The organism is Paraburkholderia lacunae (genome assembly GCF_003353175.1).
Classification (GTDB): domain Bacteria; phylum Pseudomonadota; class Gammaproteobacteria; order Burkholderiales; family Burkholderiaceae; genus Paraburkholderia; species Paraburkholderia lacunae.
In genome coordinates this window covers 1-115,343 of sequence record NZ_QHKS01000012.1, presented here as the reverse complement: position 1 = coordinate 115,343, position 115,343 = coordinate 1, and the positions used below count along the sequence as shown (strand labels likewise).

Here is a 115,343-nt window from a genome sequence, read left to right as displayed (position 1 = left end):
TCGAAAATGTACCGGGGGTGGACATGGGTATATTGATCGATGAGGAGATCGCGCACATCGAACGCGTGATGCGTCCGTCGTTATGCGGGTTTGAAGGCGGTCCGATTCTGCCGGCCGAATATTGGCGCAGACGGCTCCATCAGCTACTCGACTCGTACCACCTGACTAAAGTCCAACTGTGCTCGATCGATAGCCTGCTCCTGCAGTTGAACCGGTTCGACGCAGGAGAGCCTGTCGAGCCGAGCCGTCGACGGCGCAACACCGCATCCGGCGGCAAGCCGAAAACGGCGCCGCCCGGCTACAGGGGTCGCAGATGTGATTCGGGCAAAACGGAGCGTCGTGTCGATTCAGCGGCAAGTCGCCCAGCGTTGCCTTCCGAAACCGCAACGAAACCTACAACGCACGCACATATCGACGCGCCCTACAGTCAGATCGCCAACGGCGCAACGGCGAAGGCGCAAAAGCCCGCGGTTTCCGTAGCGGCGGCCGGAATGCCGCCCCGGCGCCCTCTTACAGGAACTCACACACACCTCTACCTTGTGACGCCCACTGGCAACCCGGCGAATCAGCGGCATCTGGCTGAGCCTCCCTCACCGATTGACGAAGCAGACCGGTGGGACGCGTCGCTTTCGCTCGCGGTGGCCGTGCAGGAATTGTTGGAGGATGGCCTCGCTGCCACGCTGAAAGCCGTGAGTGCCGGACATGTATTGCTCGGCGTTCATGCGATGAGATTGGCGCAGATTTCGGGGTTTGAGGTATGGCGGGATGGCATAACGCAACAATTGCATACGAAGCGGCTCTACGCTCCGTATGCGCCCGCTATCGAAGATCCTGTGACGCAACCCGAGTGCGTCGAATGAAAGGCTTTCCTCAACGTACCCTTTACCTGTCATTTCCAGGAGCAAGCGATGAATCTGTGGAATCCTGAGCAAAATGCTTTGATGCAACAAGCCAGCACAGAAGCATCGTTTGCTTTGGCAAACAAGACTGTCGAGATCTTTCAGAAGATGATCGAACTGAACCTGAAAACCACCAGGCAGGCGGTCGAGCGGGCTTTTCGCGCAACCCCGGAGTAGTCGTTGTCTCCGCAACGACGTTCGCATCCGTAAGCCGGCGAACGGCGGATTTCATGGTGCGGCAATGCCTCCAGGCTCCTGGGTGTCCATTCGCCGCGGTCTCCGTTTATTCGATGGTCAGGCAACGAAAATGACGAAGCAGATCGTACTTGTCACGGGCGGAACTGGCGGGATTGGCGAAGCCATCAGTATCAAACTGCACGACGCGGGCTACACGGTCCTCGTGACGTACTCGCCGAAAAACACGGGCGTCGACGCATGGCTCGCCAACATGGAAGCCCAGGAGCGCCGTTTCAAGGCCTTTGCCGTGGATGTGGCCGACTATGAATCGTGTGCAAGGTGCGTCGCGAAAATCCTTGCTGAAGTGGGCCCGGTGGACATTCTGGTCAACAACGCCGGCATTACGCGCGACGCAGTTTTCAAAAAGCTGGACAAGGTCGACTGGGACGCGGTCATCCGTACCAATCTCGATTCGGTCTTCAACATGACAAAGCCCGTATGTGACGGCATGGTCGAGCGCGGCTGGGGACGCATTATCAACATATCCTCGATCATCGGCTCCAAAGGCGGCTTCGGCCAGACCAACTATGCGGCCGCGAAAGCAGGTATCCACGGATTCACGAAATCGCTGGCGCTCGAAGTCGCGAAAAAAGGCGTGACCGTCAACACCATCTCGCCCGGATTCATCGCGACACGGATGGTAATGGCAGTGCCGCAGGACGTTCTTGAAAACAGGATCATCCCCCAGATACCCGTCGGACGACTGGGACAGCCCGCAGAAGTCGCCGCGCTTGTCCTGTACCTGTGTTCGCGCGAAGCGGGTTTTCTGACCGGGGCAAACATTGCCCTCAACGGCGGTCAACATCTGCAGTGAACCGACTGGCCGATGCACACGAAATGCGCAGGTCGATGGCCTCCGAAAACCGCGCCATGCCACGTAAAACCTGTCCTATTGACCTCGCGACTGCGCTTCAAAAGTCATGTGTTTTCTCATTGGTTTTTGCATGAATTGTCTTACCATAAGATAAGAATGTGCCAGACGGCATCGTTGGCTACGAATGTGCGGTCGATACGCTGGCGCGATATATGCGGTCCTTAATTTCCGCAGGTGCGAGCATGCGCACCGGTTGACGATGCAACGGACGAAGATTCGAAACCCCTGAAAATAAGGAGACCAAACATACAGCAGGGTTTCCCCTGCCAGACGTCCCAACAGGCTATATCCGCTTCTCGTTGAGGCAATCACATTGTTGCCATTCCGAATGATATTCGTGCCGCGCAGGTCATTCACTCATGAGATCAGCCCTACGCGGTCTTTTTATGGGAGCCCCAAAATGCAATCCTTTATGAAAGCATTTTTTCGTGACGAACGTGGCGTCAGCGCCATGGAATACGCGGTTCTGGCCGGTATCGTTGTTATCGCGCTGGGCGCCATGGCCGCAACCTTCAACACGAATATCGGCGCGATGTTTACCAATCTGTTTACGAACGTCACGACCTCCCAGAATAAAGCGTAATTCCCGCGACCGGGAGGTTTGATACACCCGTTTATCGAGCCTCCTCTCAGTCTCCATACTCTCCGGAGCCGCGCTGATTGTGTCGCTACTATCTACTACTATTCGCCTCACCGTACTTTGCGTGCTGCTGCGGCTCGCTGTCTTCGACGTGCGTTGCCGGCGCCTCCCGACCGGGATGATCCTGATGATCGGTGCGCTGTTTTTTATCAACGCTCTTGTCATCCGCATGTCCGTCAACGACGTGCTCGCCCACCTGCTGCTGGCGCTTGCCGTTCTCCTCCTGTGCGCCGCCTTGTTCGCCGCGAAAATGCTGGGTGGAGGCGACGCAAAACTGGCCTCGGTTGTGTTCCTGTGGGTTGGCTTGAGTCTCGCTTTGCCAGCCCTGACCCTAATCTCGATCATCGGGCTGGGTGTTTCCCTGATCAGTCTTGCCACGCGACACATGGCCCCAGAGCAGGCATCCCTCGCGCTGCGAGCTCTCGCGATGTTCTCAGGAGCGCGCGGCGTGCCCTACGGCGTAGCGCTTGCGCTCGGAGGGGGTTCACTGATCGCGTTGCCCTCAGTGCTGCCTTTGCTTTCGATGCGGTAGGACGGCGCCCCTATGTCCAACATCATCAAAGTGGGTTTGCTCCTCGTCGGCGCCACCTTGATCGCGCTGATCGTTCGGGTAGTCATCGCAGGCGTGTCGCGTCCGTCGGCGGCCGTGCCCGGAACGGAAAAGGTCCGCGTCGGTGCCGCCGATCTTCCGCAGGGCCTGCTTCTGCGGGACGAGGACCTCACCTGGAAGCCTCTGCCTGTCACCGACATTCCCCCTAATGCTGTCGTCTACGGGGCACCCGGCGCGGTTGAGCTCAAGGGCGCGCTGCTGCGTCACCCTGTAGCAAGCGGCGGTCTGGTTGTCGCGGATGACGTCATCCTGCCGGGCGCCCCCGGCTTTCTTGCCGCCACGCTCAAACCCGAGATGCGCGCGGTGTCGGTCGCCGTCGACGATGTGTCCGGTAACGCGGGACTGATCCAACCTGGCGACTACGTGGACCTGCTGCTGACGCAACAGATGGATCGCCGGACCGATTCGCCGGAGCTTGCGGTATCGAGCGAAACCGTCGTCGAGCATGTTCGGGTGCTCGCAGTCGGCACGGAAATACAGCGACCAAAGAACGGCGACGCCCCGGATCTCACCAACCGCGTCCGCACGGTCACGCTGGAAGTCACGCCGCGCATGGGCGAAGTCGTTTCCGTCGCCGCGCGCCTTGGCAGCCTGTCGCTCGCATTGCGCAGCTTCGCGACCGTTACCCGGGATCCCGCTGCGTCCGTACCGGCCGAGTCGCTGCCACCGCCTGTGTGGGCCGGCGACATTTCACGCGCCGTGCGCGATCTGCCTCGCTCCCGTGGCCCCCAACTCACTGTCTCCAGCTCCGGATCGGCTTTGCCGCCCACTGTGACGATTTACAGAGGTTCCGACAGGAGCGACGCGCTGTCGAGCGTCGCACAGTCAAGCGGTACCGCAGGAAACAACGTACCGCCAGTGCCGGCTCTCCCCGTGCCGCACTGACGCGTGGAGAGGGCACAGCGTCCACTCGCAGGGATGGAAAGCCATGACAATGAAGTGCAGTCCGGGTGGCATCGGCTTGAAGCTCACGGCTTGCGCCGTGCTGAGCGGGGCTACGGCGCTTGCCGTTCACGCCCAGGCGGCGCCCACGCGCGCGGCACTGCCGCCTGTGACGAACGCCGCTCTGACGGACAGGCCAGCCCGTTCACAGGGAGCGTTGGCAGTAGACGCCGGCAAGGGCACCCTCGTGCGTTTGAACGAGAATGCGACCGCTGTGTTCGTCGCCGATCCCACGATCGCGGATGTCCACGTGCCGTCCCCGAAGGCGGTCTTCGTGCTGGGCAAGAAGGCAGGCACAACGACCCTGTATGTGCTCGGCGTGGACAACAAGACGCTGCTTCAACAGACGGTGGTCGTCAGCCGCGACATGGATGCACTGCGCAGCGCGGTCGCGGCGCGCTTTCCGAATGCGCACGTGCAACTGACAGCCGGTCCCGGCTCGCTGCTGGTTTCAGGCGAGGCGAGCTCGGCTGCCGACGCCGATGCCGTGGTGCAGACTATTTCGCCCTATCTGGCCGACAAGGAAGTACTCGTCAACCGCATCACGATCGATCGCCCGCTTCAGGTGCAATTGCGCGTTCGCATCACCGAAGTGGACCGCAACGTCACGCAGCAGTTGGGGATCAACTGGCAGGCGCTCGGTTCGGTGGTGGGGAATTTCACCGGCGGCATCTTCAGCGGCCGTCAGATATTCAACCTCGCCCAGCCGATCGTCGGCGCGAACGGTCAGACCACTTTCCCGGTCAATTTGCCGAGCAACAATGCCTACTCGCTCTTCGGTCAGTTCAAGACGGGCCACACCGACATCCAGTTGCTCGTCGATGCATTGAATCAGGAGGGCTTGCTGACAGTACTTGCCGAGCCGAATCTCGTGGCACTGTCGGGGCAGACCGCGAGTTTTCTCGCCGGTGGCGAGTTTCCGATCCCGGTGGCGCAGATCAACGGCGCCATCACCGTGGACTACAAGCAGTTCGGCGTCAAACTCGATTTCACGCCGACGGTCATGAACGAACACCGCATCAGCCTGAAAGTCCGCCCGGAAGTCAGTCAGATCGACACGACCGCGAGCGTCACCACCAATGGCGTCACGGTGCCGGGGTTGAGTGTGCGCCGAGCCGACACCACGGTCGAGCTTGCGAGCGGGCAAAGCTTCGCGATCGGCGGTTTGTTGCAGACCAACACAACCGACATCATTTCGCAGGTGCCCGGGCTGGGATCGATTCCCATTCTCGGCAAGCTGTTTTCGTCGACCAACTATCTGAACAACAAGACCGAGCTCGTCATTATCGTGACGCCCTATCTCGTCGAACCGACCGATCCGGCGAGGCTGCGTACGCCGCTCGATTCGCTCATGTCGCCGAGCAGCGATGTCGAGTACAGCTTCAGACACGAGTCCGGCGATGCGTCTACCCCGTCCGGGCAACCGCGCCTCGTGGGTGCGGCCGGGTATGTCTACTGAGCGGAACAGCCATGATCTCTCGCCTTATCGCGTTCATGCTGGTTTGCGCCACTGCGGCCGGCGTCAGCGGGTGCTTCAAACCGCCGAGAACAATGCCTGACGCGTCCGTCATCCAGTTTGACGGACACCTTGCGTTGCCGCCCGATTGCGCCAGTCTGGCTCGTCCATCGCTGCTGACCGACGCCGGCTGGAAGCGTCCCGAGATGGCATGGGGCTGCGCGACCTACACGAATCTCGCCGCACAGATCGCCCATCCGCAGGACATCGTCACGCCCGAAGCGCTCGGACCTGCCGACGCCGCGGTGGCGGCAAGCGCGGTGCGCCGCTATCAGACTGAGCATGTGACGCCACTCGACAAGACGACGACGCGGGACTCCCGTTGATACGTGCGCAACTCACCGAAGGTCACCTCATGAGCACAGGCTTCAGTTTCCGCAAAGGCACGACGGCGGCTCGGGTCGTCGACTTCATTGCGTTCGTCGCGGATCGCAACACGGAACAGGTGCTGAAAAGCTATGTACTCGAGCAGGCGATGCCGCACGCGCATGTGGCGATCGGCAGCATTGACGATGCGATTGCTTATCTCTCGAAGATCGAACGCTCGCCGTTATTTCTGCTGGTCGATCTGCATGGCTCGGCGATGCCGCTCTCGGACCTGGGACGACTCGCCGAAGTGTGCGAACCGTCGGTTCAGGTCGTGGCGCTCGGTGAGCGCAACGACGTCGGGCTCTTTCGCAGTCTGCTCAAGCTTGGTGTGCGTGACTATCTTGTCAAGCCGCTGACCGTCGAGCTGCTCAACCGGACCGTCAGCGTAACCGAGGGCAAGATCAATCCCGTCGTGCAGACCCGCGCCGGCAAGACGATCGCACTCGTCGGATCGCGGGGCGGCGTCGGCGTCACGACCATCGGCCTGAATCTCGCCCGCCATCTGACTGACGACACGCATCGCCGGGTCGCTTACGTCGACCTCAATGTGTACGGCGGCGCCGCGAACAGCATGCTTGGCATCCACAGCAACAACGGCCTGACCGACGTGCTGCAGAACGTGCACCGGCTCGATCCGCAGTATGTGGAACGCACGCTCGTCGCGAAGGGCAGCCGGCTTTTCGTGCTGTCCTCCGAACTCGATTACGGCACCCCAAGGCCGTTCCAGGCTGGAGCGCTCAAGCGCGTGGTCGAGGTGCTCCGCGACAGCTTCCATTACGTGATGCTCGATGTCGGCAACCGGGCCGATCCGCTCGCGGGCGAAGCATTCGATCACGCTTCGCGGGTCTACCTGGTCGCCGACCGGTCGGTGCATTCCGCACGCGAGACGCTGCGCCTGCTGCGCTACATCGAGGAGCGCGACACGAATCCCGCCGCTTCGCTGCTGCTCAATAGTCCCAATGCCGCGACGGCGGGCAAAGTGCAGCCCGTCGATTTCATGGCGGCGGTCCGACGCACGGTGCTGCATGAAGTGCCGTTCGAACCCAAGGCCGTATCGACAGCCGAGAACCTCGGTGAAACCCTCGACGAAAAAACGGCCAACGATTTCAATCAGGCGATCGCGCGTATCGGCAGCGACCTCACCGGCCAGCAAACAGTCGCCGAGCGCAGTTTTCTCCGCAAGCTCGGCATAAGGAAACGCTGATGTTCGGGCAAAAGCAGCCACCGCCGCCAGACGCGGTCGAGCCCCAGGCCACCTCGGCCGCCACAGCCGCCGCGGCGTCTCCCATTGGGGCAGGCAGCGCGGTCACGGCTTTGCCGGAGCGCACGCCGTTAGCGCAGGGCAACGAGGCATTGGTCCGCTCCGACCTGTTCAGGATCATCCGCACTGGCGTATTCACCTCGATGAATGCGTCGGCCGCGGTCGGCAAGACGCGCGAGCAGATGAAACCCGGCGTCGAACAACTCGTCCTCGAGATAGCGGCGCATGAACGGCTGAATGTCACGATTTCGGAGCAGAGCCAGATCGTCAGCGAACTGCTCAACGACATGTTCGGCGTCGGGCCGATCGAGCCGCTCCTCGCGGACGACAGCGTGACCGACGTGCTCGTCAATGGTCCCGATCAGGTTTACGTCGAACGGCATGGCCGGCTGGAACTGACACCGTACAAGTTCCGCGACAACGCGCACGTCGTCAGCGTAGCGCAGCGCATTGCGGCCGGTGTGGGCCGCCGGGTGGACGAAAGCAGTCCAATGGTGGATGCGCGCCTGGCCGACGGCAGCCGGGTCAACGTCATCCTGCCGCCTCTTGCGATTCGCGGCGCGTGTATCGCAATCCGCAAGTTTTCGAAGCGGAACATTACGCTTCACAGGATGGCGCAGCAGGGCAACATGTCGGCGCAGATGAGCAACGTTCTCAAGCTGGCCAGCACTTGCCGCCTGAACGTCATCGTGTCGGGCGGCACCGGTTCGGGCAAGACCACGTTGCTGAACGCGCTGTCCCACTTCATCGGCGATCGCGAGCGCGTCATCACGATCGAAGACGCGGCCGAACTTCAACTCCAGCAGCCGCACGTCGTCAGCCTCGAAACGCGCCCGGAAAACGCGGAGGGGCTCGGCGGCGTCGCCCAGCGCGATCTGGTCCGCAACGCACTGCGGATGCGGCCAGACCGGATCATTCTCGGCGAAACGCGGGGGCCGGAGGCGTTCGACGTCCTGCAGGCGATGAACACCGGCCATGACGGCTCGATGACGACGATTCATGCGAACACCCCGCGCGACGCGATCACCCGGCTCGAGAGCATGGTCATGATGGCCAACGGCAATCTGCCGCTCATGTCGATTCGCCGGCAGATTGCGAGCGCGGTCCATCTGATCGTGCAGATCGAACGGATGCGCGACGGCGTGCGGCGCGTGACACGTATCACGGAGCTGGTCGGCATGGAAGGCGAAGTCATCATCACCCAGGATCTCTTCACGTTCCGCTATGACGCGAGCGCCTACAACGAAGAAGTCAAAGGCGTCTTCGAAACAGCCGCTCTCAGGCCGGCGTTTTCCGAGCGTGCCGCCTACTACGGCGTCGAAGAAGCCCTGCTGGAGGCAATGCGGCCATGACGCCAATCGACCTCGTCACCCTCTCCTCTTTCGCCTGCGTGCTGTTGCTCGGACTCATGGCGCTTACCGTTCAGGACATGCGAAGCAAACGGCCTCGCGCAAGGATCAAGGCGCGCGTGCTGCAGTCTTTTTCGGTGCAGGACGGCGGGCTCGCGCCGGCTGCAGGCAGCTTTGACCCGGGCCTCTTCAAGGTCAGCCGGCCTGGCAACGCGGTCAGCCGCTGGTTCGGGCCGGGAATCGCTCGTCTCAGGACCGTCGCCGGAGCGAGCGGCCTTCGTATCGTGATCGGCGCCGCGATCGCGGGCGGACTCCTGGCGCTGGCGATGACACGTTTCATGCCGCTGCCCGGCTTCGTCAAACTGCTTCTGCTGCCCGCACTCCCCCTCTTCGGCGCGGCGCAAGCCTATCGTTTTCTCGTCGCCCGCTTCCGGCGGCGTTTCCTCGACGGCTTCCCAGACCTGATCGACATGATTGTGCGAGCCGTGCGCGCGGGTGTGCCCGTCACCCACGTCATCGGTGCCGCTGCCGACGAATGTCCCGAGCCGCTTCGTCACGAATTCAGGTTGATGGGCGACGCGCTGAGGCTTGGGATCGACCTGGAAGAAGTGTTGGCTGTGGCCATGCGACGAATCGAGGTCACCGACTTCTCTTTCTTTTGCGTGTGCCTGCTGTTGCAGCGCGAAACCGGCGGCCAACTCGGAGAAACGCTCGAAAACCTGGCCGCCATTGTCCGGACGCGCGGCGAGATCCGCATGAAAACGAAGGCGCTCACCGCGGAAGCGCGGATCACCACCAGGATTCTCGCCGCCATTCCGGTCGTCATCATGCTGGCCTTGTACGGCCTGAACCGCCCTTACGTCATGGTGCTGTTCGACCGGCCCGCCGGGCATAAGCTGCTGACCTTCGCATCGATCTCGGTGGTGATCGGCATCGCGGTGATCAACAAGATGTCCAAACTCAATACCTCGCGATGAGCCCCGCCCGCTTCGAGACACTGCTCGACCTCCTGATGCTGCTGGCATTGTTCGGCGTGCTCGCGTTATGGTGGGCCACGAAGCGCGGCGGCACACGTGGCAGGATCGCCGATCGTGCGCGCGAGGCGGCTCTCAGCCAGCGCCTGGACAGTTCGCCGGTTGACGTGGAGGGCAGCGATTCCGGGCTGCGCGCGCAACTGGTGCGGCGCCTCGCCACGCTGGGGGATCGACTGCCTCTGTTCGACGCAAAGTATCGCGAGGACCTCGGCAGACAAATGGTGCGTGGCGGTTACCGCGGAAAACTCGCCGTTCCCGTTCTGGTCGCCGTCAAGTTCCTCTTTGGCATTGTGTGTGCGACGCTGGCGGTCATGCTGGGTTCGCACATTCCCGCCGTGGGCCGCTTTCCCGCCGCGCGCGGAATCCTGATGGTGTTCGTCTTCATCGTCGGGATGATCGTTCCGGAATATGTGCTCGCGTTGCGCGCTCAACGGCGCCGTCGCGCAATGGCGGCCTGCCTGCCCGACGCGCTCGACCTGCTGGTGATCTGCACCAACGCCGGCAACAGCCTGGCGGTGAGCATTCGCCGGGTCGCCGATGAACTGTCTTCCATCTGCGCACCGCTCTCGGAGGAATTTTCGCTGACCGCCGACGAGCTGAAATTATCCGGTGACAGCGCGCGAGCGCTCAACGGGCTGGCCGAGCGGATCGATCTGCCGTCCATCCGCGCGCTGATTTCCGCGCTGACGCAGTCGATGCGATATGGCACGCCGATCACCCAGGCACTGCGAACCCTGTCTCGCACCGAACGGCTGGCCCATATCGTTTCGCTCGAAGAAAAGGCCGCCAAACTCGCGCCGAAAATGGTGCTGCCGATGATGGTGTTCATCCTGCCGGCGGTCGTCGTCATTGCAGCCGGTCCAGCAGTGATTCAAGTTCTCGAGTTCTTCGCCAAAAAATGAAAAACGTTGAACTGCGACTCGACCTTTGCGCAGCCCCGACGCACCCATGCACGATGCGCCGGTCTGCCCGGCTCGTCTGCCTGGCTTGCTGCTGCGCCGCCACGCTTCTCGCGGCGAGCGCCTGCACGACGACGACCTATCACGTCCCGGAAGCACGCGCGGCGACTCGCAACACGACGCCGAACAGCATGAGCGAGCTTCGCCTTGCCGACACGGCACTCGACTCGGGCAACGTGGATCTGGCCACGAGTCTTTATGAAAAGGTCGTGGCCGCCGATCCCCGCTCGGTTGGAGGGCTGACGGGCCTGGGCGACACCCTTTACGCGGTCGGCGACTTCACGCGAGCGGCGGTGTACTACGAGCGCGCCCGGCAGATCGACGCCTCTGCGATCGCACCGATGATCGGCGTTGCGCGCGTGGCCATTCATCAGCGGCGCTTCGACGATGCCATCTCGACCTATCGAAAAGTACTCGCGCTGACGCCTGACGCACCGCTTCCTTCGGCGGGCCTCGGTGCGGCGCTCGACCTGAAGGGCGACCACGCCGCCGCGCAAGCCGTGCTGCGGCAGGCGCTCAAGGCCAATCCCGGCGATCCGGGCCTGAGCGTCAACCTTGGATTGTCGCTCACGCTTGGCGGCAATCCGCGTGATGGCGCGAATGTGTTGCTCGACGTGACACGCTATCCAGGTGCACCGCCCCAGGCGCGCCAGGATCTCGCCCTCGCGTATGGCCTGCTCGGCAATCCGGAAGCGGCGGCGGCGATACTCGGACAGGATCTGCCGAAGGCGTCGGTACAGGACAACCTTCGCTTCTATGAGATTCAACGCGACCGCATGGCAAGACCGACGACGCCGGCGGCGAAAGGCTCAGGAGCGACCTCGAGCGACACCACGTCAGGCACGAGTCCATCTGTCACAGTGCGATGAAAAACGGAATCCCGATGCCCCACCCTAACCGTCCAGGCCGCGCGCCTCGCGCGAGCCGAGGATCGGCGGCAATCGAATTCGCCATTCTGCTGCCGTTTCTGGTCATGGTTCTGGTCGGGATCATCGACGTCAATCTGATTTTCTATGACGACGCGATCATTACGAACGCGGCTCGCGCGGGCGCGAGGGCCGGCACCGTAGTCCAGGTGCCGCCGCTGACCACGAGCCAGATCGCCTCCATCACAACCAGCTACGCGCAAGGCAGCCTCGTCACCGGCGGGAGTGCGACCTCGCCTACCGTCACCGTGACGCAATCGAACGGAACGACCACCGGAAGCACACTTCAAGTCGCGGTTTCGTATACCTATCAGGGTCTGCTGCTCGGCTCGAAGTTTAGTGCGTTGGTCGGCCCTGTCGTTCTGAACGCAACAGCCGTCATGATTTACGAGTAGGCCATGACCATCCCGATGCTTCGCGAGCGCCGCGAACCTTGCGTGCTACATCACCGGGCCACCGGCAGGCTTGCCCGGTATCGGCGTGAGAGGGGAACAATAAGCTATGTGCTCGTCTTCTTTATATTCATGGCGCTGGCGTTCGCAGCATTTTCAGTGGATATCGGGCACTACTTTCTCGCCCAGGACGAGTTGCAGACAGCGGCCGATGCGGCTGCCATCGCCGGCGCAGTTGCGCTGAATTCCGGAACATCGACGCCAGGCTGGAACACCGCTGTCGCCGCTGCCGCCAGCGCCGTCCGGCTCAATACTTCGGATGGCGTAGTCCTGACCAATGCGGCGATACAAAGCGGCTACTGGAATCTGACCGGATCGCCCGCGGGCATGCAGGCCTCGACGATCACGCCCGGCACGTACGATAGCCCGGCCGTGCAAGTCACGGTTTCGCGCGCGACAGGATTGAACGGCGGGCAGCTGGTATTTTTCTTCGCTCCGCTGTTCGGCGTGTACACGACCGCCGTGACCGCGACTGCGGTGGCCGTGGTGTCTGCGCCGGGTTATGTGGGGCCGGGTGGTTTGTTCCCCGTGGCGCTGGGCAAATGCCTTCTCGACCTTTACTGGAATGCTCAGACCGGTGCGCCGAAAATCGATCCATCGACTGGGCAAGCCTATACGTTTCAGATCACCAACGACGCGCTCTATGGAAGCTGCTCGGGTGGACAGTGGACATCATTTGCGACGGATGCGAACGACGTGCCGACGGTGCGTGCTCTCATGAGTAGCGGAAACCCGTCCGGATTGAGCATCGGAGATTCCATCTGGATTGAGCCCGGTACCAAGACGACGCTTTACAGCTCGGTTCCCATCAACGTCGATGTGCTGGTGCCAGTTGTGCAGAGCCTGGCGTCGTCAACGGAAACGATCCTTGGTTTCGCCGCTTTCCATATCGATCTTGCGGTCGGCGGCAGCGGTAAATACATCCAGGGTCATCTCATCACCAATTTCAAAGTGGCCACAGGTTCCGGACAAGGCGGCCCCTTCTACGGGGCTTATGTTCCGCCGCGTCTGGCGCAGTAACGGGATTTTTCAGTCACTGGAATCGCCCGTAGCGATGCGTCCCTAACCGGCAATCTATTCCGATCCATGAATAAGGTGCCGTGCTGAGCGACTGGTCAACCCGGCCGGTGTCATCCATATGAACTCGGAAAGGAGAAAGGCCTTGTCATATAACGCCACGCTTACACAACGTCATGCTTTCAGTGCCGCTCGTCAAGCCGGCAAGTCGAGCTCCGGCGAGTTGGGCCGTCGCTGAGATGAGCCAGTCCGACTACCCGCAAACTTCGTCAAATCCGGCTGACCGGGTTTGTCTGACACGCGCGCAACTCGTGGCGGAAGTCGTCGTGCGACTTCTGACCGTACCGCTGCTAGGCCTGTTCGTCATCCTGACCGTCCACCAATACGTGAGGGACACGTCCCGGGTCACGCTATTGCTTTTCGCCTTTGCGGAGGTGTTGACCGTCGGACTAGCCGTGTTTTCCCGCGTCCCGACCGAGCGTGACTGGAATCCGCTGAGTCTCGTCGTGACGGTCTGCGCGACTTTTTACTTTCTTGCGTTCCAGATTACGCCCGGCATCAGACTGGTTCCGGAGGCGTTGGCCGCCGCCATACAGGTTGCCGGGGTTCTGGTCCAGATTTACGCAAAGTGGTCGCTGCGACGTTCGTTTGGTCTTTTACCTGCCAACCGTGGCGTAATCATGGTTGGACCGTATCGCATCGTTCGACATCCAATGTACCTGGGCTACCTGATCACGGACATTGGTTTTCTCGTTGCGAACTTCGGCATTCGCAATCTCGTCGTCGTTGTGGCGCAATGGACCCTGCAAGTCATACGGATCGTGAAAGAGGAGCAATTGCTTTCGAACGACATCACTTATCGCGAGTACATGGGACGCGTGCGCTACCGGCTGGTTCATGGCGTGTTTTGACTGACTTACGCGGCGCCCCTCGCTTTGCTTCGATCCGCCGTGCCCGCGAAGCATCCACCGGTGACACGCACCCGCATCGCGGCCGCCAAGGTCGACCCTAGACGCAACGGCCAACAAGGTTGCGAGGACCGGGCGTGGCAAGGCCGGACCCTGCATCGATTCGATCGCCCGGATCACACCGACGGGCGATCGAATGCTGACACAACAAGCTGTCAGACGCGCCTTGCACTACCCGAAGCGGAAGCTGTACGCGCCACTTGTGTCGGGGTCACAGCACAGTAGGCAGGCTTCGTTTCCGCACCCGGCGTGATCGCGCAATACGCAGGCTTCGCTTCCGCGCTCGGCGTGATCGCGCAGTAGGCAGGCTTCGCTTGCACACCCGGCGTGACCGCGCAATACGCAGGCTTCGTTTCCGCACTCGGCGTGATCGCGCAGTACGCAGGTTTCGTTTCCGCACCCGGAGTGATCGCGCAGTAGGCAGGCTTCGCTTGCGCACCCGGCGTGATCGCGCAATACGCAGGCTTCGCTTGCGCACCCGGCGTGATCGCGCAATACGCAGGCTTCGCTTGCGCACCCGGCGTGATCGCGCAATACGCAGGCTTCGCTTCCGCACCCGGCGTGATCGCGCAATACGCAGGCTTCGCTTCCGCACCCGGCGTGATCGCGCAGTAGGCAGGCTCATCCGTCGCTGATGCAGTACCAAACTCGCGCGCCATCAGGTCGCCCGTTGCGGCAGCCAGTTCCCGCAGACGCACTTCGTCGTCGGCGCCGTCGATGCCCACATAAGGGTTGTGATGCAACACATAGCCGAAGAGACGCTCGCAGTCAGTCGCGTAGCGCCGTGTGTCAAGAATGTGCGCATGCCAGAACTGATCCACCTCCTCGCCCGGCACGATGGCGACGTCGGGATATTTCACCGACAGCTTCAAAAATTGCCGGTAGCCGTGCTCGGCGCGCGCTACCGTCTCGGGGGTCCACCCACCGTCGTGCCGATGAAGCAGCTTCGCCTTGATCCGGTCGAACTCGAGTTCGTCAATAGCCTGCCAGGTTCCTGCTACATCTCGTGCTTGCTGTTGCATGGTAAGTCTCCTTTTACGTGTGGTGAGCGTGCCAGAGGTCTCGGCCTCACGCACGCACGGCTTGCGGGTCCCGCTCGTCGGCGAGACCGCGGTCCAGCCGGCGACTCAGGAAAGACGTCATATCGCTGGCAGGAAGAGGACGGCTGTAGAAATACCCCTGGACTTCATCACAGCCTTCATTGCGCAAAAAATCGATGTGCGCCTGATTCTCGGCACCTTCGGCGACGACCTCCAGACCAAGGCTGTGGCCGAGAGCGATGACGGCGCTGGCAATCTGCGCGTCGCTCTGGCTGTCGGGCACGTCGCGAATAAACGAGCGATCGATCTTGATCAGGTCGATCGGGAAGTGATTCAGATAGGCGAGCGATGAATACCCGGTGCCGAAATCATCGATCGACAGGCGCACGCCGGTTCTCTTCAGGCTGGCGAGCCATCCCGCCGCCTGTTCGGGGTGACGCATGACCATGCTTTCGGTGAGTTCGAGTTCGAGCAGATCGCCGGGCAACTGTGCCTGCGCGAGCGCCTCGACAATGTCGTTGTGCAGATGCGGGTCCGTGAACTGGCGCGCCGACAGATTGACCGACACGCGCAGGGGTCCCAGGCCCCGTGCGAACCACTCGGCGTTCTGCCGGCACGCCTCGCGCAGCACCCACGCGCCGATCGGCACAATCGCACCCATTTCCTCGGCGATCGAGATGAAATCGGTTGGCATCACCAGTCCAAGCGTTGGGTGATGCCAGCGGATCAGCGCCTCGACCCCGGTACAGCGGTTCGATTGCAGCGACACGCGCGGCTGGTAATACAGAACGAATTCGTTGTTGTCGACCGCGTGCCGCAAATGCGATTCCATGTCGATACGACGCTGCAAGGACGTACTCATCTCGCGGACGTACTGTTGATGCGTGTTCTTGCCCCGTTGCTTGGCGCCGTACATGGCGATATCAGCGTGCTTGAGCAACGTCTGGGCATCGTCACCATCGCCGGGAAACGAACTGATGCCGATACTGGCCGTGACCGGCAATTGCCTGCCGCTCACGACGAACGGTTCGGCAAGCGCATTCTGGATCGCATCGACAGACCGCTGAACGTCGGCTCGCGCGTCCCCTTGCCCCGCGACGAGCACGATGAATTCGTCACCTCCCAGACGGGCGATCATCCCGGTCTGCGCCACCTGCTGACGCAGGCGCTCGGCGACGGCATGCAGCAGCAAGTCGCCCGCGTTGTGTCCCAGTGAGTCGTTGACGTCCTTGAACTGATCCAGATCGATGAACAGGACATGGAGCTCGGCCCCCTCGCGGCGTGAACGCAACAGTTCTTCCTCTAGCCGGTCCCTGAACATCAGGCGATTGGGCAAGCCCGTCAGGGCATCGTGATTCGCGATGAAGCGCAGATTCTCTTCAGCCTGTCGCCGCAGCAGGAAGTGACTCGCCTGGATAGCGATCGAGCGCGCCATCGCCAGCGCATGGGGCTCCGTCTGGCGCTTGTCCCGCGCGTAGAATTCCGCCATGCCGAGCGTCGTCGAGCTGGCCCGCAGCGGAAAGGCGAACACCGTGGTTATCCCTGCCGCAGCGAGCCATTCAGCATGCGCAAGCCGCGCCAAGGTGTTCTTTCCCGCACTCCAGCAAGGCTCCGTTGCGACCTCCCCAGCCAGCGCCGATGGACTGTCCGAGCGCGACAGCAGCCAGCGCTCGAGTTCGGGTATCCGCGTGCGGTAAATACTGCAAAGCGATTGCCGTTGACCGGACTCCGTCGGCCAGAACGCACCCGCCTCCCAACCCATGCCTTCGACCAGCACGTCTATCAGTTGCCGGAAAACATCGAACTCGCTCGTGGCGGTCGCCAGTTGCAGCGTGATCGCATGTTCCTGCTGTTGTGCGCGCTCCGCCGACTTGCGCTGCGTGATTTCCAGCGCGGTGCCACGCAGTGAGCGCCCGTCGGGCGGTCCGTACGCATGTCCGATCAGATGCAGCCACCCTCTTCTACCGCGCGTGGACCGATAACGGCATTCGAGCTGGAATGGGACGCCCGAGCGAAGCGCCCTGTTGCCGCGGGCAATCAGCGCCGCGCGATCCTGCGGTTCGATCACATCCATCAGCGCCGTCAGTGGCAGCGTCGCGCTTCGCGAGCCGATCAGGCGTGCCATCTCATTCGACAGAAGGACCACCCCGCCCTCCGGGCTGACGCGCCAGTCACCCAGATGCGCAATGCGCTGCGCCTCGGCACGCGCGATTTCGCTCTCGCGCAGCGTATGCGTGATCCGCTCGGCGAGCCTCACGGCCCGCACGCGCGAACTCGACAGCGCGTATCCCAGCCCGCCCAGCAGCACACTGATGACCGTGCCCGTGATCGCGGCAAATAGCGGCAGACGGCGTTGTGAGCCGCTCAGCGTGGCCGGATCGGCGGCGAACACGATCAGCCAACGCCGCCCGCCAAAGGGTTGCACGAGACTTTTCGAGAACTGCCGCGCGTCGCTCGTCGGCGCGCTGAATTCACCAGCGGACGACGCCGGCAAGTGGGCAGCTGATCCGCCGGCATTCGCGATGGCGTCTTGCTTGCTCAAGTCGTGTGCCAGGCTGCCGATGCCCGCGACGCTGTCGAACAGCATCGTGGACGGCGACGGCGGCACGGTCGGCGCGCCGAGCGAGCCCGCGTCGTAGATGCGAAAGCGGATCATGCGCAGTGTTTCGTCGCTGAGCAGCCCCGCCATCAGGTCCACGACGCGAATGCCCGCTCCCACCGAGCCGATATAAGCGCGCCGCCGTTGGTCGACGGTATCGTGCGGCATGCCTTTCCGATAGACCGGCAGGCGCAAGGCGATGCCGACGTGCGGATGGGTGCCCTCGGCGAGGATCAGGCGCCCGCTGCTGACGGGTTGTCCCGTGTCGCGCGATCGTTCGAGCGCCTCCAGCCGCCGTGGCACCAACCCAAGATCGAGGCCGACCGACGGCAGATTCGGCGCCAGCGGTTCGACATAGGACAGGACAAAGTAAGCGGGACGCTCACCGGGCGGGAGGATCGCGAAGTCAACGCCGGCATCTCGCAGAATCGGGTCGCGGCGTTGGGTGGCAACGAACTGCTCCACGTCGGCCTTGCGGATGTACGGCGCATAGTTCAGGGTTTGAAAACCGGGGTAGCGCGCGGGCAGATTCAGGCCATTCACGAAGTCTCGAAACTCTCTGCGCGAGATATCGTCGCCCGAACTGAACAGCGCCTGCATTGTCACCAGCACATCGGAATACAGGCGGACACGCATGTCGATGCTCTGTTCGACGCCGCGGGTGTCATTGTCAAAGCGAAGCCGCGCCTCGCGCTGGACCAGTTGCGCGGCGACCGAATACACCACGTCCGTTGCCGCGAGCCCGAGCAGCAGCATGGCGACCGCGAGCCCGATTGCATAACCAGAGTGAGCCGGGCGAAGCAATCGCCCCCACGTCTCGCCCACATTCATCCCCCCGGGGATACCACACTCACAACGGTCGCGGTCTGCAAACCGGGCACTCACGCAAGCACTCCGGAAAACATGACGCAAGAAATACAGACAACTTTACAAAGCGGTCAGACAACCTGTATCGATCCATTACCGAGCCAGCAATTACCGCACTCCAATAGTGCAGCCCGCATCGAATAACGCGAGAACGACAGATTGACGGAAAATATCAATGCCTTTTTCGAACTTCCAGGTATAAATTCATCCGCATTCTGTAACAACGGCTGAATAACCCGAAAGCTCGCCTTCATCATTTTCAGTTTGTGTCTAGTAGCTTAGACGAAGCCGGTTTTTTGCCTAGTTATCACGAACCCCTATTCAGGACGGTCCCGATAAGACCGTAATCGCCACCAAAACGTCAACGTTACCGATGTGCAGACCGGTAATACATTCCGAAACGGAGTTAGAACGTGTGCCGCAGGCCGAGCGAAACGATCGTCTGGGTATTCGTGCTCGAAGGAGACAACAGGAACATCTCGGCCGTTACGCCGGAACTGGCGCGCAAATAGACGGCGTTGAGATACACGTCGGTGCGACTGGATAAAAAATAATCCGCGCCGAGCGCGATCTGATTCCAGTGGTCCCGGTCGAGTTTTGAAAACGCATAGCTGGCGGCGAGGAAAAAGGCCGGGCTCAACTTGTATTGGACGTTGCCTTCTTCGGTACGCAGGACGTTGGATCGCCCCTTGTTCTGGAAGTCCACCAGCGTGAACAGACCTTGCACCAGGACCGTGCCAAATTGATACCCCGCGGCCAAACCCGACACGATCAGCTTGTCGAAGATCACCGGCTTCGACAGGGTGCCCAATGGCCCTGATCCGGATAACGGTGCACCCAGTACCGGCGTTCCAATACCGAAGACGGCCTGGTAATTGTGGATAGCGGTGTAAGCGGCGGCGAGGCGTAGCGAGCCCAGCGCATAGGCGGCGCCGAAGCCGAGCGCACTGTTGCGCTCGAAATTTCCCGCCTGGCCGCCAAACGCATACAGTGCACCGAACTGCAGGCCAGCCAGGTTCGGGCTCACGTACTTGACTGTATTGTCGATGCGCTCGCCACCGAGCCGGTCGTAATCTCCAAGATGGAAGGCAAATACGCTGGGGATCAGCGTGCCCGCAGAGAAGGCCGACAGGTTCGTCGTCATGAAATCGTACTGACGGCCCAACGAGATCGTGCCCATCCGGTCGCTAGCCAGACCGACAAACGCTTGCCGGCCAAACTCCAGCCCGCCCTGACCCAATGTGCCATTGGTGCTGCTGAAGCCGTTCTCGAGCCTGAATATCGCCTGGTATCCGCCACCGAGGTCCTCCACGCCGCGAAAGCCCCAACGGTCGTTGCGAGCGACGCCGCTGAACTGGGCCCATGTGTGGCCGCCCCGAATGTTGTTCGTATAGGTGAGCGCGTTGTCCACGATACCGTAAAGTTGCACGCTACTCTGTGCATGCGCTTCATTGCCAGACAAGTCGGCGCCAATCAGCATAGCGCCCGCCATCGAATATGATGCGAATCGTTTGATCCGATTCAGCATAACCGGATGATCCGCAAAATACCGAGTGGGCCATTGTTCACGTCGTTTTAAACGATTCATTGACAGCTCCCGGGAGTGAACCTGTTTTATTCCGGACCATCGCAGACAGACGTTATTAAGATTTACATACGAACTTAAGATTTACATACAGACACTATAGATTGCAGAGCCCTCCACTATTGAATAGTAACAATGTAAGCGGCAAAAAAATAAAGACATTCCGCATAAAGTGGCAGCTCTATCTTCGATATGGACAGCCCCCCGAATTTCGGATAGGTCCGCGCCGGGTAGATACTTCGCCTGCCGCGGAAGTATCTACCCGGCATTGACGTAAATTGATCTGCCGGTGACACGCGCCTTTACCGTCATCCAATTGGCTGCGCCGGATCTGATTCACGGAGATTTCGACTTCCATCCCGGTCGCGGACGTCCGTTATGCCCGTTGCGTCGAATGCTAAAATGCGAGCCTTGGCGCGATACTGACGGCGCCTCCGAGTCGAGACGACTCGCCGCAAACGCGGGCAATACCGATGATACAAAGAGAGACAAACTGCATGGCCCGTTTGACCGAAAGCATCCGGCGCCGACCGTCGGCGCCCTCACTGATCGTGGCTGTCTGCGGCGCCTTGATCGCCATCGTCATGGTCAGTTTATGCGCGGTGACCCTGTATCAGGGCCGCAAGGATGCGCTGAACCACGCACGCGATACGTTGCGCGATATTGCACTGATCGCGCAACGCGACATCGAGCGGAATTTCGAGTTGTACGAGCTGTCGTTACAGGCCGCCGTCGATGGCCTCCAGCAGCCCGACGTGATGGCGCTGCCTCCCCGTCTGCGACGCGAGGTCCTGTTCGATCGGGCGGCCAGCGCGAAATATCTTGGGTCGATGCTGGTTCTGGACGCGGCCGGCAACATCGTCATTGACTCGGCAAGCGACACCCCGCGACAGGGCAATTTCGCCGACCGGCAATACTTTATCGTCCAGCGCGACAACCCGAATGCAGGCCTCTACGTCAGCGATCCCTATGCGTCGCGCCTGCGAAGCGGGTCGCCGAGTATTGCGCTGAGCAGGCGGCTCTCTCATCCGGACGGATCGTTCGCAGGCGTCGTGGTGATGGCCGTCAATATCGAATATTTCCACGACCTGTTTGCCGGCCTGTCGCTCGTCGGCCCTCATGGTTCGATGTCGTTGATCGGCAAGAACGGCGTCATGATCATGCGGCAGCCGTACGGAGTTCAGGTCGTCGGACGGAATATCAAAGGAGCAAGCACCTTTCAGCGTTTCATGTCGGCGCCGTCGGGGAGTTTTAGCGAAACAGCGTCGCTCGACGGCACTCGCCGGCTGTACTGGTTCGCGAATTTTCCGCGCGTCCCGCTGATCATCATGGTCGCGGCTGCCGAACAGGACATCTACGCTGCATGGCGGCGCCGCGCACTGACAATCGGTTCGCTGATGCTCGCGTTTGGCTCCGCCTTCGTCGCGCTTTCCGTGCTGCTCGGTGCACAGCTGCGCCGCCGCATGCGGGCGGAGTCGGAACTGCAGCTGCTGGCGCGCACCGACGGCCTGACCGGCCTCAACAACCGCCGCAGCCTCGGCGAAATCCTCGACCGGGAATGGCGGCGTGCCAAGCGGACCCGCAGTGTCTTGTCGCTGCTGTTCGTCGATATCGACTGGTTCAAGGCTTACAACGATGCCTACGGTCACCAGACCGGTGACGATGCACTGGCGGCCGTGGCGCGCTGCATCGCCGAGAACATCCGTCGCCCCGCTGATACCGCGGCGCGCTATGGTGGGGAGGAATTCGTCGTGGTCCTGCCCAACACGCCGGAGTCCGGCGCCTCGGAGATTGCTGAAAGAATCCGGCGCGCCATCTTCGAGCGCGGCATCGAGCATGCAGGCAGCGAGTACGGACGCGTGACAGCGAGTATCGGAACGGTGAGCTGGGAACCCAGGACGGACGACGATGTCACCGCCGTGATCAAGGCCGCCGACGAGGCGCTCTATAACGCGAAAGCGACCGGTCGGAACAGGGTGGCGAGATCTCAAATCGCGTGAGCCATGCACGCGCCACAGAAAATCCGGCGGCCCCTCGACACACGGCTTGGCGAACCGGCGCCTCGCCTATCACCGGCCTGAGGCTCAGATCGGGTTATAAAGCCGGAAGACCCAGCAGTTTGCGAGCCTGAGCCGCGCTCGCCACAGGCCGGCCATATTCGCCGCACAACGCAGCCACCCGTGCGACCAGTTGCGCATTGCTCTTCGCCAGCGTTTCCTTGTCCCAGCGCACGTTGTCTTCCAGGCCGGTGCGGCAGTGCCCGCCCAGCTGGAGCGTCCAGTGATTCACTTCCAGCTGATGCCGCCCGATACCGGCGGCGGTCCATGTTGCATCCGGCAGCAGCGCCTTGAGTTGCTGCACCTCGAATTCAAGAATCTCGCGACGCGCCGGGAGTGCATTCTTCACGCCCATCACGAACTGCACGTGCACAGGTGATGTCAGCAAGCCCTGCCGGACCAGATCCTCGGTGCTGTACAGCATCGCCAGGTCAAAGATCTCGATTTCCGGTTTGACGTCATGGTCGAGCATCATCTTCGCCAGCGAACGCACGAAATCCGGCGGATTCTCATAGACGGTAGTCGGAAAGTTGACAGAACCCGTTGCGAGCGATGCCATATCCGGGCGCAGATCGAGCATGGCGCCGCGCTGCTCGAACGAGCGGCCACGGCCGCCGGTCGAGAACTGGACAATGATGTCGGGGCAGTACTGACGAATGCCCTCCTGCAGCTTCGCAAAGCTCGACCGATCGGAACTCGAGTTTTCCTGTTCGTCGCGCACGTGTAGATGAACGAGCGATGCGCCCGCCTCGTACGCTTCGTGCGTGCTTTCAATCTGCTCGGAGATCGTGATCGGTACGGCCGGATTGTCCTTCTTGCGCGGCACCGAACCTGTAATGGCAACGGAGATAATGCAGGGATCAGTCATGGTCAATGCTCCGGGAATAGACGTTCGGCCGATCATCCGACCCGCCGAACCGACGCCACGCAATGGCTCCGCGATTCGCGAAGCGGCCCACGCCTAGGCGATCTTCGGGTGCGAGAGGGTCTGCTCGCGCAGCCGCTTGTAATCCTGCTTGTCGACCGGAATCGCGCTTCGTTCACCCAGATCGTTCAGGTGAATCCGATACGTTTCGCGTGCACAGTACGCGGCAATCGCCGCGATGATCGTAATGCCGAAGGCGATCGCGCCGATCGTCACCGGAACATTGGTCGAGCCAGGAGGCGCCACGGTGGCGAAGAGCGCCGGTAGCAACGCGGTAATGGTGGTGCCGATATTCTGCGCGATAGCCATGGCCGATACGCGGGAGCGCGTCGGAAAGAGCTCGGGGAAAAAGCTCGGGAAAACTGCGTTGTAACCCTGGTAGAAGACGCCCCACATCAGAAGCGACATCACGATCGCGAACGCCACGTTGTGAATGCTGATTGCGTACAGGTAGCCGAACGACAGCAAGCCGGCGCAAAGCGAGCCGCCGATGATGAGAGGCCGCCGGCCGATCTTGTCCGACAGGTTCCCCACAAACGGAATCACCAGCACCGCGACGATGTTGCCCATCACCGGAATCCACAGATAGACACTCTTGTGGAACCCGATTCCGTACGACGGCTGAACCGCATAGGCCGCGCCGAAAATGGTGGTCACCACCGGAATCACATTCATCAGCGCAAGACAAACGACGATACACATCTCCTTCCAGCTGAACCTGAAGGCTTCGGCGATCGGCGAGCGCGGAACCGCTTCTTCGGTGATGAAGGCCGGCGTTTCCTTGACCTCGCGGCGAATGATGTAGCCGGCGACGAGGACGAGCGAGCTCAGCAGGAACGGAATGCGCCAGCCCCATGAGTTGAACGCGTCCTCGGGCATGTAATGCGCGAGCGGCAGGAACACCGCGGCGGCGAGAATCTGCCCGGCCTGCACGCCCTGGAGCGTGAAGCTCGCGTAAAAGCCGCGCCGCCCGAATGGCGCGTGCTCGAGAATCATCGAGCTGGCGCCGGAAATCTCTCCCGCTACCGCGAAGCCCTGAATCAGCCGCAGGACCACGAGCAGCACCGGTGCGAGCATGCCGACCTGGCTGTATGTCGGCAGGAGGCCCACGGCCATCGTCGAAAAGCCCATCAGGAACATGCACAGGATCAGCACCGTTTTACGGCCTTTGGTGTCGCCCCAGTGCCCGAGAAAGAACGCGCCGATGGGCCGAGCGACGTATCCCACCCCGTAGGTCGCCAGTGACGCAACAATGGCGACTTTGGGATTGCCGGACGGGAAAAACAGTTGGGGGAAAATCAGCGACGCCGCAGTGGCGTAGATGAAGAAGTCGTAATACTCGAGCGCCGAGCCGATCCAGCCGCTTGCGGTCGCCTTCTTTGTCTGGTGTGTGCCGTGTGGCTCGTGGTCAGTCAGGCTAGCCATGTCTGTCTCCAATATTGACAATCAATTCCTGTGGTACTCACCCCGCTCCGGCGCCGCGATTGCCGCATTCGAAGAAGACACGAAGATGATCGAGCGAGGGATACCTTTGCCGTTTCCGCCCATGCCGCCGGTAACCAGCGCCACCCGATCACTTGAACGCAATGTATTCATAGCGTGCAATCAGTGGAACACATGAGATGGTTTTCCCTCATCGGAGGTGCAACGCAAGACTTGAACTGCGCCGCGCCTGGCATGTGAGAAGGCATGCCCCGAAGTTACGCGTTAGCCCGCTGCACGACAACGGCCGCCAGCAAAAAATGCGCGATATTCGCGCACCACGCGCGGATAGCGCGCTGAAATCGGGTTTCTCCGGAGCGTAAGCGCGAACGGCAAAGACCGGATTGCGGACGCAACCAAGGTTTTGGCAATCATTGCCGCGCGTCGTGCGGTCGTTCATGCAGTGCAGCGGTGCAGCACCGCCGCCGTGCAGCAGAGCGCGCTGCCGGCGGTGCCTGATGATGGCGAAGAGGTTGTCTAGGTGGCGGCGCGTAACGGCGCTAAGCGGGTGACGGCGGTGGGCTTCGTACCGGGCTCGCGGGTGGTCAACTCGTAGTGGGGATGCGGGGTGTCGCTGTGCCCTTGCGAAACCATAACGGCATCGTGATCGGGGCGATCAGCGTAAGCATGCCAACAGGACAGGAATCTGGAAACGCGGCGCTGCCGCGGGTGCGGGCCGTCTTGCAGGAAACCGCGACTATGTCGCCCTGCTCAAGCAGTCGGGCGCCGCGATCTCGACACGGCCCGGCTATCGTGAAGCGACAGCGCCGGAGCATGCGGCATGCGGCCGCCGATCGGAGATAAACGAAGGTTCGTCTACGGCGGGCACCGCAAGACTCAATGCACGATGCCGAAAAATGCTTCGGCGCCTTCGACCGGTGTGAGTCCCACCTTGAAATAACCCTCGAGCCGTTCGGCCGTCGCGTCGCTCAGCGTGAACGGCGGGCGGACAAAGCCGACCGAAACAGCGTGGTCGTACCACGCCAGCATCCACGCCCGCAGTTCCAGATCGTTCTGCGTAAGGCAGTCCGGATTGTCTTCAGCCATGTGTCGTCTCCTTCGCCGTCATCGCCTCGTGCAACGGCAAGCCGGCGGCGCTCATCGAAGGACGTGCGGCGCCGGGTGGAAAAACATGCCAGGTGCCATCATTGTGGCGGAAGAAAAACAGGGCGAGCGGGCCGCCCGGCCGTTGCACTTCGACACACACGCGGCGTGTCCGGCCAGATTGCGAACGATGCGTCAACAGTATCCGGACCGGCTGGGCGCTCGCCGCACCCAGCAATTTCTCGACCACTCCGCGTAACGATTTTTCTCCCACGACCGGCTACGCTCCACGTTACCTATAACGCATCGTAAGACGCGCTTGCCGGCGGCTCAGTCGGGAGCGGCGGATAGTTCCTTCGGGAACAACTGATTCGAACGTCAGGATTTCCCTAACACGCCAACCAGGATAATTCATCAGACTAGCGTCATTCGGCGGCCAGACCGTGCCGGATCGCATAGCGGATCAGTTCGGCGTTATTGCTGAGACCGAGCTTCTGCATCAGGCGCATCTTGTGCGTGCTGATGGTCTTCGCACTGAGCGAGAACGTGTCCGCGATGTCGTTGATGCTCTTGCCGACGGCCAGCATCTGCAGCACCTGGAATTCACGATCGGAGAGGATGTCGTGAGGCGGCGCATCGCCCGAGTGGGTCTCGAAGATGATCGCGTCGACGAGCTTCGGATCGATAAAGCGCCCGCCGGCAGCAAGCTTGCGAATCGCGGCAAGCAGCACCTCCGGATCGCTGTCCTTCGTCACGTAACCGGTCGCGCCCGCACGCAACGCGCGCGAGACGACCTGCGCTTCGTTGTGAATGCTCAATACGAGGACCGGCAAGGCTGGCAGATCCGCGCGCACGCGGCGGATCAGATCGACCCCGCTGATGCCCGGCATCGTCATATCGAGCAGCAGCAGGTCCACGTGACAGGTGCGCAGCTTGTCGACGACCTCGGAGCCTTGAGCCGCCTCGCCGGCGACGACGATATCCGTCGTGGTCGCGATAATCTGTTTCAGCCCGCCACGCACGATCGCATGGTCGTCAGCAATCAAAATCTTGATCATTTGTCTACTTTGTCATCTAACGGAATGTGGATTGAAACGGCCGTGCCCGCGCCGGGCGCGCTGTCGATCAGCAGCGAACCGCCAATCGCTCGCGCGCGCTCGCTCATGCCGAGCAGGCCATAGGAATAACTCTTGCGCGCCGCTTCCAGATCGAAGCCGCAGCCGTCGTCGCTGACATGCAGGTCGAGTGCCGTCGCGGAGCGTGTCAGCGTCACGTCCGCTCGCGTCGCGCCGGCATGGCGCGCGACATTGGTCAGCGACGCCTGGACGATGCGGAACACGGCCGTCGCGAACGCATCGGGAAGCACGGGCTCGCTGCCGTTGATCCGGAACTGGCAGGGAACGCCGCTGCGCCGGCCGAAATCTTCGACCAGCCACTCCAGCGCCGACACGATCCCGAAGTTCAGCGCGGCAGGCCGCAAATGACTCGCGACGTTGCGCACCATCCAGATGGTCTTTTCAACCAGTTCGCGCATGCTGTCGGCCTTTTTCATCGCCTCCGGGTCGTTGCCGAGACGCATCCTGAGCAGCGAGACGTCCATCTTCAGCGCCGTCAGCAACTGGCCCAGCTCGTCGTGAATTTCCATCGCGATGCGCTTTCTTTCCTCTTCGCGGATGGCTTCCATATAGGCCGACAGTTCGCGCAGCTGTTCGCGCGACTCGAACAGCGCCTGCTCCATGCGCTTGCGCTCGGTGATGTCGTTCAGACCGACATAGATCGCCGGCGCATCGTCGTAGGTCGCCACCCGGGCCGTCGCGATCGCCCAGAATGCCGTGCCGTCCGGCCGCCTGAACTGAACCTCCATGTCGCGGAAACTGCCCTCCTCGCGCAGATACTGCACCAGCCTGTCGCGCTCCGCGGGATCCTCGTAAAGGTCCACGATGCTGGTGACCGGGCGGTCGCGTGCGTCGATACCGAATAGCTCCCGCAATGGCTCATTCGTGTAGAGAATCCTGCCGCCGGGCATCGACGTGATGCACAGCGGCACCGGACTCGTCTCGACGATGGTGCGAAACCGCCCTTCGCTCGACAGCAGTTTCGCCTCGGCCCGCCTGCGCTCGTCGATCTGCGAGCGCAGGCGCGCATTCGTCCGCGCCAGTTCGTCGGTGCGTTGCGCGACGCGCTCCTCCAGTTCGTCGCGCACGCGGGACAGCGCCGCCTCGGCCTGCTCGCGCACCAGCACTTCGCTCTGCAGCTGTCGGTTGCGGGCCACGAGCTGCCTGTGCATGGCGCGCAGCGCCAGATGCGTGTCGATGCGCGCCATCATTTCGTTGATTCGCACCGGCTTGGTCACATAGTCGACGCCACCCGCCGCGAAGCCTTCGACCATGTCCTCGCTGCCGGTGAGCGAGGTCATGAAGATCACCGCGATATCGCGTGTCGCCTCGTTCATCTTGAGCCGGCGGCAGGTTTCGAAACCGTCGATGCCCGGCATTTTCACGTCGAGCAGGATCAGATCCGGCTGCGCAAACTGCGCGCGCTCCAGCGCTTCCGCGCCGTCGAGCGCGACCAGCACGCGAAACCCGCGGTCGGCGAAACTATCGACGACCACGCCAAGACTCGCCGGCGTGTCGTCGGCGATGAGGATGGTGGGTGGCTCGCCCGTGTGAGGGGAGGTTTCGTTCATGGTGCGGGCCTGCGTTCCATATGCTGCTCGACCAACTGGAGAATCGCCTTCGATTGATAGCTTTTCGCCAGTTGACGAAGCTGGGCCGCGAACGACGCATAGAGCGGGTTGAGCGCGGCGACACGTTCGGCCCAGAGCACGATCTCCCGCATATTGCCGTCGCGGGCGAGGCGGTGCAGTTCGCTCATTTCCGCGGCCGGCACAGCCAGTTGCCGCTCCTGCGATGCAGCAGGCGCGACCGACGGCGCCTGTGGCGCATAAGTCCACGTGAGCGACAACAAGGCGGCGATCTGCGCGAGCAGCTTGTCGAAATCGACCGGTTTGGAAAGGAACGCGTTGACGCCGGCGGCGAGGCTGTTTTTCTCATCGGAGCCGGACGAACTCGCGGACACCGCGACGACAGGCAACTCGGCAAAACCGGAAATCTGCCGCAGGCGGCGGGTGGTCTCGAGACCGTCCATTTCGGGCATGACGATGTCGGTCAGGATCAGCGACGGCCGTTCGCTTTGCGCCTTCTCGAGCCCTTCGCGGCCGGTCTCCGCTTCAACGGTCTCGAAGCCGAGCTTCGTCAGAAACTCGACGACGACCGCGCGATTGACCTGCACGTCGTCGATCACCAGAACCTTGCGCCGCGGACCCAGGTAGCCCGTTTCGACCCGGGCGGCCGGAGCGGCGGGCATGGCGGCCGGTTCGGCGAGCGCCGCGGCCAGTTCGAACCAGAACGCGCTGCCGTGTCCCACGTGGCTGTCGACGTGAATATCGCTGCCCATGGCGCGCACGAATCGCCGGCTGATCGCGAGACCGAGCCCGGTGCCCTCGATTCTCCGCTCGAGGCCGCCGACCTGCTCGAACGGTTCGAAGATCTTCTCCAGCTGGTCGGCGCTCACGCCAACGCCGGTGTCGCGCACGTCGAAACGAACCTTGCCGGCCCCGCTCTTCGCGATACGCAGGCTCACCTCGCCGTGGTCCGTGAACTTGACCGCGTTCGCGAGCAGGTTGAGCAGGACCTGGCGCAGACGGCGTTCGTCCGCGCGCACGGCGGACGGCACACCTGGTGCGATCTCGCAGATGAATGCGAGCTGCTTCTGCTCCACCTTCACGCCGATGATCTCGCGAATCACTTCCACCATGGCGGCGAGCGGTACGTCGCCGATCTCGATGCGCAGTTTGCCTGCTTCGAGCTTGGTGAAATCCAGCGTGTCGTCGATCAGGGCCAGCAGATGTTCGCCGCTGCGCTGGATCACCGCCACCCCTTCACGTTGCCGCTCGCTCAGCGTGGCGTCGCGCCGCAGGATCTGCGCATAGCCGAGGATGCCGTTGAGCGGCGTGCGCAGCTCGTGACTCATGCTGGCGAGGAACTCGCCCTTCGCCCGGTTCGCCGCTTCGGCCGAACGCCGCGCTTCGCGCTCGGCGGCGGCGTCGCGCTCTTCGAGGTAGCGGCGATGCAGCCGCTCACCCATATCGTTGAACGCGGCCACCACCCGGTCGAGTTCATCCGGTTTGCGCGGCGGCCGGCGCTGCAGGCTGAACGGCCGTGGCGTCTGACGAAAATCGTAGCTGCCTACGGTCCGCGCAAAAGCGCCGAGATGCCGCGTCACGAGCCGCGACAGGATGTAGATCGTGAACAGCGAAACCAGGAACGTATTGGCCCCCTGGCTCACCAGAATGACGAGCGCGGTCTGCTTCAGCTCATGGTAGAGATTGGTCAGCGTCGCCTCGACGTAGAGCGTGCCGATTCGCTGCTCCTTGCCCTGAACCTGGTAGAGGAGCGGAACCTCGCGTTTGACGGACGGCCCCGCGTCGCGCCGACCCGCCGTCACCACCATCGGGAACTGCGCCGTGTCCGCCTCGCGCACCTCAGCGACGCGGATGTCGGCCAGACGCAGTATGCCGTCGAGTTCGAGTTGCAGCTGCGCACGGTCGAGGCGCCACAACGCCTCGCCCAGACTGTCGCGATAGCTTCTGTCGATATCGGCAAGGCGACTCTCGACTCGCTCGATCCCGCTCTCATAGTCGCGGTAGAGTTGAAATGCAGTCAAAATCAGCGTAACCACACAACTGAACAGCAACACCGTCGCCAGCAGCCGCAACACGACGCTGCGGCGCAAGCGATCGATCGAACTCCACAAGGCGCCAAACGTGTTGAGAGCCATATCCCCCCGCGAGTGCTCTGGATCTCTTTTGTCCCATTCTGCGCTCGTCGCCGATTCGCGGTCTACAGCCGGCAACTCCCGCGGCGTTCCTCCCGCCGTCGAGCGACCCCGCGCCGGCGCCCTCTCTGCACGCGCGTGGAGCATCGCAGCCCTACGCGGCCTCTTTGCCGGATTGACGATCTGCGCCGCGCTGATTCCCGCGGCGTTCGCACTGGATATCGTCAAGCCGCTCAAGTCTGAAGAATTCCTCGTCCGCTACGCCTACCCGTTCGAACTCTTGACGGAAGTGCTCAACCGCACCACAGCCGGGTATGGCCCCTACGTCGAACAGCCTTACACCGACGCCATTTCAACGGCCCGTGCGCACATTGAAGCCGTCAAGGGCGAACGCATCAACGTGATGATCAGCGACGCGGGGCACAAAGAGTTCGACGAGGGCATGATCCCGATTCCGTTCCCGATCGACAAAGGGCTGCTTGGCTACCGCGTCGCGCTGATCGCCGCCGACAACCAGCCGAAGATCGACGCGGTCGGCACGCTCGACCAGCTTCGCAAGCTGTCCATCGGACAAGGCAGCAATTGGGGCGACGTGCACGTGTATGAGTACAACCACGTGCCGATCAAGACGGCGGAAACGTACGATTCGCTTTTTCTCATGCTTCTGCACCGGCGTTTCGACCTGTTCCCGCGTGGCGTGACCGAGGCGCCCCAAGAACTACGTGTTTACGGTGCACGCTACCCGAACCTCGCGATCGATCGTCATCTGTTGATCAGGTATCCGTTTGCCCAGTTTTTCTACGTTAGTAAATCGGACCCGCATCTCGCCGCGCGCCTTCGCGACGGGCTCGAACAAATGAAACGGGACGGCAGCTTCGATGCCTTCTTCAACCGGCACTTCAGCCAGCAGTTGAGCGCCCTGAAACTGAAAGACCGGACACTCGTCGAACTTCAGAATCCCTACCTGCCGAAGTGGTTTCCGCGGTCGCGCAAGGAACTCTGGTTCGATCCCGCAAGTCTGCGCTAGCCGTTCGCCGTTATCCGCTCGGGCATGAGTCCGAATGCGAGGATCTCGTCGACACAGTCGGCCAGTTCGCGGAGCGCCTGCGACGTCTTCACATTCAATGTTTCGGGATGCGATTTTCTGAGTTCGCGCAACGTGTCGCCAAGCCGCCTGATGGCACGCGGTCCGCTATCCAGAAGCGGCCAGCAATGCAGCAGATAACCCAGCGGCGTCACACTCCTGTTTTCGCACCATGTGTCGAACAGGTTCAGACAGATCGAGTTGATGTACTCGACCTCGTTTTCGCGTCCGGACAGATAGGGAATCATGGAGAAGCAACCGCATGGACCATTCGATATTTCATCCTAGGCCGGCGATAGGTGGGACGCAGTCAGGAAGCGCGGAAAATCGGCACTACGCATCCTGAATCGAACATAAGGAAATCCTTACCCCGATATGACGCCCTTTTTCCGCCTCCGGCCTCTTCGAGCCGACGTGACGCGTTGCCGTAACGGGCGCTTGCAAGGCAGGCGCCGTCAAGCGCGCTATCGCGCCAACAGACAACCTCCTGCTCGCTTTTTTCAGTCATTGCCATGGTTCGCGCCCCTTCACTCCACCTTTAAATTAGCTCCAGCCTGATCCGACGATTGTGACGGCCCTTGTTCTCTATCTTCACGATGCGCATCGGTCTTGATTGCGCCGTGTTGGACAGATGCGTGCCGCCGCAGGCCTGCCGGTCGAGATCGCCGATTTCCACGATCCGGATCGTGCCCTCAGGTGTCGGAGGCGGTGCCACCGAAAGGCTGCGGATCAGACCGTGCGTCGACTTTGCTTCGGATTCGCTCACATAGTAGGCGCGCACGTCCATGCCGCGGCGGATCACCTCGTTGATGGGCTCCTCGAGAGAGCGCAACGCGTCGTTATCGGCGTCGGGCAAATCGAAGTCCATTCGGGCTGTACCATCGCCGTTGATTTGTACCCCCGTGACGAGTGCGCCCGCGAACCGCTGATACACGAGCGCGTTGAGAATGTGCGTGCCCGTATGAAGCTGGGCGACGGTGGCGCGCCGGAGCGCGTCGATGGCAACGTGAACGTCGCCATTCAGTTCGAGCGGCTCGTCGAGCAGATGCCACACGACGCTTCCCTCAGCTGAAACACCGGTAATCCGGGCGGCGCCGCGTGCGTGTGTCAACGTTGCGGTGTCCGACACCTGACCGCCTCCGCCTGGGTGCAATGCCGAGCGGCTCAGCACGACTGCGCCGGGGCGGGCGGCAACAACGGTGGTTTCGAACTCGAGTAAATCCGGCTGCTCATGGCAAAGATAGTGCGGCACCTTGTCGACCTCCCATGAATTGACTGACGGAGTCCAGCATACTGGGTCCCGTGCAGGTCTGTCTTGGTCAAAAATGCTCTCTCCATTCTCCTGTGCCGGACACCGCCGCGCCGCGCCGCGTGCATCGGATGCGCAGGCATCCCCTCTTGTCCTTCTCCGCAGCCATGCCGCCATAAGTCGCCGCAACGTCGCATACGACGCTTGAACGTCGGCGCCGTCTGCACAAATGCGCGAACCAGATAACGGTATGAAAATTGATTGGTTCTTTCCGGAGCCGTGCATGCCGAGAATAGGCGATCCTGAATAACGCCTCCCGCGCCTGGCTTCCGCTCATGTTCAACGCACCGCATCGCATCACGCTCCACCTCGCTCTGCGCGCCTTCGCTGTCCTCGCCGCATGCGCCGCCGGCGCCGCGCACGCGGACAGCACGCTAGATCGCATCCATCAGCGCCACAAGATCGTGATCGGCGTGATCCTGTCCGGGCCGCCGTTCGGTTCGCTCGACCCCGCCACGCAAAAGCCGGTCGGATTCAATGTCGATCTCGCCGAAGACGTCGCGAAGCGGCTCGGTGTCGAAGTGGAACTGACGCCGGTGCAGCCGTCGAATCGTGTGCAGTTCCTGCAGCAAGGCAAAGTGGACGCGCTGATCGCCAACATGGAAGTCACGAAGGAGCGCGCGGAGATTTTCTCGTATCCGCCCACGCCGTTCGAGGAAATCGGCGGCGCGCTCATTACGCGTAAGGACAGCGGCATCAAGACGTGGAGCGACGTGCGCGGCAAGCCGGTATGCGTATCGCAAGGCAGCAACTACGCGAAACCGCTCGCCGAGCAATACGGCGCACAGGTGAAGGCATTCCGCGGCCAGCCGGAATCGCTGCTCGCGCTGCGCGGCAATAACTGCGTCGCCGCGGTGCACGTCGCGCCGACCTTGCGCCTGCTCGTCGCGCGCAATCCGGACTGGAAGGACTACACCCTCCCCGTACCGAACGATCTGATTCCATCGCCGTCCGTGATCTGGGTGCGCAAGGGCGAAACCGACACGCAGAACACGCTCGACAAAATCGTTCAGGACTGGCATCGCAGCGGCTGGCTGATCGATGTCGAGCGCAAGAACGCGATGCACCCCTCGCAGGCCGTGCTGGACCTGCACGAGAAGTACAAGGCGCAACGTACATGAGTGCAGCGCTTGCAGGCTTCTCGCAAGCCGCCGCGCCGCTCGTCGATGCCATCGGCAAGATCGGCCTGAACTACAGCTTCGTGCTCGACGCGAACGAACTCGCATCGTTCCTGCACGGCATGCTGGTCTCGCTCGAGTTGTCGCTCGTCACGGCGCTCGGGAGTCTGGCCGCCGGTGTCGTGCTGGCGGCCATGCTGACTTCGCCGCGCGCCGCGCTGGCGCGCCCGGCGCGCGTCTTCGTCGAGGTCACCCGGAATACGCCAACCCTCGTGCAGTTGTTCTGCGCGTTTCTGGTGATCAACATGCTGATCAGCGAGGCGCTGCGCAATCTCGGCGGCAATCCGCTGACGCCGTTCATCTGGAGCGCAGTCGTGATTTCGCTGCACAAAGGGGCGTTTCATGCGGAAGCCTTGCGCGCCGGCATCGAAGCCGTGCCGCGCGCTACGCTGGAAGCGGCGCAGTCGCTCGGCTTCAGCCGGCGCCAGCGCCTGTGGGGCGTGCAACTGCCGCTCGCGGTGCGCTTCGCGCTGCCGGCGCTCGTCAACAATATGGTGGATCTGGTCAAGATGACCACCGTCGCCTCGGCGATCGCCGTCGGCGACATCACCTACGCGTCGATCATGATCTGGACGCAGCGCGACAACGTGCTCGAACTGATGATCCTGATCCTGCTGTTTTTCGGCTCGCTGACCTTCGCGGTCAACCGCGCGGGACGTTGGCTCGAAGCGCGCTTGAGGATGCCCGGCCATGGCCACTGACACGCTCTCTTCGCCGGCGCGGGACGAACGGCGCCGCCCTGATGCTCGCGTTGATGCTCGCGTTGATGCTCGCGTTGATGCTCGCGTTGATGCTCGCGTTGATGCTCGCGTTGATGCTCGCGTTCGTGCTCGCGTTGGTGCCCGCGTTCGTGCCCTACTCGCGGTCGTCGGCGTCGCCGCGTTGCTTGCGGTGATCGAACGCGAGATCGCCCACGGCCGCCACCATGCGACGCTCAACGCGCTCATCACGTGGGCGCCCGCGCTCGGCAAATCGCTGTGGGTCAACATCGAAATCAGCCTGCTCGCGAGCGCGCTCGGCACCCTGGCCGGCCTCGTGCTCGGACCGCTGCTGCTGTCGCCGCTGCGGATCGTACGCGTCGTCACGCGCGGCTACGTGCAGGTGTTCCGCAATGCGCCGCTGCTCGTGCTGATCTATTTCTCGACCTACGTCTTCCCGTTCGAAATCGCAATCGGCCATCAAACGCTGCCGTTCCCCGACTGGTTCAAGGTCACGCTCGGCCTCGCGCTGCCTGCCAGCGCCAACTTCGCGGAGATCTTCCGCGGCGCGATCCAGTCGATCCCGCATGCGCAGTGGGATGCCGCGCGCTCGCTCGCATTCAGCCGCACGCAGGTCTTTCGCTGGATTATCCTGCCGCAGTGCGTGAAGCGGATGCTGCCGCCGTGGATGAATCTCTACGCCAGCATCACCATGGCGACCGCGCTCGCGTCGCTGGTTGGCGTGCACGATCTGCTCGACACCGCCCAGGTTGCCAGCAATACGGTTGCCCGTGCGGATTTCACGGTCGTCGTCTATTTCGTCGTGCTTGGATTGTTTTTCGCGTACTGCTATCCGATTGCGCGCCTCACCCGTTTCATCGAAAAACGCTATGCCTTCAGTTGACACCTCGCTTGACGCCTCACTTGACGCCTCACTTGACGCCTCCCTTGACGCCTCACCTGCCGGCTCTTCCGCCGTGCGCCCGCTGGTACGGTTGCGCGATGTGCATCTTTCATTCGGCGCCAATCCGGTGCTCAAGGGTATCGACCTCGACGTGTTCCGCGGGCAGGCCGTGTCGATCATCGGTCCGTCGGGTTCGGGCAAATCGACGATCCTGCGTTGCATCACCGGACTGCTGCGCCCCCAGCAGGGCGAGATCGAAGTCGACGGCACGCGTGTCGATCGACTCGCGTCCGAACGCGACGAGATCGAACTGCGCAAGCGTGTCGGCTTTGTGTTCCAGCAGTACAACCTGTTTCCGCATCTGAGCGTGCTCGACAATCTGGTCGTCGCGCCGGTGCGCATTCTCGGCCGCGACAAGGCGGCCGCGACCCGCACCGCTTACGATCTGCTGAAGAAAGTTCGCCTTGCCGATAAAGCGCATGCCTATCCGGGCGAGTTGTCGGGCGGACAGCAACAGCGCGTGGCGATCGCTCGCGCGCTCGCCATGCAGCCGGATCTGATCCTGTTCGACGAGGTGACCTCCGCGCTCGATCCTGAAACCGTGGGTGAAGTGCTGACCGTGATACGCGATCTGGTGCGTGACGGCATGACCTGCGTGCTCGTCACGCACGAAATGCGCTTTGCCGAGGAAGTCAGCGACGCGGTGTACTTCACCGAAGCCGGGGTGATCGTCGAACACGGACCCGCTGAACGCCTGTTTGGAGCGCCTGCGAACCCGCGCACGCAGGCGTTTCTGGCGCACACGCCGGGTGCGCCGGGTGCGCCGGGTGTGTTGGAAGCGCAGCCGCATATACCGCTGCAACTGGATCTGAGCCGTTTCGCGATCTGAGTGTCGCTGGCCTCGGGTGGGGATTGATTCAACAGGACTGACCCAGCCGGACTGGTTCAACGACACTGCGATCCAAAGGCGCGGCGCCTGTTCAACAGGCGCCGGGTTTTTCTTCGCCTGCTTCAGCGGACCGCGTAACGGCTGGCGGGCCGCTGCAAGCCAAGGTGATCGCGCAGCGTCGTGCCGCTGTACTCGGTGCGGAACAAACCGCGCCGCTGCAATTCGGGCACCACGAGTTCGACGAAATCGTCGAGGCCGCCGGGGAAATACGGCGGCATGATATTGAAGCCGTCGGCAGCCTCGCCGGTGAACCACTCCTCGAGCGCGTCCGCGACCTGCACCGGCGTGCCCCACACAATGCGGTGCCCGCGCGCGCCGGCCACGAGATAGTAGAGTTCGCGCAACGTCAGATTCTCGCGGCGCGCGAGATCGGTCAGCAGTTTGGCGCGGCTTTTCAACTGGTCGGATTCGGGCAACTCGGGCAGCGGGCCGTCGAGCGGATACTTCGACACGTCATGGCCGAGCCTGTCGGATAGCAGCGACAATGCGCCGGACGTGTCGGTCCATTGCTGCAATTGCGCGTACTTGTCCTTCGCTTCCTGCTCCGTTCTGCCGATGACAGGAAACACGCCCGGCATCACGTGCAATTGCTCGCCCTCGCGGCCGAACTTCGGCAGGCGGCTCTTGAGGTCGCGGTAGAAGGTCTGCGCTTCTTCGATCGTTTGCTGCGCCGTGAACACCACTTCGGCGGTACGCGCGGCGAGATCCTGCCCCGGTCCCGACGAACCGGCCTGAATCACCACCGGATGTCCCTGCGGCGGACGCGACGCATTCAGCGGCCCTTTCACCTTGAAGAACCGCCCTTCATGGTCCAACGCATGAACCTTGGCGGGATCGAAGTAGACGCCGCGCGCCTTGTCCTTCACGAGCGCGTCGTCGTCCCAGCTGTCCCACAGTCCTTTGACGACATCGACGAATTCGCCCGCCATTTCATAGCGCAACGCGTGCTCCGGGTGATTGCCGCGCGTGAAGTTCGCGGCTGTGCGGTCGTACGAAGTCGTCACCACGTTCCAGGCCGCGCGGCCGTTGCTCAGATGATCGAGCGACGCGAAGGCTCGCGCGACGTGATACGGCTCGCTATACGTGGTCGACGCGGTGGCGGCCAGACCGATGTGGCGCGTGCCCATGGCAAGCGCGGACAGCAGGCACAGCGGCTCGATGCGCATCGCCATCGACGGATGCGCATCGGGTCCGCTCGTCAGCCCGTCGGCGAGAAAGACCATGTCGAACTTCGCGCGCTCGGCGGTCTGCGTGATGCGTTGCATCAGCGCGAGATTCTCGCTGCCGGCCTGCGCATCGGGATGACGCCAGCCGGCGACGTGGTGCCCCGCGCCTTGAATGAAAAGCCCGAGGCGCATCTGCCTGCGCGTCGCGTTACTGTTGGTCGTGGTCATACGCTGACTTGTGCGAAAGCTTTGAAAAGAGAAGCGAGATCGGCAGCGCTGTGCATCGTGTCGATCAGTGAAGGGACAAATTCGAGCTGCCGGCTGCGGCTGGTGGCGTCCGCGAATTTCGCGTGCAGATCCTCGGCGCTATAAAGACGGTCCGTCGTGTGGCTCAGCACCGTGCCGTCGCGCAGTTCGATCTCGACGGTCGAGAAACGCGTGGCCGGATCGGTCGAGGCACGCGCGGCTGTTTCGTCATGACGGCGCGTCACACGCAAGGCGAGCGCGATCAGGTCGTCACGCACGGGAACGTCGGCGAACGTCGCCACGCCCGGTGAGCCATCCGCGAGCGCGGCGGCCACTGCGTATTCGACGCTGAAACGCGCCTCGAGACCCGTCGCCGGCAGGCGGTTCGCCAACGGCGTGTCCCCGCCCGGGGGAAACGTCACCGTCACGCGTTCGATGTCATGCGGGCTCAGCCGGTGCAATTCGCGCAACGTCAGCGCGGCATGCACCGCGTAGTGCGTCGCCGTGCAGCACGCCCACGGCTTGAAATACAGTCCTGGCGTGACGATTTGCCAGGGCGCGCCCCATCCTTCGAGCACGCGCTCCGGCTGCGCGGCGCCGCCGCTGAACACGGCGAAAAAACCCGCCGGCCCATCGAGCGCACCTGCGGATCCCTGCAGGCCGGCCGCCGCCAGTTCGACCGCGAACACGCCCGCGCGCGCGGCGAGGCCAGCATGCAACGGCTTCGCCTCGCTGCCGAACTGCAGCCTCAGTCCAGCCGACTGCGTGGCCGCGAGGCCGAGCGCATTCTCGACGGCCGCCGCGTCGAGCTTCAGGAGAAACGATGCAGCCGCGGCGGCGCCCAACGTGCCCAGCGTCGCGGTATTGTGAAACCCTTGCTCGTAGTGGCGGCTGCCCAGTGCCAGGCCGAGTCGCGCCATCGTTTCGAGACCCACGACGTACGCGTCGAGCAATTCGAACGCACTGCTGCCGCGCGTTTGCGCGAGTGCGAACAGCGCGGGCAGCAGCACGGTTGCCGGATGGCCGCGCACGCTGCTGTGCACGTCGTCGTAGTCGAGCGCATGTCCTGCGTAACCGTTGAGCAAGGCAGCCTGTTGCGCCGACGCTCCCGCCGCGCTGCCGATCACCGACGCTTCGCCGCGTGAATCCTGGCCGTTCACCGTCAGGAGTTTTCGATAGCCCGGGTCGCGCGCGCCGGCGAAGGCCGCCGCGAGAAAGTCGAGCATGCCGCGTCGCGCCGCGGCGATCGCGGCTGGGTCATTGGATGGGACTGCGTTTGCGATAGCGGCTGCCAATTGTCGCGTGATGCCGGCAGCCGGTTCCGCCGGAGTGGAGGGGCACAGGCGTGACATGTCGAAAGGGTGAAGTGATGGAAGATCGCGTATGGAGCCTTGCGCGCCGCCTGCTCGACGCCGGTCTTGCGAAAGGCGTCTGGGCGGGTCGGCCGCATGGGTCGGCCTCGTGCGGGCGCCAACGCTCCAGACGTCGAATGCTAACCAGGCACCGGCTCATGGCCAAACAAGATTTCCCGCTTTCGATATCGCAGATTCAGCGTTGCTCCAACAGACGGTGCTGCCCATGCCGCGCATACCCCGCCGACATGCCAGGCACGACGCCGCTGAAGACGATCGCGCCAGCGATGTTAGAATCCGGCGCGTCTTTTCGCCCACCATCATGACTCCACGCTCCCGCAACCGCATGACCGCATGGCTTGGCCTGATCGCCATGTGGCTCGTCGTGTTCGCGCCGGTCGTCAGTCAGATGCTGGTGTCGGAGCGCGCACACGAGCCGGTGGCCGCGCTCTGCTCGGCGCTCCAACCGCTGGCTTCCGTGCAGGCGAGCCATGCCGGCCAGTCTCCAGTGCGTCTGAGCCACGACGATGCTTTCGGCGCGTGTGGCTACTGTCACCTGTTCGAGCATCACGTCGCGATGCCCACCCTCGCGCCGGCTGAACCGTCGGTTGCGCTAGCCGTCGCCGCCGCGGCGCCGCCCGCCCTCTCCACCCGCTTCACCCCGCTCGGCGCGTTTCCATCCGGGCGCCCAAGAGATCCCCCCGCCGTTTCCTGATCGCTGTCGTTCCTGATCGCGTCTCATCGCGCCCGTCGCGGGCGCGCGCGATCGTCTGTTCAATGCATCCAGGAAACGTCCATGTTCAACTTCGCTTTGCGAAGGCTGCCCTTTTGCGCCCGTCACGACGCGCGGCGCGTCACATCCGGCCGCTCGCCGCTGTCATTCGTTCCGGCCTGCGTGCCGACACTTGTTCCCGCGCTTGTTCCCACGTTTGCTCCAGCCTGCGTTCCAGCGCTGATTCCGGCATTCATCCCATCGCTCGCTCACGCGGACAGCGCGATCGCCGATGCCACCCTGCCCCCGGTCACGATCAGCGCCACAGCGAGCGCCGCGCCACGGGCCGTCGATCCGAACATGCCGGCCTCGGTTGAAACCGTGACACGCGAACAATTCGGCAACTGGAACGTCGTGAACACCGAGGACGTGCTGAAGTACATGCCGAATCTCGCGGTCCGCAAACGCTTTATCGGCGACCTGAACTCGATCATCGCCGTGCGCGGCACCAGCAACACGCAAAGCGCACGGGGTCTCGTCTACGCCGACGGGCTGCTGCTCAGCAATCTGCTCGGCAACAGCTATTCGTTTCCGCCGCGCTGGTCGATGGTCTTTCCCGACGAGATTCAACAGGTCGATGTGCTCTACGGGCCGTTCTCCGCGCTGTATCCGGGCAACTCGCTCGGCGCCACCGTGCTCATCAGCACACGCATGCCGAAGCAGTTCGAAGCCCATGCCGACGTCAAGGCCTTCACGCAGCATTTCAGCCTGTTCGGCGTGAATCAGAACTTCAACGGCAGCGAAGCGAGCGCGTCGATCGGCGACCGGATCGGCAAATTCGCCTGGCTACTCGGCGTGAACCATCTGGACAATACGAGCCAGCCACTGCAATTCGCGACGCTCGCGAAGTCCGGCACACCCGCCAAAGCCGGCGATACGCCGGTCAGCGGCGCCTACTTCTACAACAACCAGACCAACACGCCGACCGCCGTACTTGGCGTCAACGGCGAAGGCATCGAGCACACGGTGCAGGACCAGTTCAAGCTGAAGATGCAGTACGACTTCACGCCTACGCTGCAGGCCGGCTTTACGCTCGGCTACTGGCATCAGACCTATAACAGCCGGACTTCGACGTTTCTGCGCGACGCCAGCGGCAATCCGGTCTACAGCGGCAAGGTCGCGATCGGCGGCTACGAATACACGATTCCTGCTGCCGCACTCGCACCGAGTCTCGGCCATAGCGAGAACTGGCTATACGGCGTGTCGCTGAAAACGCGCAACGCCACCGGCTGGAATGGCGAAGCCCTCGCGTCGTATTACGACATCGGCAACAGCGTGGCGCGCACCGCCAGTTCGGGGGCGCCGGGCAACGGCCCCGGCACGGTGATCTTCGGCGACGGCACCGGCTGGAAGTCGCTCGATCTCCGAACCAGCTACACACCCGCCTCGCCCGAAGCGGGCCTGGCGAATCACTCGCTCAGTTTCGGCTATCACTACGACAACTATTTTCTCGAGAACGAAAGCTACAACACGCTGAACTGGCGCGACGGTGCCGCCACGACGTTTGCCAACGCGTTCACCGGCAAGACGCAGACACAGGCGCTGTACGCGCAGGACGCGTGGCGCTTTTTGCCACGCTGGAAATTCGTCTACGGCGTGCGCCATGAGGACTGGCAGGCCTATGACGGCTCGCAGGCGCGGCCCGGCGTGGCGCTTGCGTATCGCGACGCGAACCAGCACCGCTTCTCGCCGAAAGCGTCGTTGTCGTTCGACGTCACCGACGATCTGACCTTGCGCGCATCGATTGGCCGCGCGTATCGCTTCCCGACCGTCAGCGAACTGTTCCAGGGGCAAATCAATGGCTCGTCGATCGTCAACAACAATCCGAACCTGCAGCCCGAAGACGATCTGTCGAAAGAGCTGACTGCCGAATGGGCGCACTGGAACGGGCTATTCCGTTTCTCGCTGTTTCAGGACGACGTGAAGAACGCGATCTTCAGTCAGACCGATACGACCGTGATCCCTAACGTGACGAACTTCCAGAACATCGGCAAGGTGCGCTCGCGCGGTGTGGAAACCAGCTACCAAGGGCAGGATGTGTTCGTGCGCGGACTCGATCTCATCGCGAGCGTCGCTTATACGCAATCGAAGATCATCGCGAACGTGCAGAACCCGGCGACGGTCGGCAAGTATTTCTATCGCATTCCGCTGTGGCGCGCCAATCTCGCCGCGACGTATCACATCGACGAACGCTCGGCCGTCACGCTCGCCGCGCGCTACTCGGGGCGCGAGTACAACACGCTGACCAACACGGACACGAACCCGGACGTATTCGGCGGCACCAGTACCTACACCGTCGCGGACGTCAGGTTGACTTTCAGGCTCACGAAGCTGAGTGAACTCGGCGTCGGCGTCGACAACCTGTTCGACGCGCGCTACTTCGTCTACCACCCGTATCCGGGCCGCACCTTTTACGTCGAAGCGAAGCTGCATATGTGAGCACGACTTTGAGCGCAACTTTGAGCGCACCTGCGCTCCCGTCCGTTCAGACAACCCTGCGCGCCGACACGTCCGTCGCGCAGGGTCGCTCGAAAGATCGATGACGGCCCTCACCTCAGGAGAATCGAATGTCCACCACGACCGCTCAACGCATGGCTGCGCCGGCCAGCACGGCAAATGCCGGTTATCGCACGCTATGGCGCTGGCACTTTTACGCGGCGCTCTTCGTCATGCCGTTCCTGGTGATACTCGCCATTACCGGGACCCTGTATTGCTTCCAGCCGCAAATCGAGCCGCTGCTCTATCCGCACCGGCTGATCGTCGAACCGCGGGCGACACCGAAGCTGACCCAGGATGCGCTCTTGGCGAAGGCACGCGCGGCGATGCCGGCCGATGCAACAGCGGTGACCGTTGCGATCGCGCAAGCGCCCAACCGCAGCGCTGAATTCGTTTTCCGCCTCGCCGACGGTGAGAGACAAAGCGTCTATGTGAACCCCTATAGCGGCGAAGTATTGGGCACGCTCAGTGTCGAGCACCGCTTCATGCAGGTGGACCGCATGCTTCATCGCAAGCTGCTGCTCGGCAAGCCTGGCGAGCTCTTGCTGGAGTTGGCGGCATGCTGGACCCTCGTGATGATCGGCACCGGCATCGCGTTGTGGTGGCCGCGCGAAAAAACCACCGCGAGAGACGCACTGGTGCCGCGTTTCGCACTGAAAGGCCGCGCGCTGTGGAAGAACCTGCACGCGGTGATGGGCATCTGGCTCGCACTCGGCGCACTGGCGTTCGTGCTGACCGGCCTGCCCTGGTCGGGTTCGTGGGGCAAGCAGTTCAAGGCGCTCGCGACCAGCGCGAATCTCGGTGCGCCCGCAGGCTCGTGGGGTGGTCTGCCGCTGCGCTCCACGCTGCCGGCCATGCGCGCCGACCACGCAGGCGGCACGACTGCCTCGCCTCAAGGCCAACCGCTGCACCACCTGAGCGGCGCGCAGGAACCGAAAATGGAATCGATGCCCGGCATGGTGATGGACGACCTGCCGCTGCCTATCACGCCGTGGGCCGTCGGCAACGCACGGGTGCCGGCATCCGCCGATACGCAAGCAAGGCAGGCGCTGCCGCTCGAACGCGTCGTCGCGCTAAGCGCGTCGCTCGGCGTGGCGCGCGGCTATGACATCGTGCTGCCCGCGTCGCCCACAGGTGTTTACACCGTCTCGTACTTTCCCGCCGATCCGCAACAGGAGCGCACGTTGTATATCGACCAATACAGCGGCGCGGTACTCAAGGATATCCGCTACGGCGACTACGGCGCCGTGTCGAAGGCCGTGTCGTACGGCACGTCCTTGCATATGGGCCGCTATTTCGGCGTCGCCAATCAGATTCTCTGTGCCGCGCTGTCGCTTGGACTCGCCGGCATGGCCGTGACGGGCTGCGTGATGTGGTGGAAACGGCGGCCGCAGCGTTCGCTCGGTGCACCGGCACGCGAGCGCGCCGCGCCGCCGATGCGCGGCTGGAAAACCGGCCTCGTGTTGCTCGGCATCGTATTCCCGCTGATGGGCGTCACGCTGCTGACGGTGTGGCTGGCCGACCGCACGATTTTCGGCCGCGCGTCGCGGCAAGCTGCATGAAGCGCTGTTTTCCCAGCGTAGTCCACTGCAGAACCGCGGAGAAAACCATGACGAACATCCAGAAGCGCTTGCTCGCTGCAGCCTTGTGCGGCTCATCGATCTCCGCGCGGCCGATCACTTCGACCGTCGCAAGCTGCTGTCGTCGGCTGGGTCGCCGACCGCTTCGGCCCGCGTTGGGCGCTCGGCGTAGGCGCCGCGTCGGGTGTTGCGGCGGCTCTCGTCGGCGTGCTCTATCTCGTGAAGTACCGGCAACTGCGCGTGTCTATCGAGGCGGGACGGCTGCGCTATAGCGTCGACGAGCCGTACCGGTCACCGCCCTACGTCAGTCCAATCAGTCCAATCAACCCAGTCAGTCCAGCCACCGCGCCGCGCAACAGCGTGCTGAGCGAAGCGGAAGAGGATTGATCGTCAGGCGCTGATGTCGACGGCTTACTTCGCAACCGGCATCGTGAACTCGGCGCCCTTCGCGATGCTGTCCGGCCAGCGCTGCATGATGCTCTTGTAGCGCGTATAGAAACGCACACCTTCTTCGCCGTAAGCGTGGTGATCGCCGAACAGTGAACGCTTCCAGCCGCCGAACGAGTGCCAGGCCATCGGCACCGGAATCGGCACGTTGATGCCGACCATGCCGACCTGAATCTGCCGGCCAAACGCGCGCGCAACGCCGCCGTCGGACGTGAACAGCGAGACGCCGTTGCCGAACTCATGCGCGTTGATCAATTCGACCGCGCTCGCGAAATCGGGGACACGCACCACCGCCAGCACCGGTCCGAAGATTTCTTCCTGATAGATCTTCATCTGCGTGCCGACCTGATCGAACAGCGTGCCGCCGATAAAGAAACCGTCTTCGCTCGCGACCGGATGCGCGCGACCGTCCACGATCAGCTTCGCGCCTTCCGCCTCGCCCGATGCGATATAGCCGGCCACCTTGGCCTTATGTTCGGCGGTAACCAACGGGCCCATTTCGGCGTCGAGGTTCTCGCCGTTCTTGATCACCAGCGACTTCACCCGTGGCACGAGACGCTCGATCAGCTCATCGGCGACATGGCCCACCGCCACCGCCACCGAAATCGCCATGCAGCGCTCGCCCGCCGAGCCGTAAGCGGCGCCGATCAAGGCGTCGACGGCCTGATCGAGATCGGCGTCCGGCATCACCACCAGGTGATTCTTCGCGCCGCCCAGCGCCTGCACTCGTTTGCCGCGCCTCGATGCTTCCGTATAGATGTATTCGGCGATGGGCGTGGACCCGACAAACGACAGCGCCGCCACATCCGGATGTTCGATCAGCGCATCGACCGCCACCTTGTCGCCGTTCACGACGTTGAACACGCCATCGGGCAGACCGGCTTCCTTCAGCAGTTCCGCGATCCGCAGCGACGCCGACGGATCACGTTCCGACGGCTTCAGCACGAACGTGTTGCCGCACGCCAGCGCGACCGGGAACATCCACATCGGCACCATCACTGGGAAATTGAACGGCGTAATGCCGGCAACCACGCCGAGCGGCTGGCGCAGATTCCAGTTGTCGATGCCGCCGCCGATCTGGTCGGTGAAATCGGTCTTCAGCAGATTCGGAATGCCGCAAGCGAACTCGACCACTTCGATGCCGCGCACCACTTCGCCTTGCGCGTCCGTGAACACCTTGCCGTGTTCGCGCGTGATCAGCAGCGCGAGTTCGTCGTGATGCCTGTTCAGCAGCTCCTTGAACTTGAACAGAATGCGCGCGCGCTTGATCGGCGCGGTTTCGCTCCAGGTGGCAAAGGCGGCCTTCGCGGCCTTGACCGCGGCGTCCACTTCTTCGACCGAAGCGAGCGCGACCGAACCGGTCACCTTGCCGGTGGCAGGATTGAACACGTCCTTGAAGCGGCCGCTGGTGGGCGCGGCCGGCGCGCCGCCGATGAAATGACCCAACTGCTGCACCGACAGCTGCGCTTGTTCGTTCACTGCATTCATCTGGTTACCTCGTTCTCTGGAGGCCCAGTACGAATGACCACCGGGCCGGAAGCAAAAAAGATCAGGCTACGTCACGCAGCACATGGACGGAGGTCCGCGCATCGGCGGACTCCATGAAGACCTGCCAACTGTATCGACGGCGCCGGCTATATTCCCGATACAGCACAATAAAACCGCACCTCACTGTATTGTTTTTTGTGTCGCCACTGTATTGGAAAGTCCGGCGTGGGGCGCCGCCGTAGGTCGCCGGAGTAATGGCGACTGGCGCCACAGTTGCGCTACGGGGAGTCGGCGATCGGGGGGGCGACCGAGCTGGCGGTCGGCGCGTGCATCACACTGTGGCGCTCGCGTAGGTCAATCGCACGAACCGTGACACGGAAAGGAATGCTCCAGTGGCGCCGCGGCCGGTACACACGAGCGGGCTCGCGGCTGCATCACACTACTGAAGCGTGGTGACCTCTACTTCGCAGACCATGGAAAGCAACGAACGCTGATGGCCATGGTCTGGATCTTCCAGAACTGCGGCGAGCAAGGGATGCTCAAGAACTTTCTGGTTACTTTGCTTCGTGGCCGACAGGCTGCTTATCCGCTTGAGGCACGTCGTCAGGCGGCAATTCGAAGCCGGCACCCTTCGGGGTGCCACTCCAGGTAAGTCCCTGCGATGAAAGTGCGATGCGGATCTGCTCCTGTCCGGCCGATTCGTCGAGACGGCAGAGGTCGCACGCCTCGTGCGCCCACCAGGCCGATAACATCGGCGGTTCGAAAAAAGAATGACGCTTTCTGTACCAGCCTGTCGAGAATGCCATCGCAATGCGGTGCCCGTGTCGTACCCCGCATCCGCCAACTGCCTCATCAGACGAGCCGCAACATCATGGGTCTCTTCATGATGCGGCGTTTTGAGTACAACATCCCACATGGCGTCCAGATCAGAATGCGCGTCCACGACCGCGCGGCGGTGTGGCGGGCGCAAGTCGATGACGGGAACGTCTACTTTCAGCGTTAGCCGGGCGAGAATCCAGTTCTGTAAATGCCTCTGGTCGGTGTAGACACGGCCATTACTCACCGAGGCGAACCGCAGCGCGGTCTCCCACAGCGCCGCTGCCGCCGTGTCTGCCCCGTAGAACATGCCATGGGAACCGTCCCGCCAAGCCAAGCGAGCCTTCGAATTGGGATTCGAAGACGTTGCAGCGAACGCGGCCGGATAGACGTGCCAATAGGTACCGGCCGGGACAGTTCCGAGTTCGATCCGATGCAGCACATCGTGCTCACCAGTGTGCATCCGGATCTCCGAAGAACTCCTCTCCGGCTGCTTCGACGACTCGCTGCGGATCACGCCCAAAGACATCCGCCGGCGTTTCGCCAGAAAGTAGCGCATGCGGCGAATAGAGCCAGAATGCACGACGCCAGCCGTTCCGGTCTTCTTCATCGCCAGGCAGGACTTTCAGCAGATCGGCGACCGCAGGGCGTATCGCACCGTGGGCGTCGAACTGGAAGTCTGGGTGCCTGTAGGTCCGTTCCGCAGCTACCCACACTCCGAGCAGCGATCCGTTCGAGCGTTGACGGGCTGCGTACTGGTGCGGGTTACTTCGTGACCCTGCCCCGACCATTTCCGCTACGCGCTTCCCATCCGGCCAGTTCCTGGACAGAAGCTCATTGCGAAACGAAATGGCCTCTTGATGAGCGTCGCCTTTCGCCGCAGCCACAAGCGGCGCATCCGCTGAAGGCGGGCCATCGCAGTCACCAGCTTGCTCATCGCGACGAATGGAATCCAGGAGCTTTAGGAGGTCACTGTGATGCCCTTCGGCGGAGATCCACAGTGCATGATCGCAGGCTGCATTCCAGTGCGGCTCAAGCTCGTGCCACGAGTAGAAATGCAGGCGCTCGACATGGCCCTCGGAACCATCTTTTGCCTTGAAGAAAAGTAAAGGCACTTCACGCGGGTAGCTGCCGCTCAAGTGCACCAGCATGTTTCTAAACTCCGAATCGGGACGAGCGAGTCGGCGCATGAGAGTAAAAACGAGCGTCGTCATCGAAAAAGTGAACGATGGCTGACCGTGGATTCGCCGCGAAAAGACGCGCAACCGGGCACTGCGGTGCGGCCCCGAGGCCACCACCTCCTGTACGTTCACATGCCCCATCGCGACGACGGGGAGATCCCCTTTTCGGGCAACCTCGACGAAGTCGATCGACGACATAATTGGACCTCCATGACTTGACGCGGCTCGCAGCGCCGTCCACCCGGACGGACGCATGCTGCCGCGTCACCCAAGTGTAGGCGATGATAGGCTGGTTAGCAAGGTTAGCCTGGTTAGACTGCGATGTGACGTAGCACAGCACTTCCGCCGTCGGCGCGACAGACATGAAAACCAGCTACGACGATCACAAACTGCCGTTTCTGCTGCGACCTGATCTCTCCCCGTCTATTGTTTGCCTGACAAAAAGGAAAGCCAGTCTGCACCCGGCCGAAACCCGGCTATGGCTGGCCGGTACTCAACGCCATTGCCCGGTCAATTCGTTCGCAAGCACCATCTTTTTGCGAATCAGTTCGGCGAAGCTCGCTGACGATCCGCCTTGCGATGCCATGAACTTCAGCGCGTCCGAATGGACGACGCGCATCGAGCGGCCGTCGATCCCGGTCATGCGCCCCGCACTTCGCCTTGTCTCTTCGACCAGGTCGCGCGCGCCGCTGAAATCCGGCGACAATCCGCTTCGCGCGTGGAACGCGGCACGCAGCTCGGCCGCGTAATCGCGCGAAGCCCCAAGCCGGTCGACGTCGATCACCAGATCGACACCGTCCGACATACGCGATGCCCAGAGAATCCACAGCGCAATGAACGCCCGATACGCGTTGTTGCCTTCAGCCGTGCGTGCAAACTGCTCGCACGCCATCGCGTAGGCGTCGTCCGAGGTGGGTTGTGCAGGCGGCAAGCGCACGCCGCACGTTTCGATTGCCTGCTTGACCACGGGCTCCGACTGATTCAGACCCAACACGCGAAACGGCGCGGCGACAAAGTACGGATTGTTCCATTGCTGATTGAGCAGCCACCCCGATGCGAACTGCGAGACGGGATTTCGCAGCACGGCTGCGTGCATGGTCGGCGCAAACGCGCGCCTGAGCCAGGGCAGGCGGCCGGATGAACCACTCACTCGCCGTCTTCCTCTTCGAGTCCCGCAAGCAGATCGTCCACAGCGTGATACACGCGTTCGACGATTTCCGGCCCGACCTTGCGCTCCAACTCGCGGTAGTGCGCCTCGAGATCCTTCGAGATCACCCGCACCAGTTCCTCGCTCGTCGGCGTCAGCGACACCAGCACGCGGCGCTGGTCTTCCACGAAACGCTCCTTCGTCACCAGTTCCATGCTCTCCATGCGCGCAAGCACGCCGGCCATGCTCGGGCTCGAAATCGTGCAGATGTCGGAGATGTGGCGCGGCTCCATCGGGCCGTGCTCGTTGAGCGCGCGAATCACGCGCCATTGCTGTTCGGTCAGTCCGTGCGCGGTAATCAACGGGCGAAAACGCTCCATCATTTTTTCTCTGGCGCGCAGCAGCAGCATCGGCAGATTGCGGTGCAGCACTCGGGTCGTAGCGGAAGCGGACATGGCGGAAGATAGGTAAAAGCAGCGGTCAAAACTTAAGGGAAAACCCGCGATCAGCCGACAGGCTATTGACCGGGGATGATATCAAGCGCAATACTACTAACATGTTAGTATTTTCTTCGGGAGACAACTGCTTTTATGTTTGCACTCGCCGATCATCTGCTTCATCCCGAAGGCGACGCGCTGCCTCGCGACGTGGATGCCCGCACCGCTGCCGCGTTGCTGGCGCGCGGCATGGCCTGCCGGGCGCCGGTTTCAGGCGCTGTCTACGGCACCTTGCTCAACGACCGGGCCGCATTGAACGCGCTAGGCGACGCCATGCATGCCCCGCCCTATCAAGCTCCGCCGAAGGCGCCGGTGCTGTATCTGAAGCCCCGCAATACGCTCGCCGGTCATCGCGCGCGCGTCGTCGTGCCCGACGACGCGTTGGGCGTGGAGGTCGGCGCATCGTTGGGTATCGTGATCGGCCGCACTGCAACACGGGTTAGCGCGGATCGCGCGTTCGACTACATCGCCGGCTATACGCTGGTCGCCGACCTGAGCGTGCCGCATGCGAGCGTTTACCGGCCGTCGGTACGCTTCAGGGCATGCGACGGTTTTTGCGTAATCGGGCCGGCCGCAGTTGCGGCGCGCCATGTTCCGGCACCGGACGATCTGACCATCGAGGTTCTGCTCGACGGACGCGAGGCCTTCATCGCCAGCACTGCATCGTCGGTGCGCAACGTGGCGCAATTGATCGCGGACGTCACCGACTTCATGACGCTTTGCGCCGGCGACGTCATCACGCTCGGCGTGCCGCACGGTTCGCCGGTCGCGCATGCCGGCGACACCGCCACTTTATCGATAGGCGGCCTGCCGCCGCTCGAAGTGTCCTTCGCCGGCGCACAAGTACAAGACCAAGAACACGACGGAGAACAGCCATGATGCGCGGCCGTGTTGCGTATGCAGGCGCGATTCACGAAGCCTCGCCGGACCCGAACGGCGTGCGCCTCGCCGACGGCCGTGTGCGTCGCGAGGATGAAGTCGTGTGGCTCGCGCCGATCGAGGTCGGCACGATCTTCGCGCTCGGCCTGAACTACGCCGAGCATGCGAAGGAACTGCAATTCACCAGGCAGGAAGAGCCACTCGTTTTTCTCAAGGGCCCCGGCACGGTGATCGGCCATCGCGGCGTGACGCGCCGCCCCGCGGACGTCAGCTTCATGCACTACGAGTGCGAGCTGGCGGTCGTGATCGGACAAACCGCGCGCAACGTCAAGCACGAAAACGCCATGCAGCATGTGGCCGGCTACATGATCGCAAACGACTACGCGATCCGCGACTACCTGGAAAACTACTACCGCCCCAACCTGCGCGTGAAGAATCGCGACGGCGGCACGGTGCTCGGCCCATGGTTCGTCGATGCGGACGATATCGAAGACGTCACGCAACTCGAATTGCGCACCTATGTGAACGGCACGCGGCAGCAGCACGGCAACACCCGCGATCTGGTCACCGATATCCCCGCGTTGATCGAGTACCTGAGCGGCTTCATGACGCTCGCGCCCGGCGACGTGATCCTGACCGGCACGCCGGAAGGCATCGTCAACGTCAATGCGGGCGACGAGGTGGTCTGCGAAATCGACGGCCTTGGCCGTCTCGTCAACACGATTGCATCGGACGCGGATTTTGGCCGCGCGTGATCGGCAGCTTTGCATGGGACCAGAGTAAGTGCTAAAGCGCCAACTCCGGTCGACAGAAAAGAGAAAGGACATGGCAATGCGAATCGAGCATCTGATCAACGGCAAGTCGAGTGCCGCTAGCGACTACTTCGAAACCGTCAATCCGGCGACCCAGGACGTGCTTGCCGAAGTCGCGCGCGGCACCGCGCGGGAAGTCGACGCCGCCGTGCGCGCGGCCAAAGAAGCGTTTCCGGTATGGGCCGGCAAACCCGCTACGGAACGCGCGAAACTGATTCGCAAACTCGGCGAGTTGATCGCGAAGAACGTGCCGGAAATCTCCGAGACCGAAACGAAGGACACCGGCCAGACGATCTCGCAAACGCGCAAGCAACTCGTGCCGCGCGCCGCCGACAACTTCACCTATTTCGCGGAGATGTGCACGCGCGTCGACGGCCATACGTACCCCACCGATACGCATCTGAACTACACGCTGTTTCACCCAGTCGGCGTGTGCGCGTTGATTTCGCCGTGGAATGTGCCGTTCATGACGGCGACGTGGAAAGTCGCGCCCTGCCTCGCGTTCGGCAATACCGCTGTGCTGAAGATGAGCGAGCTGTCGCCGCTCACCGCGTCGATGCTCGGCAATCTCGCGCTCGAAGCCGGCATTCCGGCGGGCGTGCTGAACGTCGTCCACGGCTTCGGCAAGGAAACCGGCGAACCGCTGGTGGCGCATCCGGACGTGCATGCGGTGTCGTTCACCGGATCGACGGCGACCGGCAACCGCATCGTGCAAACCGCGGGTCTGAAGAAATTCTCGATGGAGCTCGGCGGCAAGTCGCCGTTCGTCATCTTCGACGACGCCGATTTCGAACGCGCACTCGACGCCGCGGTGTTCATGATCTTCTCGAACAACGGCGAACGCTGCACGGCAGGCTCGCGAATTCTCGTCCAGCGCTCGATTTACGCGCGCTTTGCCGAACGGTTCATCGAACGCGCGAAGCGTTTGACCGTTGGCGATCCGCTGGCCGACAGCACGATCGTCGGCCCGATGATCAGCCAGGGGCATCTGGCGAAAGTGCGCAGCTATATCGAACTCGGCCCGCAGGAAGGCGCGACGCTCGCATGCGGCGGACTCGACTCGCCCGAACTGCCTGATGCGATGCGCAAAGGCAATTTCGTCCAGCCCACGGTGTTCGTCGATGTCGACAACCGCATGCGGATCGCGCAGGAAGAAATTTTCGGCCCGGTCGCCTGCCTGATTCCTTTCGACGACGAAGCCGACGCGATCAAGCTCGCCAACGACATTGCATACGGCCTGTCGAGCTACATCTGGACCGAAAACAGCGGCCGTGCACATCGCGTCGCGGCGGCCGTCGAAGCGGGCATGTGCTTCGTCAACAGCCAGAACGTACGCGATTTGCGCCAGCCGTTCGGCGGCACCAAGGCATCGGGCGTGAGCCGGGAAGGCGGCACATGGAGCTACGAGGTGTTCCTCGAACCGAAGAACGTGTGCGTGTCGCTCGGCTCGCATCACATTCCGCGCTGGGGCGTATGAGGTTGATGCGCGAGTGCATCGGGCCTCGCGCGGAACAAGCAACAAGTTGCATGGGACCAGAGTAAGCGCTAAAGCGCCAACTCTGGTCGACGGCTTTGCATGGGACCAGAGTAAGCGCTAAAGCGCCAACTCTGGTCGACAAAGGAGACCGCGATGGGCAAACTCGCATTGGCAGCAAAGGTGACTCACGTCCCGTCGTTGTATCTGTCAGAACTCGACGGTCCGCATAAAGGCTGCCGTCAGCCCGCTATCGACGGCCACCATGAAATCGGCCGGCGTTGCCGCGAACTTGGCGTCGATACGATCGTCGTGTTCGATGTGCATTGGCTGGTGAACAGCGAATACCACATCAATTGCGCGCCGGCTTTTGAAGGCGTTTATACGAGCAACGAACTGCCGCACTTCATCAAGAACATGCCGTATGCGTACCCAGGCAACGTCGGGCTCGGCAACCTGATCGCGGAAGTCGCCAATGAAATGGGCGTGAAAAGCCGCGCGCACAGCGAGACTACGCTCGAACTCGAATACGGCACACTGGTGCCGATGCGCTACATGAACAGCGACCAGCATTTCAAGACCGTGTCGGTAGCGGGCTGGTGCATGTGGCACGACCTCAGGACCAGCGCGCGCTTCGGCCTCGCGGTGCGCAAGGCGATCGAGGAGCGTTACGAGGGCACCGTGGCGATTCTGGCGAGCGGCTCGCTCAGCCACCACTTCGCCGACAACGGCACCGCCGAGCAGTTCATGCATAAGGTATGGAACCCGTTTCTCGAACAGATGGACCGCAGGGTGGTCGAGTTGTGGGAAACCGGCGACTGGAAGACCTTCTGCGACATGCTGCCGCTCTATAACGAAAAGTGCTGGGGCGAAGGCGGCATGCACGACACCGCGATGCTGCTCGGCGCACTCGGCTGGGATCGTTACGAGGGCAAGGTCGAAGTCATCACGCCTTACTTCGGCAGTTCGGGAACGGGCCAGATCAATGCGATCTTCCCTGTCACACCCCTGCCCGCCTAAGCCTCGAGGAGCCCAACGTGCCGCATCTGACACTCGAATACAGCGCCAATCTGGCCGGCGCGGACCGCATCGGCCAACTGTGCAAGACCCTCGCTGATTGCCTCGATGCGCAGCGCGAGAGTGGACAACGCGTCTATCCGCTCGGCGGAATTCGCGTACGCGCGGTGCGCTGCGAGCAGTTCTGCATCGCCGACGGCCGGCCCGACGCCGCGTTCCTGCACGCGAATCTGAAGATCGGCGCGGGCCGCTCCGAGGCCACGAAGAAGGCGACCGGCGACGCGTTGTTCGACTTGATCAAACAGCACTTCGCAGCGGAATTTGAAACACACGGCTTGGCTTTGTCGCTCGAAATCAATGAATTCAGCGAAGCGGGAACGTGGAAGCACAACAATCTGCACGCACGGCTCAAAGCCTAGCCCCGAACCGAACAGCGGCTCACAGAGAATCGATCATGCTAGATGAACAGACTATCCGCGACCTCGCGGCGCAACTCGACAACGCCGAGAAGACGCGTACGCCATTACGCCACTTCTCGGCCGCCTATCCCGGGATGACCGTACAGGACGGCTACGCGATTCAACGCGAGTGGGTGAAGCTGAAACTGGCCGAAGGCCATGTGATCAAGGGCCGCAAGATCGGCCTGACATCGCGTGCGATGCAGCGCTCGTCGCAGATCGGCGAACCCGACTATGCACCGCTGCTCGACAGCATGTTCATCGAAAGCGGCCAGGATATTCGTGCCGACCGCTTCATTGCGCCGCGCGTCGAGGTGGAGCTGGCGTTCGTGTTGAGCAGGCCGCTCAAAGGTCCTGGCGTCACCCTGTTCGACGTGCTCGATGCGACGGCCTACGTGAGCCCGGCGGTGGAGATCATCGATGCGCGCATCGAGCAATTCGACCGTGAGACGAAGGCGCCGCGCAAGGTCTACGACACCATTTCGGACTTCGCCGCGAACGCCGGGGTTGTTCTGGGCGGCCGTCCGGTGCGTCCGCTGGACGTCGACCTGCGCTGGGTCGGCGCGTTGCTCTACAAGAACGGCGCGGTGGAAGAAAGCGGACTCGCCGCGGCGGTGCTGAATCACCCGGCTACCGGCGTAGCGTGGCTCGCGAACAAGATTGCGCCCTACGACGAAGTCCTGAATGCGAACGACGTGATTCTGAGCGGCTCGTTCACGAGCCCGATTCCCGCGCGTGCCGGCGACACGTTCCATGTCGACTATGGTCCGCTTGGCGGTATTGGTTTGAATTTCGTTTGAGCTCATTCGAGTTAATCGACATGTCTCTACCGCGAAATACTTTCAAACGTGCGCTCGCTGAAGGCAAACCGCAATTCGGCTTATGGGCCGCGCTTGCCGATGCCTACGTGACCGAATTGCTGGCGACAGCCGGCTTCGACTGGTTGCTGATCGACAACGAGCATGCGCCGAACGACGTGCGCAGCACGCTGGCGCAATTGCAGGCGGTGGCAGCGTACGCATCGCATCCCGTGGTGCGTCCGGTGCGCAGCGATAGCGCGTTGATCAAGCAACTACTCGATATCGGCGCGCAGACCTTGTTATTGCCGATGATCGACACGGCCGGGCAGGCAGCCGACGCGGTCGCGGCAACGCGCTATCCGCCCCAGGGGATTCGCGGCGTGGGCAGCGCGCTGGCGCGAGCCTCGCATTGGAACCGGATACCGGACTATCTGAACACCGCGGCGCAAGAGCTATGCGTGCTGGTGCAGGTCGAGACCGTACCGGGGCTCGACAATCTGCCGGCAATTGCGCGTGTGGAAGGTGTCGATGGCGTGTTTTTCGGGCCGGCTGACCTGAGCGCTTCGATGGGTTTGCTGGGCAAACCGGGCGATGCGCGGGTGCGCGAAGCGATCTGCAAAGGCATCAGGACGGTGCGGGAAGCAGGCAAGGCGGCGGGCGTACTGGCGCCGGACGCGGGAATCGCGGCCGAGTATCTGGCAGCGGGCGCGACCTTCGTGGCGGTAGGCACGGACACGGGGTTATTGAGCCGCGCGGCGGCGGATCTGGCGGCGTCGTACAAGAAGACCGCGGGGGCGGCGGTGGTCAAGGGCGGGTACTAACGCCGCGCAGGCAAAAAAACCTAATCGCCTGCAGGCCAAGGCAAGCCCGCCGAAGACCAATCCAGCTCAACCCCGACAACCGACCGTTCGTGGGCAAACTGCACAGCCAAAGTAACAGCAAGACAAGGGCGGCCGCTGGCCAGAGAAAGATAAGGATTACTCGTCACAGCCACGCCGGGCAACAAGACCGCATTACGAAAATAAGGCCGATGATCCCACCTCGCATCGCGCGGATTCGCAACGGGATGCAGCGAAGTCGCTTCGCTGCGCCACGCCGGCCCTCGCACCTCGTGCCCGATCTGCCGCCCCGAGTCATCCAGGATAAAGCAGCTGACACACCGCTCGAACATAGCGAGTGAAGCAAACGCGTCATCCATCGCCACACCGGCTCGCAAATCGTCAGCCGCGCTATTCAAGGCCACCCGATAAGGCTCGACCTCGCCTTCGAACAAAGCATGCTGATGCGCGCGCCCTTGCGCGATCACGTCGAACGCATCGTCGATCCGCCGGCGCACCGATTCCGGCGGCGCCATCTCGGCAGCCGGCCGCCCGAGCAGATATCCCTGTGCAAAATCCACATTCGACTCCACCGCGAGGATCAGTTCCTCGGTCGTCTCGACACCCTCCACCACCACCAGCATCCCCGCCAGATGCAGCAACGAGACCAGCTTCGGCAAAATCGGCTGCTCGGTACGGGGACTCGTCGCGCGAATCAGTTCGCCGTCGAGCTTGACGATATCCGGACGGATCCGGAACAGCCGGTCGAGATTCGATTGACCCGCGCCGAAATCGTCGACGGCGATCAGAAAACCGTGCTCCCGATACAAGGCCGCCGCCCGCGACATTTCGTCGACGCTGCCGCCATGCGACTCGAGAATCTCGAGGATCACCCGCTCCGGTTCGAGCCCCACCGCCCGCACAATCGCCGCGAGCTGATCGGCGTAACCTTCGGCGATGAAGGTGGCCGGCAGAATGTTGAGGAAGAGCCACGCACTCGCGGGCAACGCCTCGCGCGCATTACCCAGATGCACGGCATGACTCGCGCGATCGAGCGCGCCTTCGTCGTTGCCGGGGTTCGGCGCGAACAGCACGACCGGCGGCACCAGCGTGCCGTCGTCGTGCTCGCCGCGCAGCAACGCCTCGAAGCCCACCTGCTTCTGATGCGACAAGCTGTAAAGCGGCTGGAAGTGCGAGATCAGGTAATAGTTTTCCCATCGCTGCCTGCGCACCACCGCGCCGCCCTCCGTGCGCGCCGCTTCCGATAGGAGTTGCAGCGCCTCGCCCGGCAGCGCGTGTTCGGCGCACACGCGGTTTCGGCCCGAGTGCTTGGCGCGCAGCAACGCCTGGTCGGCGCGGTCGAGCAGCACCATGATGTTTTCACCGCGGCGGTGTTCGGCCACACCGAAGCTCGCGCTCAGATAGCCGTCCGGACGCTCGATCGCGGCAATCGCGCCGCGCAGGCGCTCGGCCAGCGCGAGCGCACCGACGAGGCCCTCATGCCGCAGCACCGCGAACTCCTCGCCGCCGATGCGGCTGACGCTGTCTTGCGCCGTGGTATGTTCCATCAGCGTCTGGGCGACCTGATACAGCGCATGGTCGCCGACAACATGGCCGAAGCGGTCGTTCAGCGATTTGAAACTGTCGATGTCGAGAAAGATCGCGCTGACTCGCGCATCGGGTGCCATGGTTTCGAGGCGGTGCTCGGCCTGCTTCACGAACGCGCGACGGTTTTGCAAACCGGTCAGCGGATCGGTCGCGGCGAGTTTTGCCAACTGGCTCTCGAGCAGAAAGTGATTGCGCCGGAACCGGTAGAAGCCGAAGTGAAACACCGCGGAAGCCGGCATGCCGATCGCCGCGATCCACATCCACGTCACGATGTCGAGGTCATGCGTGCGCGGCACGCCGACCAGCCAGGCGAGCGCCGCCGCATAGAAGAGCGTGCTGCCCACCCAGAAATGTGCCGGCGTGAGCCACAGCGGCGCCGCGCAGATCGGAATCGCCACGAGCGCGGGCAGCGCCCACAGCAACGGCTGATCGACCCCGGAGATGTTCAGCGCGAGACCGGCCAGCAGCAGCAGCGAGTACGCCACGCCGATCGCGCCGAATGCCGAGGTCGTATTCGTGCGCGGAATCGCCAGCACCAGCAGGCCGAGCACCGGTGCGCAAGCGAGCCGGTACGACAGCGGCAGCGCCGGACCGCCGACGAAGTTGCGCGCCCCCACGAAGCACAGGAATGCGACCACGGTAAACGCCATCATCGCCGTCGAAAGCGGACGCTGGTGCTCCAGCGATCGCCGATGGAAGCGCTCGCGCAAGCCGGCATCGGCCTGTTGCTTCGTTGAGGTGGAAAGCATATTGATAGTTATCAGGCTGGTTCCGGTCACTCCGCCGATGTATAACGGCAAACGTCAGACAAATATTTATCCCTTCCACGCAAATAGACATGCGCCGCGGCTCGGCTTTTATCGCCCCCACCGGAAGACTTCACACACATACAGCGCCGGCAAACGTTTGCCGATGCCCGGAACGACTGCTGCACGACACCGCAACCTCCGTTGCGCCACAGCGCGGCACGGCACCTTTCATCGGGTGCCGCCCCGCTCTGCCGCCATCATGCGATCGCGGCCCGCCGCCCTGACCGCATGCAGCGCGGCGGTAGTCGCCGGGCACAGCACGCCGAACGCCTCGGCGTCCAGCCGCCCGAACACATCGCCGACCCTCAAGTTTCGGGTGCTGAAGGCCGACATACAAAGGATCGGTGCGCACGCATGGGCAAGGTCCGGTAAGCGACTTTCCAGGACCAGCAACGCATTGCATTCAGGCAAAAACGCAAAGTGTTGCATTTACAATGCGGCCGAACGCTGGAAACTTTCGCTGACACGTGCCCTTATCGCGGCTTTGACGCAGGCATTTCAAACGGCGCATCCGGCGGGTCGCCGGTGAAAGCCATTCACGCCGCAAGAATCCCCATTGCACATGGCTTCAGTTTCATCTTGTGCGTGTATAAACTGACGAATGGAATGTGGCTAAAAGTTAATGTCTTAAGTAGACTGCACCGACCTATGTCGGGACAGCCTGAACGGATTCGGCAAAAAGTAACCGTGGACGCGTGCAATGCGTGCCCTTTCTCGTAACACTTTCATTGGCATGCGGCCGTCGGCGCCCGTTCTACACGGTTTGAAGCGACGGCCATTTCCCGGAATATATGGTCCCAATTCTCGACTACCTGCTGGAACGTCAAATCTCGCCGCAGTGGCGAGGCATGCTGACCGCACTGGCTCACGAGTTCGAAACGCAGATCGGCCACGATGAATTGCGCCAACTGATGTACCGCGTCGGTGGCCGGTTTGCGGCGGCGCATCAATTGCCTGCCTGCGAATCCACCGCCGAACTCGCGCAGACTTTGAACCTGTATTGGCATGAAATGGATTGGGGCTACGTCGAAGTATCCGACGAGGCCGAGTGTCTGCGCATCGTCCATTACTGCGCGCCGTTGCGGACCTTCGGCGACGCGGCGCTGGCATGGACACCCGCATTTCTCCAGGGTGTCTATCAGACGTGGTTGAGCGCGTTGGGCGCACAAGGCCTGTCGGTCGCGCAGACCAGCGAGTATGGCGAGGACACCGCGATCGAATTCCGGCTCGGCCGGCATCCTGCTTGAGCGCGACCTGAAGGCGTCAGGCAGGTAGCGGCACGTGACGGACAAATAGCGGGCCAATAGCGGGCAGGCAGCGGACAGATACCGAGCCGATAACAGGCAGTAGATATGACGCGCCAGACCGGTGCGCGTGAAATAGCAGGGCCAGCGTTTTTGCGCCGCGAGTAAAGGTAAGGATGGGGGTAAGGCAAGTCATGAACAAGACGGCGGCACTATGAGTTCTTCGAGCGACATCGAAAAGCTATTCAATCATTTCGGCGGCGACGCCGGCGCATACCAGGAAATCGGCCGCGAAAACGAAGCGCGCTCGGCGCGCACGCGTTGGCCGCTGCTGGTGACGCTGGACCTGACGCAGCCGGAGATTCCGGCGATCGGGCCGCGCCGTGGGGTCGCCGCCCAAGCTCCGGCAGACGACGCGTCGCAGCAGGCCGCGGATCGTCAGGACACGGCACCCAAGGACACCGCCTCGGTTACGCGCGCGCGAGCGCCGCTGTTCACCCGGCCGCATCGGCGCGACATTCCGCCGGTTGCCGCAGTGGTGCAGCCTGCCGGTCCGCGCGGCGCCGCGCGCTTCGGTGTGCTGGAAACGAAAGACGGCGGCTCGGCACAGGCCGAACCTGCCGCGGCCCGGATCGACGCGGCGGCGGCGCAGTCCGCACGAGGACCGGTTGCCGATACAGCCGCGCCCGCCGCCGTTACGGCGGATCAAGTTACGTCGGTCGCCGTTGCGCCGGTCCAGGCTGCGCCTGCCGCCGCTCCGCCGGCCCGGGTTGCATCTGCCGCCATCGCGCCCGCCCAGGTTGGATCCGCCGCCATCGCGCCGGGTCACGTTGCTACAGCCGCATCGATTCCGCCCATTCCGCCTGCCGCGCCTCTGACCAGAGTGCCGCCCGCCGTCCAATTCCGCGCGCCGGCGATGCCTGCGATGCCGGTCATCGCGCCGGCGCCCCCCGCGATGCCGCCGCAAGCCGGCATGCCGGCCATGCCGCCGCGAACCCGCACTCCGGCCGCGCCGGGGTCCGCACCTGCGCCGAGTTGGTGGGCACGAGCGCCGCTTCCGGCACCCGCCGCCTCTGCCGCAAAACCCGCTTCGATCCTCGGCAAGCTGTTCGCGCCTGAACCCGGGCCCGCAGCGCTGCAAGCGCAGGCAGCGGCGGCCGGGTCCGCGCCCTTGCGATCGGTCTTCGACCGTCTGCGCGGCGGCGCCGCTCAACCGGCTGGCGTGCCGGCCCCCGCGCCGGCCAGCGCCGCACACCCGGCCGCGCCCGCCGCCTCCAACTCGTGGCTGGTCAACGGCCCGCGCCACTCATGAAAGTCGTTGCGGTGGTGTCCGCTAAAGGCGGGGTCGGCAAAACCACCCTTGCCGCCAATCTCGCTTCCGTTCTCGCCAATAGCGGCCGGCGTGTGATCGCACTCGATCTCGATCCGCAAAACGCGCTGCGCCTGCATTTCGGCGTGCCGCTCGACAGCATCGACGGTTTGTCGCGCGCGACGCTGACGGGCGATCCGTGGCAATCCGTGATGTTCGACGGCGTCGACGGCGTGACCGTGCTGCCCTACGGCGCGGTGCTCGAAGACGACCGCCGCCGCTTCGAGGCCTATATCGACCAGGAGCCGCGCTGGCTCGCGCACGCGTTGCAAACGCTGCGGCTCGACGCGTCCGACGTCGTCATCATCGACACGCCGCCGGGATCGTCCGCGTATGTGCGCGCCGCGTTGTGCTCGGCCACCTTCGCGCTGAACACGGTGCTGGCCGACGCCGCCTCTTACGCGGCGATCCCGCTGATGGAGCGGATGATCGAGGCGTATGCCGCGCCGCGCGCCGAGTTCGGCGGCGTTGGCTACGTGGTCAATCAGATCGACCAGTCGCGCCAGCTGACCAAAGACGTCCTCAAGGTCTTGCGCCAGATGCTCGGCGGCAAGCTGTTCCCTGGTGTGATCCATCTGGACGAAGGCGTGAGCGAGGCGCTCGCCTGCGACACTACGCTGATCCACTACGATCCGCTCAGCCAGGCCGCCGCCGATTTCCGCGCGTGCGGCAACTGGCTGATGGCCGCGGTCGACGCAATTGCTGTCTCGCCGAGGAACGTCGCATGAGCACGCAAAGCGCACCGCGCACCGACACGGCCGAGCCGTCGCGATTCGAACGCTTCGTCGACGCGCGCTTCTGGAACAGCCGGATCGTGACCGGCATCGTCACGCTGTTCGCCGTGGTGACGCTGTACTTCGTGTTCACCGTGCCGCTCGCGTTCTATCAGCAGTTGACGTTCGCGACCTGCTGCTTCGTCTGCGCGCTGCTGTTCCGCCGCCTGCCGGGCCGCTACGCGACGATGGTGATGATCATGCTGTCGGTGGTGACGTCCGGCCGCTATATGTACTGGCGCCTGACCTCGACCACTTATTGGGAGCATCCGCTCGACGCCGCATGGGGTTTGCTGCTGGTGTCGGCGGAAGTGTATTCGACCCTCGTGCTGATGCTCGGCTACTTCCAGACCGCGTGGCCGCTCAAGCGCACGCCGATGCCGCTGCCCGCTTCACGCGACGCCTGGCCGACCGTCGACGTGTTCATTCCGACCTACAACGAACCGCTCGCGGTGGTGAAGCCGACCATCTTCGCCGCGCTCGCGCTCGACTACCCGGCCGACAAGATCGCGATCCACGTGCTCGACGACGGCCGCCGCCCCGAGTTCAAGGCGTTCTGCGAGGAAGTCGGCGTCAACTGGACGATCCGCACGCACAACCGCCACGCGAAAGCCGGCAATATCAACGAAGCGTTGCAGATCACCCGGGGCGAGTACCTCGCGATCTTCGACTGCGATCACATTCCGACCCGCTCGTTCCTGCAGATCGGCCTCGGCTGGTTCCTGCGCGACAAACTGCTGTCGATGCTGCAAACGCCGCACCACTTCTTTTCCGCCGATCCGTTCGAGCGCAATCTCGGCACCTTCCGCAAGGTGCCGAACGAAGGCGAACTGTTCTACGGTCTCGTGCAGGACGGCAACGATCTGTGGAACGCCACCTTCTTCTGCGGCTCGTGCGCATTGTTGCGCCGGACCATGGTGGAAGAAATCGGCGGCATCGCGGTGGAAACCGTCACCGAAGACGCGCACACCGCCTTGAAGCTGCATCGTCTCGGCTATACCACCGCGTATCTGGCGATTCCGCAAGCGGCGGGGCTCGCGACCGAAAGCCTGTCGGGCCACATCGGCCAGCGGATTCGCTGGGCGCGCGGCATGACGCAGATCTTCCGGATCGACAATCCGCTGACCGGCAAGGGTCTGAAAATCGGCCAGCGGCTCTGTTATCTGAACGCGATGATGCACTTCTTCTACGGCATCCCGCGTCTGGTGTTCCTCACCGCGCCGCTGTCGTATCTGTTCTTCGGCGCGCACGTGATCGAAGCCGCCGCCAGCACGATCGCGATCTACGCGCTGCCGCACATGATGCACTCGAGCATTACCAATTCGCGGATGCAGCGCGCGTTCCGCCATTCGTTCTGGGCCGAAGTTTACGAATCGGTGCTTGCCTCGTACATCACCGCGCCGACTCTGCTCGCGCTGATCAACCCGAAGCTCGGCAAGTTCAACGTGACGGCCAAGGGCGGCCAGATCGAGAAGAACTACTTCGACTGGGCGATCTCGCGGCCGTATCTGTTCCTGCTGCTGCTCAACCTGATCGGCTTTTGCGTCGGCATCGCGCATATCGGTCTGAACTGGAACGAGCGCAGCGTGGTGCAGACCACCCTGCTGAACCTCGGCTGGACCACCTACAACATGCTGATCCTCGGCGCGAGCGTGGCCGCCGCCAGCGAGCGCCGGCAGATTCGCGCGGTGCACCGCGTGGCGATGCAGATGCCGGTGATGCTGAAGTTTTCGACCGGCCGCACGCTCGCCTGCGAAACCATCGACTACTCGGAAGGCGGCGTCGGCGTGGCGCTGCCGGGCAAGATCGAAGTGCCGATGCACGAACGCGTGACCGTGTCGCTGTTTCGCGGCGACGAGGAATATACGTTCCCCGCCACGGTCGGCTTCACGGAGCCGGGCCGCGTCGGCCTGCGCTTTTCCGCACTGACGCGCCAACAGGAATACGAGTTCGTCAAGACCACGTTCGCCCGCGCCGATGCATGGACCGGCTGGGCCGAAGGACGCCAGCAGGACACGCCGCTGCGCGGTCTGTCGCATGTGCTGGCGGTCGGCGCGCGCGGCATCCTGGGTCTGTTCGAACATCTTTATGCCGACCTTCGAAGCTCGATGAAAAGCCGTCCAGTGGACGTCAAGAAGCTAAAAACCAAAGACTGATCTATGGGCAACTGGATGGCGAAGGGAAACCTCGAACGCTCGAACCACGGGCGCAGTGGGATGAAATCGGAAACGTGCCGGTCTGGACACATCCGCTCGCAACGTCTGATGCGCGGTCTTGCGTGCTGGCTCGCCCTGCAGACCGCGTTGACGGCGCCGCTGGCGTCGGCGGCTGAAGCCGTGGCGGCGGCATCGAGCCGCGCAGGCGCAGAGACAGGAACAAACACCGGCACAAACACTGGCACAAGCACCGGCACCGCAGGCGCTGCGGCGCCGGCCGCTCATACCGGCGCCGCGACGGTCGCCACCGGGGTCGGCAGCGTGCGCGCGCCGGGCCCCGCCGTGCCGTTCGATCCGAACACGATCGCGCAAGCGCCATTGGCGACACCCACGCCGGCACTCGCCGCGTCGTCGGTGAAGGCGCTGGGCATCAGGACGCCGACCACCGCCGAGCCGGGCACGCTGGTGCCGGGCGGCCGCCGTCAGACGCTCACCTTTACCGACCTCGGCGCGCTCGATCCACTGCAGCTGCGCGGCACCGACGGCCAGAACGGCGTCGCGTTTTCCGTGCGCAGCGACGAAGTGGTGACCGGTGCGGTCCTGCATCTGGTCTATAGCTATTCGCCTGCGCTGCTCCCGAATATCTCGCAGCTGAAGGTGCTGCTGAACGGTGAAGTCGCCGCGACCCTGCCGGTGCCGCACGAACAGGCCGGCATGCTGGTGGCGCGCGAAGTGTCGATCGATCCGCGCTTCATCGGCGAATTCAATCACCTGAACGTGCAGTTGATCGGCCATTACACGCAGAGCTGCGAAGACCCGGCGAACTCGTCACTGTGGGCCACCGTCAGCAATGCGAGTTCGCTCGATCTGACCTATGCGTCGCTCGCCAGCAAGCCTGACCTCGCGGCGCTGCCGCAGCCGTTCTTCGACCGCCGCGACGTGCGGCGCCTGGAGTTGCCGTTCGTGTTTCCGCGACAGCCCGGCGCGGCCACGCTCGAAGCGGGCGGCATCGTGGCTTCGTGGTTCGGCGCGCTCGCCGGTTACCGCGGCGCGGTGTTTCCGACGCAACTGGATAGCGCGCCGCTCTCCGGCAACGCGGTGGTGTTCGCCACGTCCGATCAACGCCCGGCAGGCGTGACGATTCCGGCGATCTCCGGGCCGACGATCGCCGTGGTGGATCGCGAAGCGCCGGCGCGCGGCAAGCTGCTGCTCGTGCTCGGCCGCACCGAGGCCGAACTGAAAACCGCCGCCAGGGCGCTCGGCATCGGCCAGAACACGCTGACCGGTCCGAGCGCGACGATCACGCAATTGACCGAGCTCGCGCCGCGCGTGCCGTACGACGCGCCGAACTGGCTGCCGACCCATCGCCCGGTACGGTTCGGCGAACTCGCCGACGCGCGCGATCTGACCGTCTCGGGCTACGACGCCGACGCCGTGCGCGTGAATCTGCGCGTGCCGCCCGATTTGTTCATGTGGCACACCAAAGGCGCGCCGATCGATCTACGCTACCGCTACACCGTGCGCCCGCTGCGGGACCGTTCGTCGCTGAACATCAGCGTCAACAACGGCTTCGTGCAGGCGCTGCCGATTCCGGCGGAGTCGGCCTCGGTGTTCGAGCTGAGCCGTTACTTCGCCAGCGTGTTGCCCGACAAAACCGCCGAAGCGCGCCACACCGTCCATATCCCGCCGCTGCTGCTGACGCCGCGCGCGCAGGTGCGCCTGCATTTCTTCTACGACATTCCGAATACCGGCGAATGCCACGGCGCCCTGCTGGAAAACGTGGTCGGCGCGATCGATCCGAATTCGACCATCGACCTGTCGTCGTTCCCGCACTACATGGCCCTGCCCGATCTGGCGGCGTTCGCCAACACGGGCTTCCCGTTCACGCGGATGGCCGACCTCTCCGAAACCGCGGTGATCCTGCCGAACGACGCCACGTCGAGCGACTACAGCCTGTACCTGCTGGCGATGGGCCGGATGGGCGCATCGACCGGCTATCCGGTGACCGGCGTGAGCGTCGGCACCTCGAACGACGTCGACCGGTTCGCCAGCAAGGACCTGCTGATTCTCGGCGCGCCCGGCCGTCAGCCGCTGCTGCAACGCTGGGCCAAGTCGATGCCGTTCTCGAGCGACGGCAATGCGCGCACTTTCCAGCTGTCCGATATCGTCTTCAAGCTCGAAGACTGGTGGCATGGCGAACGCGGCGTCGAACGCTCGCCGGCGCGCGCCGATCTGACGCTGGTGAGTTCGAACGGCGACGCGCTTCTGACCGGCTTCGAGTCGCCGTTGCAGAAGAACCGCAGCGCCGTTGCGCTGGTGAGCGCAGCCGGCCAGTCGGACGCCGATCTCTCCGCCGCCCTGCTCGACGCCGACGTGCTGCCGCAGATTCAAGGCGCCATGGCCGTGATTCACGGCCGCACCGTGACGATCACGTCGAACGGCGAGGCGTACTATGTCGGCCACCTGTCGCCGCAGGAGTATCTGCGCTGGGCGCTGTCGTCGCATCCGCTGCTGCTGATGCTGGGCGGCGTGCTCGCCGCGCTGGTCATCGCCGGCCTGTTCTACCGGACGCTGCGCTCGATCGCCGCGCGCCGCCTGAAAGACTAATAGGACTGTCATGCAGGTTCGAATCAATACGACATGGGTGGCGCTGACCGTGGGCCTCGGCATCGGCCTCGGCCTTGCTGCGTCCACGGGTTTCGCCAGCATCGTGAAGGTCGCGCAGACCACGGCCGCGCCCGGCGCATGCGGCGACTGGAGCGCGTACCGCACTTTCGTCGAGCGTTTCGTGCAGGCCGATGGCCGCGTGATCGATTACTCGACGCCGGCTCAGCAGACCACCTCGGAAGGCCAGTCGTACGCGATGTTCTTCGCGCTGGTCGCGAACGACCGCGCCACCTTCGACCGCTTGCTGAACTGGACCCGCACCAATCTCGCGGGCAATCAGTTCGACGCACAGAACGTACGGCTGCCGTCATGGCAATGGGGTAAGAAGCCGGACGGCTCGTACGGCGTGCTCGATCCGAATTCCGCGTCCGACTCCGACCTGTGGATCGCCTACAACCTGCTGCAAGCTGGCCGCCTGTGGCACGAGGCCGGTTATACGCAACTCGGTCAGGCGCTGGCCGCGCAGATCGCGCGCCAGGAAATGACGCAACTGCCGGGCGTCGGCCCAATGCTGTTGCCTGGGCCGCAGGGCTTCAGGAACGGCAACGTGACGCGTTTGAATCCGAGCTACCTGCCGCTGCCGGTGCTGCGCGCGCTGGCCCGGGAGGTGCCGAACGGCCCGTGGAGCAAGCTCGCGGACAGCGCGTACAGGCTCGTCAGGACCACCTCGCCGCAAGGTTTCGCACCCGATTGGGCGGCGTGGCAAAACGGCCAGTTCGTGGTCGATCCGAAGAACGGCGACACCGGCAGCTACGACGCGATCCGCATTTATCTGTGGGCCGGTCTCGCGTCGCCCGCCGATCCGCTCGCGAAACCCTGGCTCGCGGCGCTCGGGGGCATGCGCGCGAAAATCGAGCAAACCGGCATTCCGCCCGAGAAGGTCTCGTCGACCACCGGGACGGCGAGCGGCGAAGGACCGTTGAGCTACTGGGGCGCGCTCGCGCCGTACTTCAAGGCGCTCGGCGACGAGCACGGCCTCGGTCTCGCGCGCACCCATCTGGCTGCGCTCGACGCCACTGTGCCGGGCCGCGACCCTGTCTATTACGATCGTGTGCTGGGCTTGTTCGGCACCGGATTCATCGACGGCCGCTATCGTTTCGACGAAACCGGCCGTCTCGTGCCGAGCTGGAGAACTGCATGCGATTGAGCGCCCTTGCGTTGTCATTGCGCTTCGCGCTGAGTCTCACGGCCGTCTGCCATGTCGCGACGGTCTCGCCTGCCGCGTTGGCGCAGGCATCCAAAGATCCGCTGAACGTGCTGATCGATCAGGGCAAGTACTGGCAATCGCATCAGCGCGGCGACCTCGCCGAGCAGGCCTGGCTCAAGGTGCTGCGTATCGATCCGAAGCAGCCCGATGCGCTCTTCGGCATGGGCATGGTGCTCGCCGACCGCAAGGACGGCGCGGGCGCGCAGCAGTATCTGGCACGTCTGAAAGCGGTCGCGCCGAACTATCCGAATCTGGACGAACTGGGCCGGCGCCTCGGCGAATCGAGTCTGCGCGACCAAACTGTCAACGATGCACGGCGGCTCGCGCAAAGCGGCCAGAGCGCGAGCGCGGTAGAGGAATATCAGCGCGCCCTGAGCGGCAAACCGGCCACGCCGGCGCTTCAGCTCGAGTACTACCAGGCGCTCTCGGCCACGCCGCAAGGCTGGGATCAGGCACGCCGCGGTCTCGAACAACTGGCGCGCGACAATCCCGACGACCCGCGTTACGCGCTCGCCTATGCGCAGCATCTGACCTATCGCGACGTCACGCGCCGCGACGGCATCGCGCGGCTGCAAAAGCTCAGCACCGACAGCACGCTCGGCGCGGCGGCGCAGAAAAGCTGGCGCCAGGCGCTGCTGTGGCTCGACGCGCGGCCGTCCGATGCCGCGCTGTATCAGGCGTATCTGCAAGTCGCGAGCGACGACGCCGCGGTCAAGGCGCGCTTCGATTCGATGGTCCAGCAGGACAAGGCGGCACACGAGCGCGCGCAGGAAAACGCTAACGTCGATGCGCGCGGGCGCACCATCGCCGATGGTTTCGCCGCGCTCGATCGCGGCGACCTCGGCACGGCGCGCGCGAAGTTTTCGTCGGTGCTGGCGAACAGTCCGAACGACACCGACGCGCTCGGCGGCATGGGCATCGCCGCGTTGAAGCAGGAGCACTTCGCCGAGGCCCGCAACGATCTGGAGCGCGCCTCGCGCAGCGGCAATCCGGCGCGCTGGAAAACCGCGCTCGATAGCGCGACCTACTGGACCTACACCAGCGACGCGATCGGCGCACGCAGCAACGGCGAATTCGCGAAGGCGAAGTCGCTGTTCGAACGCGCGATCGCGCTGAATCCGTCCGACGTCACCGCGCAGGTGCTGCTCGGCGAGATGCTGCTCGCGAACCATGATCCCGCCGGCGCGGAGCAGGCGTACCGGATGGCGTTGCGCCGCCAGGCCGACAATCCCGACGCGATTCGCGGCCTCGTCGGCGCGCTCGCCGCCCAGGGGCGCGGCGACGAAGCGCTGCAATTCGCCAATCAGTTGAACACGGCACAGCAGTCGAAGGCCGGCGGCATCAACCGTCTGCGCGGCGAAGCGCAGGCCGCGCAGGCGCGCGCCGCCGAAGCGCGCGGCGATCTGGGCGCGGCGCGCAGCCTGTTCGAAGACGCGCTGCTCAATACGCCCGACGATCCCTGGCTGCGTCTGGACCTCGCGCGCATCTACGTGCGCCAGGGCGCGGTCGCGAACGCGCGCAGCATGATGGATGGCTTGCTCGCCGCGCATCCGGACATGACCGACGCGCTGTATGCGAGCGCGCTGCTGTCGGCGGAAACGCAGGACTGGGCAGCGGGTCTCGCGCAACTCGAACGGATTCCGGCCGCGCAGCGCACCGACGCGATGACCACCTTGCAGCACCGTTTGTGGGTGCATCTGCAGGCCGACATCGCCACGCGGACGGCGCGCAACGGGCAGCGTCAACAGGCGCTCGCGACGCTGCATGCCGCCGAACCCGTCGCCGGCAACAGCCCCGAACTGATCGGCGTGCTCGCCACCGGCTATCAGCAGGCGGGCGACCCGAACCGTGCATTGAGCCTCGTGCGCGGCGCGATGAACGCCGCGCCCGGCAACCCGGATTTGCTGCTGCAATACGCCGGCATTCTGTCCGCCACGCGGCAGGACGCCGAACTCGGCATGGTGATGCGCCGGCTCGCGTCGATGCAACTGACGCCGCGGCAACGTACGGATTTCGACAATCTGAATCTGGGGATCGTCGTCAAGCAATGCGATGTGGTGCGTCAGCGCGGCGATCTCGCCAGCGCTTACGACGTGATCGCGCCGTGGCTCGCGGCGATGCCCGACAATCCCGATCTGCAAGCCGCGCTGGGCCGCCTCTATTCGAGCGCCGGCGACGACCGCAACGCGCTCGCGAGCTATCGCGTCGCGCTCCAGCGCCGGCCCGACGACCTGAATCTGCTGCAAGCGACGATCCCCGCCGCGGTCGGCGCGAAACAGTTCAGCTACGCCGAATCGCTCGCGAAGCAGGCTCTCGCTGCCGCGCCCGGCGATCCGGGTGTGCTGGCTACGGTCGGCCGCATGTACCGCGCGCAAGGCAAGCTGTCGCTCGCGTCGACTTATCTGCAACGGGCGCTGATCGCCGCCAACACGCCGCTGATGAACAACGCCGGGCGCACGGGCGCCAACGCGCCGGGCAACGTGCCGCGCGGGTGGGAAGCCGCAACGGCACGGCTCGGCGCGACGCCGCTGCCGGGCACCAATCCGTTCGAAGGCAAAACCGCCACCATCACGCCAACCGATGCCGACAACGCCGCGCTAGCGGGCAGCGGCTTCAATGCCGCGCGTGCTTCGCTCCCGTATTCGCAGTCCTCCTTGCCGACGCAGACCGTGCCGAACTATCCGCCGCCCTCGCAGCCCGCGCCGTATGTTGCGCCTTATGGTGCGCCTTCTGTTGCACCGTCCACGGCGCCCGCGCAGCCGTATGCGCCGAATGCCACGCCCACCGCTGTGCCTTATAACGCGCCCCGTCCGGGCGTCGACTCGGGCGGCTACGGCGAGGAGACCTACGGGTCGAGCCAGTCGGGCGCGCCGTTGCAGCCTTATCCGGATCAGGGTCAGGCGCAGGCGCCGATGCAGCCGATGCAACCAGCGCCGCAACAGCAGTACAACGCAGCTTATCCGCAGCAGGCCGCGGCGCCGTATCCGCAGCAGGCACCGGACGGCTACACGGCGACGCCCTGGCCGATGTCGCCGGCCGCGCGCGCAGCGCAGGCCAACGCCGGGGCGACGCAACAGCCGCGTTATACCGGCTCGACGGCGAGCACCACTCGTTCGACCAGCAAGAAGCAAAGCGCGTCGAACAAGAACCGCAACGAGCAGACTTACGCGCAAGCGCCGTATGGGCAGCAACAGGCCTACGCGCAGCAGCAACAGCCGTACTACGGTCAGCAGGCTTATCCGCAGCAGCAGGCCTATGGGCAGCAGCCTTATCAACCGTACCCGCCGCAGCAGCAGGCCTACGGGCAGCAGCCTTATCAGCCGTATTCGCAGCAGCAGCCGAATACCAATCAGGGCTACTACGCTCAGCAACAGTTATACATTCCACAACCGCCGACCGGTTACGCGCAGCCGTATTACCCGCAGCAGCCCGGTGTAAACGGCACCGGCAACGGCAGCAACTACGCGTCGTCGAATGCCGGGAACGCGCGCGCAGCGGATACGCAAACGCTCGGCGTCGCCGAAGAACTGGCGCAGATCAATCGCGAGCAGGCGAGCACGGTGTCGGGCGGGATCGTGTTCCGCAACCGCAGCGGCGAAGACGGACTGTCGACGCTCACCGACATCGAAGCGCCGGTCGAGGGGCGCATCAAGGCGGGCAACGGTCATATCGTCGTGACGGCGACGCCGGTGACGCTCGATGCCGGCACGGCCGCGGGCAGCGTCTCGACGCTCGCGCGTTTCGGCGCGGGATTGTCCACCAGCGCGTCCAAATCGGCGGCGCAGGCCGGAACGAACAACTACGGCAGCCAGACTTCGAGCGGCGTGGGCCTGTCGCTCGGCTATGAAAGCCGCAATATCGACGGCGACGTCGGCGTAACGCCGCTCGGCTTTCGCGAAGTGAACGTGGTGGGCGGCGCGCAGTACAACGGCGGCATCACCGACAAGGTGTCGTATTCGCTGGCCATCGCACGCCGCGCCGTCACCGACAGTTTGCTGTCCTATGCCGGCGCGCACGACGCGGCCTCCGGTCTCGAATGGGGTGGCGTCACCTCCAACGGCGGCCGCGGCAGCCTTGCATGGGACGACGGCACGAGCGGCCTGTACACGAACGCCTCCTTCCAGCTGTTCACGGGTCACAACGTGGTGACCAATAACGCCGTCAAAGGCGGCGGCGGGGTCTACACGCGCGTGTTGAAGGACGCCGATCAGACGCTCACGGTCGGGCTGAACACGACACTGATGCATTACAACAAGAATCTGTCGTACTTCACCTATGGTCAGGGCGGCTATTTCAGCCCGCAACAGTATGTGATCCTGAATCTGCCGGTTGAGTGGACCGGCCGCAACGGCCCATTTACCTATGATGTGAAAGGCTCGATCGGCGTGCAGCACTATCGTCAGGACGCATCGAATTACTTCCCGCTCAACGACGGTAGCACCCGCCAGGCCGATGCCGCGTCGAATGCGAAGTCTATCGGCACCAGTGTCGTGACCGACCAGGTGTATCCCGGCCAGAGCAAGACCGGCCTGTCGTATTCGCTGAGCGCCGTGGGCGAATATCAGCTGGCGCCGCAGCTTGCATTCGGCGCGACGGCTTCGCTCGGCAATGCCTATGAATATCGCGAGTGGCTCGCCGCGGTGTATGTGCGTTACAGCTTCAGCAAGCAAACCGGCTTGCAGCCGTTCCCGCCGACGCCGCTTACTTCGCCGTATTTGTCGCTGTCGAATTGATTTGCTGTTCGCAGCATGGCTGATGGGCTGTTCGGTCGACCGCCGAGCGCCGCATGGGCGTCGTACGGGACCCTTTGAGTTATCCCCAGTTTTTGTGAGCAACACTGTGGATAAGGTGCTCGCCTTGCTCGCAAGTCGTTGAGGTTTAAGGGTTAGTAGTGTTTGACCCGTTCATGGGTCCGGGCTTTGGACGACTGCCTGCGGCGTGGGAGCTTGCCTGATTTCTTTGCCTTACTCGGCGCGACGGCTGTGCGCCGAGTAAGGTAAAAAACCCCCGCTTCTAGCCTACAATTATCTTTGCAGCGAACACGACCTCAAGCACCGGGAATCATCATGTCTGCCGAGCACGAAACAAAACCCGCTGCCAGCACTGTGGAGGGCCCGCAAAACCACAGGCGGCTGTCCATCGCGACGCGCAATGTTCTGATGATCGCCGTCGGCCTGATCGTGTTCGTCATCGTTTCGACCATCGTGCTGTACCAGACGATCGCTTATGGCGACGCGGTTCCCAATTTCGGCATCATCCTGATGATGACCGTGCCCGTTATCGCGGGCGTGGCGTTCCGGGTCGGGTTGGATGCGTGGCTGGACAAGGGTTGATCGAGTTGAGCGGCAGTACAACCCACACCTCCAGCCAGCCCGCCTCGCGCGCATAGAACTGCACGCTGCCGCCGTGCAGCCGCGCAATCCGCTCGACAATCGCAAGTCCCAGGCCCGTGCCGCCGCTGTGCGCGCGCATTGCGGCCACGCTGAACAGCAGGGTGCCGGCGCCGACTCGCCGCATCTGCACGACGGCGAGCCGCGCCCGATTGCGCTCAACCGGTCAGAATCCGCGCGGCAAGCGCCAGCGCGAGGGCCGGCAGCATCACCACGACGCCGACTTTCAGAAACTTCATGAAGCTCACGTCTTCGCCCTCGCGGCGGATCGCGTTGAGCCAGAGGATTGTTGCAAGCGAGCCGGTAATCGACAGATTCGGGCCCAGATCGACGCCGATCAGCAGCGCATCGATCACGCGCTCGGGGCTGTGCGCCTGCATCAGCGTCGAGCTTGCGATCAAACCGGCCGGCAAGTTGTTCATCAGATTGCTGCCGATCGCGATGATGCCGCCGGCTGACGCCGCCGTTGCCAGTTCGCTGTGCGGCGTCGCGCGTTGCACGATACCGGCCAGCGTGGTGATGATGCCGGTGCGATCGAGCATTTCGACCAGCACGAACAACGCGGCCACCAGCGGCAGCACGCTCCACGAGATTTCCCTGATCATCGGCAGCGGCGACTTGCGCTCCTGAATCAGCACGACCGTGGCGGTCAGCGCGCCGAGTATCGCGGTGGGCAGGCCGAGCGGGATATCGTATGCGGAGACCGTCAGCAGGACGATGGCGGTAACCGCGATGCCCGCGAGCGCGACGCGTCCGCTCGACGACAACGCGAGCGGCTCGAGATTCGCCTCGCACTCGCCCGCGAGCGCCTCGCGCTGGGTCCAGCGCAACAGCGCGTAGGTGGCGGCGATCGACAACAGCGAAGGCAGCGTAAAGCGCATCAGCCACATGCCGAGCGCGGGCGTGTGATTGCCGTACAACACCAGGTTGGCCGGATTCGAGATCGGCAGCACGAAGCTGGCGGCATTCGCGATGAACGCGCACACGAACAGCAGCGGCAGAGGATGCGTTTTCGCTCGCCTGGCGGCGGCGAACACCGCGGGCGTGAGAACCACGGCGGCGGCATCATTGGAGAGGAATGCGGTGATGACCACCCCCACCAGATAGACCAGCAGGAACAGCTTTTTTGGCGAACCTTTCGCGTGGTTGACGGCCAGCACGGCGACCCAGTCGAACAGGCCTTCGCGGCGGCCGACTTCGGACAGCACCATCATGCCGAACAGGAACAGGTAGACGTCGGTGCCTTTTCCCACCGCCTGGATTGCCAGGTCGACCGGCAAAAGCCTGAGCGAGACCAGCAGTAGCGCGCCGGCTACGGCCCAGACGGCTTCAGGCCATTTGAAAGGACGGGTGATGACGCCGGCCGTGGCGGCCGCGGCGATACCCCAGGACAGGACAATGGCACTCACTAACGGGATTCCAGGTGGGATGACGCGTGGGAATGAAGGATGAACCCGGCAGGATACCCGAAGTGAGGCGCGGGCCTCGCGACGACGTGGTGGTCCGTCAAAGGTTCGCCAAAGCCGCACGACCGGCGCGCGCCGACGAAGCACCCGTGCCCGCATATAGCCGCGGTAACGAGGCACGAACCGGTTGACTCCGGCCACATTAGCTTCACCACGACAACAATCTGTTCTCCACCACCCGGCTATTCAGTTTTAGTTGTCTTACCTACTATCCACACTTGCACCCTTGCACGCGGCATGCGCTACAGCGATATGCGGCATACGCACAACACCCACGCGGCACATACCAGGCACACATCAGGCGAGCATGAGACAGATGAATTCCCTTCCTTCGGATATCGACCGCTACAGCGGACCGGCCATTGCCTTGCACTGGCTGATCGCGCTGCTGATCGTATGCGGGTTCTATATCGGCTGGATCATGACCGATATCCCCGGCTTCACGCCGACCAAGCTGAAGTATTTCTCGTGGCACAAGTGGATCGGCGTCACGGTATTCGTATTGGCTGTCGCGCGCGTATTGTGGCGCGCCACCCACCGCGCGCCGGCGCTGCAAACCGCCCTACCCACCTGGCAGAAGGCTGCGGCCCATCTCGTGCACGGCGTGCTTTACCTGCTGATGCTGGCAATTCCGCTATCCGGCTACCTGTATAGCTCCGCCGCGGGCATTCAGGTCGTTTATCTCGGCATCGTGCCGCTGCCCACGCTCATCGGCCCGGATCAGGCGCTCAAGGCCACGCTGCGCACCGTTCACGTGCTGCTCAATTACACGCTGCTGGCGCTGGTCGCCATGCATGTGCTGGCGGCGCTCAAGCATCAATTCGTCGATCGCGACGGATTGCTCGCGCGCATGATTCCGCTCCTCAAGTAAGGAGCGATTCGCTCCTGCATGTTGGCAATCTAATTCCCAGCGGCGTTCAATCAACGCGCGCGGGTTCGATAGGATGCGTACCACTATGAAATCAAACCTCTCTCACTCGATTCTCGCCGGCGTTGCCGCCCTGTCCTTGCTCGGCGCGGGGCTCGCGCACGCCGATGTCGACGCGAGCAAAAGCAGCGTCGTTGCAACGACCAAACAGATGAACGTGCCGGTAGACGGCAAGTTCAAAAAGTTCTCGGCGCAGCTGAATTTCGATCCGGCCAAGCCCACCGCCGGCAGCGCCAACGTGTCGATCGACACCGGCAGCTACGACCTCGGCGCCGACGACTACAACAAGCAGGCGCAAGGCAAGGAATGGTTCGATAGCGCGACTTATCCGGCCGCGACGTTCGTGTCGAGCGCGATCGCGCCGGCCGGCGGCAATCAGTACAGGATCACCGGCAAGCTCACGATCAAGGGTAAATCGCAAACCGTCGTGGTGCCGGTCACGATCGCCAGCCAGGGCGCGACGCAGACCTTCGACGGCTCATTGCCGATCAAGCGCTCGCAGTTCGATGTCGGCACAGGCGAATGGAAAGACACGTCGGTCGTCGCCGACGAAGTCGTCATCAAATTTCACATCGTCGCGGCGAAGAAGTAACTAACGCGTAGAGGCGACCCCGCACTTTTTTAGCGCCTCTTTTGAACCTTTAGCGCCTCTTTTGGCGCTCCTTTTGTTGTCTTATTTGCTGCCTTATTAGTTGCCTTAGCTGGCACCTCTTTTTGCACTTTTTTGTTACCTGGAGAAGAACTTGAAGAAACAACTTTTGCTCGCCGCCGGCGCGCTCGCCGCAGCCATGTCGTTCAACGCAATGGCCGCCGCCGACACGTACCAACTCGACCCGACGCACACGTACCCGAGCTTCGAAACCGACCACTTCGGCGGCCTGTCGAACTGGCGCGGCAAGTTCAAGAAGAGCAGCGGCACTGTCGTGCTCGATCGCGCGGCGAAGACCGGCACGGTCGACGTGACGATCGATATGAGCTCGATGGATATCGGTAACGACAAGCTGGACTCGGAACTGGTCACGGACAAGTTCTTCGACGCCGCGAAGTTCCCGACCGCGACCTACAAGGGCACGCAGATTCGCTTCGACGGCGACAAGCCGGTGGAAGTGATCGGCACGCTGACCATGCATGGCGTGACCAAGCCGGTCAACCTGAAGATCGAATCGTTCAAGTGCATCATGAACCCGATGCTCAAGCGCGAAGTGTGCGGCACGGAATCGACCGCGACGTTCAATCGCGACGACTTCGGCGTCGACTTCGGCAAGACCTACGGCTTCAAGATGCTGACCACGCTGAATATTCAGGCTGAAGGCATCAAGCAGTAACAGTGAGCAGCACGGTGCCTTGCCCAGGCGGAGCAAGGTACTATGATGGTTCGGCATCCGGCGCGCGGCGAAGCATTCCAAGCGCGTCCGGAGGCCCGACGCAGCAAGCCACAGCAAGCCATACGCGGGGCGGCACCGGCTACATGCTGACGTTCCTGCCCCGCTGCTGTGACCCGCTGCTGTGACCCGTTTCCGCCACTCATGAGTTCTGCAAGCCGCCGCATCGCGCACCTGGACATGGACGCGTTCTACGCGTCGGTTGAGCTTTTGCGCTACCCGGAATTGCGCGGCAAAGCGGTGGTGATCGGCGGCGGCCGCAATAGCGCGCCGCAAACGCTGGAAGACGGCACTCGCCGCTTCGCGCGTCTGCGCGATTACGCGGGTCGCGGCGTGGTCACCACGTCGACCTATGAAGCCCGCGCGCTCGGCGTGTTCTCCGCGATGGGCATGATGAAAGCCGCGCTGCTCGCGCCGGACGCGATTCTGCTGCCCACCGACTTCGATTCGTATCGGCACTACTCGCGTCTGTTCAAAGCGGCGGTCGCCACGTTTACCGACCGGATCGAAGACCGCGGCATCGACGAAATCTATCTCGACCTCACCGACCTGCCCGGCGAGCCGCGCGAGATTGCCGCGCGCATCAAACAGGCGGTCTATCAGGCAACCGGCCTCACCTGCTCCATCTGCGTGGCGCCGAACAAGCTGCTGGCGAAGATCGGCTCCGAACTCGACAAACCCGACGGCCTAACGATTCTGACGCCCGCCGACGTGCCGCTGCGGGTCTGGCCGCTACCGGTGCGCAAGGTCAACGGGATCGGGCCGAAGGCGGCGGAAAAGCTCACGGCGCTCGGCCTCGCCACCGTAGGCGATCTGGCGGCCGCGGACCTGGGGCTGCTGCAGGACCACTTCGGCCGCAGCTATTCGGCGTGGCTCACGCAAGTCGCGCAAGGCTACGACGAGCGGCCGGTGGTGGTCGAATCCGAGCCCAAGTCGATGAGCCGCGAGACGACTTTCGAACGCGATCTGCATCCGCGGCACGACCGGCCGGCGTTGTCCGCGTCGTTTACCGGCTTGTGCGTGCGGGTCGCGGAAGACCTCGTGCACAAGGGTTACGTGGGCCGGACCGTGGGCATCAAGCTGCGTTACGACGACTTCCGCACGGTCACGCGCGATCTGACGCTGGACGAACCGACTGCGGATGCCGCTGAGATACGGCGCGCGGCAACCGAATGTCTGAGGCGGGTGGAACTGAACCGCAAGCTGCGGCTGCTAGGCGTGCGCGTGAGCGCCTTGACGCCGGCCAATGCGCAAGCCGTCAAGCAACGCTTGCCGGTTCAGGCCGATTTGCCCTTTACCAGCGACGAGTAACTCGCGGTTTCAGCGGGCACGCCGGCGTTCGAGCGCGCCGCCGGCATGTCGCTCTCCGTGCGCGACGCCGCAATCGAAAACGCAAACGTGTTGATGCCGTGCGCGCTCTCCACCGACACCGTGCCGCGATGCATCTCCGCAATCGCCTTCACGATCGCCAGACCCAGCCCGTGGTTTTCGCGGCTATTGGTGCGCGACACCTCGGCGCGATAGAAGCGGTCGAACAGGTGTTCGAGCACCGCGGCCTCGATCGGCTCGCCGGGATTGGCCACCGCGACCCGCAAACGATCCTCTTCACGCGAGATCGTCACGGTGATCGCCGTGCCGGGCGTGCAGTGCTGGATCGCGTTCATCAGCAGATTCGTGCAGGCGCGGCCGAACAGCGAGCGGTTCACGCGCGCCATCGCGTCGCCGTGCAATTGCGCATGCACGCGCGCTTCCTCGAGCGGAATCTCGAGAAACTCCAGCGTATGCGCGACTTCCGCGGCGAGCGACAGTTCGACCAGACCGGTCGCCCGCTCGCCCTGATCGGCGCGGGCGAGGAACAGCATGTCGTTGATAATCGTGCGCATGCGTTCGAACTCTTCGAGATTCGATTGCAGCGTGTGACGCAGATCGTCGACCGAACGGTTGCGCGTCAACGCCACTTCGGTCTGCCCGATCAGAATCGTCACCGGCGTGCGCAGTTCGTGCGCAACGTCCGCGTTGAACGATTCGAGGCGGCCATACGCGCCGTCCAGCCGTTCGAGCGCGCCGTTGAACGAATTGGCCAGGTCATTCAACTCGTGCGGCAGCGAGGCGGTATTCAGGCGCTGCGAGCGGTTGTTCGGGCTCACCTCGGAGGCTTCCCTCGTCAAGCGCGTCAACGGCGCGAGGCCGAGCCGCGTCACCGAGTAACTGAGCAGGAGCACAGCCAGACTGCCTAACGCCGACAGCGCAGCGAGCGCCAAACCGAACACGCGCATGGTGTTCACGTTGGGCGCACAACTGGCGGCGACTTGCAATTGCACGGGCGGACGCGGGCCGTAAGCCGGTATCGTCTTCGTAATGGTAAGCAGGTCCGCGCCGCCGCCGGCCGGCGAAATGCGCGTATAGCCGCCCTCCCAGCTCCTCACCACCCGACCCTCGACCGGCTTGCCGTAGTGGAAATACGGATCGGCGCTCGACACCGAATACACGGTGCTGCCGTCGCGCGGCGTCATGTCGGTGAGTTTTTCGCGCGCCATGCGCCATTTTTCCGGCGTCACCGAGTGATAGACGATGATGCGAGCAATCTCGGTGCGGCCGTCGAGCGAATCGCGCAGGTGACCTTCGAGTTGCGTGCGCAGCACCAGAAACAGCCCCGTGCCGACCAGCGTGAACACGAACAGCGCAACGAGCGCGAACATCAGCGCGAGGCGGCGGGCGATCGACCGGTTCATGGCTGCTCGGCCTCTTCACGCACTTCGAGCACATAGCCCATGCCGCGCACGGTGTGCAGCAGCTTCGAAGGAAACGGGCCGTCGAGTTTGGCGCGCAAGCGTTTGATCGCGGTTTCGACCACGTTCGTATGGCTGTCGAAATTCACGTCCCACACCAGTTCGGTGATCGCCGTTTTCGACAGGATGTCGCCTTGCCGGCGCGCCAGCACGCTGAGCAACTGAAATTCCTTGGCGGTCAGGTCGAGACGCACGCCGTCGCGTGTCGCCCGCCGGCCGATCAGATCGACGAACAGATCGCCGACGGAGATCAGCGTCGATTCCTGCGAACGCGTGCGGCGCGCGAGAGCATGCAGGCGCTCGACCAGTTCGAGAAAGGAAAACGGTTTGGTGAGGTAGTCGTCCGCGCCTTCGCGCAGGCCGCGCACGCGGTCGTTCACATGATCGCGCGCGGTCAGCATGATGACCGGCGTCGACTTGCGCATGCGCAGCGCCTTGAGCACACTGAAGCCGTCGCGTTTGGGCAGCATCACGTCGAGCACGATCACGTCGTAATCGAATTCGGTCGCCAGATGCATGCCTTCCTCGCCGTCGAGCGCAACGTCGACGACCCAGCCCTGCTCCGTCAAACCGGAGCGCAAGTAGTCCACCACCTTGTGCTCGTCTTCAACGATCAGCAATTTCATGCGCGTCCCCTTGTGTCTGCATTATACGAAACGCTTCGCCGTCCCTTCGCCGCCCTCTTTCCTGCGCGCCGGTGCCATCCTGTATGCGGCTCACTTGACGGGAGCCATCGCCTCCTTCGTATCCTGCGCCGGCCGGCTGGCGAGCTTGCCTGCCGTTGCGTCAGCGGCTTCCCAGCCGCCGCCGAGCGCCTTCACCAGCGCGACCGACAAGGTCATCTGCTGGCCGCGGATCTGCACGTCCTGACGCTCGCTCGTCAACAACTGCTGCTGCGCGGTGATGACGTCGAGGTAGGCGACGAGGCCGCCCAAATAGCGGTCGTTGGCGAGCGACAGCAGATGCTGCGCATCGGCCACCGCTTCCTGCGATTGCTTCGCCGCGCCGTCCAGCACCGACAGGCCGGTGATGCCGTCCTGCACCTGCTGGAACGCGTTGAGCACGGTCTGCCGGTAGTTCGCCTCGGTGGCCTTGTAGCCTTCGCTCGCGAAGTCGAGGTTCGCCGCCCGCCGGCCGCCGTCGAACAGCACCTGGCCGGCCGCCGCGCCTAGCGTCCACAGCAAGGTGGGCGCGCTCAGCAAACTGGCGAACTGCGTGCTCTCCCAACCGATGCCCGGCGTCAGCGTCAGGCTCGGAAAAAACGCCGCTTTGGCGACGCCGATCTGCGCATTCGCGGCGGCCATCGCGCGTTCTGCCGACGCGACATCCGGACGGCGCTGCAACACGTCGCTCGGCAAGCCAAGCGGGATCGGCGGCACCTGCGCGTCGAGCACCTTGGGCTCGATCGCGAATTGCGGCGCGGGCACGCCGACCAGAGCGGCAATCGCGTGTTCGAATTGCGCGCGCTGATTCAGCAGCAATTGCGCCTGCACGCGGGTCGCATCGAGTTGCGCTTTCTGCTGCAACACGTTCAACCCGGACACCGCGCCGAGCTCATGCTGGGACGTCACATAGTCGAGCGCCTTCTGCTGCAACTGCACCGATTGATTCAACACGTCGATCTCGGCGTCGAGTTCGCGCAGCGAAAAGTAACTGGTGGCGAGGTCGGTGCTCAGCACGAGCCTCGCGTTGGCGAGGTCATCGGCCGATTGCTCCGCCGAGGCCGTCGCGCCCTCCACCTGGCGACGTATCCGGCCGAATAGATCGGTGTCGTAGTTGATCGACGCGCCGAGCTGAAAATTGTTCTGTACCGTCGACTGCGTCGGCGTGGCGTAGTTAGTGAGCGGACGGCTCTTCGAAATCCTGAAGCGCGACGCCGACGCAGCCAGATCGACCTCGGGAATCCGTTGCGCGCTGATATTGGCGAGCGTCGCCTTGGCCTGCGCATAATGTGCGCTGGCCGCGGCCAGCGTCTGATTCTGCGCGAGCGCCTGATTTTCCAGCGTGGCGAGCGTCGCATCGCCGAAGCCGTTCCACCAGTCGGGCGCGAGCGGCGCGTGCGAAGGCGCGGCCACGCGCCAGTAGGAATCGGTATGCCAGGCCGGCGGTACCTCGGCTTGCGGTCGCCGATAGTCCGGCCCGACCGTGCACGCGGCCAGCAACGCGGCGCTCGCGGCGGCCGTCAGCATGACTGCCGCCGGTTTCACGGCGCCCCCTTGCCGCTCTTTTGCGGCTGCGCGATCTGCACATGATCGCCATCCGCGATCGAATCGCTCGGGTTGATGATGATCCTGTCGGTCGCCTCGATCCCGCTTTCGATCTCGAGCGACTGCCCCAGATCCTGCGCGATCACGATCTTTTGCAACTGCACGTTGCCATTCGCGTCGACCACGGCGACCCTCGGACCTTCGGCGCGAAACAGCAGCACATTGCCCGGCACCATCAGGCGCGCATGGGCGGCGGCCGGCAACGCAACCTGCACATAGGCGCCGGGGCGCAGCTTGCCGTCGGGATTCGGCAGGGTCACTTCGATTTGCAGCGAGCGGGTCGGCACGTCGATCGCGCCGGCGATGTGCGTGATCGCGCCGTGAAACTGCTGCCCCGGCAGTTCCGCCTGGGTCACGACCACGTTCTGTCCATCGGCGACGTTCTGCGCGTACGCCTGCGGCAACTGCACATAAACGCGCAGCGGGTCAGATTGCGCGAGCGCGAACAACGCACGGCTCGTGCCGCTGCCCGCGTCGATCAGATCGCCGACGTCGACATTGCGCTGCGTGACGACGCCTGCGAACGGCGCGACGATGCGCTTGAACGATTCGAGCTGCCGCAGGCGCTGCACGTTGGCGTCGGCGGCGGCGAGATTGGCGAGGCCCTGCGCGTAGGTGCTTTGCCGTTCGTCGAGCTCCTGCTGCGAGACCGCATCGCGCTGACGCAACTGCTGCCAGCGCTCCAGCGAACTCTTCGCGAGACCGAGACTGGAGCTGGTTTGCTGGCGTTGCGCAAGAGCCTGCGCGAGTTCCTGATCGATTTCAGGCGTATCGAGATCGGCCAGCAATTGCCCCTGCTTCACGCGCGTGCCGATATCGGCGTACCAGTGCAGCAGATAACCGGTCGAGCGCGCGTAGATCGGCGATTCGACGTTGCCGCGCAAGGTGCCCGGCAGCAAGGTACTGCCGCCGCCTTCGGTTCGCGTCGGGCTCACCACGTTGACGTACTGGACAGCGTTTTGCCGCGTCGTCTCGGCCACCGTCCGGCTTTGCAGGACATCCACGACCACGGTGCGCAGCGCGCCCACGGCGAGCAGTGCGAGGACGATCCAGACAGCGATCCTCGCGCGCTTCCACTCGCGATTGCGCGGCGGCAATGCGTGGCCGCTTTCAGTTTCACGCGAAGGGATCGCTAGCGATGCATGAGTTTTTTCGGTCATCTCAGTCAGCCGTCATTTAACGTTACGCGTGCTTGCCGTCGCCGCCGTGATCCGGCGCGGGGCCGCCGCTATGTGCGCCGCCAGCGCCGCCATTGCCGCCGTCGCCACCGTCGCCGCCATTGCCGCGGCGCCGGGCGAGGCGGCCATGAATGCCCGCGAACACGAGCGGCACGAAAAACAGCGTGGACACCGTGGCGAACAGCAAACCGCCGATCACCGCGCGGCCGAGCGGCGCGTTCTGCTCGGCGCCTTCGCCGAGCCCGAGCGCCATCGGAATCATGCCGATGATCATCGCGAACGCGGTCATCAGCACCGGCCGGATCCGGCTCGCGCCGGCTTCGAGCGCGGCGGTGAGCGGCGGCGCACCGACGCCGAGCCGCTGGCGCGCGAACGACACCATCAGGATACTGTTGGCGGTCGCCACGCCCATCGTCATGATCGCGCCGGTCAATGCCGGCACGCTCAGGTGCGTACCCGTGAGGAACAGCATCCACACGATGCCGGCCAAGGCCGCCGGCAACGCGCTGACGATGATGAGCGGATCGACCCACGACTGGAAATTCACCACGATCAGCAGGTACACCAGCACGATCGCCATCGCCACGCCGAGCCCCAAACCGAAGAACGAGCCGCGCATCGTCTGCACCTGGCCGCGCACGGTGATCTGACTGCCGCGCGGCAAAGAAGCCCGCACGTTGTCGACCAGCTTGTCGACTTCATTGGCCACGCTGCCGAGATCGCGCTTTTCGACGCTCACGTACAGATCGATCACCGGCCGGATGTTGTAGTGCGTGACCACCGCGAACTGGTTCTGCGGCGCGACGCGCACCAGGTTGCCGAGCAGTTGCGTCGGCCCGGTGGCCGAACCCGACACCGGCGTGCGCAACAGTTCGTCGATCGACGAGATCTGATATTGCGGCGTTTGCACCGCGACGTTGTATTCGACGCCGTTGCGGTTGTTGAACCAGAAACCCGGCGACGTTTGCGAGCTGCCCGACAATGAAATGAGCACGTTTTGCGCCACGTTGCTCGCGCTCAGATTGAGTTGCTGCAAGCGGGTACGGTCCATCTGAAGATTGATCGCCGGTTCGTCGAGCTTTTGCTGGATGTGAGTATCGACAGTGCCCGGAATCATCCGCACCTGTTTCAGCAGCTTGCGGGCGATGTCGAAGTTGCCTTGCTGGTCCGTGCCGGTAATTTGCACGTCGACCGCGGCGGGCAAGCCGAAGTTGAGAATCTGCGTGACGATGTCGGCGGGTTGAAAGAAAAATTCGACGCCAGGAAAGCGCTGCGGCAGCAGCGCGCGCAATCTGTCCACGTAAGTTTGCGTGGGCTTGTGGTCCGGCTTGAGCGCCACCTGAATCTCGCCGTCCAGCGTGCCGATCGTGCCCGCGTTGCTGTACGAGAGGTTGATGCCGCTGTACGGCAAGCCGAGGTTGTCGAGGATCGTGGCGAGTTCCCGGCCCGGCACCACCTCGCGAATCACCCTTTCGACCTGGTCGGCCAGACGCGCGGTTTCCTCGATGCGGGTACCCGTCGGCGCGCGCATGTGCAGACGAATGTCGCCCGCGTCGACGCTCGGAAAGAAGTCTTCGCCGAGCGCGAACGCGAGGCCCATCGACCCGACGCAAAAGCTTAGGAATACGCCGGCGAAGAAACGCCGGCGCACCAGCAGACTGCTGAGAATCACGATGTACGCGCCGCGCATGCGCTCGAAGCCCGCGTCGAAGCGATGGTAGACCCGCATGAACAGGTTCGGCCGGGCATCGGCTTTGGGCTTGTGCGCGTGACCCATCAACAGCATGGCCATCGTCGGCACCAGCGTGCGCGACAGCACGTACGAGGCGAGCATCGCGAACACCACCGCTTCGGCGAGCGGCACGAACAGATAGCGCGCGACGCCGGTCAGGAAGAACATCGGTACGAACACGATGCAGATGCACAGCGTCGACACGAGGGCGGGTACCGCGATTTCACCGGCGCCTTCGAGAATCGCGTCGTGCAGATTCGTGCCCATGTGCAGATGCCGTTCGATGTTCTCGATCGTCACCGTCGCATCGTCGACCAGAATCCCGACGGCCAGCGCGAGGCCGCCGAGCGTCATGATGTTGATAGTCTGCCCCAACGCATGCAAGGCGATCAGCGACGACAGGATCGACAGCGGAATCGATATCGCGATGATGCAGGTGCTGCGCCAGTTGCCGAGAAACAGCAGAATCATCGCGGCCGTCAGCGCGGCGGCGGCAAGCGCTTCGCGCACCACGCCCTGCACGGCCGCTTTCACGAACACCGACTGATCGAACAGCGCCGTGACGCTCAGATCCGGCGGCAGCGCCGCGCGCGCGGTCGGCAGCAACGCATGCAGCGTGTTGACGATCGACAGCGTCGACGCGCTGCCGGCTTTCAGCACCGACATCAGCACGCCGCGATGGCCGTCCTGCCGCACGATATTGGTCTGCGGGGAAAAACCGTCGCGCACGTGCGCAACTTCACGCAGATAGGTCGTCGCGCCGTTGAGCGTGCGCACGGGAATATCGTTGAGCCCTTCCACCGTGGGCGGCGAGCCGTTCATATTGATCGTGAATTCCTTCGGCCCGATCTTGGCCGTGCCGGTCGGCAGAATCAGGTTTTGCGCATTGAACGCGCTCACCACGTCGGACGGCGTCAGCCCTTTGGCCAGCAGCGCGCGCGTGTCGAGATCGACCGAAATCAGACGCGATTTGCCGCCGTACGGATACGGTACGGCGGCGCCCGGAATCGTCACGAGTTGCGGGCGCAGGAAATTCAGCGCGGTATCGTTGAGCGCCTGCTCGGAGAGCTTCGGACTCGACAGGCCAAGCTGGATCACCGGAATGCTCGACGCCGAATAGCTGATCACCAGCGGCGGCGTGGCGCCCGGCGGCATCTGCTTGAGTTGCGCCTGTTCGACGGCCACCGTCTGTGCGATCGCGGTCTGGATGTTCGCGTTCGGCTGCAGGAACATCTTGATGATCGCGATGCCGGCGAGCGACTGCGATTCGATGTGCTCGATGTCGTTGACCGTGGTGGTCAGGCTGCGCTCGTTGACGGACGTCATGCGATTGGCCATGTCTTCCGCAGACAGGCCCGTGTACGTCCAGATGATGCTGACCACCGGAATATTGATTTCCGGCAGCACGTCGACCGGCGTGGTCAACAGCACGAACGGCGTCGCCAGCAGGATCAGGATGGCCATCACGATGAACGTGTATGGCCGCTTTAGCGCTACGTTGACGATCCACATTGAAACGCGCCCGAGAGAATGCAGGTAAGGAACTGAATCGCCGTGGCTGGACGGTCGCGCCGCTGCAGCCTATGACATGCCAAAACCGGCAGACGTGACACGACCTGAGCCCCTGTTGCCGGAGCCTATGCCGCACACCTCTGCCGGTGAATCAGTGCTTATGCTAGATCGGTAGCACCAACGCCTGCATGGCGCGAAAATGGCGAAATTGTCAGGAAGGTTAATGTAAGCATAGGCGCCTGATCTCGCCGCACGCCGGTTAGCGATCGGCAAACGTTTGGCGGCGGTAGATCGGTGCTTTTTAGGTGCTGAAACAGAAGGCCGGTCAACCCTTCGGTTGACCGGCCTTCTGCTTTGAACCAGCTGGTGCCGCCAGACTTACTTCGCCTTACTTCGCGAACAACGACGACATATCGGCGAACGCCTTGAGCTCCAGCGCGTTGCCCGACGGATCGAGAAAGAACATCGTCGCCTGTTCGCCGACTTCGCCCTTGAAGCGCACGTACGGCTCGATGATGAACTCGATGCCTGCCTGCTGCAGCTTGTCCGCCGCGGCTTGCCATTGCTCCATCGACAGCACCGCGCCGAAGTGGCGCACCGGCACCGCGTGGCCGTCGACCTTGCTGGTCTGCCGATGCCCGGCTTCTTCCGGCGCGAGATGCGCGACGATCTGGTGGCCGTAGAAATTGAAATCCACCCACTCCGCCGAGCTGCGCCCTTCCGGACAGCCCAGCAGCTCGCCGTAAAACTCGCGCGCGGCGGCGATGCTATGAACAGGAAACGCCAGATGGAACGGCGGCAAAACGGTGTCGGCAACGCTCATGGTGAAAGAACTCGCGGATAAGAAAATGGAGGCGCGCAGCGGGGCGCGCGAGGTCAAGTTTAACCACGAGTAAAAGTGTTGAATAACGATATATATTTGCCCTGACCAGCACCAGAATCGATCAATCGATCAATCGATCACGCTCGGCGAACTCGATTGTCCTGCCGGGCAGCGTCTATGCCGCGATCCGCCGCTGGCTCGACGGTTCGCTTGCGGTCATGTTCGGCATTACCGGCATCAAGCTGCTGACCTCGAAATGCTAGCGGCCGCCACGCCTATCCGGCCCGCAATAGCGCCCATGGCGCTATTGAGTGTCTTTCACCTGAGCGCCTGGCTGACGCACGCCGGCCAGAAGCAGCGCTTCGTGCAGCGTGCCGAAAATGTAGCTCGCGCCAACGATCGGCGTGATGCCATGCCGGTCCATATCCGAATGCAAATAACGGTTCACGCGGGCAAAGATCACGTCGACGCCCTTCTGCTTCAACGTCTGGCATAGCTCGCCCACCGAGCGCGCCGCGGAATAATCGAGGTCCGTGATCGCGCCCGCGTCGATCACGAACCAGCGCACCGGGTTCGGCGCCTGCGCGATCAGCTGGCGCGTGTCTTCGACGAAAAAGTGGTCGTTCGCATAGAACAGATCGGCGCCGAAGCGATAGACGATCAGTCCCGGCGCAGTCTGCTCGCCCGGCACGGCCGGCACCGGCACCCAGACGCCGTCGTCGCCGGGTACGAGGACCATGGTGTGCGGCCGGTAGCTGTGCCGCACATGCCTTAACAGCGAAAACGCAACCGCCACCAGAATGCCGTGCTCGACGCCGATCAGCACCACCGCCGCGGCAGTGAATACGGCCAGCGTGAATTCGCCCGGACTCTCGCGGCGAATCAGGAACAGCGTCTTCAGATTGATCAGGCCAAGGGCGATCGTGAACACGATGCTGGCCAGAATGCAGTGCGGCAAATACTGTAGGAAGCGGCTGAAAAACAGCAGCACAGCGACCACCACCACCGCGAACGTGAGTTGCGCAAACTGGCTGCGCGTGCCGACGCGGTCGGCCATGGCCGTTTGCGTCGGACTGCCGTTGACGACGAACGCGCCGGTGAACGCAGCCGCCGCATTGGCGGCGGCGAGGCCAAGCAGATCGGCATTGGTATCGACAGGTTCGTGATAGCGCTCGGCGAACACGCGGCTCGCCGCCGCACTCTGCGCGACGATCATCACGAAGCACGAAGCCGCGACCGGCAGCAGATCGAGCGCCTGCTGCCATGTGGCCGACGGCACGCGCAACGGCGGCAGTCCGCCCTCCACCGGCCCGAGTATGGCGATGCCGTGCGCCGCGAAACCATAGAAGTCACTGGCGGCGATGCCCGCCACCACGGCGATCAACGGCACCGGCACGCGCGGCAGGAACCGCTTGCACACCAGAATGGATACGACCACCAGCGTGGAAATGCCGAGCGTCGCCGGATTGATCCGCGCCAGGTCTCGCGCCACCAGCGCAAGCTGATCGATGCTGCGCGCGGCATGCCCAGGCAAGCCGAACATATCGCCCAGCATCGCAATGCCGACCTGCACGCCGACTCCAGCCAGAAAACCGATCAGCACGGTGCGCGACAGGAAGTCGGCGAGAAAGCCGAGTTTGAACACCCGCGCGATGAGCAGCAACACGGCGGTGAACAACGCGACCATCGCGGCGAGCGCCGCATATTCGGCGCTTGAAACCGGCGCCATCGTCGACAACCGGCTCGCGAAAATCGTCGCCGTAGCCGAGTCGGCGGCGACGACCAGGTGCCGCGACGCGCCGAAAAACGCAAACGCGATCAGCGGTAAGAAGACTGTGTAAAGGCCGGTCACGGCGGGCATGCCGGCAATGCGCGCGTAGCCGAGCACTTGCGGAATATCCATCGACGCAAGCTGCACGCCGGCCAGCGCATCGCGCGCGGCCGCAGATCGGTCCAGAGGAAAGACGCCTTTCAGTACGCCAAGGCGCGTAGCCAGGTTCGCCAGAGTATCTCGCATGCGCGATGCAGCCCTCATTCAGGTTATCGCGCATCGTGCCGCGAGTCGGCACACAAAAGCAAGGCTCGGAAGACGAATCGGCTAAATAGGCCGGCAAGAAGCAGGCAAGAAGCGGACGGACCCGCACTCCGCTCGTGAGTCGACGGAAACGGCGGAAGCGTCTGAAGCTTGAATTTATCGCTTGAACTGGCCTGTCAACGGATCCACGTGCCGCGCAAAACCGAACAGCGCAGCGATGCAAATAGGACAGGCAATGATGAATACGGCCAACATCTCGCGCACCCCGAGTAACAAAACGTTACTGGCAGTTTAAGTGATCGCCGTCTGAAAAGAATGAGGGAAAACGGCAAAACAGCGTTTCAGCGGATTACATCCACGTCATTGGCGCGGGGATTCCCGCTCGTGAAAATACCGGGAAAAACGCTGAAAACCGCGAGGCAAACGTATGCGGCGCAGTGCGCTATGATGCGCTACCTTTGTAATCGTACAAAACAATTTGCCGTGTACACCTCCACTTTCATCTTCGCCACGAAGCAATTCGACGAACGCTTCTACCGCCTCGACGACGCAATCGCCACCGCTGCGAAAGCCATTCCTGGCTATCTCGGCGAAGAAACGTGGGAAAACGCGGCGACCGGCCTGAGCTCGAATGTGTACTACTGGGAATCGCTCGACGCGTTGCACGCGTTAATGCAGCATCCGGCCCATCTGGAAGCGAAAGCCGCGCACGCGAACTGGCTCGACGGCTATCAGGTGATCATCGCCGAAGTGTTGCGCACTTACGGCGACGCGGGCTTCGCGCATCCGGCGGCGAGGACTATTTCCCCCACCCCTTATAATCCGGCATGATCCAAACCCCGCACTGCCTCCCCTCGCCAACGGCCACGCACGGCCGCTGCGCCGCCCACCGCTTCCCGGCGGCCGCATGAAAACTCCTAAACGTCTGCTCCCACTGGTCGAAGAAGGCCTGATCGATGAAGTCATTTCGCAGTTGATGAGCGGCAAGGAAGCCACCGTCTACGTGGTGCGCAGCGGCGACGCCACGCGCTGCGCGAAAGTCTATAAGGACGCCAGAGAGCGCAGTTTCCGCCAGGCGGCGTCGTATCGCGAAGGCCGCAAGGTCAAGAACAGCCGCCAGCAGCGCGCGATGGAAAAAGGCAGCCGCTATGGCCGCGAAGTGCAGGAGCAGGCGTGGCAGAACGCCGAAGTCGATGCGCTGTTCCAGCTCGCGAACGCAGGCGTGCGCGTGCCGCAACCCTTCATTTGCACCGACGGCGTGCTGCTGATGGAATTGGTCACCGATGCCGACGGCAACGTCGCGCCGCGTCTGAACGACGTGGATCTGACCGAAGCGCGCGCGCTCGAACTGCACGCGCTGCTGCTCAACCAGGTGGTACGCATGCTGTGCGCCGGCGTGATTCACGGCGACCTGTCCGAATACAACATCCTGCTCGCCGCCGATGGGCCGGTGATCATCGATCTGCCGCAAGCAGTGGATGCCGCGGGCAATCTCGAAGCGCCTGCCATGCTGGAGCGCGACGTGAACAATCTTGCCGCGTATTTCGGCCGTTTTGCACCGGCCTTGCTCGAGGCGAGCTATGGCAAGGAAATCTGGACGCTGTTCGAAGCGGGCGCGTTGCACGTCGATGCCGAGCTGACCGGCCGCGTCGAACTGGACACCACGCCGATCGACCTGGAGGCCGTGCTACAGGAACTCGAAGATACGCGGCTCGACGAAGAAGCGCGCCTGCGCTACGAACAGTCGCTGCGCACCGGCACTTGAGGGGCACTTGTGGGACAACCGGGCGGCAAATAAGCCGCACCTGGGCGCCACCGTCTGGAAGCTACGCCGCGCTCCCACACCCTGCCGTCTCGCTCGACGACCTCGCCGCAACCGGCGCCGGCCCCACCGACTCCCGCATCGTCACGCTCACCGGAAATTCGCGGACAATTTCCCATGAGGTCCGGTAGCATTGATTGACCAGCCAGCGCACCGCATTCTGCGTCAGCTCCGCGGTCGGGATATGCACCGACGTGAGCCCCGGCGCCGCATAGGCGGCCGAGTAATCGTCGTCGTAGCCGATCACCGAGATCTCGTCCGGTACGGCGATGCCCGCCTGGTGGAAGCGCGCCAGCACGCTCACCGCCATCGTATCGTTCGCGCAGAAAAGACCCGTGAAGCGCCGCGTCGTATCGAGCAGTTTCTGCGCGGCCGCATAGCCGCCTTCCGGCGAGAAGTCCGATTCGATCAGCGTGACGTCGTCGCGCGCGATGCCGTCGCGCGCCAGTTCGGCAAAGAAACCTTCGAGCCGGGTTTGATTGTCCGACGCGCTGAACGGCCCGGAAATCACCGCGATCTGCCGATGTCCGTGATCGAGCAGCGTACGCGCCGCGAGTTCGCCGCCGCGCCGGTGATCGGCGCAAAACGACGCCTCCGGCAACTGGTCGAACGCGCGATTCAGAAACACCATCTTCGGGTGCATCCGATGCAGCATGCTCAGGTCGTCGTCGTGCAGGTCGTGGCTGATCACCACCACGCCGTCGCAATCGCGGCCAATCAGAAAACGCACCGCCTCGATCGCCTGCTCGCGCGGCGACACTTCCCCGCAGCCGGTTGCGACCACCACATGGCGGCGCACCGCGCGCAGTTCGGCGTCAGTCTGCTTGAGAATCGTGCCGTAATACGAGCCGAAGAAAGTCGGCACGAAAATGCCGATCATGCCGAGCGATTGCGTCGCCATCGCCCGGCCGATCGACGACGGCCGAAAATTCAGCGCTTCGATGGCGGCCTTCACGCGCGCGGCGGCATCGGCCGAAATGGGTCCTTTGCCGGAAATGGCGCGCGATGCGGTCGACATGCCGACGCCGGCCAGCGCCGCGACGTCTTTGAGTGTTGCCACGCGGTTCTCCGTCAAACCATGTTGCGTACCGGCGCGGCACGCCGCCGCTATAGACGCGCGCCGCCCGCCTCGTCGAACAACGAAATATGTGCGCCGTCGACCGAGAATACCGATACGTCGCCTACCGCGATCGGCGCCTTCGTCTGATCAATCGACGCGATTTGCTCTCCATGATAGTCGAGCCAAATGACACGATGGTTGCCCATCGGCTCAACCAGCGAAACCCTGGCGCGCTCGCCTGCGCCCGCTCCCACGTCGCCCACGCGCAGATCCCCCACGCGCACGTCGCTTACGCGCACGTCGCCTACGCGCATGTCGCCCACCCGCATGTCGCCCACCCGCACGTCCTCCGCCCGCACGCCGAGCACGCAGGGCAGCCGATCCGCGGGCGCGCTTTTGAACGGATACCGCGACACGTCGAGCCGCCAATGCGTTGTGCAAAAGTATAGCGAGCCGTCGTGCCGCTCCAACGTGCCCTTGAGCACATTCATCGCGGGTGAGCCCAGAAAAGTCGCGACGAACAGATTGTCGGGCCGCGCATAGACTTCGGCGGGCGTGCCGAACTGCTGGATCACGCCGCCGCGCATCACCGCCATGCGCGTGGCGAGCGTCATCGCTTCGACCTGATCGTGGGTCACGTAGATCATCGTCGCGCCCAGCCGCTGGTGCAGCTGCTTGAGTTCGCGGCGCAGTTCAGTGCGTAACTTGGCGTCGAGATTCGATAACGGTTCGTCGAACAGAAACACGTCGGCTTCGCGCACGATCGCGCGGCCGATCGCCACGCGTTGCCGCTGTCCGCCCGACAGTTGCGCCGGTTTGCGCTTGAGCAGCGGCCCGAGTTGCAGCATGTCGGACGCCCGCGCCACGCGCCGCTCGATTTCCGCCCTGGGCGTACCGTTGATGCGCAACGCGAACGACAGATTGCGCTCGACGTTCATGGTCGGATACAACGCATACGACTGGAACACCAGCGCGATGCGGCGGTCTTTGGGATCGGCCCAGGTCATGTCCTCGCCGGCGATTTCGATGCTACCGCCGGTCACATCGATCAAACCCGCAATGCTGTGCAGCAAGGTGGATTTGCCGCAACCGGACGGCCCGAGCAGCACGACGAACTCGCCCGCCCGCACGTCGAGATCGAGATCCTCGATCACCGCGTTCGCACCCAGCTGGATCTTCAGATTGCGCACTGATACGTTGGCGGCGTTGTTTGCCGCATTTGCCGCATTTGCCGCATTTGCCGCATTTGCCGCATTTGCCGCATTTGCCGCATTTGCCGCATTTGCCGCATTTGCCGCATTTGCCGCATTTGCCGCGTTTGCCGCGTTTGCCGCGTTTGCCGCGTTTGCCGCGCCGGCAGTATCAGCCGCATCGGCCATGTTCGCCACGTTTGCCAGATTGGTCATGCCCTATCCCTTGACGGCGCCGGACGCAATGCCGCGCACGAACCAGCGGCCCGAAATGAAGTAGATCGCAAGCGGCACCAGCGAAGTCAGAATCGTCGCCGCCATGTTGACGTTATAGAGCCGCTCGCCGGTCGTGGTGTTGATGATGTTGTTCAATTGCACCGTCATCGGCAGATTTTTCGTGCCGGCGAACACGAGGCCGAGAATGAAGTCGTTCCAGATTCCCGTTACCTGCATGATGATCGCGACGACGATGATCGGCGTCGACATCGGCAGCATCAGTTGCACGAAAATGCGCCAGAAACCGCCGCCGTCGATGCGCGCCGCCTTGAACAGCTCCTGCGGAATCGACGCATAGTAGTTGCGAAACAGCAGCGTCATCACCGGCATGCCGAAGATCGCGTGAATCACCACGATGCCCGGCAGCGAACTGAACAGGTGCACGCTCGCGAGCACGCGCACCAGCGGATAGACCATCACCTGCACCGGGATGAAGGCGCCCATCAGCAGCACGCCAAACAGCACGCCGGCGCCGCGCGGCCGCCAGAACGACAGTGCATAGCCGTTCACCGCGCCGATCAGGATCGACAGCACCGTGCTCGGCGCGACGATCCGCACTGAATTCCAGAAGCCCACCTGAATGCCGTTGCAATCGAGCCCCGTGCAGGCGGACTGCCACGCGGCGCTCCATGCATCGAGCGTGAAATGCGCGGGGAACGCGAGCAGATTGCCGAGCCGGATCTCGCTCATCGGCTTCACCGACGTGACCAGCATCACATACAGCGGCAGCAGGAAGAACAGCGCGGCCGTCAGCAGAAACGCGTAGACACCGAGGCGCGCCGGCGTCAATTGCGTGCGGCGGCGCATGCGGCCCGGCGTGCCGCGCTGCAACGGAGAACCATGCGTATTCATCAAACGTCCTTGCGCAGCGCGGCGCGGCTGCGGGCATAGAAGAACGGCGTGAGAATCGCCAATACCGTCACCAGCAACACGATCGACGCGGCGGACGCGAGGCCGATGTTGGCGCGGCCGAACAGATAGTCCATGATGAATTTCGCCGGCACCTCGCTCGCGGTGCCGGGTCCGCCTTGCGTCATCGCCACGACGGCGTCGTAGAGTTTGACGACCATCACGAACAGCAGCACGAAGGCCGTGGACATCGAAGGCCCCAGCATCGGCACGACAATGCTGGCATACACGCGCCAACGCGGAATGCCGTCGATGCGAGCGGCTTTCCACAGTTCGTCGTCGATGCCGCGCAAGCCCGCCAGCAGCAACGCCATCACGAGACCCGACGCCTGCCACACCGTCGCAATGACGATGGTGTAAATCACCCACTCCTGGTCGACGATCCAGTCGAAGCGCGCATGCTCGAAGTCGAGCTTGTGCAACACGGCCTGCACGCCGAGCTCCGGATTGAGAATCCACTGCCAGACGAGGCCGGTCGCGACGAACGACATGGCATACGGATAGAGAAACACTGTGCGCAACGCGCCTTCGGCCACCACGCGCTGATCGATGAAAATCGCCAGCAGTAAACCGATCGCCATGCACGCGACGATAAAGCACGCGCCGTAGATCACGATGTTTTGCAGCGACAGCAGCCAGCGGTCGTTATGAAAAAGCCGCGCGTATTGGGCGAAGCCCGCGAAGTCGCCGGACGGAAACGTGCGTGAATTGCTGAGCGACACGCGCGCGGTCCAGACCATCGTGCCGAGATACGCGAACACGACCGTCAGCACCATCGGCAGCAGCGCCAGCCATGCCGCCAGCGGTAATCGCCTTGGCAGCGGTTTTTGCCGCGGCCTCGCGCGGGCGGCTTGCAGCTTGAGCGCGTGCATCGCGGCGCTCAGCTCTTCAGCGCGCTGGCAAAGGCCTTCTGCACATCGTCGACCGACTGGTTCTTGTTCCAGAAGTTTGTGATGACGTCGATCAGCGCGCCCTGCGTGTCGGGCGACAACAGCATTTCCGGATTCGGCAATTGACGCGACTTGTCCTTCATGATCGCAATGCCCTCCTTCGCGCAGAGGTCGAGACTGGCCGCATCCACATCGGGGCGAATCGGAATCGAGCCTTTCTTCGCGCTGAAGGCGACCTGCGCGGATGGCGAGGTCATCACCGTGGCGAGCAGGTTTTGCGCCTTGATCGCGGCGGCGTTGTCGGTTTTCGGGAACACGAACACGTCGCCCGCGACCAGATACGGCGAGTGCGGACCGAAGCCCGGGAAGCAGCCGAAGTCCTTGCCGGCGCTCTGATTGGCCGCCGAGAATTCGCCCTTGGCCCAGTCGCCCATGATCTGCATGCCCGCCTTGCCGGAAATCACCAGCGCGGTGGCGTCGTTCCAGTTGCGGCCAGGCGAGCCCGGATCGACGAAATCGTGCAAGCGCTTGAACGACGCGAGCACCTTCCTGAACGCATCCGACTTGACCGCGTTCATATCGCGATCGCGATAGATCTTCAGATAAAGATCGGGGCCGCCGACATCGGCGAACACCGCATCGAAAGTGATTTTTTCCTGCCACGGCTGGCCGCCGAACGCGAGCGGTATGACGCCCGCGGCTTTCAGTTTGACGAGGTCGGCGATAAATTCATCGAAGTTCTTCGGTTCGGCGGCAATGCCGGCTTTCTGGAACACCGGCTTCGAGTAGAAGAACCATGCCGGCATATGAATATCGACCGGCGCGGCATAGTAATGCCCCTTCACCTTGATGCTGTCGATGATCGATTGCGGAAACACGCCGTTCCAGTTTTCTTTCGCGGCGACATCATCGACGTTGTTCAGCAGGCCCTGATCGATCAGGTCGTGAAACTGCTTCGACGTATTGAACTGCGCGGCCGTGGGCGGATCGCCGCCCACGATACGGTTGATCGCCGTGGAACGCGCCTGATCGGCGCCGGCCACCGCGTTGTCGACCCACTGGCCGCCGGCCTTGTTATACGCATCGGCGAACTGGCGGATCGCGGCCGATTCGCCGCCGGAGGTCCACCAATGAATCACGTTGGCCTTCAAGGGCTCCGCATGCGCGAGGCCGCCATACAACGCCAGTGCGGCAACGACACTCGCCACGGCCATTTTTCTGCTGTTCATTCCGTCTCCTGTCGGCCGGAGTTAGTGCTTTAGCACTTACTCCGGCCCCATGCTGAGGTTGCCTGGAGTTAGTGCTTCAGCACTTACTCCAGGCCCGCAGCGGTCGACGGGAGTTAGCGCTTTAGCGCTTACTCCCGTCCCATGCAAGAAATTGCGGTCGGCCGGAGTTAGTGCAAAGCACTTCCTCCGGTCCCATGCACGATAGTTGCTCCAGGCTTGGCGCCCGTGTTTCAGGTCGACATACAAACAAACCAGCTCACACCACACCGCCTTGAACCCTTGCCGCATTAGCCTCTTTCCGCATCAACCCCTTTCTCTGCGCTCCTTCAAAAACTTCGCCACCAGCTCCGCGCTGCGTTTGACCGTGCGCTTTTGCGTGCTGTAGTCCACGTGCACCACGCCGAAACGCCGCTCATAGCCGAACGCCCATTCGAAGTTGTCCATCAGCGACCACAGGAAGTAGCCGCGAATATCGACACCCGCCTTGATCGCACCGTCGACGGCGGCCAGATGCCGCTTCAGGAACGAGATCCGCTGCGGATCGTCGACGCGCCCGTCGATCACCTCATCATCCGACGCCATGCCGTTTTCGGTAATGTAAATCGGCGGCAAGTTCTCGTACGTGTCCTTGAAGCCGATCAAGAGATCGCGCAGACCGTCGGGATAAACCTCCCAGCCCATCTGCGTGCGCTCGACGCCTTCGAGCGGCACATCTCTGAAACCCTGCGCGCCGTCGCTCGCGACATTGGTTCGGAAGTAATAGTTGATGCCGAGGAAATCCAGCGGCGACGCAATGATCCGCATATCGCCGTCCAGCACCAGCGGCTCGGTGCCCGGCCACAGTTCGAACAGGTCCTGCGGATAAGTACCCTTGAGCAACGGATCGAGAATCCACGCGTTGTGCTGGACTTCGAACCGATGCGCGGCGCGCCGATCCGCCGCGCTGTCCGAATTCGGCGTGCCGCGGCCGATATTCGCGACGATACCCTTTTGCGAAGCCGGATCGTTGGCACGCAACACCGGCATCGCGAGACCGTGCGCGAGCAGCAGATGATGCATCGCCTGGGTCGCAAAGCGCTGGTTGGCGAGACCGGGCGCATGATGCCCGTTGCCGTAGCCGAGATAGGCCGAGCACCACGGCTCGTTGAGCGTGGCCCATGCGTCGACCGTACCGGCCAGTTCGCGGCCCATCAGATCGACGTAATCGGCGAAACGGTAAGCGGTCTCGCGGTTGAGCCAGCCGCCGCGATCTTCCAGGTGCTGCGGCAAATCCCAGTGATACAGCGTCACGAAGGTCGTGATGCCCTTCTCTTTCAGGCGGTTCAACAGCCGCTTGTAAAAGTCGAGCCCTTTACGATTCGGCGCGCCGGCCGCGTCCATCACGCGCGGCCAGGCGATCGACAGCCGATAGCCTTCGAGCCCGAGCCCCGCCAGCATCTCGATGTCCGCCTCCCAACGGTGATAGTGATCGCACGCGACGGCGCCGGTATCGCCCGCCAGCACCTTGCCGGGAACCGCCGAGAAGGTATCCCAGATCGACGGCAGGCGGCCATCTTCATTGACCGCGCCTTCGATCTGGTAAGAAGCCGTGGCTGCGCCGAGCAGAAAGTTCTTGCACCACAGCGAAGAGTCGGCAGGCGGCGTGAAGGGATCCAAGCGGGGATCCGAGCGGAGATCGAAGCGGGGATCGGAGAGCGAGTGATGGGGTCCAGCGTCGGAAACAGCGGATGTGTCGTTTGCCACGGATTCTCCTACGCTGAGGTCGTTGAACCGGATATGGCGGAAGCTGGTGTGGAAGCGCTTCCACACGACCCGCGAACAATATCAGCGGCGAATTCACCGCAGCAATCAGGGTTTGTCTGGATGGGTCGCTGGCATGCACGGCGCACGATGCGCCGTGCGTCAGCAGAAAGCCTGGAACAACGTGCAAATGGCGCCCAGCCGAGCGCAAGGCCTCACGAATCTCACGGCTTGGCCGGCAAATTGAAAGCCCCGCCATCGTAGGCTTCGCAATACGCTTTCCAGTCGGCGGCCACCTGCGCCTCGCATCGCACCGCGATTTCGATCAACGGCAACTGCCAGTCCTTGCGGCTGCCGAACGCAATCAGTTCGTCGGCGATCGAAGACCCTTGTCGTCCGCCGCTGCGCAGATGCGCCCACGCGCTCAGCTCCGCCATGCTGTTGATCACCTCTTCGAGCCGCGGCAGCTCGCCGTCCCAGCCTCTCAACGCAACCCGGTCTTCCGAAGGCTGCAAACTGCGCAGCACATACGAGCGCTGACTGAATTCCACCGCGTGCAGGAACGCCTGCGAGACCGCCTGATTGCGCTGCTGAACCTCGACCACGCGTTGCGCATCGGTCCGCCACTTCGGCTGACGCGTGCGCACATGCGGCAGCACCGACGAAGGCAGCGCCTCCTTCAGATCGATCAGATAGTTGCCGTCCGGCGAGCCTTTGCCTTCGACGAGAATCACGTACCGGTCGACGCCCAGACTGCCGGTGCCGGCGATCCGCCGCGCCACGTCGATGATGCGGTAGAAGTCCGGATTCGGTTCGCCCGCGGCGAAGGTGTTCATGAACGCCGTCACCGCGGCGCGCGCCTTGTCGCTCACCGGCAGCGCTTTCTTGCCGTCCACTTTCAGCGTGCGGGTCTTGCCTTTGAGCGTGGTGCGCCGGTCCAGATGCGCGGCCCGCGAGCGGCTTGCCAGCGCATCGAACAATTCGCGCACCATGCCGGCCGAGGTTTCCGCTTCGATCCAGCGCGATTTGCCGAACATCAATGCCGCGCTGTATGCGTCGAGTGCGGTGTGGCAGAGTGCGAGCGCCTGCGCGCGGCTGAGCTTGAGATCGGCCGCGCCGACCAGCACGCTCGTCAGAAGGCGCACCAGTTCGTAAAGATTCGGCGCGAGGCAGGCCTCGTCGAAATCGTTGTTGTCGAAGTAGATGAGGCGGTTGTCGCCCTTGTAGCTGCCGAAATTTTCCAGATGCATGTCGCCGCAGATCCAGACCGGCGGCGCGTCGTCGAGCATCTTGTCGCGCGGCAGACGCTGATAGAACAGATGACAGGTGCCGCGCAGAAACACGAACGGCGAACTGCGCATGAGCTTGTATTTCATCGCGAGCCGTTCGGGGTCGCGACCTGCGTTGAAACTGGCGATAGTCTGCGCGATATCGACCATGCGAATTCTCCTTCAATGCGAACTCAGTAATCAAACTGCGCCAAACTTCTTGCGGTACGCGCCCGGGCTCGTCAACGCGATACGCCGGAAATGGCGGCGCAGCGATTCTTCCGAGCCGAAGCCCGCCAGTTCCGCGACACGCGCCATCGGCACCGGCGTTGGCGCTTCGAGCAGCTCGCGGGCGATCGCCACACGTTCGCGCACCAGCCATTCGTATGGCGCCATGCCGGTGGCGTCGTGAAACTGCCGCTGCAGCGTGCGCGGACTCATCGCCGCCCGCTCGGCGAGCGAGCGCAGCGTGTGCGGTGCAGCAGGATGCCGGCGCACCCAATCCATCAGCTTCGCCAGACGCCCGCTGTCGTCCTGCGGCATCGGACGCGGCACGAACTGCGCCTGGCCGCCCTCGCGATGCGGCGGCACCACGAGCCGTTGCGCGACACGGTTCGCCACCGCGCTGCCATGATCGCGCCGCACCAGATGCAGCAGCATGTCGAGTCCCGCCGCCGACCCCGCCGAGGTGATGATCCGCCCTTCGTCGACATACAGCGCATCCGGCTGCACGCGAAGCTGCGGGTAACGCTGCTGCAATTTGTCCGCATAGCGCCAGTGCGTCGTGACCGTCTTGCCGTCGAGCACGCCTGCCGCCGCCAGCACGAACACGCCGGAGCAGATCGAGCAGAGCCGCGCGCCACGCTCGTCGGCGGCGCGAATTCTTTTCAGCAACGCTTCGGGCGGCAATTCGTCCGCATCGCGCCAGCCGGGGATCACGATCGTGTCCGCACGATCCAGCAGCTTCAGCGTGTACGGCGCGGCAACCGTAATACCGCCTGCCGCGCGAATCGGGCCGGGCTCGCTTGCGCACACCGCGAAGCGATACCACGCCACGCCGAGCTCCGGACGTTCGAGCGCGAACAGCTCGGTCACGCAGCCGAATTCGAAAGTGCAAAGCCGGTCATAGACCAGCGCGACGACGAGATGAGGGTGCATGGCGCGATGTTACCGGAGATTGACGATTACGCCACTTACCCGATGCGCGTCTCATCGCGACAATGAAGGCTCATGACCTCCACCGGAACCCGAATCATGCCGAACACCAACCCCGTCACCGCCATCCCCGCCGCCGGCAGCGCCGCCGCGCTCGCCCACTTCCAGGCGTCGCTGCAATTCGAAACCGATTGTTCGGATGTCGCCGCGGCGCTCGCCGGCGGCTCGCCCGGTTTCGTGCTCCTCGACGTGCGCAGCCCGGCGCTGTTCGCGCAGGGCCACGTGCCGGGCGCGCTCAACCTGCCGCACGGCAAGATCGTCGCGTCGAAGCTCGCGCAGTATCCGCAAGACACGCTGTTCGTCACCTACTGCGCCGGTCCGCACTGTAACGGCGCCGCGCGCGGCGCGCTGCGCCTCGCGCAATTGGGGCGCCCGGTCAAGCTGATGATCGGCGGCATCACGGGCTGGCTCGACGAAGGGCTCGAGCTTGAACTCGCGCAAGCCACGGCGGTGCAGGAGACCACCGGTTCCAGCCACTGACTATGACCAGGATAATGAAAATCAATTAAATAACCCCACCTCGCGACCTCCGGTGCTCGCAAACTTTTCGAAATGCAGCTGAAAATCTTGAAGGCCTGAGATCGTCAACCACTTCCTGATCGCTTCAACCATCGGGGGCGGACCGCATACGTACATGTCGAAAGGTTGCGCGGCTAGTGCCTTCGTGTCGAAATGATCCGGAATGTACCCCGTTTTCCCGCTCCAACCGGGCGACGAATTCACGACCACCGGAACGTATGAGAATCCCTCGATACGATCGATATACCCTTTCAACCGTTCAGACTCGCACAGATCGCCGACGTTGTTCACCCCCGCCTTCGCGGCAGTCAAATGGGATCTTCACGCCATTTCGCAGCGCAGCGTCAAGCAAGATCTCGTTTGCGCCGACATCGAAGAACACGGTCTTTCCATCGGCAAAACTGAAGGCCACCTTGTGATCCAGCGAGAGGGGAAGTCCATGCCTATTGTCACCATCGGAATCGATCTTGTCCTGGCCTTCGCGATTGCAGGCTCCTGACGATCCGCTGTGTCCATCGCCGCGAGATAGCGAGCGATACTTGACTCGATGTCGCGCGTGCGTCGTTCGAGCTTGGCGCTGGTGAAGTTGCGGTCGCGATGGTTCACCGCCTTGAACTTTGCGCGTGCGGCCTTTCCATCGATGCGGATTACTTGCCGGGCAGTCTCGTAGAGGGCCGCGCGTCGATACAGAAATGTCCTGATCAAGGTTCGCATGACGCCGCGCCGTTTCACTCCCGGAAAGTTGATAAATTCATTACAAGCACAAGGAACTGGGCCAGGATCGCTGATTGGTTACTTTCCGAATAAGCGACGGCGATGCCGCTGGTCAGCCGCTTACCTTCTTCCTTGAGCGGTCGGAAGACAACGCCTTGGCGCTTGACGTTCTGAAGCGATGGTGAGATGAACGCGATGCCTTGCCCCTCTGCGATGAGACCGAGCAGGATGTGGTGATCGTCCGGCTCCGGAATCGTGCGGGGCTTGAAGTCGATCTGTTCGAAGAATGCCTGGCAGTGGTCGTAAAAGCCCGGATTCAGCCGACGCTCAAACCTGAATATTGGCTCCTTGCGGAGATCATCAAACCCAACCCGGCGTTTACGAGCCAGAGTATGACTGGCGGGCAACGCGACCATGACAGGCTCCTCAAGCAGCGTCTCGACCTTGAGACCTTTGGCCTCGGTGTGCAAGCCAATGAAGGCGACATCCATCGTTCCATTTTTGATATCCCGGACGAGGCTGATCGAGTGCTTGCCCTTGGTGACGACCCGCAAATCTGGAAAGCACTTCTGCAGCGGCGCGAACACATCAGGAATGGCACTTCGATCGAATACCGTCGTGTAGCCCACGGTAAATTGACTGCACTCGACACCTCGCGCGGCCTTTGCGACCGCAATAGCTTTCTCTGCCTGAGCCACTGTACGCCTGGCTTCCGGCAGAAATGCCGCCCCCGCTTTCGTCAGCGTCACGCCTGCCTTAGTCCGCACGAACAACTCAACGCCAAGTTGGTCTTCCAACTGGTGGATCTGCCTGCTCAATGGCGGTTGGGAAATGAAGAGACGCGCCGCTGCCCGCCCAAAATTGAGCTCCTCGCTGACGGCGAGGAAGTACCGGAACTGGCGCAGATCGATTGACTCATTCATACCGAAAAGGTATCACAGAAAAGGTATTGGATGAAACCGTGTGGTGAAACATACAGTAGACGCACTGAAACAAACACGGGAGTGATTTTATGAATGGTGATCTTATGAATAACGAACGCTATGTCCGAGGCTGGGCGAAGTTGAAGGAAGTCGATGGTCAAGCTGGCGAAAAAGTCATCGAAAGCTTGAAAGATATTGCCCCCGAATTTGCGCAGCTGATCATTGAATTTCCGTTTGGTGATATCTATTCGCGTCCGGGGCTTGACCTTAAGATTCGAGAGCTCGCCGTGGTGGCGGCCCTCACTGCCATGGGCAACGCGTCGCCGCAACTGAAGGTGCATATTCACGGCGCTCGTAACGTCGGCTGCTCCCGGCAAGAAATTGTGGAAGTCATCATGCAAATGGCTGTTTATGCCGGCTTCCCCGCTGCGCTCAACGGACTGTTTGCGGCCAAAGAAATCTTCTCCCGGGAGCCGGCTGAGTAAAGCACGTTTTCCACTCCCTATTCCTGGTGCTCGTAATGATAGCTTCGTTGAATCACCCTGTATTAGCCCAGCAACGATCGGGGGGCATGTGGAATATGGATGCGACTGCAGCCTACGAAGGACTCAGCTCGCCGGTTGCCATGGCGTATGACCCAGATGGCAATCTCTACGTGGCGAACTGGTCTGCGGGCAATCTGTTGCGTTTTACGTCCAAAGGTGAATGCACAATTTTCGCCAGTGGGCTCAACGGCTCTTCCGGTTTGGCTTTCTCGTCTAAGGGTGATGTCTATGTCGCTTCCTGCAACGAGGATTTGGTGTGGCATTTCACGCCGAACGGCAACAAGACAGTTTTCGTATGTTTACGCCGGCCGATAATTGAGCCACTTGTAGGGATTGCGCCGACTGAAAATTGAGCCGGGTAATCAACCTATCCTGCCAGTATTTCAGGCAGGGTGTTTGGGGATGATCCCGATGACGATGATTGGCAAGGTGCGCCGGATGACCAGGCTGACACCATTGAATCGCACGCGTTAACGCATGACGTGCACAGCCGCCGCGGTGCGCGTCGGGTCGTGCGGCAACATCATCGCTTCGATTTTCGTTCGTCACTGGGTGCAAGCCCGAACTGCGCGCGGTAGGCTTTGCTGAAACGACAGGGGGAATTGAAGCCACTGCTCGCCGTCACGTGCGCGATCGGGGCATCGGTTGTGCGCAGTAGGTCGCGCGCATGCTTCAGGCGCAGCGTCAGATAATGATGGGTGGATGACACGTTCAGGTACGCTTTGAACATACGCTGCAGTTGCCGCTGTGACAGTCCGACGAGCCGCGTGAACTCCTTGAGCGGGAGCGGTTCCTTGATGTTCGCTTCCATGAGTCGCACGACCTCGATCAACTCCTCGCGTGAGAAGCTGATCCGGGTGTCGACCGGAATCGGCTGCAGATCGGTCGCGCTGCGAATCCGCTCGTGAATGAACTGCTCTGACACCTGCGTCGCAAGTTGCTGGCCGAATCGCGCGCCGACCAGATTCAGCATCAGGTCAAGCGGAGCGGTACCACCCGTGCACGTGAGGCGATCGCGATCGACAACAAACAACTCGTCGGAAAAATGAACTCGCGGGAACTCATCGCGCAGCGCCGCCAGGTCCTCCCAGTGCACGGTGCAGCGGTAGCCGTCGAGTAGTCCATTCGTCATCAGCGCATACGCACCGGTACAGACACCTCCGAGTGGGAGTCCACGTTCTGCCAGAGTTGCAAGTTTCGCGCGCGGCATTTTGTCAACCACTTCGCGAATGCGGGTCCCGCCGCAAACAAGCATCACATCTGGCGTCTGCTCGGAACCAAGCGTTTGGGTCGGCCGCACCGAAATCCGGTTACTCGCGTGCACAGGTGCGCCATCGAGTGAATAGATCGTCCACCGGTAGTGGTCGGCGCGCCCGACGTAGTTCGCCATGCGCAGCACTTCCACCGCATTCGCAAATGCGATCATGGAGAAATTCGGCAACGCCAAAAAACCAAAATGTGCGAGAGACGCGGCCGTGGATGCGCAGGCGACAGGTTCAGCGGCAACGGACATCACAGCAATCTCCTGAAGAGCGGGTATCGCCGCACCGGCTCCGCGGCGCAAGGCAAGCCGGTACTCGGCCGACCGCTGCCATGGCGGAACCGGGCCAGCCATCAGTCAATCAGGTCCCGGCAGTTGTAGGCTTGACGCGAAACAATCCCTTGAGTCCCGAGAACAGCGGCGCTTTCACGATGCCCGGCGCGCGGCCGAAGCTTTCGGTGATGCGGTCGAGGATGATCGCGAGCAGCACGACCGACAGGCCGCTTTCGAAGCCAAGACCGATGTCGAGGCGCTGGATACTCGCGAGCACGTCGTTGCCGAGGCCGCCCGCACCGACCATCGACGCGATGATTACCATCGACAACGCCATCATGATCGTCTGATTTACGCCCTGCATGATCGACGGCAGCGCGCTCGGGAACTGCACCTTGTACAACAGTTGCCACGGCGTGCAGCCGAACGCTTGCCCCGCCTCGACAACCTCGCGATTTACGTGACGGATGCCGAGACTCGTCAGGCGCACCGCAGGCGGCATCGCGAAGATCACCGTCGACAGGATGCCCGGCACGCGGCCGAGACCGAACAGCATTGCCGCCGGAATCAGGTACACGAATGCCGGCATCGTCTGCATCAGGTCGAGGATTGGGCGCACGATCGCGGCAACCCACTTGCTCTTCGCGGACCAGATGCCGAGCGGGATACCGAACACGAGGCTGATGATCGTCGACGACAGCGTGAGACCGAGCGTGATGACGGTCTGGTCCCAGAAGCCCGTCGCGAAGATCAGCAGCAGCGACGCGGTCGTAAACAGCGCAAAACGCCAGCCGACGCGCCACAGCCCGATGCCGACGAACAACGCCATCATCAGCCACATCGGCACGGCCTGCAGGCTGTGCTCGACGAACGCGGCAAGACTCTCGATTGCTCGCCCGAACGCGTCAAACGTAGCTGCATCGTGATCGAGCAGGTAATGAACGGACTGGTCAACCCAGATACCGAGTGGAATCATTTCAGACATGGGAGCCTCGCGAACGCGTAATAGCCTTCAGGATGTGCGCACGATCGACCGAGCCGCAGTAGCAGCCGTGGTCGTCGACGACGGGCAGCGCATACGGACTCGCGACCACGCGCGCGACGACATGGTCGAGCGATGCGTCGCGCCGGATGCTTTCGATCGGCCGCATGGAGGGCGCGGCGTTACCTATCGCGTCGCGCGTGACGAAGCCGCGGATCTTGCGTTGCCCGTCGAGCACGAACGCGTATCCGGCGCTGCCGTTGAGCGTCGCCGCAACGTTCGCGGCGTCGATTTCGGACACAATCGGTACGGCGCCTGTCTGCATCAGGTCGCCCGCCGTCAGATAGCGGCTTGTGTCGATGCCGTCGAAGAACGCGCGAACGTAATCGTCGGCCGGGTTCGCAATGATGTCCTGCGGCGTGCCGACCTGCACGAGGCGCCCGCCTTCCATGATTGCGATCCGGTTGCCGATGCGCAGCGCTTCCTCGAGATCGTGCGACACGAACATGATCGTGCGGCGATGCTCCTTCTGCAGTTGCAACAGAACGTCCTGCATTTCCTTGCGCTTGAGCGGATCGAGCGCGGAGAACGCCTCGTCCATGATCATCAGCGACGGGTTCACGGCCAACGCGCGAGCAAGGCCAACGCGTTGCTGCATACCGCCCGACAGCTCGGACGGCAGCTTGTACGCGAACGGTGCGAGGCCGACCTGCTCGAGCACCTCCATCGCGCGTCGTTCCCGCTCCTTCCTGCTGACACCCGCGACCTCAAGGCCGAATGAAGCGTTCGACAGCACAGTGCGATGCGGCATCAGCGCGAATGACTGAAACACCATGCTCATGTCCTTGCGACGCAGCGCGGTGAGTTCCGAGCGGCGGGCGGCAGCGACGTCGCGGCCGTCGATCAGCACCTTGCCGGCGCTCGGATCGACCAGCCGGTTCACGAGACGGATCAGCGTGGATTTACCGGAGCCGGACAGACCCATCAGCACAAAAATCTCACCTTCCCGTACATCGAACGAGACGTTGTGCACGCCAACGATCTGGCCGGTGCGCTTGAGCACTTCGTCCTTCGTCGCCCCGGCGGCGAGCATGTCGAGTGCCTGCTGCGGGTTACTTCCAAATACTTTGCATAGACCTTCGACTACAACTTTGGGGGCATGCATCGAGACCTTCTCCTCATCTAGCTGAAAAATCAAGCGTCGCAATTCACTGCCTACCTATTTGCCAAAAAAATCACGACCTTTCGATGAATTGCGACCAACGCTTGCGCTATTGCGACACAGCATCCGACGGCGGCCAGACGAGCGTCCTGCGGAGCAGGTCGGATTCGCGGTCCCCAGCATCCTCGCTACGCCAAAGCACGAGACCCAATCGACTGGCGCCAATTGGGCCTCTTTAGCCGGTTCAACGGCTATGAATGCCCGGATCAATGCGCTGTCCGGTACTCCTTTCGACAGACACGGCTTTCGTCATAACGCGATACTGCTACTGCGCGCCTTGGACCCAGTCATTGACACGGTCACCATGAGCTGCGATCCATGCGTCGGCGGCGGCATCCGGCTTCGAGCCATTCTGAATCGCCAGCATCACGCTGTCGATTTCGCCCGGCTTCCACTGGAATTTCTTCAGGAATGCAACGACGGGGGGCGCCTTCTGGTCGAGACCCGGGTTGATGATGTTATCCACATGTTCCGCGCCGCCGTAGACCTTCTTCGGATCCTCGAGGAACTTCAGCTTCCACTTCGCGAACATCCAGTGTGGCGCCCAACCAGTCACGATAATCGGCTTCTTGGCGTGCACTTCGCGGGCCAGCTCCGAAGTCATCGCACTGCCCGAACTAGGCATCAGCTTATAGTCGAGGTTGTACGCCTTGATCGCTTCGTCAGTTTTCTTCATCACGCCGGCGCCCGCATCGATACCCACGATGCGACCGTCGAAGTCCGCCTTATGTCCGGCTAGATCCGGAATGCTGTTCTCGGGCAAATCCGCCGGCACGATCAGACCGATTTTCGCGTCCGGGAAATTCACGCCCACGTCTTCGACCTTCGACTTGAACTGGTCGTAGTACGCAGCGTGCGTGGCCGGCAACCACGCGGAAAGCGTCGCATCGAGGTCGCCGCGCGCGACGCCCTGCCACATAATGCCCGCTGCGACCGGCACGAGCTGCACCTGGTAGCCGAGTTTCTTCTCGATGATGCGCGCGGCGACGTTCGACGTCGCGACGCTATCGTCCCAGCCTTCAACGTAGCCGATTTTCAGTGTGGACTTGCCATCGGCGAATGCCGACGTGCTCAACGCCACCATCGCCGACAGCGTGCCGGCCCACAACAGTTTTCCGAAAAGCTTCAACGTAGATCTCCTTTGAATTGGGCGGTTGCCCCGTTGCCTCTCTAGGTTCCTCCGCCGTAATTCGACGGTATCGTTATATTCCGACGCACGTTTGTCCTGCCGCGACGCCAGCGGCTATTTGTCGACGACGAGATCGGTGAGCGGCTTGCTACAGCACAGCAACACCATGCCCTGATCGATCTCGCGCTGGCGGATTCCGCCGTTGTGCCTCATCTCGACCCGCCCCGACACGAGCTTCACCTTGCAGGTGCCACACATGCCCTGCGTGCACGACGCCGGCAGCCGTACGCCGGATTGGCGCGCCGCGTCGAGCACGTGCTGTTCCGACCCGCAGGCGATCTCGCGGTTGCTCTTTACGAAGCTAACGGTGAATCGCTTTGTCGCGGTGTCGCCGTCCACGACGGGCACGAGGTCGGCCAGCGATTCGTCGCTCACGGCCTGCGCGAGCGTCTCGAACGAGAAGCTTTCCTCGTGATACTGTTCGCGGTCAAAACCGGCTTCGTCGAGCAGGTCGCGCACGGCCTTCATGTACGGCGCCGGGCCACACGTGAAGATCTCGCGCTCCATGAAATCCGGTGCGATCAGCTTCAGTAGCGGCAGCGTCAGAAAACCCGTGACGCCCGGCCAGTTAGTGCGCGCGCCAACGCGCTCGACGACGAACGACGTGCGGAAATTCGTGTGATTCGACGCGATCAGGTCGAGTTCGCGCGCAAAAATGATGTCGTCCGGCGTACGTGCGCTGTGCACGAATACGATGTCGCGATCCTCGGCGAGATCGTGATGCGCGCGGCTCATCGACATCAGCGGCGTAATGCCCGAGCCCGCGGACAGGAACAGGTACTTACGCGCCGGATGCCGCGCGCACGTGAATTCGCCGGCTGGGCCGAGCACGCGGATCGACGCGCCCGGCTGCAGATTATCGTGCAGCCAGTTCGACACTTTGCCGCCCGGCACGCGCTTGGTCGTGATCGAAATCGTGTGCGGCCTCGCGGGCGACGACGAGATCGTGTAGCACCGGTTGACCGTCTCACCGTCGATGTCGAGTTCTAGCGTGATGAACTGCCCGGGCTCGAATGAGAACGTGCGGCCCTGCGGCGAATGGAAGAAGAAGCTCTTCACGTCGTGCGTCTCCTGGCGCACCTGGCAGCACACCAGCGTCTCCTCGACGTCACTCGTCCAGCGCTCCGGGAGCGCGTTCCAGAACGCCGGCCGCGTTACCCGGCTGTCAGTCCGCTCGATATTGGCCGGCTCTCGCAGCATCATGTCTGACTCCGCTTGTCGCTTCATGCTATGCGCCGATCTTCTCGGCTAGCCGGCCGATGTACCAGGCCGAGAACTTTTCGACGAGGCCTTCGGTATACGGCGAGTACGGACCCGGCTCGTACGCGCTGCTAGTCGCGCCCCGCTGTGAGAATTCGACGAGCGTGCGGTCCTGATCATTGGTTGCGTTCCACACCGCGGTCAGGTTCTCCACGTCGTAGTCGACGCCTTCTTGAGCATCCTTGTGCACGAGCCATTTGGTGCGCACGAGCGTCTCGCCGGCCGACAGCGGGATCACCGAGAACGTCACGATGTGATCGCTCATGAAGTGGTGCCACGAGTTCGGCTGCGTCCAGAACGACAGGCCGCCGAGATCGGCCTGGGAGAATTCGCCGAGCAGCTTCTTCGAAGCGACCTTTGCGTCGAGCGTCTGCGATTCGCCGCTGCGATCGAGCGGCAGCCGCTGAGTACGGAAGCCCGTCACGTCGAGCAGCTTCTCGATCTCGGCGGACGGCAGGTTCATCTCCTCCCACTCCTTCGCTCGCGCGATGCAGGTTTGCTCAAACGCTTCCATGCCCTCAGCGTTGGCGGGTGAACGCTGATAGCCGAAGCCGTATTCGTATAGCGAGATCGTCAGCTCCGGATGGTTCGCGACGCAGTGATAGCATTCGCGATTGTTCTCCATCGTCAGCTTCCAGTTACCTTTTTCGATGATGTCGATCTGCGCGGCTATCTTCGTGTTCGGCAGGTCATGCGGCAGCAGATACGGCTCCATCGCCGCGCGCAGTTGCGCGAAATCGACCGGCGGCTCGTCGGCGAGGCAGATGAAGATCAGCCCCGCGAGGTTCTCGACGTGCGCCGACTTCAGGCTGTGCTTGCAACGGTCGAACTGCTCGCCCATGTGCTCGGCGAACAGCAACTGGCCGGTCAGGTTGTAGGTCCAGCTGTGATACGGGCAGACGATGTTGCCGACCGAGCCCTTCTCCTCGTTGCACAGACGCGCGCCACGATGGCGGCAGACGTTGTGAAACGCACGGATCTGCATGTCGTCGTCGCGTACGATCAGGATCGAGTCGTGCCCCAGTTCCACCGTCACGTAGTCGCCCGGCTCGGGCACATCCGGCTCGATCGCCACCTGGATCCAGTGCTGGCGGAAAATCGCTTCCGTGTCGAGCGCGAAGATCTCGTCACTCGTGTAGAACGGCGCCTCGAGGCTGTAGCCTGCTTTACGTCGCTCCACGAGCGCGCGAATCTCTGCCGATACGTTCATTGTTTGCTCCGCATTCTATTCACTCCTATTTCTTGCAGGTCGGTAATGTCAATAGTCGACGAGCTGATGCTCGCGCAAATACGCGAGGATCACCTGCGCTTTTTCGACCGAACTCCCTTCGATTACGATGTTTCCACCACGGCTTTCGGTCGTCGTCGCCGACAGCATCCGGGCATGCCCGGAGCGCTTCTCAGCGGCAGCCAGCCTGACCGGCTTGCGCTCGATCGCGCCGACCGTCCATGCGGCCGCGTCAGTGTCCACCTCGGGCGCGATGCGAACCGGACGAACTGCGCCCACCTTGAGCCGCGCATACGCATAGCGCGGCTGTGCATTCGCGAGCGGATGCACGGCGACGACGACCGGTAGCGCCGCATCAACGCGCCTGCGCAACCCTTTCGGCAAGAATTGCCGGACCGCCGCGCGGTCCGCGTCGATCGTCACGTCGACGGCGGAGCCGATCAGCGGATAGCCGAGCGCAGCCGCGACGTTATAGGGCAGCATCCCGGTGTCGTACGCGCCCTCGGCGCGCGTGCCGGTCAGCACGAGGTCATAGCCCTCCAGGCGCGCAGCGAGCGCGCGCGCGACATCGTCACCGTCGCGGCAGGTCAGCACCTCGACCTCGCGCGCGCCGAGCGCCAGGTATTCGGCAAGCGCCGGCGTGATCGGGTTGCCGGCGTGGATCACATCGAGCTGCGAGTGATGATGTTCCGCCAGCGTGCGGCCGATCTCCAGCGCGGCTGCGTCGTTGCGGCTGTAGCGCGGCGCGCCACTAACGGGGTGCCGGCCGACGGACACCAGCACGGCGATGCGTTTCATCAGTCGGGGGACGTTCATGCTGCGACTCCTGCCAGTTTGGGTGCGCTGGCCAGGGCTGACATTTGTCCGTGCGTCGCGCGTGCGGCCTGCACCTGTTCGATCAGCGCCGCGATCGTCGCCTGTGCTTCGCCGACCACCGTCAAGTTCGCGCGCTTCGCGATCGGCGCACTACCGTCGAGGTTCACCGCGATCACGTGACGGCAGTCCTTGATGCCCTGCAGGTGCTGCACCGCGCCGGAAATGCCGAACGCGATGTAGACGCTCGCCTCGACCGTCTTGCCGGTTGCGCCGACCTGCTTGTCGCGCGCGAAGTGGCCGTTGTCGACCGCGACGCGGCTCGCGCCGATCGCCGCGCCGAACGCGCCGGCCAGTCGCTCGAACGCGTCGATGTCAGTCACGCCGTTGCCGGCGGACACGATGAAATCGGCTTCTTCCAGCGCGACCTGCGCAGAGTCGATTTCCTCGAGGCCGAGGTCGCGCGTTGGCCGCACGGCGTCGCCGGCCGGGCGGATGAAGTCACCAGCCATACGCTCGCCCGCGCCGACGAACGGCAGCTTTGCGTCCACCGCATTCTGCGCGAGCAGGATTACGTCGGGGAGCGCACGCGTCGCGAACGCCCGCTTCGCGTGCGCATACGCGCCGACGTGCAGCGCATCGATCTCGACGACGTTCGTCGCGATGCTCGCGCCGGCCGCGGCCGCGTAGCGGCGGCCGAGATCGCCGTCGCTGGTCGCGTTGTCGGGCAGGAACAGGTGTTTCGGTGCGAGCGCTGCTACGCACGCCTGCAACGCCTGCAATTCGCTTTCGGGCGCGAACGCGCGGCGGTCGAAGCCGGTCAGCTCGATCACCTTGTCGACGCCGAGTTCAGCCGCGTCGTCCTTCAGCTCGCCGAACACGAGTAGCGCGACTGCGGTTTGCGCGTCGGCGAGCAGCGCGGCAGCGGCGACCGCCTGACGCGCATGGTCGTCCAGCGCGCCGCGTTCGCTATGCGCGGCGACGAGCAATACATGTTTCGGGGCGTTCAGCGCGCGGCGCGGCTTCACGGCCGCGGCTGCGTGGCCGTGCGCGGGCCAGTGCGCGGCGCTCGTATCCGCGCTGCCGGTCTCGCCTAGCGTGATGCGCCTCAGGCCCACCGCCGTGATGACGAACGGCCGGCGCGGATCGATTCGTTTGATCGTGTTCATCGATTCACTCACTCCAGCGAGGCGGCAACGAGTTCAGCCACGTCGAGCACGTCGGGGCGTGGACCCACGACGCCTTCGAGCATCGCCGTGCAGTTCGGGCAGGCGACCGCGACCACGTCCGCACTGACCGCGCGCGCGTCGGCGATGCGGATGTCCGGAATGCGCTGCTTGCCGGGGATGTCGGTCAGCGGCGCGCCGCCTCCGCCGCCGCAGCAGCGGCCGCGCATGCCGTTGCGTTCCATCTCGACGACCTGGATGCCGATCGTCTTCAGCAGCTTGCGCGGGGCCTCCGTCTCGCCGTTGTAGCGGCCGAGATAGCACGGGTCGTGATAGGTCGTCCGCTTCTCTCGCAGCGCGTCGACGGCCTTCGGCGCGATCTTGCCGCTCGCGGCGAGTTCGGCGAGATAGGTCGTGTGATGCTTGACCGTCACCCGCAGGCCAAGCGCGCGATATTCGTTGCGCAGGCTATGCATCACGTGCGGATCGGCCGTGACGATCTGCTGGTACGACAGCGTGGAGAGTGTGCCGATCAGCCGCTTCGCGAGCTGCTGGAACGTCGCTTCATCGCCGAGCCGGCGCGCGACGTCGCCCGTATCCGTTTCGCTGCCGCCGAGCACCGCATAGTCGACGCCGGCCTTGTTCAGCACCTTGACGAACGCGCGCAGCGTGCGCTGATAGCGCATGTCGAACGCGCCTTCGCCCGCGACGAACAACACGTCGACCGGCTTGCCCGGCTGGGCGACCGGCGCGCTCAAGTCGACCGACCAGTCGTAGCGCGCGGCCGCGTCGTAGCCGCCCATCGTGCCGGTCTCGCGCAGGTTCGCGAGCACTTCCGGGCCCTTGCCCGGCACCGTGCCATGCACGAGCGTCTGGTTGCGGCGCATGTCGACGATCGCGTCGACATGTTCGATCAGCATCGGACATTCCTGCACGCACGCACGGCAGGTCGTGCACGACCAGAGCGTCTGCGCTTCGATCAGGCCGGACACGATTGGGCCGTTCGGCTCGCCGCGATGCTGGCCGACTGCGATGCCCGGCGTCGCGCTGCCCGCGTAGGCCGCATCCGTACCGCCTGCCATCCCGACGACCAGATCCTGAATCAGTTTCTTCGGATTCAGCGGCTGACCCGACGCGAACGCGGGACATGCGGCTTCGCACTTCCCGCACTGCACACATGCATCGAAGCTCAGCAACTGGTTCCAGCGGAACTCGACCGGCTTCGCGACGCCGTATTCCTGGTGCTCGATGTCGGGCAGCTTCAGCGCGGTCGGCGGCGTTGCCGCGCCATTGCCGGTGAACGATTCGGGGGTCGCCGCGAAACGCTCCTGGCGGGGGTGGAACGCGAGGTGTAGCAGGCCGGCAATCGCATGCTTCATCGGTCCGCCCTTCGCCGCGCCAAACGTCATCGCGAACGCCCCAACGCCAATCAGCGCCGCGCAAAGCACCGCAAACGCCGCGGACATCGCGCTGGCCGGCATGATCGTGTACAGCATGAGGCCGAGCGCGAACGAACCGAGCAGCCACGGCAAGGTATTCCATGGGCCGCGCGAGAGCCGCGCCGGCACGTTTTTCGCTGCGCGGCGGCGCCACACGAACACTGCGCCGACCAGCATTGCGAGTGCCGCGACGAAGATCAGCCTGTCGAGCCACGGTGAGTAGATGGCGAGACCGTAGTTGACGAACACCAGTGCGAGCGCCGCGATCGCGCCGCCTGCCGTCGCCACGTGCGTCTTCGCGATGTACGGATCGCGCGCGACGACGTGGTGCAGATCGACGAAGTAGCGCTTCGGAATCGCGAACAGGTTCGCGACGCCGAACGCGCCGGGCGCGGTAGCCCGGCCGAGTCGCCAGTACGAAGAGCGCTTCGCGACCGCGAATGCGAGCCCCGCCACTGACAGCCACAGCAATGCGGTAATCAGAAAGGCCGGCTTCATCGTCAGAAATCCTTGCAAAGGCGCAGCGCGTCGTAAATCGCGCCGTGAATGTTGTGCATGGAAATACAGTCGCCGACGCGGAACAGCAGGAAACGGCCGTTGCCGAGTTCCTCGCTCAACGACGGTTGCGGCTCGGACGCGAAGAGTTTGTGCACGTCGACCTGCCCGCGATTCACCGACTCGGCCTTGAGCGCCCAATAGAGCTGGTCGTTCGGCGTGCTGCCGTTCTCGATCACCACCTGATCGACCGCGCGTTCTTCCTGCTCCTCCGTGTACTCGTTGCGAATCACGGCGATCTTCTTGCCGTCTTCCTCATACACC

98 protein-coding genes and 6 pseudogenes are annotated in these 115,343 nt (G+C 63.2%); 53 read left to right on the top strand and 51 right to left on the bottom strand.

What is annotated here, in order from left to right; translation table 11 throughout:
• The first annotated feature begins 32 nt into the window (after window positions 1-32).
• The 16 genes from DLM46_RS41290 (at window position 33) to DLM46_RS19545 (ending at window position 13,996) form a co-directional block, all read left to right on the top strand.
• Entirely contained in the window at window positions 33-860 is an 828-nt protein-coding gene (locus DLM46_RS41290) for a hypothetical protein (RefSeq protein ID WP_425274004.1), read from the top strand.
• A 48-nt stretch (window positions 861-908) separates the two neighbouring features.
• Window positions 909-1,076, top strand: a complete 168-nt coding sequence (locus DLM46_RS19615; protein WP_115102776.1) for a hypothetical protein — start codon at window positions 909-911, stop codon at window positions 1,074-1,076.
• 130 nt (window positions 1,077-1,206) lie between these two features.
• Window positions 1,207-1,950 (top strand): acetoacetyl-CoA reductase, encoded by a 744-nt coding sequence (phbB, locus tag DLM46_RS19610; protein WP_115102774.1) that lies wholly within the window; start codon window positions 1,207-1,209, stop codon window positions 1,948-1,950.
• Window positions 1,951-2,410: 460 nt separating this feature from the next.
• A complete protein-coding gene (locus tag DLM46_RS19605) occupies window positions 2,411-2,593 on the top strand; it encodes a Flp family type IVb pilin (protein ID WP_115102772.1) in 183 nt (60 codons plus the stop codon).
• 79 nt (window positions 2,594-2,672) lie between these two features.
• Window positions 2,673-3,182 (top strand): prepilin peptidase, encoded by a 510-nt coding sequence (locus tag DLM46_RS19600; RefSeq protein ID WP_115102770.1) that lies wholly within the window; start codon window positions 2,673-2,675, stop codon window positions 3,180-3,182.
• A gap of 12 nt (window positions 3,183-3,194) precedes the next feature.
• A complete protein-coding gene (gene cpaB / locus DLM46_RS19595; RefSeq protein ID WP_115102768.1) occupies window positions 3,195-4,145 on the top strand; it encodes a Flp pilus assembly protein CpaB in 951 nt (316 codons plus the stop codon).
• Window positions 4,146-4,194: 49 nt separating this feature from the next.
• The gene (locus DLM46_RS19590; RefSeq protein WP_115102765.1) at window positions 4,195-5,661 is read left to right on the top strand and encodes a type II and III secretion system protein family protein; all 1,467 of its coding nucleotides are present in this window, start codon (window positions 4,195-4,197) and stop codon (window positions 5,659-5,661) included.
• 11 nt (window positions 5,662-5,672) lie between these two features.
• Window positions 5,673-6,044, top strand: coding sequence for a CpaD family pilus assembly lipoprotein (locus DLM46_RS19585; RefSeq protein WP_115102763.1), 372 nt, complete (start codon window positions 5,673-5,675; stop codon window positions 6,042-6,044).
• A 29-nt stretch (window positions 6,045-6,073) separates the two neighbouring features.
• On the top strand, window positions 6,074-7,291 hold the full coding sequence (locus DLM46_RS19580; protein WP_115102761.1) for a CpaE/TadZ family protein: 1,218 nt from the start codon (window positions 6,074-6,076) through the stop codon (window positions 7,289-7,291).
• On the top strand, window positions 7,291-8,700 hold the full coding sequence (locus DLM46_RS19575; RefSeq protein WP_115102758.1) for a TadA family conjugal transfer-associated ATPase: 1,410 nt from the start codon (window positions 7,291-7,293) through the stop codon (window positions 8,698-8,700). The genes DLM46_RS19580 and DLM46_RS19575 overlap by 1 nt, the downstream gene beginning before the upstream one ends.
• A gap of 134 nt (window positions 8,701-8,834) precedes the next feature.
• Window positions 8,835-9,674, top strand: coding sequence for a type II secretion system F family protein (locus DLM46_RS19570; protein ID WP_244306299.1), 840 nt, complete (start codon window positions 8,835-8,837; stop codon window positions 9,672-9,674).
• Complete coding sequence (locus tag DLM46_RS19565) at window positions 9,671-10,633, top strand: type II secretion system F family protein (RefSeq protein ID WP_115102753.1); 963 nt, start codon at window positions 9,671-9,673, stop codon at window positions 10,631-10,633. Before DLM46_RS19570 ends, DLM46_RS19565 begins: the two co-directional genes overlap by 4 nt.
• A gap of 188 nt (window positions 10,634-10,821) precedes the next feature.
• Window positions 10,822-11,559, top strand: a complete 738-nt coding sequence (locus DLM46_RS19560) for a tetratricopeptide repeat protein (protein WP_244306298.1) — start codon at window positions 10,822-10,824, stop codon at window positions 11,557-11,559.
• A 14-nt stretch (window positions 11,560-11,573) separates the two neighbouring features.
• Window positions 11,574-12,011 carry a TadE family protein gene (locus tag DLM46_RS19555; RefSeq protein ID WP_115103162.1) on the top strand — a complete coding sequence of 146 codons (438 nt, stop codon included), beginning with the start codon at window positions 11,574-11,576 and terminating at the stop codon, window positions 12,009-12,011.
• Window positions 12,012-12,014: 3 nt separating this feature from the next.
• Window positions 12,015-13,088 carry a TadG family pilus assembly protein gene (locus tag DLM46_RS19550; RefSeq protein ID WP_279635206.1) on the top strand — a complete coding sequence of 358 codons (1,074 nt, stop codon included), beginning with the start codon at window positions 12,015-12,017 and terminating at the stop codon, window positions 13,086-13,088.
• A 323-nt stretch (window positions 13,089-13,411) separates the two neighbouring features.
• The gene (locus tag DLM46_RS19545; RefSeq protein WP_244306297.1) at window positions 13,412-13,996 is read left to right on the top strand and encodes a methyltransferase family protein; all 585 of its coding nucleotides are present in this window, start codon (window positions 13,412-13,414) and stop codon (window positions 13,994-13,996) included.
• A 212-nt stretch (window positions 13,997-14,208) separates the two neighbouring features.
• Here DLM46_RS19545 and DLM46_RS19540 read toward each other — a convergent pair whose 3' ends face one another.
• The 3 genes from DLM46_RS19540 to DLM46_RS19530 all read right to left on the bottom strand — a co-directional run bounded on the left by DLM46_RS19540 (window position 14,209) and on the right by DLM46_RS19530 (window position 20,147).
• Complete coding sequence (locus DLM46_RS19540) at window positions 14,209-15,075, bottom strand: hypothetical protein (protein ID WP_244306296.1); 867 nt, start codon at window positions 15,073-15,075, stop codon at window positions 14,209-14,211.
• Window positions 15,076-15,121: 46 nt separating this feature from the next.
• A complete protein-coding gene (locus DLM46_RS19535) occupies window positions 15,122-18,448 on the bottom strand; it encodes a bifunctional diguanylate cyclase/phosphodiesterase (RefSeq protein ID WP_115102749.1) in 3,327 nt (1,108 codons plus the stop codon).
• Between the two features lie 517 nt (window positions 18,449-18,965).
• The gene (locus DLM46_RS19530; RefSeq protein WP_115102746.1) at window positions 18,966-20,147 is read right to left on the bottom strand and encodes a porin; all 1,182 of its coding nucleotides are present in this window, start codon (window positions 20,145-20,147) and stop codon (window positions 18,966-18,968) included.
• Between the two features lie 494 nt (window positions 20,148-20,641).
• On the opposite strand from DLM46_RS19530, the gene DLM46_RS19525 reads away from it, so the two are divergent.
• Window positions 20,642-22,144: a sensor domain-containing diguanylate cyclase gene (locus tag DLM46_RS19525; RefSeq protein ID WP_244306295.1), complete on the top strand. Its 1,503-nt coding sequence runs from the start codon at window positions 20,642-20,644 to the stop codon at window positions 22,142-22,144.
• 94 nt (window positions 22,145-22,238) lie between these two features.
• Here DLM46_RS19525 and DLM46_RS19520 read toward each other — a convergent pair whose 3' ends face one another.
• Both DLM46_RS19520 and DLM46_RS19515 read right to left on the bottom strand, forming a co-directional pair.
• A complete protein-coding gene (locus DLM46_RS19520; RefSeq protein WP_115102744.1) occupies window positions 22,239-23,069 on the bottom strand; it encodes a 3-oxoadipate:acetyl-CoA acetyltransferase in 831 nt (276 codons plus the stop codon).
• Window positions 23,070-23,162: 93 nt separating this feature from the next.
• A complete protein-coding gene (locus tag DLM46_RS19515) occupies window positions 23,163-24,551 on the bottom strand; it encodes an MFS transporter (RefSeq protein WP_115102741.1) in 1,389 nt (462 codons plus the stop codon).
• Between the two features lie 618 nt (window positions 24,552-25,169).
• On the opposite strand from DLM46_RS19515, the gene DLM46_RS19510 reads away from it, so the two are divergent.
• Complete coding sequence (locus DLM46_RS19510) at window positions 25,170-25,412, top strand: IclR family transcriptional regulator C-terminal domain-containing protein (protein ID WP_244306294.1); 243 nt, start codon at window positions 25,170-25,172, stop codon at window positions 25,410-25,412.
• A 33-nt stretch (window positions 25,413-25,445) separates the two neighbouring features.
• Here DLM46_RS19510 and DLM46_RS19505 read toward each other — a convergent pair whose 3' ends face one another.
• The 4 genes from DLM46_RS19505 to DLM46_RS19485 form a co-directional block, all read right to left on the bottom strand.
• On the bottom strand, window positions 25,446-25,655 hold the full coding sequence (locus DLM46_RS19505; protein WP_115102739.1) for a hypothetical protein: 210 nt from the start codon (window positions 25,653-25,655) through the stop codon (window positions 25,446-25,448).
• A gap of 422 nt (window positions 25,656-26,077) precedes the next feature.
• The gene (locus DLM46_RS19495; protein WP_115102735.1) at window positions 26,078-26,710 is read right to left on the bottom strand and encodes a response regulator; all 633 of its coding nucleotides are present in this window, start codon (window positions 26,708-26,710) and stop codon (window positions 26,078-26,080) included.
• The gene (locus DLM46_RS19490; protein WP_115102732.1) at window positions 26,707-28,338 is read right to left on the bottom strand and encodes a response regulator; all 1,632 of its coding nucleotides are present in this window, start codon (window positions 28,336-28,338) and stop codon (window positions 26,707-26,709) included. The genes DLM46_RS19495 and DLM46_RS19490 overlap by 4 nt, the downstream gene beginning before the upstream one ends.
• Complete coding sequence (locus DLM46_RS19485) at window positions 28,335-30,491, bottom strand: ATP-binding protein (protein ID WP_115102730.1); 2,157 nt, start codon at window positions 30,489-30,491, stop codon at window positions 28,335-28,337. The genes DLM46_RS19490 and DLM46_RS19485 overlap by 4 nt, the downstream gene beginning before the upstream one ends.
• Between DLM46_RS19485 and DLM46_RS19480 the strand changes: the two genes are divergently transcribed.
• On the top strand, window positions 30,478-31,515 hold the full coding sequence (locus DLM46_RS19480) for a substrate-binding periplasmic protein (RefSeq protein WP_133300358.1): 1,038 nt from the start codon (window positions 30,478-30,480) through the stop codon (window positions 31,513-31,515). The genes DLM46_RS19485 and DLM46_RS19480 overlap by 14 nt on opposite strands.
• On the opposite strand, the gene DLM46_RS19475 is transcribed toward DLM46_RS19480, so the two are convergent.
• Together DLM46_RS19475 and DLM46_RS19465 are read right to left on the bottom strand one after the other, a co-directional pair.
• Window positions 31,512-31,820, bottom strand: coding sequence for a hypothetical protein (locus DLM46_RS19475; RefSeq protein WP_115102725.1), 309 nt, complete (start codon window positions 31,818-31,820; stop codon window positions 31,512-31,514). The genes DLM46_RS19480 and DLM46_RS19475 overlap by 4 nt on opposite strands.
• A 290-nt stretch (window positions 31,821-32,110) precedes the next feature.
• A complete protein-coding gene (locus tag DLM46_RS19465; RefSeq protein ID WP_115102723.1) occupies window positions 32,111-32,824 on the bottom strand; it encodes an alanyl-tRNA editing protein in 714 nt (237 codons plus the stop codon).
• A gap of 332 nt (window positions 32,825-33,156) precedes the next feature.
• Between DLM46_RS19465 and DLM46_RS19460 the strand changes: the two genes are divergently transcribed.
• The 5 genes from DLM46_RS19460 to DLM46_RS19445 are packed head-to-tail and all read left to right on the top strand — an operon-like array spanning window position 33,157 to window position 36,550.
• Window positions 33,157-34,002, top strand: a complete 846-nt coding sequence (locus DLM46_RS19460) for a transporter substrate-binding domain-containing protein (RefSeq protein WP_115102721.1) — start codon at window positions 33,157-33,159, stop codon at window positions 34,000-34,002.
• A complete protein-coding gene (locus DLM46_RS19455) occupies window positions 33,999-34,760 on the top strand; it encodes an amino acid ABC transporter permease (RefSeq protein ID WP_115102718.1) in 762 nt (253 codons plus the stop codon). The genes DLM46_RS19460 and DLM46_RS19455 overlap by 4 nt, the downstream gene beginning before the upstream one ends.
• A 41-nt stretch (window positions 34,761-34,801) precedes the next feature.
• Window positions 34,802-34,954 (top strand): hypothetical protein, encoded by a 153-nt coding sequence (locus DLM46_RS39495; protein ID WP_165848013.1) that lies wholly within the window; start codon window positions 34,802-34,804, stop codon window positions 34,952-34,954.
• Window positions 34,951-35,661 (top strand): amino acid ABC transporter permease, encoded by a 711-nt coding sequence (locus DLM46_RS19450; protein ID WP_244306305.1) that lies wholly within the window; start codon window positions 34,951-34,953, stop codon window positions 35,659-35,661. The genes DLM46_RS39495 and DLM46_RS19450 overlap by 4 nt, the downstream gene beginning before the upstream one ends.
• The gene (locus DLM46_RS19445) at window positions 35,648-36,550 is read left to right on the top strand and encodes an amino acid ABC transporter ATP-binding protein (RefSeq protein WP_115102714.1); all 903 of its coding nucleotides are present in this window, start codon (window positions 35,648-35,650) and stop codon (window positions 36,548-36,550) included. The genes DLM46_RS19450 and DLM46_RS19445 overlap by 14 nt, the downstream gene beginning before the upstream one ends.
• Before the next feature lie 122 nt (window positions 36,551-36,672).
• Here DLM46_RS19445 and DLM46_RS19440 read toward each other — a convergent pair whose 3' ends face one another.
• A complete protein-coding gene (locus DLM46_RS19440) occupies window positions 36,673-38,004 on the bottom strand; it encodes an LLM class flavin-dependent oxidoreductase (protein WP_115102712.1) in 1,332 nt (443 codons plus the stop codon).
• Window positions 38,001-39,374 carry an MmgE/PrpD family protein gene (locus DLM46_RS19435; RefSeq protein WP_115102710.1) on the bottom strand — a complete coding sequence of 458 codons (1,374 nt, stop codon included), beginning with the start codon at window positions 39,372-39,374 and terminating at the stop codon, window positions 38,001-38,003. Before DLM46_RS19435 ends, DLM46_RS19440 begins: the two co-directional genes overlap by 4 nt.
• 322 nt (window positions 39,375-39,696) lie before the next feature.
• Here DLM46_RS19435 and DLM46_RS19430 point away from each other — a divergent pair, with 322 nt between their 5' ends.
• The 4 genes and pseudogenes from DLM46_RS19430 to DLM46_RS19415 all read left to right on the top strand — a co-directional run.
• Window positions 39,697-40,089, top strand: coding sequence for a DUF2946 domain-containing protein (locus tag DLM46_RS19430; protein ID WP_115102707.1), 393 nt, complete (start codon window positions 39,697-39,699; stop codon window positions 40,087-40,089).
• Window positions 40,090-40,170: 81 nt separating this feature from the next.
• Window positions 40,171-42,585, top strand: coding sequence for a TonB-dependent receptor (locus DLM46_RS19425; protein ID WP_115102705.1), 2,415 nt, complete (start codon window positions 40,171-40,173; stop codon window positions 42,583-42,585).
• A 128-nt stretch (window positions 42,586-42,713) separates the two neighbouring features.
• A complete protein-coding gene (locus DLM46_RS19420) occupies window positions 42,714-44,204 on the top strand; it encodes a PepSY-associated TM helix domain-containing protein (protein ID WP_115102704.1) in 1,491 nt (496 codons plus the stop codon).
• 123 nt (window positions 44,205-44,327) lie between these two features.
• Window positions 44,328-44,609 (top strand): annotated as a pseudogene (locus DLM46_RS19415) (MFS transporter); the annotation flags it as partial.
• 24 nt (window positions 44,610-44,633) lie between these two features.
• On the opposite strand, the gene DLM46_RS19410 reads toward DLM46_RS19415, so the two are convergent.
• From DLM46_RS19410 to hpaR, 5 genes and pseudogenes are all read right to left on the bottom strand, one after another.
• Window positions 44,634-46,157 (bottom strand): CoA-acylating methylmalonate-semialdehyde dehydrogenase, encoded by a 1,524-nt coding sequence (locus DLM46_RS19410; RefSeq protein WP_115102701.1) that lies wholly within the window; start codon window positions 46,155-46,157, stop codon window positions 44,634-44,636.
• Between the two features lie 439 nt (window positions 46,158-46,596).
• On the bottom strand, window positions 46,597-47,436 hold the full coding sequence (locus DLM46_RS19405) for an RES domain-containing protein (RefSeq protein WP_165848012.1): 840 nt from the start codon (window positions 47,434-47,436) through the stop codon (window positions 46,597-46,599).
• On the bottom strand, window positions 47,423-48,352 hold the full coding sequence (locus DLM46_RS40380; RefSeq protein ID WP_244306292.1) for a hypothetical protein: 930 nt from the start codon (window positions 48,350-48,352) through the stop codon (window positions 47,423-47,425). Before DLM46_RS40380 ends, DLM46_RS19405 begins: the two co-directional genes overlap by 14 nt.
• Window positions 48,353-48,647: 295 nt before the next feature.
• A pseudogene (locus DLM46_RS19395) lies at window positions 48,648-49,295 on the bottom strand (hypothetical protein); the annotation flags it as partial.
• A gap of 5 nt (window positions 49,296-49,300) precedes the next feature.
• Complete coding sequence (gene hpaR / locus DLM46_RS19390) at window positions 49,301-49,711, bottom strand: homoprotocatechuate degradation operon regulator HpaR (RefSeq protein ID WP_115103150.1); 411 nt, start codon at window positions 49,709-49,711, stop codon at window positions 49,301-49,303.
• A 180-nt stretch (window positions 49,712-49,891) separates the two neighbouring features.
• Here hpaR and DLM46_RS19385 point away from each other — a divergent pair, with 180 nt between their 5' ends.
• The 7 genes from DLM46_RS19385 (at window position 49,892) to hpaI (ending at window position 56,059) form a co-directional block, all read left to right on the top strand.
• Window positions 49,892-50,677 carry a fumarylacetoacetate hydrolase family protein gene (locus DLM46_RS19385; RefSeq protein WP_115102696.1) on the top strand — a complete coding sequence of 262 codons (786 nt, stop codon included), beginning with the start codon at window positions 49,892-49,894 and terminating at the stop codon, window positions 50,675-50,677.
• Window positions 50,674-51,432, top strand: coding sequence for a fumarylacetoacetate hydrolase family protein (locus DLM46_RS19380; protein ID WP_115102694.1), 759 nt, complete (start codon window positions 50,674-50,676; stop codon window positions 51,430-51,432). Before DLM46_RS19385 ends, DLM46_RS19380 begins: the two co-directional genes overlap by 4 nt.
• A 76-nt stretch (window positions 51,433-51,508) precedes the next feature.
• Window positions 51,509-52,966, top strand: a complete 1,458-nt coding sequence (gene hpaE / locus DLM46_RS19375; RefSeq protein WP_115103148.1) for a 5-carboxymethyl-2-hydroxymuconate semialdehyde dehydrogenase — start codon at window positions 51,509-51,511, stop codon at window positions 52,964-52,966.
• A 153-nt stretch (window positions 52,967-53,119) separates the two neighbouring features.
• Window positions 53,120-53,983, top strand: a complete 864-nt coding sequence (gene hpaD, locus DLM46_RS19370) for a 3,4-dihydroxyphenylacetate 2,3-dioxygenase (protein ID WP_115102692.1) — start codon at window positions 53,120-53,122, stop codon at window positions 53,981-53,983.
• A 17-nt stretch (window positions 53,984-54,000) separates the two neighbouring features.
• Window positions 54,001-54,399, top strand: coding sequence for a 5-carboxymethyl-2-hydroxymuconate Delta-isomerase (locus tag DLM46_RS19365; RefSeq protein WP_115102689.1), 399 nt, complete (start codon window positions 54,001-54,003; stop codon window positions 54,397-54,399).
• 35 nt (window positions 54,400-54,434) lie between these two features.
• Window positions 54,435-55,238 (top strand): 2-oxo-hept-4-ene-1,7-dioate hydratase, encoded by an 804-nt coding sequence (gene hpaH / locus DLM46_RS19360; RefSeq protein ID WP_115102687.1) that lies wholly within the window; start codon window positions 54,435-54,437, stop codon window positions 55,236-55,238.
• 20 nt (window positions 55,239-55,258) lie between these two features.
• Window positions 55,259-56,059: a 4-hydroxy-2-oxoheptanedioate aldolase gene (gene hpaI / locus DLM46_RS19355; protein ID WP_115102685.1), complete on the top strand. Its 801-nt coding sequence runs from the start codon at window positions 55,259-55,261 to the stop codon at window positions 56,057-56,059.
• Window positions 56,060-56,079: 20 nt separating this feature from the next.
• Here the strand turns inward: hpaI and DLM46_RS19350 are convergent, their stop codons facing one another.
• Together DLM46_RS19350 and DLM46_RS19345 are read right to left on the bottom strand one after the other, a co-directional pair.
• A complete protein-coding gene (locus tag DLM46_RS19350) occupies window positions 56,080-58,413 on the bottom strand; it encodes a bifunctional diguanylate cyclase/phosphodiesterase (RefSeq protein ID WP_115102682.1) in 2,334 nt (777 codons plus the stop codon).
• Between the two features lie 228 nt (window positions 58,414-58,641).
• Complete coding sequence (locus DLM46_RS19345; protein ID WP_115102680.1) at window positions 58,642-58,902, bottom strand: hypothetical protein; 261 nt, start codon at window positions 58,900-58,902, stop codon at window positions 58,642-58,644.
• A gap of 362 nt (window positions 58,903-59,264) precedes the next feature.
• On the opposite strand from DLM46_RS19345, the gene bcsD reads away from it, so the two are divergent.
• From bcsD to DLM46_RS19305, 8 genes are all read left to right on the top strand, one after another.
• Window positions 59,265-59,720, top strand: a complete 456-nt coding sequence (bcsD, locus tag DLM46_RS19340; protein WP_115102678.1) for a cellulose biosynthesis protein BcsD — start codon at window positions 59,265-59,267, stop codon at window positions 59,718-59,720.
• A 211-nt stretch (window positions 59,721-59,931) separates the two neighbouring features.
• The gene (gene bcsP / locus DLM46_RS19335; RefSeq protein WP_115102676.1) at window positions 59,932-61,029 is read left to right on the top strand and encodes a cellulose biosynthesis protein BcsP; all 1,098 of its coding nucleotides are present in this window, start codon (window positions 59,932-59,934) and stop codon (window positions 61,027-61,029) included.
• The gene (bcsQ, locus tag DLM46_RS19330; protein ID WP_115102674.1) at window positions 61,026-61,814 is read left to right on the top strand and encodes a cellulose biosynthesis protein BcsQ; all 789 of its coding nucleotides are present in this window, start codon (window positions 61,026-61,028) and stop codon (window positions 61,812-61,814) included. Before bcsP ends, bcsQ begins: the two co-directional genes overlap by 4 nt.
• Window positions 61,811-64,015, top strand: coding sequence for a UDP-forming cellulose synthase catalytic subunit (gene bcsA / locus DLM46_RS19325; RefSeq protein WP_115102671.1), 2,205 nt, complete (start codon window positions 61,811-61,813; stop codon window positions 64,013-64,015). The genes bcsQ and bcsA overlap by 4 nt, the downstream gene beginning before the upstream one ends.
• Window positions 64,016-64,018: 3 nt before the next feature.
• Window positions 64,019-66,622: a cellulose biosynthesis cyclic di-GMP-binding regulatory protein BcsB gene (gene bcsB, locus DLM46_RS19320; RefSeq protein ID WP_115102669.1), complete on the top strand. Its 2,604-nt coding sequence runs from the start codon at window positions 64,019-64,021 to the stop codon at window positions 66,620-66,622.
• Between the two features lie 10 nt (window positions 66,623-66,632).
• Window positions 66,633-67,829 (top strand): cellulose synthase complex periplasmic endoglucanase BcsZ, encoded by a 1,197-nt coding sequence (gene bcsZ, locus DLM46_RS19315; protein ID WP_115102667.1) that lies wholly within the window; start codon window positions 66,633-66,635, stop codon window positions 67,827-67,829.
• Window positions 67,820-72,622 (top strand): cellulose synthase subunit BcsC-related outer membrane protein, encoded by a 4,803-nt coding sequence (locus tag DLM46_RS19310; RefSeq protein WP_115102665.1) that lies wholly within the window; start codon window positions 67,820-67,822, stop codon window positions 72,620-72,622. Before bcsZ ends, DLM46_RS19310 begins: the two co-directional genes overlap by 10 nt.
• Before the next feature lie 333 nt (window positions 72,623-72,955).
• Window positions 72,956-73,222 carry a hypothetical protein gene (locus DLM46_RS19305; RefSeq protein WP_115102663.1) on the top strand — a complete coding sequence of 89 codons (267 nt, stop codon included), beginning with the start codon at window positions 72,956-72,958 and terminating at the stop codon, window positions 73,220-73,222.
• Here DLM46_RS19305 and DLM46_RS19300 read toward each other — a convergent pair.
• Together DLM46_RS19300 and DLM46_RS19295 are read right to left on the bottom strand one after the other, a co-directional pair.
• A pseudogene (locus DLM46_RS19300) lies at window positions 73,167-73,374 on the bottom strand (ATP-binding protein); the annotation flags it as partial. The gene DLM46_RS19305 and the pseudogene DLM46_RS19300 overlap by 56 nt on opposite strands.
• A gap of 63 nt (window positions 73,375-73,437) precedes the next feature.
• A complete protein-coding gene (locus DLM46_RS19295; RefSeq protein WP_115102661.1) occupies window positions 73,438-74,688 on the bottom strand; it encodes an arsenic transporter in 1,251 nt (416 codons plus the stop codon).
• A 373-nt stretch (window positions 74,689-75,061) separates the two neighbouring features.
• Here DLM46_RS19295 and DLM46_RS19290 point away from each other — a divergent pair, with 373 nt between their 5' ends.
• The 4 genes from DLM46_RS19290 to dinB all read left to right on the top strand — a co-directional run bounded on the left by DLM46_RS19290 (window position 75,062) and on the right by dinB (window position 78,366).
• Window positions 75,062-75,616, top strand: a complete 555-nt coding sequence (locus tag DLM46_RS19290; protein ID WP_115102659.1) for a cytochrome b — start codon at window positions 75,062-75,064, stop codon at window positions 75,614-75,616.
• A gap of 85 nt (window positions 75,617-75,701) precedes the next feature.
• On the top strand, window positions 75,702-76,265 hold the full coding sequence (locus DLM46_RS19285; RefSeq protein ID WP_115102656.1) for a YceI family protein: 564 nt from the start codon (window positions 75,702-75,704) through the stop codon (window positions 76,263-76,265).
• 151 nt (window positions 76,266-76,416) lie between these two features.
• Window positions 76,417-76,998 carry a YceI family protein gene (locus tag DLM46_RS19280; RefSeq protein WP_115102654.1) on the top strand — a complete coding sequence of 194 codons (582 nt, stop codon included), beginning with the start codon at window positions 76,417-76,419 and terminating at the stop codon, window positions 76,996-76,998.
• 201 nt (window positions 76,999-77,199) lie between these two features.
• Window positions 77,200-78,366, top strand: coding sequence for a DNA polymerase IV (dinB, locus tag DLM46_RS19275; RefSeq protein ID WP_115102652.1), 1,167 nt, complete (start codon window positions 77,200-77,202; stop codon window positions 78,364-78,366).
• Here the strand turns inward: dinB and DLM46_RS19270 are convergent.
• The 6 genes from DLM46_RS19270 to DLM46_RS19245 all read right to left on the bottom strand — a co-directional run bounded on the left by DLM46_RS19270 (window position 78,333) and on the right by DLM46_RS19245 (window position 87,356).
• Window positions 78,333-79,787 carry a heavy metal sensor histidine kinase gene (locus tag DLM46_RS19270; protein WP_115102650.1) on the bottom strand — a complete coding sequence of 485 codons (1,455 nt, stop codon included), beginning with the start codon at window positions 79,785-79,787 and terminating at the stop codon, window positions 78,333-78,335. The two genes, dinB and DLM46_RS19270, sit on opposite strands and share 34 nt — an antisense overlap.
• Complete coding sequence (locus tag DLM46_RS19265) at window positions 79,784-80,470, bottom strand: heavy metal response regulator transcription factor (protein WP_064269182.1); 687 nt, start codon at window positions 80,468-80,470, stop codon at window positions 79,784-79,786. Before DLM46_RS19265 ends, DLM46_RS19270 begins: the two co-directional genes overlap by 4 nt.
• Before the next feature lie 90 nt (window positions 80,471-80,560).
• Window positions 80,561-82,033 (bottom strand): efflux transporter outer membrane subunit, encoded by a 1,473-nt coding sequence (locus DLM46_RS19260; RefSeq protein ID WP_115103145.1) that lies wholly within the window; start codon window positions 82,031-82,033, stop codon window positions 80,561-80,563.
• A 14-nt stretch (window positions 82,034-82,047) separates the two neighbouring features.
• Complete coding sequence (locus DLM46_RS19255) at window positions 82,048-83,271, bottom strand: efflux RND transporter periplasmic adaptor subunit (protein ID WP_115102647.1); 1,224 nt, start codon at window positions 83,269-83,271, stop codon at window positions 82,048-82,050.
• 22 nt (window positions 83,272-83,293) lie between these two features.
• Entirely contained in the window at window positions 83,294-86,533 is a 3,240-nt protein-coding gene (locus DLM46_RS19250) for an efflux RND transporter permease subunit (RefSeq protein WP_115102644.1), read from the bottom strand.
• Window positions 86,534-86,921: 388 nt separating this feature from the next.
• Window positions 86,922-87,356 (bottom strand): VOC family protein, encoded by a 435-nt coding sequence (locus DLM46_RS19245; RefSeq protein ID WP_115102642.1) that lies wholly within the window; start codon window positions 87,354-87,356, stop codon window positions 86,922-86,924.
• 173 nt (window positions 87,357-87,529) lie between these two features.
• Here DLM46_RS19245 and DLM46_RS40375 point away from each other — a divergent pair.
• A pseudogene (locus DLM46_RS40375) lies at window positions 87,530-87,619 on the top strand (LysE family translocator); the annotation flags it as partial.
• Between the two features lie 41 nt (window positions 87,620-87,660).
• Here the strand turns inward: DLM46_RS40375 and DLM46_RS19235 are convergent.
• Window positions 87,661-89,373: a SulP family inorganic anion transporter gene (locus DLM46_RS19235; RefSeq protein ID WP_115102639.1), complete on the bottom strand. Its 1,713-nt coding sequence runs from the start codon at window positions 89,371-89,373 to the stop codon at window positions 87,661-87,663.
• 501 nt (window positions 89,374-89,874) lie between these two features.
• Between DLM46_RS19235 and DLM46_RS19230 the strand changes: the two genes are divergently transcribed.
• Together DLM46_RS19230 and DLM46_RS19225 are read left to right on the top strand one after the other, a co-directional pair.
• Window positions 89,875-90,222 carry an antibiotic biosynthesis monooxygenase family protein gene (locus DLM46_RS19230; protein ID WP_115102636.1) on the top strand — a complete coding sequence of 116 codons (348 nt, stop codon included), beginning with the start codon at window positions 89,875-89,877 and terminating at the stop codon, window positions 90,220-90,222.
• A gap of 76 nt (window positions 90,223-90,298) precedes the next feature.
• A complete protein-coding gene (locus DLM46_RS19225) occupies window positions 90,299-91,156 on the top strand; it encodes a PA4780 family RIO1-like protein kinase (protein WP_115102634.1) in 858 nt (285 codons plus the stop codon).
• 61 nt (window positions 91,157-91,217) lie between these two features.
• Here the strand turns inward: DLM46_RS19225 and DLM46_RS19220 are convergent, their stop codons facing one another.
• From DLM46_RS19220 to ftrA, 8 genes are all read right to left on the bottom strand, one after another.
• Window positions 91,218-92,273 carry a LacI family DNA-binding transcriptional regulator gene (locus DLM46_RS19220; protein WP_115102631.1) on the bottom strand — a complete coding sequence of 352 codons (1,056 nt, stop codon included), beginning with the start codon at window positions 92,271-92,273 and terminating at the stop codon, window positions 91,218-91,220.
• A 47-nt stretch (window positions 92,274-92,320) separates the two neighbouring features.
• Window positions 92,321-93,679, bottom strand: a complete 1,359-nt coding sequence (locus DLM46_RS19215; RefSeq protein ID WP_244306290.1) for an ABC transporter ATP-binding protein — start codon at window positions 93,677-93,679, stop codon at window positions 92,321-92,323.
• 3 nt (window positions 93,680-93,682) lie between these two features.
• Window positions 93,683-94,591, bottom strand: a complete 909-nt coding sequence (locus DLM46_RS19210; RefSeq protein WP_115102628.1) for a carbohydrate ABC transporter permease — start codon at window positions 94,589-94,591, stop codon at window positions 93,683-93,685.
• Complete coding sequence (locus DLM46_RS19205; protein WP_115102626.1) at window positions 94,591-95,520, bottom strand: carbohydrate ABC transporter permease; 930 nt, start codon at window positions 95,518-95,520, stop codon at window positions 94,591-94,593. Before DLM46_RS19205 ends, DLM46_RS19210 begins: the two co-directional genes overlap by 1 nt.
• Window positions 95,521-95,528: 8 nt before the next feature.
• On the bottom strand, window positions 95,529-96,767 hold the full coding sequence (locus tag DLM46_RS19200) for an ABC transporter substrate-binding protein (RefSeq protein WP_115102623.1): 1,239 nt from the start codon (window positions 96,765-96,767) through the stop codon (window positions 95,529-95,531).
• Between the two features lie 303 nt (window positions 96,768-97,070).
• On the bottom strand, window positions 97,071-98,510 hold the full coding sequence (locus DLM46_RS19195) for a GH1 family beta-glucosidase (protein WP_425274003.1): 1,440 nt from the start codon (window positions 98,508-98,510) through the stop codon (window positions 97,071-97,073).
• 221 nt (window positions 98,511-98,731) lie between these two features.
• Window positions 98,732-99,946, bottom strand: a complete 1,215-nt coding sequence (locus DLM46_RS19190) for a DUF2252 domain-containing protein (protein ID WP_115102619.1) — start codon at window positions 99,944-99,946, stop codon at window positions 98,732-98,734.
• A gap of 30 nt (window positions 99,947-99,976) precedes the next feature.
• Entirely contained in the window at window positions 99,977-100,933 is a 957-nt protein-coding gene (gene ftrA, locus DLM46_RS19185) for a transcriptional regulator FtrA (RefSeq protein WP_115102617.1), read from the bottom strand.
• Window positions 100,934-101,029: 96 nt separating this feature from the next.
• Between ftrA and DLM46_RS19180 the strand changes: the two genes are divergently transcribed.
• Entirely contained in the window at window positions 101,030-101,470 is a 441-nt protein-coding gene (locus DLM46_RS19180) for a rhodanese-like domain-containing protein (protein WP_115102615.1), read from the top strand.
• A gap of 21 nt (window positions 101,471-101,491) precedes the next feature.
• On the opposite strand, the gene DLM46_RS19175 is transcribed toward DLM46_RS19180, so the two are convergent.
• From DLM46_RS19175 to DLM46_RS19165, 4 genes are read right to left on the bottom strand one after another with little or no spacing between them, the layout of a single operon-like run.
• Entirely contained in the window at window positions 101,492-101,821 is a 330-nt protein-coding gene (locus DLM46_RS19175; RefSeq protein WP_208866302.1) for a hypothetical protein, read from the bottom strand.
• Complete coding sequence (locus DLM46_RS41285) at window positions 101,769-101,891, bottom strand: 2Fe-2S iron-sulfur cluster-binding protein (protein ID WP_208866301.1); 123 nt, start codon at window positions 101,889-101,891, stop codon at window positions 101,769-101,771. Before DLM46_RS41285 ends, DLM46_RS19175 begins: the two co-directional genes overlap by 53 nt.
• Window positions 101,831-102,223 (bottom strand): hypothetical protein, encoded by a 393-nt coding sequence (locus DLM46_RS41280; RefSeq protein WP_425274007.1) that lies wholly within the window; start codon window positions 102,221-102,223, stop codon window positions 101,831-101,833. The genes DLM46_RS41285 and DLM46_RS41280 overlap by 61 nt, the downstream gene beginning before the upstream one ends.
• Before the next feature lie 14 nt (window positions 102,224-102,237).
• Window positions 102,238-103,146: a LysR family transcriptional regulator gene (locus DLM46_RS19165; RefSeq protein WP_115102614.1), complete on the bottom strand. Its 909-nt coding sequence runs from the start codon at window positions 103,144-103,146 to the stop codon at window positions 102,238-102,240.
• A gap of 104 nt (window positions 103,147-103,250) precedes the next feature.
• Here DLM46_RS19165 and DLM46_RS19160 point away from each other — a divergent pair, with 104 nt between their 5' ends.
• Both DLM46_RS19160 and DLM46_RS39090 read left to right on the top strand, forming a co-directional pair.
• Window positions 103,251-103,631: a carboxymuconolactone decarboxylase family protein gene (locus tag DLM46_RS19160; RefSeq protein WP_115102613.1), complete on the top strand. Its 381-nt coding sequence runs from the start codon at window positions 103,251-103,253 to the stop codon at window positions 103,629-103,631.
• An 86-nt stretch (window positions 103,632-103,717) separates the two neighbouring features.
• A complete protein-coding gene (locus tag DLM46_RS39090; protein ID WP_133300357.1) occupies window positions 103,718-104,044 on the top strand; it encodes an NHL repeat-containing protein in 327 nt (108 codons plus the stop codon).
• Between the two features lie 170 nt (window positions 104,045-104,214).
• Here the strand turns inward: DLM46_RS39090 and DLM46_RS19155 are convergent, their stop codons facing one another.
• The 10 genes and pseudogenes from DLM46_RS19155 to DLM46_RS19110 form a co-directional block, all read right to left on the bottom strand.
• Entirely contained in the window at window positions 104,215-105,204 is a 990-nt protein-coding gene (locus DLM46_RS19155; RefSeq protein WP_115102612.1) for a GlxA family transcriptional regulator, read from the bottom strand.
• Window positions 105,205-105,313: 109 nt separating this feature from the next.
• Window positions 105,314-106,210, bottom strand: coding sequence for a choline ABC transporter permease subunit (gene choW / locus DLM46_RS19150; protein WP_115102611.1), 897 nt, complete (start codon window positions 106,208-106,210; stop codon window positions 105,314-105,316).
• Window positions 106,203-107,489, bottom strand: a pseudogene (locus tag DLM46_RS19145) (quaternary amine ABC transporter ATP-binding protein); the annotation flags it as partial. The gene choW and the pseudogene DLM46_RS19145, both read right to left, overlap by 8 nt.
• Window positions 107,490-107,694: 205 nt before the next feature.
• Entirely contained in the window at window positions 107,695-108,558 is an 864-nt protein-coding gene (locus tag DLM46_RS19140) for a glycine betaine ABC transporter substrate-binding protein (protein ID WP_115102609.1), read from the bottom strand.
• 114 nt (window positions 108,559-108,672) lie between these two features.
• Window positions 108,673-109,818: an FAD-binding oxidoreductase gene (locus DLM46_RS19135; protein ID WP_115103141.1), complete on the bottom strand. Its 1,146-nt coding sequence runs from the start codon at window positions 109,816-109,818 to the stop codon at window positions 108,673-108,675.
• Window positions 109,819-109,846: 28 nt separating this feature from the next.
• Complete coding sequence (locus tag DLM46_RS19130; protein ID WP_115102608.1) at window positions 109,847-111,088, bottom strand: aromatic ring-hydroxylating oxygenase subunit alpha; 1,242 nt, start codon at window positions 111,086-111,088, stop codon at window positions 109,847-109,849.
• Between the two features lie 48 nt (window positions 111,089-111,136).
• Window positions 111,137-111,922, bottom strand: coding sequence for an electron transfer flavoprotein subunit beta/FixA family protein (locus tag DLM46_RS19125; RefSeq protein ID WP_115102607.1), 786 nt, complete (start codon window positions 111,920-111,922; stop codon window positions 111,137-111,139).
• Complete coding sequence (locus tag DLM46_RS19120) at window positions 111,919-113,088, bottom strand: electron transfer flavoprotein subunit alpha/FixB family protein (RefSeq protein WP_115102606.1); 1,170 nt, start codon at window positions 113,086-113,088, stop codon at window positions 111,919-111,921. The genes DLM46_RS19125 and DLM46_RS19120 overlap by 4 nt, the downstream gene beginning before the upstream one ends.
• 8 nt (window positions 113,089-113,096) lie before the next feature.
• Window positions 113,097-115,022: a (Fe-S)-binding protein gene (locus DLM46_RS19115; RefSeq protein WP_115102605.1), complete on the bottom strand. Its 1,926-nt coding sequence runs from the start codon at window positions 115,020-115,022 to the stop codon at window positions 113,097-113,099.
• 2 nt (window positions 115,023-115,024) lie between these two features.
• Window positions 115,025-115,343: pseudogene (locus tag DLM46_RS19110) on the bottom strand (N-methylproline demethylase); the annotation flags it as partial.

Bases quoted from the DNA above. Each gene is read 5' to 3' on its own strand.
- DLM46_RS19575 (WP_115102758.1), top strand. From the start codon at position 7,291: ATGTTCGGGCAAAAGCAGCCACCGCCGCCAGACGCGGTCGAGCCCCAG.
- DLM46_RS19580 (WP_115102761.1), top strand. From the start codon at position 6,074: ATGAGCACAGGCTTCAGTTTCCGCAAAGGCACGACGGCGGCTCGGGTC.
- DLM46_RS19200 (WP_115102623.1), bottom strand. From the start codon at position 96,767: ATGAACAGCAGAAAAATGGCCGTGGCGAGTGTCGTTGCCGCACTGGCG.
- ftrA (WP_115102617.1), bottom strand. From the start codon at position 100,933: ATGCACCCTCATCTCGTCGTCGCGCTGGTCTATGACCGGCTTTGCACT.
- DLM46_RS19410 (WP_115102701.1), bottom strand. From the start codon at position 46,157: ATGAATGCAGTGAACGAACAAGCGCAGCTGTCGGTGCAGCAGTTGGGT.
- DLM46_RS19530 (WP_115102746.1), bottom strand. From the start codon at position 20,147: ATGAATCGTTTAAAACGACGTGAACAATGGCCCACTCGGTATTTTGCG.
- DLM46_RS19540 (WP_244306296.1), bottom strand. From the start codon at position 15,075: ATGCAACAGCAAGCACGAGATGTAGCAGGAACCTGGCAGGCTATTGAC.
- phbB (WP_115102774.1), top strand. From the start codon at position 1,207: ATGACGAAGCAGATCGTACTTGTCACGGGCGGAACTGGCGGGATTGGC.
- hpaH (WP_115102687.1), top strand. From the start codon at position 54,435: ATGCTAGATGAACAGACTATCCGCGACCTCGCGGCGCAACTCGACAAC.
- DLM46_RS19555 (WP_115103162.1), top strand. From the start codon at position 11,574: ATGCCCCACCCTAACCGTCCAGGCCGCGCGCCTCGCGCGAGCCGAGGA.
- DLM46_RS19270 (WP_115102650.1), bottom strand. From the start codon at position 79,787: ATGAACCGGTCGATCGCCCGCCGCCTCGCGCTGATGTTCGCGCTCGTT.
- hpaD (WP_115102692.1), top strand. From the start codon at position 53,120: ATGGGCAAACTCGCATTGGCAGCAAAGGTGACTCACGTCCCGTCGTTG.
- DLM46_RS41280 (WP_425274007.1), bottom strand. From the start codon at position 102,223: ATGCGAACCTTGATCAGGACATTTCTGTATCGACGCGCGGCCCTCTAC.
- DLM46_RS19495 (WP_115102735.1), bottom strand. From the start codon at position 26,710: ATGATCAAGATTTTGATTGCTGACGACCATGCGATCGTGCGTGGCGGG.
- DLM46_RS19285 (WP_115102656.1), top strand. From the start codon at position 75,702: ATGAAATCAAACCTCTCTCACTCGATTCTCGCCGGCGTTGCCGCCCTG.
- bcsQ (WP_115102674.1), top strand. From the start codon at position 61,026: ATGAAAGTCGTTGCGGTGGTGTCCGCTAAAGGCGGGGTCGGCAAAACC.
- DLM46_RS19515 (WP_115102741.1), bottom strand. From the start codon at position 24,551: ATGGCTAGCCTGACTGACCACGAGCCACACGGCACACACCAGACAAAG.
- DLM46_RS19235 (WP_115102639.1), bottom strand. From the start codon at position 89,373: ATGCGAGATACTCTGGCGAACCTGGCTACGCGCCTTGGCGTACTGAAA.
- DLM46_RS19550 (WP_279635206.1), top strand. From the start codon at position 12,015: ATGACCATCCCGATGCTTCGCGAGCGCCGCGAACCTTGCGTGCTACAT.
- DLM46_RS19180 (WP_115102615.1), top strand. From the start codon at position 101,030: ATGCCGAACACCAACCCCGTCACCGCCATCCCCGCCGCCGGCAGCGCC.
- DLM46_RS19440 (WP_115102712.1), bottom strand. From the start codon at position 38,004: ATGACCACGACCAACAGTAACGCGACGCGCAGGCAGATGCGCCTCGGG.
- DLM46_RS40380 (WP_244306292.1), bottom strand. From the start codon at position 48,352: ATGTCGTCGATCGACTTCGTCGAGGTTGCCCGAAAAGGGGATCTCCCC.
- DLM46_RS19430 (WP_115102707.1), top strand. From the start codon at position 39,697: ATGACTCCACGCTCCCGCAACCGCATGACCGCATGGCTTGGCCTGATC.
- DLM46_RS19250 (WP_115102644.1), bottom strand. From the start codon at position 86,533: ATGTGGATCGTCAACGTAGCGCTAAAGCGGCCATACACGTTCATCGTG.
- DLM46_RS19265 (WP_064269182.1), bottom strand. From the start codon at position 80,470: ATGAAATTGCTGATCGTTGAAGACGAGCACAAGGTGGTGGACTACTTG.
- bcsP (WP_115102676.1), top strand. From the start codon at position 59,932: ATGAGTTCTTCGAGCGACATCGAAAAGCTATTCAATCATTTCGGCGGC.
- DLM46_RS19490 (WP_115102732.1), bottom strand. From the start codon at position 28,338: ATGAACGAAACCTCCCCTCACACGGGCGAGCCACCCACCATCCTCATC.
- DLM46_RS19310 (WP_115102665.1), top strand. From the start codon at position 67,820: ATGCGATTGAGCGCCCTTGCGTTGTCATTGCGCTTCGCGCTGAGTCTC.
- bcsD (WP_115102678.1), top strand. From the start codon at position 59,265: ATGGTCCCAATTCTCGACTACCTGCTGGAACGTCAAATCTCGCCGCAG.
- DLM46_RS19260 (WP_115103145.1), bottom strand. From the start codon at position 82,033: ATGCTGACGGCCGCCGCGAGCGCCGCGTTGCTGGCCGCGTGCACGGTC.
- DLM46_RS19215 (WP_244306290.1), bottom strand. From the start codon at position 93,679: ATGACCAATCTGGCAAACGTGGCGAACATGGCCGATGCGGCTGATACT.
- DLM46_RS19565 (WP_115102753.1), top strand. From the start codon at position 9,671: ATGAGCCCCGCCCGCTTCGAGACACTGCTCGACCTCCTGATGCTGCTG.
- DLM46_RS19345 (WP_115102680.1), bottom strand. From the start codon at position 58,902: ATGCAACACTTTGCGTTTTTGCCTGAATGCAATGCGTTGCTGGTCCTG.
- DLM46_RS19425 (WP_115102705.1), top strand. From the start codon at position 40,171: ATGTTCAACTTCGCTTTGCGAAGGCTGCCCTTTTGCGCCCGTCACGAC.
- DLM46_RS19615 (WP_115102776.1), top strand. From the start codon at position 909: ATGAATCTGTGGAATCCTGAGCAAAATGCTTTGATGCAACAAGCCAGC.
- DLM46_RS19205 (WP_115102626.1), bottom strand. From the start codon at position 95,520: ATGCACGCGCTCAAGCTGCAAGCCGCCCGCGCGAGGCCGCGGCAAAAA.
- DLM46_RS19190 (WP_115102619.1), bottom strand. From the start codon at position 99,946: ATGGTCGATATCGCGCAGACTATCGCCAGTTTCAACGCAGGTCGCGAC.
- DLM46_RS19455 (WP_115102718.1), top strand. From the start codon at position 33,999: ATGAGTGCAGCGCTTGCAGGCTTCTCGCAAGCCGCCGCGCCGCTCGTC.
- DLM46_RS19290 (WP_115102659.1), top strand. From the start codon at position 75,062: ATGAATTCCCTTCCTTCGGATATCGACCGCTACAGCGGACCGGCCATT.
- hpaE (WP_115103148.1), top strand. From the start codon at position 51,509: ATGCGAATCGAGCATCTGATCAACGGCAAGTCGAGTGCCGCTAGCGAC.
- DLM46_RS19135 (WP_115103141.1), bottom strand. From the start codon at position 109,818: ATGCTGCGAGAGCCGGCCAATATCGAGCGGACTGACAGCCGGGTAACG.
- DLM46_RS19160 (WP_115102613.1), top strand. From the start codon at position 103,251: ATGAATAACGAACGCTATGTCCGAGGCTGGGCGAAGTTGAAGGAAGTC.
- DLM46_RS19255 (WP_115102647.1), bottom strand. From the start codon at position 83,271: ATGACCGAAAAAACTCATGCATCGCTAGCGATCCCTTCGCGTGAAACT.
- bcsZ (WP_115102667.1), top strand. From the start codon at position 66,633: ATGCAGGTTCGAATCAATACGACATGGGTGGCGCTGACCGTGGGCCTC.
- DLM46_RS19505 (WP_115102739.1), bottom strand. From the start codon at position 25,655: ATGGCTGAAGACAATCCGGACTGCCTTACGCAGAACGATCTGGAACTG.
- DLM46_RS19225 (WP_115102634.1), top strand. From the start codon at position 90,299: ATGAAAACTCCTAAACGTCTGCTCCCACTGGTCGAAGAAGGCCTGATC.
- DLM46_RS19520 (WP_115102744.1), bottom strand. From the start codon at position 23,069: ATGACTGATCCCTGCATTATCTCCGTTGCCATTACAGGTTCGGTGCCG.
- choW (WP_115102611.1), bottom strand. From the start codon at position 106,210: ATGTCTGAAATGATTCCACTCGGTATCTGGGTTGACCAGTCCGTTCAT.
- DLM46_RS19445 (WP_115102714.1), top strand. From the start codon at position 35,648: ATGCCTTCAGTTGACACCTCGCTTGACGCCTCACTTGACGCCTCACTT.
- hpaI (WP_115102685.1), top strand. From the start codon at position 55,259: ATGTCTCTACCGCGAAATACTTTCAAACGTGCGCTCGCTGAAGGCAAA.
- dinB (WP_115102652.1), top strand. From the start codon at position 77,200: ATGAGTTCTGCAAGCCGCCGCATCGCGCACCTGGACATGGACGCGTTC.
- DLM46_RS19475 (WP_115102725.1), bottom strand. From the start codon at position 31,820: ATGATTCCCTATCTGTCCGGACGCGAAAACGAGGTCGAGTACATCAAC.
- DLM46_RS39495 (WP_165848013.1), top strand. From the start codon at position 34,802: ATGCTCGCGTTGATGCTCGCGTTGATGCTCGCGTTGATGCTCGCGTTG.
- DLM46_RS19155 (WP_115102612.1), bottom strand. From the start codon at position 105,204: ATGTCCGTTGCCGCTGAACCTGTCGCCTGCGCATCCACGGCCGCGTCT.
- DLM46_RS19245 (WP_115102642.1), bottom strand. From the start codon at position 87,356: ATGAGCGTTGCCGACACCGTTTTGCCGCCGTTCCATCTGGCGTTTCCT.
- DLM46_RS19115 (WP_115102605.1), bottom strand. From the start codon at position 115,022: ATGAAGCCGGCCTTTCTGATTACCGCATTGCTGTGGCTGTCAGTGGCG.
- DLM46_RS19605 (WP_115102772.1), top strand. From the start codon at position 2,411: ATGCAATCCTTTATGAAAGCATTTTTTCGTGACGAACGTGGCGTCAGC.
- DLM46_RS19525 (WP_244306295.1), top strand. From the start codon at position 20,642: ATGGCCCGTTTGACCGAAAGCATCCGGCGCCGACCGTCGGCGCCCTCA.
- DLM46_RS19165 (WP_115102614.1), bottom strand. From the start codon at position 103,146: ATGAATGAGTCAATCGATCTGCGCCAGTTCCGGTACTTCCTCGCCGTC.
- DLM46_RS19560 (WP_244306298.1), top strand. From the start codon at position 10,822: ATGAGCGAGCTTCGCCTTGCCGACACGGCACTCGACTCGGGCAACGTG.
- DLM46_RS19510 (WP_244306294.1), top strand. From the start codon at position 25,170: ATGCGGGGTGTCGCTGTGCCCTTGCGAAACCATAACGGCATCGTGATC.
- DLM46_RS19435 (WP_115102710.1), bottom strand. From the start codon at position 39,374: ATGTCACGCCTGTGCCCCTCCACTCCGGCGGAACCGGCTGCCGGCATC.
- DLM46_RS19535 (WP_115102749.1), bottom strand. From the start codon at position 18,448: ATGCTGCTGCTCGGGCTCGCGGCAACGGACGTGGTGTATTCGGTCGCC.
- DLM46_RS19130 (WP_115102608.1), bottom strand. From the start codon at position 111,088: ATGAACGTATCGGCAGAGATTCGCGCGCTCGTGGAGCGACGTAAAGCA.
- bcsA (WP_115102671.1), top strand. From the start codon at position 61,811: ATGAGCACGCAAAGCGCACCGCGCACCGACACGGCCGAGCCGTCGCGA.
- hpaR (WP_115103150.1), bottom strand. From the start codon at position 49,711: ATGCTGCTGCTGCGCGCCAGAGAAAAAATGATGGAGCGTTTTCGCCCG.
- DLM46_RS19420 (WP_115102704.1), top strand. From the start codon at position 42,714: ATGTCCACCACGACCGCTCAACGCATGGCTGCGCCGGCCAGCACGGCA.
- DLM46_RS19405 (WP_165848012.1), bottom strand. From the start codon at position 47,436: ATGCACACTGGTGAGCACGATGTGCTGCATCGGATCGAACTCGGAACT.
- DLM46_RS19380 (WP_115102694.1), top strand. From the start codon at position 50,674: ATGATGCGCGGCCGTGTTGCGTATGCAGGCGCGATTCACGAAGCCTCG.
- DLM46_RS19210 (WP_115102628.1), bottom strand. From the start codon at position 94,591: ATGAATACGCATGGTTCTCCGTTGCAGCGCGGCACGCCGGGCCGCATG.
- DLM46_RS19485 (WP_115102730.1), bottom strand. From the start codon at position 30,491: ATGGCTCTCAACACGTTTGGCGCCTTGTGGAGTTCGATCGATCGCTTG.
- DLM46_RS39090 (WP_133300357.1), top strand. From the start codon at position 103,718: ATGTGGAATATGGATGCGACTGCAGCCTACGAAGGACTCAGCTCGCCG.
- DLM46_RS19585 (WP_115102763.1), top strand. From the start codon at position 5,673: ATGATCTCTCGCCTTATCGCGTTCATGCTGGTTTGCGCCACTGCGGCC.
- DLM46_RS19460 (WP_115102721.1), top strand. From the start codon at position 33,157: ATGTTCAACGCACCGCATCGCATCACGCTCCACCTCGCTCTGCGCGCC.
- DLM46_RS19385 (WP_115102696.1), top strand. From the start codon at position 49,892: ATGTTTGCACTCGCCGATCATCTGCTTCATCCCGAAGGCGACGCGCTG.
- DLM46_RS19350 (WP_115102682.1), bottom strand. From the start codon at position 58,413: ATGCTTTCCACCTCAACGAAGCAACAGGCCGATGCCGGCTTGCGCGAG.
- DLM46_RS19120 (WP_115102606.1), bottom strand. From the start codon at position 113,088: ATGAACACGATCAAACGAATCGATCCGCGCCGGCCGTTCGTCATCACG.
- DLM46_RS19590 (WP_115102765.1), top strand. From the start codon at position 4,195: ATGAAGTGCAGTCCGGGTGGCATCGGCTTGAAGCTCACGGCTTGCGCC.
- DLM46_RS19305 (WP_115102663.1), top strand. From the start codon at position 72,956: ATGTCTGCCGAGCACGAAACAAAACCCGCTGCCAGCACTGTGGAGGGC.
- cpaB (WP_115102768.1), top strand. From the start codon at position 3,195: ATGTCCAACATCATCAAAGTGGGTTTGCTCCTCGTCGGCGCCACCTTG.
- DLM46_RS19125 (WP_115102607.1), bottom strand. From the start codon at position 111,922: ATGAACGTCCCCCGACTGATGAAACGCATCGCCGTGCTGGTGTCCGTC.
- bcsB (WP_115102669.1), top strand. From the start codon at position 64,019: ATGGGCAACTGGATGGCGAAGGGAAACCTCGAACGCTCGAACCACGGG.